Origin of the sequence: Enterococcus sulfureus ATCC 49903 (genome assembly GCF_000407605.1) — a bacterium.
In the GTDB taxonomy this organism is placed as follows: domain Bacteria; phylum Bacillota; class Bacilli; order Lactobacillales; family Enterococcaceae; genus Enterococcus_G; species Enterococcus_G sulfureus.
Map to the genome: position 1 here is coordinate 692,057 of NZ_ASWO01000001.1, position 105,742 is coordinate 797,798.

Annotated in this window: 88 protein-coding genes, 27 tRNA genes, 4 rRNA genes, 1 riboswitch and 2 other annotated features (1 of these 122 only partly in view); of the genes, 23 read left to right on the forward strand and 96 right to left on the reverse strand. The window is 39.0% G+C overall.

The window, feature by feature from the left end; all coding sequences use genetic code 11:
• The 3 genes from adhE to tgt all read right to left on the reverse strand — a co-directional run.
• Positions 1–2,202: the 5' portion of a bifunctional acetaldehyde-CoA/alcohol dehydrogenase gene (gene adhE, locus I573_RS03180; protein ID WP_016185136.1), read on the reverse strand. 387 nt of this gene lie to the left of the window's left edge; the window shows 2,202 of its 2,589 coding nt (coding positions 1–2,202); the start codon lies at positions 2,200–2,202; its stop codon lies off the left edge, out of view.
• A gap of 151 nt (positions 2,203–2,353) precedes the next feature.
• Positions 2,354–2,701 (reverse strand): preprotein translocase subunit YajC, encoded by a 348-nt coding sequence (yajC, locus tag I573_RS03185; protein ID WP_016185137.1) that lies wholly within the window; start codon positions 2,699–2,701, stop codon positions 2,354–2,356.
• A 64-nt stretch (positions 2,702–2,765) separates the two neighbouring features.
• Positions 2,766–3,911, reverse strand: a complete 1,146-nt coding sequence (tgt, locus tag I573_RS03190; RefSeq protein ID WP_016185138.1) for a tRNA guanosine(34) transglycosylase Tgt — start codon at positions 3,909–3,911, stop codon at positions 2,766–2,768.
• Between the two features lie 154 nt (positions 3,912–4,065).
• On the opposite strand from tgt, the gene I573_RS03195 reads away from it, so the two are divergent.
• On the forward strand, positions 4,066–4,758 hold the full coding sequence (locus tag I573_RS03195; RefSeq protein ID WP_016185139.1) for a DUF975 family protein: 693 nt from the start codon (positions 4,066–4,068) through the stop codon (positions 4,756–4,758).
• 38 nt (positions 4,759–4,796) lie between these two features.
• On the opposite strand, the gene I573_RS03200 is transcribed toward I573_RS03195, so the two are convergent.
• From I573_RS03200 to I573_RS03275, 16 genes are all read right to left on the reverse strand, one after another.
• Positions 4,797–7,439, reverse strand: coding sequence for a calcium-translocating P-type ATPase, PMCA-type (locus I573_RS03200; protein WP_016185140.1), 2,643 nt, complete (start codon positions 7,437–7,439; stop codon positions 4,797–4,799).
• A gap of 160 nt (positions 7,440–7,599) precedes the next feature.
• Complete coding sequence (gene queA / locus I573_RS03205; protein ID WP_016185141.1) at positions 7,600–8,631, reverse strand: tRNA preQ1(34) S-adenosylmethionine ribosyltransferase-isomerase QueA; 1,032 nt, start codon at positions 8,629–8,631, stop codon at positions 7,600–7,602.
• Between the two features lie 158 nt (positions 8,632–8,789).
• Complete coding sequence (locus I573_RS03210; RefSeq protein WP_016185142.1) at positions 8,790–11,492, reverse strand: YhgE/Pip domain-containing protein; 2,703 nt, start codon at positions 11,490–11,492, stop codon at positions 8,790–8,792.
• A 161-nt stretch (positions 11,493–11,653) separates the two neighbouring features.
• Entirely contained in the window at positions 11,654–12,448 is a 795-nt protein-coding gene (gene proC / locus I573_RS03215; RefSeq protein WP_016185143.1) for a pyrroline-5-carboxylate reductase, read from the reverse strand.
• Between the two features lie 15 nt (positions 12,449–12,463).
• A complete protein-coding gene (locus tag I573_RS03220; RefSeq protein ID WP_245555058.1) occupies positions 12,464–12,676 on the reverse strand; it encodes a hypothetical protein in 213 nt (70 codons plus the stop codon).
• 74 nt (positions 12,677–12,750) lie between these two features.
• Positions 12,751–13,125 (reverse strand): type II toxin-antitoxin system PemK/MazF family toxin, encoded by a 375-nt coding sequence (locus I573_RS03225; protein WP_016185145.1) that lies wholly within the window; start codon positions 13,123–13,125, stop codon positions 12,751–12,753.
• Positions 13,126–13,138: 13 nt separating this feature from the next.
• Positions 13,139–14,254 (reverse strand): alanine racemase, encoded by a 1,116-nt coding sequence (alr, locus tag I573_RS03230; RefSeq protein ID WP_016185146.1) that lies wholly within the window; start codon positions 14,252–14,254, stop codon positions 13,139–13,141.
• Between the two features lie 20 nt (positions 14,255–14,274).
• A complete protein-coding gene (gene acpS, locus I573_RS03235; RefSeq protein WP_016185147.1) occupies positions 14,275–14,634 on the reverse strand; it encodes a holo-ACP synthase in 360 nt (119 codons plus the stop codon).
• A gap of 125 nt (positions 14,635–14,759) precedes the next feature.
• The gene (gene cshA, locus I573_RS03240; protein WP_016185148.1) at positions 14,760–16,343 is read right to left on the reverse strand and encodes a degradosome RNA helicase CshA; all 1,584 of its coding nucleotides are present in this window, start codon (positions 16,341–16,343) and stop codon (positions 14,760–14,762) included.
• Positions 16,344–16,672: 329 nt separating this feature from the next.
• On the reverse strand, positions 16,673–17,686 hold the full coding sequence (gene add / locus I573_RS03245; protein WP_016185149.1) for an adenosine deaminase: 1,014 nt from the start codon (positions 17,684–17,686) through the stop codon (positions 16,673–16,675).
• Positions 17,687–17,790: 104 nt separating this feature from the next.
• Positions 17,791–19,134 carry a UDP-N-acetylmuramoyl-tripeptide--D-alanyl-D-alanine ligase gene (locus I573_RS03250; protein WP_016185150.1) on the reverse strand — a complete coding sequence of 448 codons (1,344 nt, stop codon included), beginning with the start codon at positions 19,132–19,134 and terminating at the stop codon, positions 17,791–17,793.
• Between the two features lie 55 nt (positions 19,135–19,189).
• Positions 19,190–20,254 (reverse strand): D-alanine--D-alanine ligase, encoded by a 1,065-nt coding sequence (locus tag I573_RS03255; protein ID WP_016185151.1) that lies wholly within the window; start codon positions 20,252–20,254, stop codon positions 19,190–19,192.
• A gap of 94 nt (positions 20,255–20,348) precedes the next feature.
• Positions 20,349–20,807, reverse strand: coding sequence for a YaiI/YqxD family protein (locus I573_RS03260; protein WP_016185152.1), 459 nt, complete (start codon positions 20,805–20,807; stop codon positions 20,349–20,351).
• Between the two features lie 251 nt (positions 20,808–21,058).
• Positions 21,059–21,691, reverse strand: coding sequence for a uridine kinase (gene udk, locus I573_RS03265; RefSeq protein ID WP_016185153.1), 633 nt, complete (start codon positions 21,689–21,691; stop codon positions 21,059–21,061).
• A 118-nt stretch (positions 21,692–21,809) separates the two neighbouring features.
• Positions 21,810–22,520, reverse strand: a complete 711-nt coding sequence (locus I573_RS03270; protein WP_016185154.1) for a YjjG family noncanonical pyrimidine nucleotidase — start codon at positions 22,518–22,520, stop codon at positions 21,810–21,812.
• A 10-nt stretch (positions 22,521–22,530) separates the two neighbouring features.
• Positions 22,531–23,244, reverse strand: coding sequence for an RNA pseudouridine synthase (locus I573_RS03275; protein WP_016185155.1), 714 nt, complete (start codon positions 23,242–23,244; stop codon positions 22,531–22,533).
• A gap of 288 nt (positions 23,245–23,532) precedes the next feature.
• Between I573_RS03275 and I573_RS03280 the strand changes: the two genes are divergently transcribed.
• The 3 genes from I573_RS03280 to I573_RS03290 all read left to right on the forward strand — a co-directional run bounded on the left by I573_RS03280 (position 23,533) and on the right by I573_RS03290 (position 26,081).
• Positions 23,533–24,147, forward strand: coding sequence for a 50S ribosomal protein L25/general stress protein Ctc (locus I573_RS03280; RefSeq protein WP_016185156.1), 615 nt, complete (start codon positions 23,533–23,535; stop codon positions 24,145–24,147).
• Positions 24,148–24,296: 149 nt separating this feature from the next.
• On the forward strand, positions 24,297–25,148 hold the full coding sequence (locus I573_RS03285) for a helix-turn-helix domain-containing protein (RefSeq protein WP_016185157.1): 852 nt from the start codon (positions 24,297–24,299) through the stop codon (positions 25,146–25,148).
• Between the two features lie 291 nt (positions 25,149–25,439).
• On the forward strand, positions 25,440–26,081 hold the full coding sequence (locus I573_RS03290; protein WP_016185158.1) for a hypothetical protein: 642 nt from the start codon (positions 25,440–25,442) through the stop codon (positions 26,079–26,081).
• 108 nt (positions 26,082–26,189) lie between these two features.
• On the opposite strand, the gene I573_RS03295 is transcribed toward I573_RS03290, so the two are convergent.
• The 14 genes from I573_RS03295 to I573_RS03360 form a co-directional block, all read right to left on the reverse strand.
• Positions 26,190–27,293, reverse strand: a complete 1,104-nt coding sequence (locus I573_RS03295; protein ID WP_016185159.1) for an NADH-dependent flavin oxidoreductase — start codon at positions 27,291–27,293, stop codon at positions 26,190–26,192.
• A gap of 100 nt (positions 27,294–27,393) precedes the next feature.
• Positions 27,394–28,197: a hypothetical protein gene (locus I573_RS03300; RefSeq protein ID WP_016185160.1), complete on the reverse strand. Its 804-nt coding sequence runs from the start codon at positions 28,195–28,197 to the stop codon at positions 27,394–27,396.
• Between the two features lie 123 nt (positions 28,198–28,320).
• Positions 28,321–29,172: a MetQ/NlpA family ABC transporter substrate-binding protein gene (locus I573_RS03305; protein ID WP_016185161.1), complete on the reverse strand. Its 852-nt coding sequence runs from the start codon at positions 29,170–29,172 to the stop codon at positions 28,321–28,323.
• A 15-nt stretch (positions 29,173–29,187) separates the two neighbouring features.
• Positions 29,188–29,874 (reverse strand): methionine ABC transporter permease, encoded by a 687-nt coding sequence (locus tag I573_RS03310; RefSeq protein WP_016185162.1) that lies wholly within the window; start codon positions 29,872–29,874, stop codon positions 29,188–29,190.
• Entirely contained in the window at positions 29,867–30,898 is a 1,032-nt protein-coding gene (locus tag I573_RS03315) for a methionine ABC transporter ATP-binding protein (protein WP_016185163.1), read from the reverse strand. The genes I573_RS03310 and I573_RS03315 overlap by 8 nt, the downstream gene beginning before the upstream one ends.
• Before the next feature lie 67 nt (positions 30,899–30,965).
• Positions 30,966–31,209: a binding site (T-box leader), on the reverse strand.
• A 57-nt stretch (positions 31,210–31,266) separates the two neighbouring features.
• On the reverse strand, positions 31,267–31,605 hold the full coding sequence (locus I573_RS03320) for a glycine cleavage system H family protein (RefSeq protein ID WP_016185164.1): 339 nt from the start codon (positions 31,603–31,605) through the stop codon (positions 31,267–31,269).
• Positions 31,587–31,961, reverse strand: coding sequence for an arsenate reductase family protein (locus I573_RS03325; protein ID WP_016185165.1), 375 nt, complete (start codon positions 31,959–31,961; stop codon positions 31,587–31,589). The genes I573_RS03320 and I573_RS03325 overlap by 19 nt, the downstream gene beginning before the upstream one ends.
• A 34-nt stretch (positions 31,962–31,995) precedes the next feature.
• Positions 31,996–33,171, reverse strand: coding sequence for an FtsW/RodA/SpoVE family cell cycle protein (locus I573_RS03330; RefSeq protein ID WP_016185166.1), 1,176 nt, complete (start codon positions 33,169–33,171; stop codon positions 31,996–31,998).
• Positions 33,172–33,279: 108 nt separating this feature from the next.
• Positions 33,280–33,639, reverse strand: coding sequence for a hypothetical protein (locus I573_RS03335; RefSeq protein WP_016185167.1), 360 nt, complete (start codon positions 33,637–33,639; stop codon positions 33,280–33,282).
• A 74-nt stretch (positions 33,640–33,713) separates the two neighbouring features.
• Positions 33,714–33,786 (reverse strand) — tRNA-Thr (locus I573_RS03340).
• Between the two features lie 110 nt (positions 33,787–33,896).
• Entirely contained in the window at positions 33,897–35,261 is a 1,365-nt protein-coding gene (locus I573_RS03345; RefSeq protein WP_016185168.1) for an APC family permease, read from the reverse strand.
• A 12-nt stretch (positions 35,262–35,273) separates the two neighbouring features.
• Entirely contained in the window at positions 35,274–36,635 is a 1,362-nt protein-coding gene (locus tag I573_RS03350) for an APC family permease (RefSeq protein ID WP_016185169.1), read from the reverse strand.
• A gap of 14 nt (positions 36,636–36,649) precedes the next feature.
• Entirely contained in the window at positions 36,650–37,405 is a 756-nt protein-coding gene (locus I573_RS03355; protein WP_016185170.1) for a gamma-glutamyl-gamma-aminobutyrate hydrolase family protein, read from the reverse strand.
• A gap of 443 nt (positions 37,406–37,848) precedes the next feature.
• Complete coding sequence (locus I573_RS03360; protein ID WP_016185171.1) at positions 37,849–39,420, reverse strand: ATP-binding cassette domain-containing protein; 1,572 nt, start codon at positions 39,418–39,420, stop codon at positions 37,849–37,851.
• 158 nt (positions 39,421–39,578) lie between these two features.
• Between I573_RS03360 and I573_RS11625 the strand changes: the two genes are divergently transcribed.
• Together I573_RS11625 and I573_RS03365 are read left to right on the forward strand one after the other, a co-directional pair.
• Positions 39,579–39,704, forward strand: coding sequence for a hypothetical protein (locus I573_RS11625; protein ID WP_016185172.1), 126 nt, complete (start codon positions 39,579–39,581; stop codon positions 39,702–39,704).
• Complete coding sequence (locus I573_RS03365) at positions 39,701–40,315, forward strand: DUF4230 domain-containing protein (protein WP_016185173.1); 615 nt, start codon at positions 39,701–39,703, stop codon at positions 40,313–40,315. The genes I573_RS11625 and I573_RS03365 overlap by 4 nt, the downstream gene beginning before the upstream one ends.
• Positions 40,316–40,333: 18 nt before the next feature.
• Here I573_RS03365 and I573_RS03370 read toward each other — a convergent pair whose 3' ends face one another.
• The 15 genes from I573_RS03370 to lepB all read right to left on the reverse strand — a co-directional run bounded on the left by I573_RS03370 (position 40,334) and on the right by lepB (position 55,717).
• Positions 40,334–42,481, reverse strand: coding sequence for a DNA topoisomerase 3 (locus tag I573_RS03370; protein ID WP_016185174.1), 2,148 nt, complete (start codon positions 42,479–42,481; stop codon positions 40,334–40,336).
• 58 nt (positions 42,482–42,539) lie between these two features.
• The gene (gene upp, locus I573_RS03375; RefSeq protein ID WP_016185175.1) at positions 42,540–43,169 is read right to left on the reverse strand and encodes a uracil phosphoribosyltransferase; all 630 of its coding nucleotides are present in this window, start codon (positions 43,167–43,169) and stop codon (positions 42,540–42,542) included.
• Between the two features lie 141 nt (positions 43,170–43,310).
• Positions 43,311–44,549: a serine hydroxymethyltransferase gene (gene glyA / locus I573_RS03380; protein ID WP_016185176.1), complete on the reverse strand. Its 1,239-nt coding sequence runs from the start codon at positions 44,547–44,549 to the stop codon at positions 43,311–43,313.
• Positions 44,550–44,639: 90 nt separating this feature from the next.
• Positions 44,640–45,671: an L-threonylcarbamoyladenylate synthase gene (locus tag I573_RS03385; protein ID WP_016185177.1), complete on the reverse strand. Its 1,032-nt coding sequence runs from the start codon at positions 45,669–45,671 to the stop codon at positions 44,640–44,642.
• A gap of 22 nt (positions 45,672–45,693) precedes the next feature.
• Positions 45,694–46,530, reverse strand: a complete 837-nt coding sequence (gene prmC, locus I573_RS03390) for a peptide chain release factor N(5)-glutamine methyltransferase (protein ID WP_016185178.1) — start codon at positions 46,528–46,530, stop codon at positions 45,694–45,696.
• Positions 46,523–47,596: a peptide chain release factor 1 gene (gene prfA, locus I573_RS03395; RefSeq protein ID WP_016185179.1), complete on the reverse strand. Its 1,074-nt coding sequence runs from the start codon at positions 47,594–47,596 to the stop codon at positions 46,523–46,525. The genes prmC and prfA overlap by 8 nt, the downstream gene beginning before the upstream one ends.
• 12 nt (positions 47,597–47,608) lie before the next feature.
• A complete protein-coding gene (locus tag I573_RS03400; protein ID WP_016185180.1) occupies positions 47,609–48,187 on the reverse strand; it encodes a thymidine kinase in 579 nt (192 codons plus the stop codon).
• 134 nt (positions 48,188–48,321) lie between these two features.
• Positions 48,322–49,131, reverse strand: a complete 810-nt coding sequence (locus I573_RS03405) for a CAP domain-containing protein (RefSeq protein WP_016185181.1) — start codon at positions 49,129–49,131, stop codon at positions 48,322–48,324.
• A gap of 156 nt (positions 49,132–49,287) precedes the next feature.
• Entirely contained in the window at positions 49,288–49,680 is a 393-nt protein-coding gene (locus I573_RS03410) for an OsmC family protein (protein WP_016185182.1), read from the reverse strand.
• The gene (locus tag I573_RS03415) at positions 49,677–50,570 is read right to left on the reverse strand and encodes an ATP-binding cassette domain-containing protein (protein ID WP_016185183.1); all 894 of its coding nucleotides are present in this window, start codon (positions 50,568–50,570) and stop codon (positions 49,677–49,679) included. The genes I573_RS03410 and I573_RS03415 overlap by 4 nt, the downstream gene beginning before the upstream one ends.
• Positions 50,563–51,435, reverse strand: a complete 873-nt coding sequence (locus I573_RS03420; RefSeq protein ID WP_016185184.1) for an ABC transporter ATP-binding protein — start codon at positions 51,433–51,435, stop codon at positions 50,563–50,565. The genes I573_RS03415 and I573_RS03420 overlap by 8 nt, the downstream gene beginning before the upstream one ends.
• A complete protein-coding gene (locus tag I573_RS03425; protein ID WP_016185185.1) occupies positions 51,436–52,269 on the reverse strand; it encodes an ABC transporter permease in 834 nt (277 codons plus the stop codon).
• On the reverse strand, positions 52,266–53,228 hold the full coding sequence (locus I573_RS03430; protein ID WP_016185186.1) for an ABC transporter permease: 963 nt from the start codon (positions 53,226–53,228) through the stop codon (positions 52,266–52,268). Before I573_RS03430 ends, I573_RS03425 begins: the two co-directional genes overlap by 4 nt.
• Positions 53,229–53,303: 75 nt before the next feature.
• Positions 53,304–54,878 carry an ABC transporter substrate-binding protein gene (locus I573_RS03435; protein WP_016185187.1) on the reverse strand — a complete coding sequence of 525 codons (1,575 nt, stop codon included), beginning with the start codon at positions 54,876–54,878 and terminating at the stop codon, positions 53,304–53,306.
• A 269-nt stretch (positions 54,879–55,147) separates the two neighbouring features.
• Positions 55,148–55,717, reverse strand: coding sequence for a signal peptidase I (lepB, locus tag I573_RS03440; protein ID WP_016185188.1), 570 nt, complete (start codon positions 55,715–55,717; stop codon positions 55,148–55,150).
• 168 nt (positions 55,718–55,885) lie between these two features.
• Here lepB and I573_RS03445 point away from each other — a divergent pair, with 168 nt between their 5' ends.
• The 7 genes from I573_RS03445 to I573_RS03475 all read left to right on the forward strand — a co-directional run bounded on the left by I573_RS03445 (position 55,886) and on the right by I573_RS03475 (position 65,875).
• The gene (locus tag I573_RS03445) at positions 55,886–57,295 is read left to right on the forward strand and encodes a TrkH family potassium uptake protein (protein WP_035020420.1); all 1,410 of its coding nucleotides are present in this window, start codon (positions 55,886–55,888) and stop codon (positions 57,293–57,295) included.
• Between the two features lie 132 nt (positions 57,296–57,427).
• Positions 57,428–58,780: a Mur ligase family protein gene (locus I573_RS03450; RefSeq protein WP_016185190.1), complete on the forward strand. Its 1,353-nt coding sequence runs from the start codon at positions 57,428–57,430 to the stop codon at positions 58,778–58,780.
• A complete protein-coding gene (locus tag I573_RS03455) occupies positions 58,773–59,465 on the forward strand; it encodes a type 1 glutamine amidotransferase (RefSeq protein WP_016185191.1) in 693 nt (230 codons plus the stop codon). The genes I573_RS03450 and I573_RS03455 overlap by 8 nt, the downstream gene beginning before the upstream one ends.
• Before the next feature lie 141 nt (positions 59,466–59,606).
• The gene (locus tag I573_RS03460; RefSeq protein WP_281168754.1) at positions 59,607–61,271 is read left to right on the forward strand and encodes an NAD-dependent malic enzyme; all 1,665 of its coding nucleotides are present in this window, start codon (positions 59,607–59,609) and stop codon (positions 61,269–61,271) included.
• Between the two features lie 85 nt (positions 61,272–61,356).
• Positions 61,357–62,316, forward strand: coding sequence for an AEC family transporter (locus I573_RS03465; protein ID WP_016185193.1), 960 nt, complete (start codon positions 61,357–61,359; stop codon positions 62,314–62,316).
• Between the two features lie 176 nt (positions 62,317–62,492).
• Positions 62,493–64,760, forward strand: coding sequence for a glycoside hydrolase family 65 protein (locus I573_RS03470; protein WP_016185194.1), 2,268 nt, complete (start codon positions 62,493–62,495; stop codon positions 64,758–64,760).
• A 101-nt stretch (positions 64,761–64,861) separates the two neighbouring features.
• A complete protein-coding gene (locus I573_RS03475; protein WP_016185195.1) occupies positions 64,862–65,875 on the forward strand; it encodes a LacI family DNA-binding transcriptional regulator in 1,014 nt (337 codons plus the stop codon).
• A gap of 33 nt (positions 65,876–65,908) precedes the next feature.
• On the opposite strand, the gene manA is transcribed toward I573_RS03475, so the two are convergent.
• The 3 genes from manA to I573_RS03490 form a co-directional block, all read right to left on the reverse strand.
• Complete coding sequence (manA, locus tag I573_RS03480; protein ID WP_016185196.1) at positions 65,909–66,856, reverse strand: mannose-6-phosphate isomerase, class I; 948 nt, start codon at positions 66,854–66,856, stop codon at positions 65,909–65,911.
• Between the two features lie 43 nt (positions 66,857–66,899).
• Positions 66,900–67,907: a serine hydrolase domain-containing protein gene (locus I573_RS03485; RefSeq protein ID WP_016185197.1), complete on the reverse strand. Its 1,008-nt coding sequence runs from the start codon at positions 67,905–67,907 to the stop codon at positions 66,900–66,902.
• Between the two features lie 66 nt (positions 67,908–67,973).
• Positions 67,974–68,783 carry a VOC family protein gene (locus I573_RS03490; protein WP_016185198.1) on the reverse strand — a complete coding sequence of 270 codons (810 nt, stop codon included), beginning with the start codon at positions 68,781–68,783 and terminating at the stop codon, positions 67,974–67,976.
• A 163-nt stretch (positions 68,784–68,946) separates the two neighbouring features.
• Here I573_RS03490 and I573_RS03495 point away from each other — a divergent pair, with 163 nt between their 5' ends.
• The 3 genes from I573_RS03495 to I573_RS03505 all read left to right on the forward strand — a co-directional run bounded on the left by I573_RS03495 (position 68,947) and on the right by I573_RS03505 (position 70,906).
• On the forward strand, positions 68,947–69,378 hold the full coding sequence (locus tag I573_RS03495; RefSeq protein ID WP_016185199.1) for an HIT family protein: 432 nt from the start codon (positions 68,947–68,949) through the stop codon (positions 69,376–69,378).
• On the forward strand, positions 69,375–69,728 hold the full coding sequence (locus tag I573_RS03500; protein ID WP_016185200.1) for a YtxH domain-containing protein: 354 nt from the start codon (positions 69,375–69,377) through the stop codon (positions 69,726–69,728). The genes I573_RS03495 and I573_RS03500 overlap by 4 nt, the downstream gene beginning before the upstream one ends.
• 146 nt (positions 69,729–69,874) lie before the next feature.
• A complete protein-coding gene (locus I573_RS03505; protein ID WP_016185201.1) occupies positions 69,875–70,906 on the forward strand; it encodes a peptidylprolyl isomerase in 1,032 nt (343 codons plus the stop codon).
• A gap of 14 nt (positions 70,907–70,920) precedes the next feature.
• Here the strand turns inward: I573_RS03505 and I573_RS03510 are convergent, their stop codons facing one another.
• The 4 genes from I573_RS03510 to I573_RS03525 form a co-directional block, all read right to left on the reverse strand.
• Positions 70,921–71,883 carry a 3'-5' exoribonuclease YhaM family protein gene (locus tag I573_RS03510; protein WP_016185202.1) on the reverse strand — a complete coding sequence of 321 codons (963 nt, stop codon included), beginning with the start codon at positions 71,881–71,883 and terminating at the stop codon, positions 70,921–70,923.
• Positions 71,884–71,907: 24 nt separating this feature from the next.
• On the reverse strand, positions 71,908–74,565 hold the full coding sequence (locus I573_RS03515; RefSeq protein ID WP_016185203.1) for an ATP-binding protein: 2,658 nt from the start codon (positions 74,563–74,565) through the stop codon (positions 71,908–71,910).
• Positions 74,553–75,758, reverse strand: coding sequence for a metallophosphoesterase family protein (locus I573_RS03520; protein ID WP_016185204.1), 1,206 nt, complete (start codon positions 75,756–75,758; stop codon positions 74,553–74,555). Before I573_RS03520 ends, I573_RS03515 begins: the two co-directional genes overlap by 13 nt.
• Before the next feature lie 124 nt (positions 75,759–75,882).
• Positions 75,883–76,227: a YlbF family regulator gene (locus I573_RS03525; RefSeq protein ID WP_016185205.1), complete on the reverse strand. Its 345-nt coding sequence runs from the start codon at positions 76,225–76,227 to the stop codon at positions 75,883–75,885.
• A gap of 138 nt (positions 76,228–76,365) precedes the next feature.
• Here I573_RS03525 and I573_RS03530 point away from each other — a divergent pair, with 138 nt between their 5' ends.
• Complete coding sequence (locus tag I573_RS03530) at positions 76,366–76,560, forward strand: hypothetical protein (RefSeq protein WP_016185206.1); 195 nt, start codon at positions 76,366–76,368, stop codon at positions 76,558–76,560.
• Positions 76,561–76,605: 45 nt separating this feature from the next.
• Here the strand turns inward: I573_RS03530 and I573_RS03535 are convergent, their stop codons facing one another.
• Together I573_RS03535 and I573_RS03540 are read right to left on the reverse strand one after the other, a co-directional pair.
• Positions 76,606–77,082: a GNAT family N-acetyltransferase gene (locus I573_RS03535; RefSeq protein ID WP_016185207.1), complete on the reverse strand. Its 477-nt coding sequence runs from the start codon at positions 77,080–77,082 to the stop codon at positions 76,606–76,608.
• 134 nt (positions 77,083–77,216) lie between these two features.
• A complete protein-coding gene (locus I573_RS03540) occupies positions 77,217–79,418 on the reverse strand; it encodes a PBP1A family penicillin-binding protein (RefSeq protein ID WP_016185208.1) in 2,202 nt (733 codons plus the stop codon).
• A 180-nt stretch (positions 79,419–79,598) separates the two neighbouring features.
• On the opposite strand from I573_RS03540, the gene I573_RS03545 reads away from it, so the two are divergent.
• On the forward strand, positions 79,599–80,453 hold the full coding sequence (locus I573_RS03545) for an RluA family pseudouridine synthase (protein WP_016185209.1): 855 nt from the start codon (positions 79,599–79,601) through the stop codon (positions 80,451–80,453).
• Positions 80,454–80,487: 34 nt separating this feature from the next.
• Here the strand turns inward: I573_RS03545 and I573_RS03550 are convergent, their stop codons facing one another.
• The 4 genes from I573_RS03550 to I573_RS03565 form a co-directional block, all read right to left on the reverse strand.
• Entirely contained in the window at positions 80,488–81,873 is a 1,386-nt protein-coding gene (locus tag I573_RS03550) for an MmgE/PrpD family protein (protein WP_016185210.1), read from the reverse strand.
• A gap of 14 nt (positions 81,874–81,887) precedes the next feature.
• Positions 81,888–82,850, reverse strand: coding sequence for an AEC family transporter (locus tag I573_RS03555; RefSeq protein ID WP_016185211.1), 963 nt, complete (start codon positions 82,848–82,850; stop codon positions 81,888–81,890).
• Positions 82,851–82,972: 122 nt separating this feature from the next.
• Complete coding sequence (locus I573_RS03560; protein WP_016185212.1) at positions 82,973–83,686, reverse strand: pseudouridine synthase; 714 nt, start codon at positions 83,684–83,686, stop codon at positions 82,973–82,975.
• A 45-nt stretch (positions 83,687–83,731) separates the two neighbouring features.
• Positions 83,732–85,378 (reverse strand): putative polysaccharide biosynthesis protein, encoded by a 1,647-nt coding sequence (locus tag I573_RS03565; RefSeq protein WP_016185213.1) that lies wholly within the window; start codon positions 85,376–85,378, stop codon positions 83,732–83,734.
• Between the two features lie 171 nt (positions 85,379–85,549).
• Between I573_RS03565 and murE the strand changes: the two genes are divergently transcribed.
• Complete coding sequence (gene murE / locus I573_RS03570; RefSeq protein WP_016185214.1) at positions 85,550–87,061, forward strand: UDP-N-acetylmuramyl-tripeptide synthetase; 1,512 nt, start codon at positions 85,550–85,552, stop codon at positions 87,059–87,061.
• An 88-nt stretch (positions 87,062–87,149) separates the two neighbouring features.
• Positions 87,150–87,575: an Ohr family peroxiredoxin gene (locus I573_RS03575; RefSeq protein ID WP_016185215.1), complete on the forward strand. Its 426-nt coding sequence runs from the start codon at positions 87,150–87,152 to the stop codon at positions 87,573–87,575.
• Positions 87,576–87,635: 60 nt separating this feature from the next.
• Here the strand turns inward: I573_RS03575 and leuS are convergent, their stop codons facing one another.
• Together leuS and I573_RS11630 are read right to left on the reverse strand one after the other, a co-directional pair.
• Complete coding sequence (gene leuS / locus I573_RS03580) at positions 87,636–90,050, reverse strand: leucine--tRNA ligase (protein WP_016185216.1); 2,415 nt, start codon at positions 90,048–90,050, stop codon at positions 87,636–87,638.
• 58 nt (positions 90,051–90,108) lie between these two features.
• Positions 90,109–90,335, reverse strand: a binding site (T-box leader).
• 49 nt (positions 90,336–90,384) lie between these two features.
• Positions 90,385–92,040, reverse strand: coding sequence for a muramidase family protein (locus I573_RS11630; protein WP_016185217.1), 1,656 nt, complete (start codon positions 92,038–92,040; stop codon positions 90,385–90,387).
• A 186-nt stretch (positions 92,041–92,226) separates the two neighbouring features.
• On the opposite strand from I573_RS11630, the gene I573_RS03590 reads away from it, so the two are divergent.
• The 3 genes from I573_RS03590 to mnmM are packed head-to-tail and all read left to right on the forward strand — an operon-like array spanning position 92,227 to position 94,363.
• Positions 92,227–92,859, forward strand: coding sequence for a phosphatase PAP2 family protein (locus I573_RS03590; protein ID WP_016185218.1), 633 nt, complete (start codon positions 92,227–92,229; stop codon positions 92,857–92,859).
• A complete protein-coding gene (gene mnmL / locus I573_RS03595) occupies positions 92,852–93,787 on the forward strand; it encodes a tRNA modification radical SAM protein MnmL/YtqA (protein WP_016185219.1) in 936 nt (311 codons plus the stop codon). Before I573_RS03590 ends, mnmL begins: the two co-directional genes overlap by 8 nt.
• 12 nt (positions 93,788–93,799) lie before the next feature.
• Positions 93,800–94,363 carry a tRNA 5-(aminomethyl)-2-thiouridylate-methyltransferase MnmM gene (gene mnmM / locus I573_RS03600; RefSeq protein ID WP_016185220.1) on the forward strand — a complete coding sequence of 188 codons (564 nt, stop codon included), beginning with the start codon at positions 93,800–93,802 and terminating at the stop codon, positions 94,361–94,363.
• Positions 94,364–94,400: 37 nt separating this feature from the next.
• Here the strand turns inward: mnmM and I573_RS03605 are convergent, their stop codons facing one another.
• The 33 genes from I573_RS03605 to rrf (I573_RS03765) form a co-directional block, all read right to left on the reverse strand.
• On the reverse strand, positions 94,401–95,177 hold the full coding sequence (locus I573_RS03605; protein WP_016185222.1) for an alpha/beta hydrolase: 777 nt from the start codon (positions 95,175–95,177) through the stop codon (positions 94,401–94,403).
• Positions 95,178–95,187: 10 nt separating this feature from the next.
• The gene (locus I573_RS03610) at positions 95,188–96,669 is read right to left on the reverse strand and encodes an MDR family MFS transporter (RefSeq protein ID WP_016185223.1); all 1,482 of its coding nucleotides are present in this window, start codon (positions 96,667–96,669) and stop codon (positions 95,188–95,190) included.
• A gap of 69 nt (positions 96,670–96,738) precedes the next feature.
• Complete coding sequence (gene metK, locus I573_RS03615; RefSeq protein ID WP_016185224.1) at positions 96,739–97,929, reverse strand: methionine adenosyltransferase; 1,191 nt, start codon at positions 97,927–97,929, stop codon at positions 96,739–96,741.
• A riboswitch (SMK box riboswitch) is annotated at positions 97,927–98,019 on the reverse strand. (Overlaps the previous gene by 3 nt.)
• Positions 98,020–98,112: 93 nt before the next feature.
• A tRNA-Glu gene (locus tag I573_RS03620) sits at positions 98,113–98,184 on the reverse strand.
• A 9-nt stretch (positions 98,185–98,193) separates the two neighbouring features.
• Positions 98,194–98,281, reverse strand: a tRNA-Ser gene (locus tag I573_RS03625).
• Positions 98,282–98,312: 31 nt separating this feature from the next.
• Positions 98,313–98,386: transfer RNA gene (locus tag I573_RS03630), tRNA-Ile, on the reverse strand.
• Between the two features lie 12 nt (positions 98,387–98,398).
• A tRNA-Gly gene (locus I573_RS03635) sits at positions 98,399–98,469 on the reverse strand.
• Positions 98,470–98,477: 8 nt separating this feature from the next.
• Positions 98,478–98,550, reverse strand: a tRNA-Phe gene (locus tag I573_RS03640).
• 8 nt (positions 98,551–98,558) lie between these two features.
• Positions 98,559–98,631 (reverse strand) — tRNA-Asp (locus tag I573_RS03645).
• Between the two features lie 14 nt (positions 98,632–98,645).
• Positions 98,646–98,719 (reverse strand) — tRNA-Met (locus I573_RS03650).
• Positions 98,720–98,729: 10 nt separating this feature from the next.
• Positions 98,730–98,819: transfer RNA gene (locus I573_RS03655), tRNA-Ser, on the reverse strand.
• A 12-nt stretch (positions 98,820–98,831) separates the two neighbouring features.
• Positions 98,832–98,903, reverse strand: a tRNA-Glu gene (locus I573_RS03660).
• 26 nt (positions 98,904–98,929) lie between these two features.
• Positions 98,930–99,003 (reverse strand) — tRNA-Ile (locus tag I573_RS03665).
• Positions 99,004–99,015: 12 nt separating this feature from the next.
• Positions 99,016–99,086: transfer RNA gene (locus I573_RS03670), tRNA-Gly, on the reverse strand.
• Between the two features lies 1 nt (position 99,087).
• Positions 99,088–99,163 (reverse strand) — tRNA-Asp (locus I573_RS03675).
• Between the two features lie 14 nt (positions 99,164–99,177).
• Positions 99,178–99,251 (reverse strand) — tRNA-Met (locus I573_RS03680).
• Positions 99,252–99,261: 10 nt separating this feature from the next.
• Positions 99,262–99,351: transfer RNA gene (locus tag I573_RS03685), tRNA-Ser, on the reverse strand.
• A 38-nt stretch (positions 99,352–99,389) separates the two neighbouring features.
• A tRNA-Ile gene (locus I573_RS03690) sits at positions 99,390–99,463 on the reverse strand.
• Positions 99,464–99,480: 17 nt separating this feature from the next.
• A tRNA-Met gene (locus I573_RS03695) sits at positions 99,481–99,554 on the reverse strand.
• A gap of 29 nt (positions 99,555–99,583) precedes the next feature.
• A tRNA-Ala gene (locus I573_RS03700) sits at positions 99,584–99,656 on the reverse strand.
• 14 nt (positions 99,657–99,670) lie between these two features.
• Positions 99,671–99,744, reverse strand: a tRNA-Pro gene (locus I573_RS03705).
• A 9-nt stretch (positions 99,745–99,753) separates the two neighbouring features.
• Positions 99,754–99,827: transfer RNA gene (locus I573_RS03710), tRNA-Arg, on the reverse strand.
• Positions 99,828–99,831: 4 nt separating this feature from the next.
• Positions 99,832–99,917: transfer RNA gene (locus I573_RS03715), tRNA-Leu, on the reverse strand.
• 13 nt (positions 99,918–99,930) lie between these two features.
• Positions 99,931–100,002 (reverse strand) — tRNA-Gly (locus tag I573_RS03720).
• A 10-nt stretch (positions 100,003–100,012) separates the two neighbouring features.
• Positions 100,013–100,085 (reverse strand) — tRNA-Thr (locus I573_RS03725).
• A 10-nt stretch (positions 100,086–100,095) separates the two neighbouring features.
• A tRNA-Leu gene (locus I573_RS03730) sits at positions 100,096–100,177 on the reverse strand.
• Positions 100,178–100,186: 9 nt separating this feature from the next.
• Positions 100,187–100,259: transfer RNA gene (locus I573_RS03735), tRNA-Lys, on the reverse strand.
• Positions 100,260–100,262: 3 nt separating this feature from the next.
• A tRNA-Val gene (locus tag I573_RS03740) sits at positions 100,263–100,335 on the reverse strand.
• An 11-nt stretch (positions 100,336–100,346) separates the two neighbouring features.
• Positions 100,347–100,462 (reverse strand): 5S ribosomal RNA (gene rrf / locus I573_RS03745).
• A 69-nt stretch (positions 100,463–100,531) separates the two neighbouring features.
• Positions 100,532–103,445 (reverse strand): 23S ribosomal RNA (locus I573_RS03750).
• Positions 103,446–103,620: 175 nt separating this feature from the next.
• A tRNA-Ala gene (locus I573_RS03755) sits at positions 103,621–103,693 on the reverse strand.
• A gap of 72 nt (positions 103,694–103,765) precedes the next feature.
• A 16S ribosomal RNA gene (locus I573_RS03760) occupies positions 103,766–105,322 on the reverse strand.
• A 236-nt stretch (positions 105,323–105,558) separates the two neighbouring features.
• Positions 105,559–105,674, reverse strand: a 5S ribosomal RNA gene (gene rrf / locus I573_RS03765).
• Together the 16S, 23S and 5S rRNA genes with 26 tRNA genes alongside form the textbook arrangement of a ribosomal RNA operon.
• Positions 105,675–105,742: the final 68 nt, after the last annotated feature.

The window sequence follows — 105,742 nt, forward strand, 5'->3', positions numbered from 1 at the left end:
ATATTCTCCACCAATTTTATGTGCTACTGAGTGACAAATACCTAGGAAGGCATTAGCAAAGGCCATACCAGCCATTGTTGAGGCATTATGCATTTTTTCACGTGCATCTGGATCTGCTGTTTTTACAGATTTTTCTAAGTTTTCAAAGACTAATTGGATCGCTTGTAAGCTTAATCCACGTGTATAATCAGAAGCCATAACAGAGACATAAGATTCGATCGCATGAGTCAATACGTCCATACCTGTATCTGCAGTTACTGAAGCTGGTACTGATAAGACAAATTGAGAATCGACGATCGCAACGTCTGGTGTCAATGCGTAATCTGCTAATGGGTATTTCACATGTGTTTCGCTATCTGTGATTACCGCAAATGGTGTTACTTCAGAACCAGTACCTGATGTAGTTGGGATACATACAAATTGTGTTTGTTCTGGTTTTTTAATTTTATACGCACGTTTGCGAATATCTAAGAATTTTTGTTTTGCGCCAAAGAATGATGTTTCTGGGTGCTCATAGAACATCCACATTCCTTTAGCCGCATCCATTGCTGATCCACCACCAAGAGCGATGACTGTATCTGGTTTAAAGTCTAACATCATTTCTGTTCCAGCATATACTGTATTTGTTGAAGGGTTTGGTTCAACATTTGAGAAGACTTCGATTTGAACATTGTTCTTACGGCGCATCAACACGTCGCGAACGGTATCGACATAACCAAATTGCACCATACCTGGATCACAAACGATCATGACACGTTCTACATTTTCCATGTTTGCTAAATACATTAATGAGTTCTTTTCAAAATAGATTTTTGAAGGTAATTTGAACCATTGCATATTATTTCTCCGTTTCGCCAAAGTTTTCACGTTGATCAAGTTTACTGCAGATACGTTACGTGATACTGAGTTACGTCCGTAAGAGCCACAACCTAATGTCAATGATGGTAACATTTCATTATAGATATCCCCAATACCACCTTCTGCTGATGGTGTGTTGACTAAGATACGGCATGCTTTCATGCGTAAAGCAAATTTGATTTGTACATCTTCATCTTCAGAATGGATAACTGCTGTATGTCCTAGACCACCTAAATTTAGCATCGCTTCACTTAATTCGATTCCGTGTTCTGTGCTATTTGATTTGATCATCGCCAAGACTGGAGATAATTTTTCACGAGATAAAGGATGCTGTGGTCCAACGCCATCGATTTCAGCAATCAACATTTTTGTTCCCGCTGGTACATCGATCCCTGCATCTTTCGCGATTGAAATGGCTGAATGACCAACGATTGCTGGATTTACTGCGTATTTGCCTTCGTTCATCACTGTGTTTTCTAATTTTTCCAATTCATCTGGTTTTACAAAGTAAACTTGATGCGCTTGGAATTCTGCTTTTACTTCATCGTAAATTTCTTTATCGACGATCACAGCTTGTTCAGATGCACAAATCATTCCGTTATCAAATGTTTTCGATACGATCAAGTCGTTGACTGCACGTTTAATTTTTGCTGTTTTTTCGATATATGATGGAACATTACCTGGTCCTACACCTAAAGCAGGTTTTCCAGTTGAATAAGCTGATTTTACCATTGCTGCACCACCAGTAGCTAAGACGATCGCAATCCCTGGATGGTTCATTAATCCTTGTGTTGCTTCGATCGATGGCTGTTCGATCCATTGAACACAGTGTTCAGGTGCTCCTGCAGCAATCGCTGCATCACGAACGATACGTGCTGCTTCAGCCGAACATTTTTGTGCACTTGGATGGAATGCGAAGACGATTGGATTACGTGTTTTTAAGGCGATCATCGCTTTAAAAATCGTAGTAGAGGTTGGGTTAGTTGTTGGGGTTACCCCACAAACGACACCGACTGGTTCTGCGATTTCGATCAAGCCTTTTTGTTTGTCTTCACTGATGATTCCTACCGTTTTATCATCTTTGATTGAATGCCAAATATATTCAGAAGCATACATATTTTTAATTGCTTTGTCTTCATAGATCCCACGACCAGTTTCTTCAACTGCCATTTTTGCTAACATCATATGATTATCTAAAGCAGCCATTGCCATCTCATGTACGATATGATCCACTTGTTCTTGAGTAAAGTCAGACATTTTACGCATCGCTTCATTTCCGCGAGCTGCTAATTCATCGATCATTGCTGAAACATCAAGTGTTTTAACTTCTTCTTTTTTTGCCATTGATAGGTTCCTCCTATTTGAGTTCAACTTGTTAACTTATTCACAAGAATACTATACCGCAGTTTTTTTTGTTTGTAAATAGTTTTTTGTGATTTTTTTCACTAAAAAATAAAAAAAAGAAAAAAGAGCTTAAAATCAGCTCTTTTTCTCTTTATTTTTCGATTTTATCTTCTTCGATTACGTCATCAACTTCAGTTTCAGCCAATGTTTCAGGTGTTTCTTCTACAATAACACTTGTAGGTGTTGTTGGTGGGGTTACTGTACGAATTGCCGTGCGATCAAATTCTAAAATAATTCCTTCGCAGTCGATCAATACGGTATTTTTTTCTTTGTTGACCTCAGAAATCACTCCATGTAAGCCACCAATCGTTACGATTGTACTTCCTGGTTGCATTGAATCCAATGTTTCCTGACGCTTTTGTTGTTGTTTCTTTTGTGAGCGTTGGAAGAACAACATCATTCCTCCAAAGAACACTAGCATAATGATTAATTGTAACATTTAAACACCTCTCCATATTCTTTTCTCTACTGTAGCATAAAACAACACAAGTTCTCTAGACCTTTTAGAAGTTTTTAGCGTTTTCTTTATTAAATCCATACTCTTCGAAGAAGGCTTGACGAAATTCAAGTAGATTATCATCCATAATAGCTTGACGAACTTGTTTCATCACATTTAACAAGAAGTGTAAGTTATGATAAGAAGTCAAACGAATCCCAAATGTTTCATCACATTTGATCAAGTGACGAATGTACGCACGGCTATAATTTTTACACGTATAGCAATCGCATTTTTCATCTAATGGTCTAAAATCACGTGCGTACTGAGCATTTTTTACAACTAAACGCCCTTGCGATGTCATACACGTTCCGTTACGCGCAATCCGTGTAGGCAGCACGCAATCGAACATATCGATTCCACGCATCACACCATCGATCAATGAATCTGGTGTGCCCACGCCCATCAAGTAACGTGGTTTATTATCTGGAATCAGTGGTGTCGTAAAGTCTAAAACGCGATTCATTTCCGATTTTGGCTCTCCAACAGATAAACCACCGATCGAATAGCCTGGAAAATCCATACTGATCAAATCTTTCGCGCTTTGACGACGAAGATCTTCAAAACCAGCTCCTTGGATAATACCAAATAATCCCTGACGATCTGGATTGGCATGCGCTTTTAAGCCCCGCTCAGCCCAACGAGAGGTACGTTCTACTGATTTTTTTACATAGTCATAGCTTTCATCAAATGGCGGACATTCATCAAAACTCATCATAATATCTGAGCCTAATTTATTTTGAATATTGATGGCCTTTTCAGGAGATAAGAATAATGGAGATCCATTTAAATGATTTTTAAAGTGAACGCCTTCTTCTTCGATATTACGCATATCGGCCAATGAGAATACTTGAAAACCACCAGAATCTGTTAAAATCGGTTGGTCCCAATTCATAAACTTATGTAAGCCACCTGCTTCTTCGACTAAATCTTCTCCTGGGCGTAACCATAAATGATATGTATTGCTCAAAATGATTCCTGCACCCATTTGCTTCAATTCTTCTGGAGCGATTGTTTTTACAGTAGCTAGTGTTCCAACTGGCATGAACATTGGGGTTGGAAACGTACCATGCGGTGTAATGATTTCACCTAAACGAGCTCCAGTATGTTTTTCTTTTTTAATTAAACGATAACGAATGGCTGGTTGCGACATTCATTTCCCTACTTTCTGATTTAAATTAAACTGCACTTTCCATCATAAGTGCAGTTTAGTTAATTTGCAAGCGTGTTTACTCTTTCTTATTTGTGATATAATGAATCATTCACAAGAGTGTATAAACTCAATTAATTTATAAGGAGGATTTATTGTGAAAAAAAATCGTGAATTAAAAACAGAAGCCAAAGCCATGCTAAAAGGCAACTGGATGGATGCCGTATTGCTAAACTTAGTACCAACTTTATTATTATTAGCAGTATTCTATCTTATTTTACTCCCTTCGTTTATGTTGATCTATCATTTTACAGGAGACGGTGCCTCAATTACTGCACAAAGCAACAGTGGGACAAGTTCAGGTGGTCAGTTTATTAGTGGATTAATCGGAACATTCTTTTCTCTTGCCGTAACGTGGACATTGCTTGACATGTTACGTCACAAACGTGAAAAAATCGTCCCATTTAAAGATGCTTTTCGCACGTTTACTTCTCCTTATGCACTGGTCATCTTCGTTGTATACTTACTACAAACGATTTTCATTGCATTATGGAGCTTATTATTGATCATTCCAGGTATCATCAAACGTTATTCTTATTACCAAGCTTACAATATTTTTTACGATACGTATGAACATACTGGTGAACGTTTAGGCTATCTTGATTGTATCACCGCTAGTCGTAAATTAATGAATGGTCATAAAGGACAACTATTTATCCTAGAAGTCAGCTTTATCGGTTGGCATATCTTAGCGATTATGACGCTAGGTATCGGATATTTATGGTTAAATCCATATATCGCCGCAACAAAAGCAGCTTTTTATGATGCTTTACCAAAAGAATTAGCCTAAAAAAAAGCCAAGTGTCGTCAGACACTTGGCTTTTTCATTTAAGCTTCTTCTGCTTCTTCCTCATCAGGTAAGCGATGGAATTTGATCAATTCGTTCACGAAAATTGGAACAAATGATAAGAAAATCGCAAGCAACCAATGATTGAAACTAATACGAACTAAACTAAACAGCGATTGTGTAAATGGAACTAACGCAATGACTGTCGTGATCACGATTGCTAAAATTGCCATTTCAAATAATGATTTATTTGAAGATAAGCGAACATTGAAAATCGAGCGTTCACTACGTACATTGAAAACATGTAAAATTGAAGAATACGCTAAAATCAAGAAGGCAACAGTTTGTCCAACTTCATGACTAGCATCGACCCAAGGACTAATAAAATCAACAAATGTCCCTAAGTAATAACCAAATAGCGTCACAACAGTAAAGATTGCGGCATTGATTCCAATTTTTTGGAGTAACCCACGCGCAAAGATACTTTCGTTTGGTGGAATTGGATCTTCATTCATGATGCCTTTTTCTGCAGGTTCTTTTCCTAGAGCAAATCCTGGTAATCCATCTGCAACTACGTTTACAAACAATAATTGAACGGCCGTAAACGGCGCGCCCCAACCAAATAACATCGCCAATAATACGATGAAAATCTCAGAGATATTACAACTTAACAAGAAATTCACGGCTTTGCGAATATTTTGATAGACTGTTCGACCTTGTGCGATTGCATCAACGATCGTAGCAAAATTATCATCTGTTAATACCATATCTGCAGCACCTTTTGCCACATCGGTACCTGTAATTCCCATCGCACAACCTACATCACTTGCTTTTAAGGCTGGAGCATCGTTGACTCCATCACCCGTCATTGCAACTGTTGCACCAGTACGTTGCCACGCTTGGACGATTCGAATCTTATCTTCCGGCGTTACACGTGCATAAACGGATAAGTTTTTTACTCGATTATCCAATTGTTGATCTGTCATTTCACGTAACTGGGCACCTGAAATCGCTTCTTGTGGTTTTGTTAAGATTCCGAGTTCCTTAGCGATCGCACTTGCGGTTACTACATGGTCCCCCGTGATCATAACGGTTTTGATTCCTGCACGTTTCGCTCTAGCAATCGCGCCTTTACTTTCTGGTCGCGGTGGATCGATCATTCCGATCAAACCTAGGAGCTGTAAATCTTTTTCTAAATAGTCAGACGTCATTTCTGTGGGTTCTTCATCGAATGTTCTAAACCCTACTGCAATAACGCGAAGTGCTTTTTTCCCGAAACGATCATTTACAACGGTTGCCTGTTCTACGTCACCATAACGAAAACGTGGCATCAAAACGTCAAAAGCTCCTTTCGTCACGGAAATATATTTTTTACCATGTTTATGAACTGTCGTCATCATCTTACGTTCAGAATCAAAAGGCAGTTCACCAATTCGGACATAAGTTTCGTCTAATTCATCTTTAGTATGGTAACTTTCTTCTAAAGAACGGACGATTGCAATCTCGGTTGGATTGCCTTTATATGTTTTTTCTTCGCCTTTTTCAATAATGACATCTGTACATAATGACGCGATTTTTAACACTTCGATCGCTTCTTCTGTCATCGCATCTTCTGCATCGACGACTTCGTCTCCGTGACGCCAGATACGACGAACGGTCATTTTATTTTGCGTTAGTGTTCCTGTTTTATCTGAACAGATGACACTTGCTGACCCTAGCGTCTCTACAGCAGGTAATCGTCTAATAATCGCATGTTTTTTAGCCATTTTTTGAACACCAAAAGCTAATGCTAACGTAACAATAACCATCAATGTTTCTGGAACAGCTGCCACAGCTAGAGAGACTGCGGTCATAAATAATTCTAAGAGTGGCTCACCTTGTAAGTACCCCACTAAGAACACGATAGCCGCTGCACCTAGTGCAATCAAGCTGATCCGTTTTCCTAATTGATTCAAACGACGTTGCAGTGGCGTAACCGTTTGACTCGTTCCATTTAGTAACGTTGCCACTTTCCCCATTTCAGACTGCATTCCAGTTGCCGTCACGATCGCGCGACCGCGACCATTCACGACTGTACAGCCTTTAAATACCATGTTCAGCTGGTCACCCAAACTTTCTTCCTCAGTTGTCTGGAAGTCAGCATCTTTCATTACGGGTTCGCTCTCCCCGGTTAACGCAGACTCTTCAACACGTAATTGGGAAGTTTGCGTTAGCCGAGCATCAGCTGCAATCATTGAACCATTTTCTAAAATTAAAATATCACCAACTACGATTTCTTCTGCGTCGATTTCTACTACTTGACCATCGCGCAAGACGGAGGTGACTTGTTTATTCATATCTTCTAAAGCAGCCAGTGCTTTTTCAGCATTTCCTTCTTGAACGATCGCCAAAACGGAGTTGATGATCACGATCGCGATAATCAATAATCCTTCAAATAAGTCACCATGTTCTGTTGAGAACGCAGTATAAAAAGATATTGCCGCTGCGACTAATAAAATAATCGTTGTAAAATCAGATAAACTATGCAAAATTTTTGAGAGCATCGTTTGTCCAGGTGGTTGTTCGAATTCGTTTCGCCCCTGTTCCTTTAACCGCTTTTGAGCCTCTGTGCTACTTAATCCTTGCGAAAGATCCACTTGGGTTTCTTTCTCGACTACATCAATTGTTTTTTTATATTCTTCCATTCCATTCCTCCTTATAGTCGTTCTATTTTTACTATAGCATGTTTCGTCAAACTGTTTCAAGAAATAGGGTAACGAAAAGTAAGGACTCTGTGTTTTTTTATACAAACTTAAAAAAATGTAAAAAAAGTACAATCTGATATCAGATTGTACTTTTTCAGGATTATTTTACGAACATTGCATCGCCGAAGCTAAAGAAACGATAACGTTCATCGATTGCATGTTGATACGCTTCTAGTGTAAATTCTCGACCAGCAAAAGCACTCACGAGCATCACTAGCGTTGATTTTGGTAAGTGGAAATTCGTTGAAAATGCATCAACCACTTTCCATTGATACCCTGGTTTAATGAAGATACTCGTCCAACCACTATCTTCTTGTAAACGACCATCAAATTTTGATCCAATCGTTTCTAGCGTACGAATCGATGTCGTCCCAACAGCCACAATTTTGCCACCATTGTCACGGACATCATTTAATTGATCTGCAGCTTCTTTCGTTAATCGATAAAATTCACTGTGCATGTCGTGTTCTTCAATATTATCGACACTAACCGGTCTAAAGGTTCCTAATCCGACGTGCAGTGTCAAATACACTAATTTCACACCTTTAGCTTGAATTTTTTCTAATAATTCTTCTGTAAAGTGAAGTCCAGCTGTGGGTGCAGCGGCGGAACCATTTTCCTTGGCATACACGGTTTGATAACGATCTGGATCTTCTAAACGCTCTTTTATATAAGGAGGCAATGGCATTTCACCTAATGATTCTAGAATCTCTAAGAAAATCCCTTCATAACTAAATCGAATGATCCGACCTCCGTGTTCTAATTCTTCTTCCACAACAGCTGTTAAACGACCATCCCCAAAGGTAATTTTCGTCCCTACTTTAGCGCGTTTAGCTGGCTTGATCAATGTCTCCCAACTATCGCCTTGTGTATTTTTCAATAATAGAATTTCTAGGTGACCGCCTGTTTCCGTCTTCTCACCGTATAAACGTGCAGGGAGAACACGGGTATTGTTCATCACCAATGCATCACCAGGATTTAATTCATCGATGATGTCATGGAAGTGTCGATCTTCCATTTCTTTGGTTTTCGTATTTAAAACCAATAAACGTGAACTCGCACGATCTTCTAATGGGGTTTGGGCAATCAATTCTTCTGGTAAATCAAAATCAAAATCTTCAGTTGTTAACATTCTACTTCACTCTCTCTACTTAGTTTGCCTATTTATTCTATCATTTTTTGAACAAACTTTACACTAGCCTGTTTAGCAAAAAAAGGATGCGACAGAAATCTGTCACATCCTTTAAAAAATGAGTAAACGGTAGTTCAAAAGTGATCAGCCTCTTGTGCTTAATGGAAAATATGGCTTTTCTTGATCATAGCACTTGTTTTCTTTTGGATATTTACCATCTTAGGTGCTGCATAAAGTCCGATAGCAAAAAATCCTAACGCGATCAATACTAATACGATGATGTCGATACGCGCATTTGGCCAGTAAACACCACCAGCTGATTCACGTAATAAATTCACCGCATACGTAAACGGTAGCAATGGATTGATCATTTGGAAGAATTTTCCAGATACTTGGATCGGATAATTCCCTCCACCACCTGAGATCGAGAGTACTAAGATAATGATCCCGATTCCTTTACCAAAATTCCCAAATAACGCAACAAGTACATAAATGATCATCATAAAGGTCAATCCGATCAATAGTGCGAAAATCACACTTAGTACTGGTGCTTTGACATCGACTCCTAATAAGAAGATATTTCCAAGTGTGACGATCAGTGTTTGGAAGATCGACATCGTTAAGAAGGTCAACATACGGGCTAAAAAGGTTTCACGTCTAGTAAAGCGTTTGTGTTCTTTTTTGCTTAAATGGAAATCTGTCGTTGCAATACTTGAAAATAATAATGCTCCTACCCATAAACATAAGGCCGTGTAAAATGGGGTACTTGCCGATCCATTATTTGCGATAGGATACATCGTTGTGGTTTTAAGATCGACTGGATTTGTAAAGAATTCACTTTCTTTTTGAACATCTTGTTTCATCAATTTGATAATTTGACCTAAATCAAGTGTCTCTTCTCCTTTGTTGATCGCATCGGCAGCTTTCGCAATCCCTTTTTTAATCGATGGCCAATCTTCCTGAATCAAGGTATTGGCTAGATTTAATGCGTTCTCAACATCCGGGAACTTCGCATTGACCGTATCTAATGTATTGGTAATATCTGTTTTTACACCAGGCCAATCATTTTGCATAAAATTACTAGCTAGTTGCAATTTATCAGCTACTACTGGCAATTCATTTTGATACAGATCCGCACCTTTGTTGATTGCAGAAATGATTTGATCCATATGACCATTTAACATTTCATTGGCATCTTTTAACTCTTGGCGAATCGCTGGAAGCTGTGCCTGATATTTTTCTAAAATCCCAATAGCTTGTGTAACGGTACCTTGTGTGGCATCAAGCAATTGTTTTAGTTGCGTATAATTGATTTCTCCCATCAAAGATTGTGCATTGTTTAATGTCGCGATCAGCTCTGTTAAAATCGTGCCAACTTTATCTCCGATGTTTAATTGTTGTACTTGAGCAATCGTTTGTTGAATCGATTGTGCTGTAGCATTTACGGTACTTAAAATCTCTTTGATCTGCGTGATCCCAGCGTCTGAAGTCACATCGATCTGGCTCAAACGTTGGGCCATACCATTCGCTAATGTTTGCGCATTGCGTAATTGTTCAATCGTTTGAGTAAATGCAGTAGTATTCGTTGTTTGTTGCAACGACTCTAAAAAGTCAGCAATCGTACCTAGTAACGTCGCTTGCGTTTCGAATCGTTTTTGCAAATCGTTCACTAAGGCTTGCAAGGCTTGTCGCTCTTCTGGAGTCAATTCATTCTTATCTAGCAGCGTTTGAATCTTGGCTGTAACTTTTTGTGTATCGCTCGCGAGTTGATTGACCGAACTTAGTGTCGTGTCGACTGAAGCTTGAATTGAAGGCAATGCGGTTTGCAATTGTTTTGCAAATGCTTCGACTGAAGTTGCCGTACCACTCGCCTGTTGACCAAGTTGTTCGATTTGAGGCCAAAGTGTTTGGACTTTTTCGATGACTTGCAATCCTTCTTTGGCTTCATTAACACCTTGTGTCATCGTTTGTTCAACAGAATCAAAATCTTTATTGATTTCTGACAATTGATTTCCCGCTGCTTGTAATTCAGGAATTTTTTGTTGCAACGTTAAAATAACTGATGCTTGTTCTTTGATACTTGGCATTTTTCCATTCAATTCGATAATTTTAGATCCCAATTCATCGACTTGTGGTAAATAGCCTTTTAGTTCATTGGCTTTATCTAATTTCGATTTTAATTCAGGTAATTTTTGATGTAAGGTGACTACTTCTGCCAAATATCCATCGATTTCACCCATATTACTATTCGTAGTTAAAATTAAATCTTTGATTTTATTGATCGATACTAAGTTTGTTTCAATATCATATCCAACATCTTTTAACGCTTTAAATAATGTAGAAGATGCTGTATTGATAAAATTACTACTGATTTCTTCTTTCAAACTTTGTGCACCTTTATCTGTGATCTTAGGTGCGATAGCATTGATTTTTTCATTAAAATAATAATTGATCGTCGGCTTTTTGATTTCGCCTTTTGTAAAGCTGATCAAATCCTCTGAAAAATTCTTTGGTAAATAGATTCCAGCATAATATTTCCCTGATTTTACGCCTTCTGTAACTTCTTCTTTTGAATCGACAAATTGCCAACCCAACTGATCATTTTTATGTAATTCTTCCAATACTTCTTTTCCGATATCAATATCCTTATCTTTGATCGTAGCTCCTTTATCATCACTGTAGATCGCAATTGGAAGTTCCCCAGTATTGCCATAAGGATCCCATAGCGCTTCAATGTTGAACCATGCATAAAGTGAGGGTAAAAACATTAACGCAACTATTAAAAATGCAGCAATCGGGATTTTAAAAACTCGCTGCCAGTCTAATCGATAAAGGTAAAATACATTTTTTATTTTTTGCACTTCATTCACCTGCTTTTTTAGTCTCGATGTTTAAATTATCATGTTTCACAATAGTTTTCCACGATTGAAAATTTGCAGAAAGTGTTTTTTAGACAAAACAACTTATTTGTCTATTTTATAAAAAAAGACGAGGCAATGAAACACTGTCTCGTCTCCTTATCCTAGCCTTCGCGATTTTTTTTCGCTGCCATACGTACGGCTTGTATCGTCGCTGCTCGAAAGCCATTTTCTTCTAGTGACTGTACCGCTGCAATCGTGGTACCTCCAGGAGAACAAACTTGATCTTTTAACACTCCAGGATGTTCGTTTGTCTCGATGACCATTTTTGCTGCGCCCAAAACGGTTTGAGCCGCAAATGCATATGCTTGTTGTCTCGTCATTCCTTCAGCGACCGCACCATCTGCTAGGGCTTCAATGAAGACATACACATAAGCAGGTGCTGAACCACTGACCCCAACTACTGCATCAATCAAACTTTCGGGTACCAATTCAGCACGACCAAAACTAGACATCACTTCTAGGACAGCCTCTTGTTCTTTAACAGAAACATTTTCTGTAACGGATACGCTGCTCATCCCTTCACCAACCATAGCTGGCGTGTTGGGCATCACACGAATGATTTTTTGATCACCTAATCCTTTTGTTAATTCTGAAATCGTCACACCTGATGCAATCGAACAAACTAACTTTGTATCCACCAATGGGTTTAGCGTAGGCAATAAGTGACGTAATATATTGGGTTTTACTGCTAAAATAACCAAATCTGCTTGCTTGATCATTTCTGCCATGTCCAAAATCGGTGTTACATGATATGTATCGACTACTTTTTCTAATGTCGGTGCGTAGCGATGATTATACACCAATATGTCTTGAGCTTGATACAATCGACTATCGATCATTCCTTTGATCATAGCTTGTGCCATATTTCCTGCTCCGATAAATCCAATTTTCAACATGTCAAAAAAACTCCTTTATTGATAAAATGAGGACACCTTTTGTTGGTTGACTACAACATATCCTCTAACCGGTGTCGATAACGTCTGCATTGAAAATGGAATTTGCCACTCCCATTCTTGTTCCCCTTGTTGAAAAATCCCTGTCGGATATTCCTGTTGTTCATCTGCTTTTTTGATTTTCACCAACAAACAATAGCCTTCAAATTCGATTTGCTGTCGACGTCTCATTTGGCGCAACTTTTTTACGATTTGATAGCCTAGTCCTAAAAGTGTCAAGATTATCAGTAGAAAAGCGATCATACTCATTTTGATAACAGACCACTTTCAGAAACTTTAAGATCAATCCCCACGCTGACCTTAATCGCTCGTTCGACTTCCATCATTTTTTCTTCATTCACTCGACAAATCCGATCTTTCAATCGTGACTTATCTAATGTCCGAATTTGTTCAGCTAAAATAACTGAATTACGCTCTAACCCCATTTTTGAAGCGGCAATTGGAATATGAGTGGGTAATTTGGGTTTTGCAATTTTTGCAGTAATCGCGACAACAATTACTGTCGGACTAAAATGATTTCCTAAATTATTTTGAACAATCAATACCGGTCGTACACCGCCTTGTTCTGAACCAACGACCGGAGATAGATCTGCAAAGTAGATATCTCCTCGCCTAATCATATACTTCCCCCTATTATTTATAAATTCTTGGTAAACGTTCTGAAAAGAGACAAGCCACTTCATAATGAATCGTTCCTATATGAGTTGCTACATCTTGTAACGTAATGGTTTTTTTATTCATTTCACCTACTAAAACAACAGGTGCATCAAGTGGGACTTCATGTGGCAGTCGCACCATAATTTGATCCATACATACTCGTCCTACAATTTCACAATACTGCCCTTCAATCAACACATGAAATCCTTGCATTTTCCGAATATATCCATCGGCATAGCCAATCGGAATCGTAGCGATCCACTCGTCTTCAAGTGCTTCGTACGTAGCTCCATACCCGATTTTACTTCCCTTAGGTACTTTCTTGACCTGAACGACTTTAGAAACTAATTCTAATGCTGGCATCAATGGATACGGTAATGCGAGTGTATTTCCAGATGGATTTAATCCATATAATGCAATGCCATAGCGAATCAAATTTCCTTCACTTTCTTGCCATAACTCGCTTGCACTATTTGCAGAGTGGATATAACGGGGACGGCTTGGTAAACTGGCGAGCACTTCTTCAAAACGTTGATTTTGCTGTTTCGTATACGTTTGATCGGCTTCGTCTGCAGTCGAAAAATGAGTAAAGATTCCCTCAATAAAAAACCCCTCACTAGCAGTTACCCTAGAAACCGTGTCACAAATCGATTCTATAGTAGTAAACCCAATTCTTCCCATTCCTGTATCGACTGCCATATGAAGTGCGATGTTATTTTCCCACGGCGTATGAGTATACCATTCGATCGCTTCTGTAAGCCATTGTGTCGTAGCAAGCGGGATCGCAAATTCATAAGTGCTAATGATAGGTAAATACTGAACATCTACGACACCCAGTATCAAGATTGGTGCAGTAATCCCCGCTTCACGCAATTCGATTGCTTCATCGATCGTAGCAACGCAACAGCCTTTGGCGCCTTCTTCTAGCGCGATTTTTGCAATAGGAACGGCACCATGACCATATCCATTAGCTTTTACGACCGCAAAAATATCTTCAGCAGCTTGACAATGGGCTTTTACCTGATGCATATTTTGGCGAATGGCATCAGAATCAATAATCAACTGGGTCGGGCGATGGTAAGATGTGACCACAGACATTCCTTCTTTCTTTTTCACCTATTTTGTTCTAATAATACTTGTGCAAAAGCTGTAGTATCTGTATGCGTAATGCTGACATGGACAGCTTCTAGTGGCCAAGGTGCTTTTGTAAAAGTTGGTGCACCTTTGTCAGTCGTTAAAATTTCTAAATCTTGAAATGTGACTTTGCCGATCCCAGTGCCAAAAGCTTTGGAGAACGCTTCTTTACATGCAAAACGCCCTCCTAAAAATTCGATTTTTCGATGCTTAGGAAGGGAGTCAAAATACGTATGTTCATGTTTAGTGAGCACTCTTTTTGCAAATGAAGGTTTTTCTTCAATAATTCGCGCAATTCGAGGAAGCTCAACTGCATCAATGCCGATTCCTTTAATCATTTATGTAAGTCCTTTTTCTAAAGTTAGTCTTATTCTACCAAAAAATCCCAAGAAAAACAGATATATTTTTTCCTTTTTTTGATAAAAAAAACAAGCAAGGCTTCATGCCTTACTTGTTTGATAAATTAATCTTGGTTTGAACGGATCACAAAGCTACGTTTGCTGTCTGAAGAACGACGGCTTCTTTTCGCGCCATCTTCACGTGGTCCACGATTGCGATCACGGTTTCCACCGCCATCACGATTACGGTCGCGGTTATCGCGGCCACCACGTTCGTCACGGCCACCGCCGCGGTTATCACGACGACGATTTCCGCCTCCGCCATTACGGTTACGGTTTCCACCGCCACCACGATTGCGATTGCCACCACCAAAGTTTTTCTTACCTTGAGGCAACGGGCGTTCTGGTGTAATTTTTACAGGTTCTTGATCAGCAGGATCTTTTGCTAATACTTTCAATAGTAAAGCAGCAATATCTTGTGCTGAATGATCTTGTAGTAATTCTTCAGCTGAAGCTAAGTAACGGTCTAAACCATTTTCTGCTAATTTTTCTTCCACTTGTTCAATTGCAGCGCCTAATTGACCTTTGAACGCTTCGATTTCACTTGGTGGACGTAGAGGAGTCATACGTTTTTTCGTTAAGTTTTCAATAACATGTAAGTAGCTCATTTCATTAGGAGTTACAAATGTTACAGACATTCCGCCTTTACCAGCACGGCCAGTACGACCAATACGGTGAACATAGCTTTCTGGGTCTTGAGGGATATCATAGTTGTATACGTGTGTTACACCTGAAATATCTAATCCACGAGCGGCAACGTCTGTCGCAACTAAGATATCAAGGTTTCCACCCTTAAAGTTACGTAATACGCTCATACGTTTTTGTTGAGAAAGATCACCATGGATTCCTTCTGCTTTGTACCCACGAGATTCTAATCCGCGTGCTAATTCATCAACACGACGTTTTGTACGACCAAATACGATTGTAAGTTCTGGTGATTGAACATCTAGTAAACGTGTCATGATATCGAATTTTTCGAAATCTTTTGAACGTACGTAGAATTGATCGATCAAATCAGCAGTCATTTCTTTGGCTTTGATTTTCACGTGATCTGGCTCATGCATAAATTTCACACCGATATTTTTGATCGCCGGTGGCATTGTTGCTGAGAATAATAATGTTTGACGTGATTCAGGGACTTTAGAGATGATTGCTTCGATGTCTTCTAAGAAGCCCATGTTTAGCATTTCATCTGCTTCATCTAATACTAATGTTTCTACAGTAGACAATTTTAATGTGTGACGGTTGATATGATCCAACATACGTCCTGGAGTACCGACTACGATGTGTGGACGGTCTTTTAATTGACGGATTTGGCGACTAATATCAGCTCCACCGTAAACGGCTTGTACACGTACTTTTTTATCTTTACCTAAGCGGTATAATTCTTCTTGCGTTTGGATCGCTAATTCACGAGTTGGTGCAATCACTAATCCTTGCAATTGTTGTTTCGTTGTATCGATTTTTTCTAACATTGGCAAACCAAAAGCAGCTGTTTTACCAGTACCTGTTTGTGCTTGTCCAATAACGTCTTTTCCAGCTAATGCTAATGGAATCGTTTCTGATTGGATTGGTGTTGCTTCTTCAAAGCCTGCACGTTCAATAGATGCTAATAGCTCTGGTGATAAATCTAATTCTTTAAATTTCAAATGAATCCTCCTATTGTACCATAATGACTTATGGCGCCCTCTTCTTAAAGGGTCTTGTCTTTTCGTTGAAGTGTTCATAGCTATATCCACCATCGTCCCTTACAATGGTAGACTCTCACCGAAAAACCACTTCTTGAAGGCATTAGAAAAGGCGAGACAATTGTGTACATTCCATTGTCTCCGCCTAGCATTGAATATCTGGCAAAATTTGCCTGTCTATTAAGATCCCTCAGCGGGAATTTAAGTTTCTAAATGATAACTTCGTCTTTCGGCACGTCACCCATTCTAACACAGGATGAAATTTACATCAAGTTTACAGTTTCAAGATTTCATATTCTTTCAAGTGAACTTTGAGCCATTTTTTCTAAAATCTCAGTCTTTATTTTTTGACTCGTAAAGGCATGTTCGATCCCTTGGCGTGCAATCAAACGTAATTGTGTTTCTGTTAGAGCATGTGCTTTAGCAATTTGATAAAACTCGTTGGTCAATGTCGTGCCGGATACGGTACGATTATCGGTATTTAAACAAAATGAAATCCCACGATCCAACCATTGACGAACTGGATAGGCTTCATAAGACGCAATGGCTTGCGTTTGAATATTACTCGTTGGACAGCCTTCAATACAAATCGTGTGGTCCAATGAATCAAGATCTTGCGCTAAACTAATTCCATGACCGATTCGTTTAGCTCCACGTGCGATCGCTTGATGGATATTTTGCGTACAACCACATTCACCGGCATGTAGGGTCAAGTGAACCTTTGTACTTTTTGCTACTAAATCTAAAGGTTCCGTAAACTCTAAAGAAAATCCATCTGCTTCTGGTCCAGCTAAATCAAAGCCGACGATCTTTGTTTCTCCACTGGCTAAAGCCTTGGTAAAGATTTCTTTTACTTGCACAGAAGAGGTGTTTCTCATGCCACAGATCAACATATTGCCAATAATCTCGTACTGGGTTTCAGCTTGGGCGATTCCTGTTGCTACAGCTTTGATGATTTGAGAGACAGTTAGACCTTTTTCCATCGATAAACTGGGTGCAAATCGAATCTCTAAATAAACCACACCGTCTTGCGCTGCTTGTTCCATTACGTCAAAAGCTGCGCGTGTTAAAGCTTCTGCTGTTTGAAGATACGGCAAGACATAATCAAAACAAACTAAATATTCTTCCAAATTCCGACACGTTTTAGAAGCACGCATCTTCGCTTCGATCTCGTGTAGATCTTCTTCGATTGACATCTGCTGCATCTTGGCAATGTCTTGTAATGTTTTTGGACGAATTGAACCGTCTAAATGACAATGTAATTCAGATTTTGGAAAAGCTTGAATTGATTCATAAGTAAACATGTAGTCACTCCTTTAGGGTATTTTTAGCATTATAGCGAGTCTTTTTCAAAATGTATATAAAAAAACAGACATTTCTTGAAAATTTCAGGAAATGTCTGTTTTTACTAATTGTTTTGTAAGAAAGTCACGATTTCAGCTAATCCCATTCCATTACTTCCTTTAAATAGAATACTATCTGTTGGAGTAATCCTTTGCTTCAACGCAGTCATCAAAGCTTCTTTTTCTGATTCTTTAAAAACATGATACGTTAACTCTGGATATGTTTCCGGAATCAACGCAGCCAGTGCTTCCATTCTTCGTCCATATAAATAAAGTTCATCATATCCTGCTAAATGAGAAGACATCGCGGCATGCATCGCCAATTCGTCTGGACCCAATTCTAGCATGTCAGCTAAAACAGCGATTTTTTTCCCAGGGACAGGTAATTTCCCAAAGCTGTCTAACACTAAACTCATCGCAGTTGGATTCGCGTTGTACACATCACTTAACAAATCCGCTCCATTGTAAGCTTTTAACCATTCCGTGCGTTGTTTGGTGAGTTCAAACGTCGCCAACCCATGTTGGATCTGCTCTGGAGCTACTCCTAGTAAACGGCCGATTTCAATCGCAATCAAGGCATTCGTCACATTATAACTCCCCAACACTGGGATTTCATAGAGTTGTTCTTCGACTAAAAAGCGCGTATAGTCCCGAGTCTCTTCTGAAATCTGCGCGGAGATCTCTCCTTCTCCAATACCAAACGTATAGACTTTTTGTGATAGTTTTTCTGTCAACGGACGAAGTAAAGGTTCGTTATAAGGGACAATCAATGCACCATCTAGGGCCAATGCAGCTGTAATCTCCATTTTTCCTGCCGCGATATTTGCTCGTGAACCTAGATTTTCAATATGTGCTTCGCCAATCATTGTGATGGCGGCAATATCTGGTTTTGCAATCGTGGACAGCAAGGTTAAATCACCCGCTTGATCCATTCCCATTTCTAAAACAATCACTTCTGTAGTCGATGGCATATGTAATAAGGTATAAGGTAAGCCAATCTCATTATTATAATTTCCTTGCGTTTTATATGTTTTAAATCGTTGAGAAAGAACAGACTCTGTCATATCTTTTGTTGTGGTTTTCCCATTACTTCCAGTAATTGCCACGACTTTTGGCGCAGTTTTTTCACGATAATACGTCGCCAAAGTTTGAAATGCTGCTAATACGTCAGTAACTTTGATACTTGTGATCGTAGAAGGTGCGGCTTCGTCTTGACTCCAAAATGTCGCGATTGCTCCATTTTCAATGGCTTGATCGATAAATTCATGCCCATCGCGCGCACCTGCTAGTGGTACAAACAAATTTCCTGGTTTGATTTTACGACTGTCAAACTCCACACCAGTAATCATTCTTGGGTCGCTATAATTCGCTGAAAATAAAGCGGCAACTTCAGTTATTGATAATTTCATTGTAAATTCTCCTTAAAAAAAGAGCCGAACGTAAATTCGACCCGACTCTTCTTGCTTAATTTGAAAGATCTGTAGCGTGATGTTGACGCTGTTGGTAGCGATTTAACCCTAATTGAATCAATTCTTCGATCAAATCACCATATTTAAGTCCTGTTTTTTCCCATAAAGAAGGATACATACTAAATTGAGTAAACCCAGGCATCGTATTTAATTCATTTAAAAATAGTTCATTTTTACTTGTCAAAAAGAAATCACAGCGACTAAGTCCACTACCACCAAGCATGATATACGCTTTTTTCGCGTACTCTTGTGCTTTTTGTTGAACCTCATCTGAAACTTGAGCTGGAATTTGCATTTCGATATTGTTGTCGATATATTTTGAATTGTAATCGTAAAAGGCCACATCTTTTACAATCTCTCCAGCAGCTGTCGTGCGCACATCTTCATTTCCTAAGACGGCCACTTCGATTTCACGCGCTTCGATCCCTTGTTCGATCACCACTCGTGAATCGTATTTATAAGCTTCAGCTAATGCTGCTTGCAACTCTAAACGATTCTCAGCTTTTGAGATCCCAACACTTGATCCCATATTTGCGGGTTTAACAAACATTGGATACAGTAATGAACCTTCACATTGTTCAAACACTTGTTTTGGATTTTCTTTCCATTGATGTTCTAGAACGGGCATATAAGGTACTTGCGGAATCCCTGCTGCTTGTAAAATGTATTTCGTCATGATCTTATCCATACCACACGCGCTTGTAACTACGCCTGCGCCGATATACGGCATATCTAATACTTCTAAAAATCCTTGAATCGTACCATCTTCTCCATTTGGACCGTGTAACAAAGGAAAGACGATCGTATCTTCTTCTTTGATATCTCCAGGTGCAATCGCTGTAGCATTCGCTGCTTCGCCTTCTACAGTCAAATGTAGTTGCTCGATCACGCTAGGTTGTTCAGTCAATAACGGCCCTTTTAGCCATTGACCTGTTTTTGAAATAAAGACAAGCTGTACTTGATAATAATCATAATAAATTGCTTGTAACACAGAAAAAGCAGACAAAATCGAGACATCATGCTCTGCACTTTTTCCCCCATATAACAATGTAATTTTCAAGAGTAGTTCCTCCTATAAGGTCTCTTATCAGAAATTTTTCTCCCCTATTTTAGCATAAAATACTTGTAAAGACACGTAATCTTTTAACGTTTTTCTATCTCTTTTCATTCAAATGTTGGGATAATTCTTTGCCTAATACACTCAAAAAATGCTTACGATCGTTTTGGGTAAACGGCTTAGGACCTTTTACTCGCTTTTTTTGTTTTCGTAATTCTGCATGTTCAAATCGCTGTAAAAGCAACAAATCGATTGTTTCTATTGTATATTCCATCCCAGATTGATGAAATACTCGTACCCCTTTTGGCAATAACAGTGAAGCGAGTCCGTAATCTTGAGTAATCACCCAATCGTCTGATTCGACTAATTTGACGATTTCATAATCAGCGCGATCGTGTCCTTTTTCCACGTAGATCAATGTCACAAATTCTGGATATTCTTTTGTCGTAAAATGAGCGATACTTGTCACGATCATAACTGGTAGATGATATTCTTTCGCAAGTTGAATCACTTCTTCTTTGACAGGTGATCCATCTCCATCAATGACTAAACGCATACTATTCTCCTTTTATGATATAGTCGAGCCTTTATTTGTAGACTTAGGATATAAAAAAAACCAACAGAAAAAATTCTGTTGGTTCACCAGTACTATTGCTAGTAGATGGGCCCATTTCCACATAGTTCCCATCCGACACCCTGCAAATCCGGCAGGTGAGTTTCCTCTTGTGCCTCTGTTGAGTAGTTGACCTAAGTCAACCGCCTCGGCTCATCGCATAACGATATAGTATCACAAAATAAGTAGAAAGCCTAGTTTTTTTCGTCTAAAATCGCACTGACCTTCGTCGTAATCAAGTCGATCGCGACATGGTTTTCGCCACCTTCTGGCACGATCACATCTGCGTAACGTTTTGTAGGTTCGATAAACTGATGATACATCGGTTTCACTACACCCAAATATTGCTCGATAACTGAATCGAGTGTACGACCACGTTCTTCGATATCACGTTTGATACGGCGGATGATCCGGGTATCATCGTCTGTATCGACATAAATTTTGATATCCATCATATCACGTAAACGTTCGTCTTCTAAAATCATGATCCCTTCTAAGATAATGACTTCTTTTGGTTCTTGAAGTACCACTTGTTCACTACGAGTATGTTGTACGTAATCATATACTGGAATTTCGATTGTTTTATATTCAACCAATTGATGCAAGTGTTCGATCAATAGATCCGTATCAAATGCAAAAGGATGGTCATAGTTAGTGGCTAAACGATCCTCAAATTTTAAATGACTTTGGTCTTTATAATAGGAATCATGTTCAAGCATCATAATGGAGTGATTTGGAAAATGATCTAAAATTGCTCGACTGACACTTGTCTTCCCACTACCGGATCCACCAGTCACTCCAATAATAATCGGCTTGTTCTTACTCATCTGTCTACCTCTTTCGTCTGCTTTTTCACACTTCTATCTATTATAGCGAATTTTGAATAAATTGCCATGCAAAACCAAGCATTTTTAAGAATTCATTGAAAAAAAGGCTTGCATTTTTCTAAATCTGTGTACTAGATGAGAGATGCTCCAATAATCCTGGCAATTCGTCTAATGTTTCGATTTGATACGTCGGTTGCGGCTGATTTTCGTCCAACTTTTCTGTAGACAACCAAATCGTATCGATCCCATTTTGTAGACCACCTGTGATATCTGAAGTGTAAGAATCCCCTACAATCACGAGTTTATCTTTTGGAATCGTGCGATTGGCATAAAAGATCGTATCAAAAAACTTTTTCGCTGGTTTTTGTGCACCGACTTCATCGGAAACAAAAATTTGATCAAAGTAGTCAAATAAACCTGCTGCTTTTAACCGTTTTCGTTGTGTTACCCCACGACTATTTGAGGCAACTTGCAAGAGATACCCTTCGTCATATAGTTGCTTTACGACAGCCAAACTATTGCCTAGTACTTGATGTTCTAAAGCTAATTGTGTACGAAAGGCCTGATTTAATGTTTTAGGATCTGCTTTGATCGCAAAATACGTCAGTGTTCGTTTAAACCGTTCCACAAGCATCTCTTCTCGGCGATCATTTTCTTTTTCGATAATCTTCCACACATCACGGTTCATCTGGTGATAGTAGTGTATCAATTCTTCTGTCACTGGAATGTCTTGCATCGTAAACGCATGGGTCAACGCTTGCGTTTCAGCGGCTTGAAAATCTAATAAGGTATCATCTACATCAAATAAAATCACTTGATACTTTCGCATAACATTCCTCCTAATGAAAATATGGTTTCAAGGCGTGTAATTCCGCCAGTGTTAATGCACGATAGGAACCAACTTCTTCTTGTTCTAAACGTAATGGTCCCATAGATACACGCTTTAATGCAATCACTTTTTTCCCTTGAGCAAGAAACATTTTTTTGACTTGATGAAATTTCCCTTCTGAAATCGTAAGCAATGCGGTACTTTTCGTTGGGGAAGTCTCCAAAATCTGTAGGTTAGCTGGCTTACATACTCTACCACCAATAAATTCAATCCCAGCTAAAAAGGCTTGTTGATCTTGGATGGTCAATGCTTCGTTTACTGTGACGTGGTAGGTTTTTTCGACATGACGATCAGGATGCAATAAAGCAAAGCCTAACGGTCCATTAGTCGTCAGAAGAAGTAATCCCGTGGTGTCTCGATCTAAACGCCCAACAGCATACAAATCAGGATGTTGATCTTTTTTATCAAGTAGCTCAAATACTGTTTCGTGTTCTTGGTCATGATTTGCAGTAACGTATCCTTGTGGCTTGTGTAGCAGCCAATAATTTTCGCTCGTTTCTAATCGTTGACCGGCGACACGAATGTCATGAATCTGACTATCGACATTGCGTTTTTCTTCATATATCTTTTCTCCATCGAGTACAACTTGTCCGGTGAGGAAAAGTCGTTTCATTTGCTTTCTGGAAGTATTTAGGTTTTTTTCGATTAATTTATCAATTCTCATCTGATTCCTCTATCTTTTTTCTTATTATACCGTACATTCAAGCGATCCAAAATCACTTTGTTTGACTTTTTAAACTATCCGTCCTATGCTTAATGAGTAAAGTAAATATGTTTCTCATACACAGCGTTACAACCTGGTGGAGAAAAGTTCAATTAAACTTTCCAGGGTAGCTTTGTATTCAAAGTTACCCTTTTGCGTGTTCTCACGTACCCACTTCATGTGAAGAGTAATAAAATTTGCTGAAAAATAAAGTGTCTTCGGACCCAACATTCTAGGAGGAATTTAATTATGTCAGTTTCACTAAAAGCAAGTAAAAGAGAAGTTCGCCCCCGTTCATTACGTAACCAATTACGTCACGAAGGTAAAGTACCTGCAATCGTAAATGGATACAAAATCGAAAGTACACCAATCGCAGTTGACGCAAGTCAATTAGAAAAAGTATTACGCGAAAATGGTGTGAATACAGTAATTACTTTAGATTTAGACGGTAAAAAAGTAAACACATTAATCCATAACTATACTTCAGATACTTTTAAAGGTAACTTAACTCACGTTGAGTTCTTATCTGTAAACATGAAAGAAGTCACTGAAGTTGAAGCCGAAGTTGTAGTTGTCGGCGAAGCAATCGGTGTCAAAGAAGGCGGAGTCTTAACACAAACATTATACAATGTAACTGTTGCTGCAACTCCAGACAACTTACCAGAACGTGTTGAAATCGACGTAACTGATCTTAAGATCGGCGATGCATACACAGTAGCTGACCTTAAAGCAGACGGCGACTACGAAATCACTTCTGATAAAGAAGAACAAGTTGTATCTGTAACTGAACCTCAACAAGAAGAAGAAACTGAAGAAGCAACAGAAGCTGCTGAACCAGAAGTAATCGGTGAAGATAAAGAATAATAGCTAGAAATAACCCCCTCACGAAATTCGTGAGGGGGTTCTCTTATTTTTCGATCTTTCAAAAATCGTATTTTTTTTGCTCTTTTTGAAAGATCAAATTAAATATATAATGTTATATTTAATAAAAAAAGAAAAGGAAGCGTTTTTTTATGATTAGACACTTATTAACACAAACCGAGAAGACTAACCTAAATCTTTGGATTAGTCAGTTATCATTTGAAGAGATTGAAGCTGAAGAAACTCTTTCTTTGTACCTCATCAAACTGCAACATATATTAAAGCCAAAAGGAATCTTTCAATTACTGAAACATCTTGCTTATCATCCCATTACTGATTTACCAACGATTTGTCAATCATTGTCTATCAGCTCTTCTACAGCAAGAAGATATCTTTATGCTTTAAATAAAATATTATCTACCTATCATATTCAATTGAGTACCAAGCATATCGTCTATCTGACTGGTGATGAATTATTGATACGCACGTTACTTCTCCCTTATTTCATCCTTGATACCATCGAAAAATCGAATACTCCTCTAGAACCTACTGTCGTATTCAATCAAATCAAACTCTTTCAATTGATTCGACTGCGTTCGAACTATTCCCTACTCGACTACAAACAACCAACAAGATCAATAGATAGTTATCTATTTGTCAGCGAGCAAGGTTTTAGTTATATGTGGGAACAACTCCTAGGTTTACGCGAAATCACTACTCTTTCTACTTCTACTCTCTCCTCTAATTTTAAAGGCAATTATGCTTTAAAAACCCAAAATAAACTTCTAGTATTTTTTCATCGATTAAAGATTTTAACAAACTGCTATTGTACACAGACTTATACACAACAATTTTATCAGTTAATGATTCAACGCTATGAATATGCTTCTTACACCTTACCCTTTCAGTTCAACCATCCGTTAAGCTTATTTGCGATTACTTGCTTTTTTGAACCTGTCTATCCTTCAATGCTTGCTATCGAACGATTTATAGAACGTATATAAAAATAATCCACAGAAAATTTTTCTGTGGATTATCTATTCTTTAGACCAACCGATCTGGCATCATCATATTTAGGAATTCCATTACACCAATTAACGGCCCACGATGATCGATTGCTTGATAAATTATTTCCAATACATTAGATAGTCATATTATGACTACTCTCAATGCTATACTATTTATTATCTTCTAAAATTATTTTGAATACTAGATCTAGATATTCACTTGATTTTTTAATTGAACTAGTATTTCGAATAAGAGCATACTAATAACTGTAAAGGATGATGAGAAAAATGAATAAGTTAAAAAAAGGGCTATTTGGGTTGGTATCCTTTATGACAATGGGAATTGTAATGATCGTTTCAACCGTCACAGCTTATGCGGATGATTGGATAAATGTAGTACGTATGTACAATCCAAATTCTGGTGAACATTTCTATACAATGGATACGAACGAACGAAATTCATTATATCTAATCGGTTGGAACTATGAAGGGATTTCATGGGCTGCACCATCATCAGGTGGAACAATTTATCGCGTATACAATCCAAACAATGGTGACCATCATTACACGATGTCATTAGGTGAAAAAGACAACTTAGTAAAAGTTGGTTGGCGTTATGAAGGTACAGCTTGGAAAAGTGCTGACGCAAACGGTATCCCAATTTATCGAGTGTACAATCCAAATGCAAAAGGCCCTGGTAGTCACTTATACACGGCTAATGCAAATGAAAAAAATGTCTTAACAAAAGCGGGCTGGAGGTATGAGGGTGTTGCCTGGTATGCTGCCGGATTACAAAGTGGGAATATCACACCGTTACCAACAAGACCAAAAGACCAATCTGCAGAAGATTTGGAAAATAAAACAGGTATAACAGCGCAAGATGCAATGGGAACAATTTTAGACGGAATCGATTGGTCAAATCCACATTAATATCTAGAGGGAGATGGTTTATGACCATCTCCCTCTACATATATATCGTAAGAAAAACCAAAGCCCAACCTGATCATTTATGATCAGGTTGGGCTTTAGTTATTTTCATTAAATCAATCGATCGGGCATCATGATATTTAGAAATTCCATTACACCATTTTGTAAGTATAGATCTTTTTGGTCATAGCTTGAGATAGTTTGTTTGATCAAATCTTCTTGGTCATTTAAGATTTTGTCTGTCCAATGTGGATCGATCAAGATCGCGCGCCCGATTGCCACTAGATCTGCCGAAGCTAAAACAGTTTCAGCATCGGCTTTGCTGTGGACTTCTCCGACACCGATCAATGGGACACGATGATCGATTGCTTGATAGACCATTTCTAACATCGTGTGTTCTTGATGATTTTCATCGATCGATTTACGTTTATAATCAGACAATGAGATATGCAAGTAATCTAATTCTTTTTGTGCTAATTGATCGACTAAAAATAGTGTATCTTCAATACTGATTCCTGGTTTTTCAAATTCTTCCGGAGAAAAACGGTAGCCAATAATAAAGTCTTTCACACCTGATTCTTCTACTACAGAAATGACTTCATCGACTAATACCTCAATAAAGTGATAACGTTTTTCAAGTGTGCCACCCCATGCGTCATTACGACGATTTGAATGTGGTGAGAAGAATTGTTGGATGATATAGGTGTTTGCTCCATGTAATTCTACACCATCAAAACCAGCTTTAATTGCACGTTTTGTAGCTGCTTTAAAGTTTTCGATCAACGCTAAAATTTCTGATTCGGTAATCTCGCATGGTGTTTCAGCATTTGGACGTTCTGCTGCCACAGCACTTGCTGAAATAGGTTGAGTACCACGTAATACGCTAGAATCGGTCATACGACCAGCATGAAACAATTGTAAAATCGCTTTCGTCCCATTTTGTTGAATTGTGTTCGCTAATTTTGTTAGACCAGGAATATGTTTGTCCTCACTTACTGCAAGTTCGCCTTCCCAACCTTTACCGTCTGCTTGGACATTCGCCGCAGCAGTGATCACTGCGCCAACTTCACCTGAACGTAACCCATAGTAATTCAGTTCATCTGTTGTTACGACTCCATCGTAGAATGACATTTTCGTTGTCATTGGTGCCATTACCACTCTATTTTTTAACGTTAACCCTCGTTTGAATGTAATCGAATCATTTAATTTTGTCATGAATAAATTCTCCTTCGTATTATTGAAGTTTATTTTACAAAAAAGAATAGTATAAAATCTAAAATTACACAACTAAAGAAACTTATTCTTTTGATTAATATCAATTCTCTAAAATATTTTCTGCAGGAATATTAAAATAATGTTCTAATGTATCTCTAGCCATTAATTTATAAGTGTAGTTATACCTACCATCTATAACTTGCAAAGAATTACCATCTTTGGCTAGTTTTAAGTGGAATATACTGCCATTACTTCTTTGAGTTGTAAAGTTTAAAATGTTATTTTCTTCAAAAACTCTGACATTCTGTAGTTTAGTTCTATATACTGCTCTAACATCGGCTTCAGAAATAATCATATGCTTATCTATTGAAAAAATCCCATCGGAATTCGGAATTCCCCATAGTCCGACAAAACCATTCACTGAATAACCCGCTTTCGTTGCATACCAACCTACACCTTCATTTTTCCAACCAGCACGGACTAAACTTGTTTGTTCTGCTTGATTGGTCGTGTAGTTATGACTTCCTGCTTTAGCATTAGGATTATACGCTCGATACAGTGGAACTGTTTTATTCGTATCTGAGTACCAACCAATCCCTTCATAGCTCCAGCCTTTAGATACCAAAAGATTTTTTTCATTCCCATTCATCGTGTAATGATGATCTCCTGAATTTTGATTGTATACACGGTATACAGGTTGTCCGCTATCTGGAGCATACCAACCTACACCTTCATACGTCCAACCTGCTTTGACTAAAACATTTTTTTCGACCATATTTTTAGTATAGAAATGTTCCCCACTGTTTGGATTGTACAAACGTTGCATTTCGGCTGCATCTGCTTTTGAACCAAATCCAAATAATAATAAACTCATCCCTAAACCTAAAACCAAACTTTTTTTCATCTTTTTCATCCCTTTCATGTTTAGCTAATTTTATTCTATCATTGTGTGTATCTATAATATTCATACTCAAAAAAACTCTCCCATCTCGTTTCCTATCCAAACGAGATGAGAGAGTGTGTTGCCTTATTTTGAGTCAGCTGGGACGATTTTGATCGAACCATTCCATTTGTCTTGAACGTATTTTTCAACGTCTTCAGAATGCAGGGCTTCAACCAATTTTTTGATTTTTTCTTCTTTTTCATCGCCTTTACGAACAGCAATGATGTTTACGTAAGGTGTGTTGTCTTTTTCTAATAGCAACGCGTCTTTAGCAGGAACTAAATCAATTCCTAACGCATAGTTTGCATTGATAGCAACTAGATCACCTTCATTGTTTTTATAGGCTGTCGCAAGTAATGCAGGATCGATATCGTGTTTAAATTCTAATTTCTTAGGATTTTCGGCAATATCATCAAATGTTGCCGTTTCTTTATCCACACCATCTTTTAATTTGATCAAATCATTGTCTTCTAAGATTGTTAAAATACGACCCCAGTCAGATTCTGAGTTTGATGTGATCACAGTTGCGCCATCTTTTAGATCTTTAATGTCTTTGATTTTTTGAGAATATAAGCCCATTGGTTCTAAATGGACCGCACCTGCATTGACTAAATCAAATCCATTGTCTTTATTGGCTTTATTTAAATATGGGATATGTTGGAAATAGTTTGCATCAAGATCACCAGAAGCTAAGGCTTTGTTCGGTAAAATATAGTCATCAAAAATCTTGATTTCTAAGTCAATGCCTTCTTTTTTCAAGATAGGTTTCACTTGTTCTAAAATTTCGGCATGTGGTGTTGCTGAAGCACCCACGACTAATGTTTTGTCGTCACTTTTACTTTTTGATGATGAATCATCTGAACTTGAATTACCACAAGCTGCTAACCCAACAACTGCTGCTGCAATTGTAATAAAACCTAATAATTTTTTCTTCATATTCGTTTCCCCCTATTATCGTTTGTCTGTGCGTTTTGTTAAATAATCTCCAATTGCTTGGATAATAAATACAATGACTAAAATCAAGACTGTTGCGACTAAAGTGATTGTATAATTACTACGTTGATAACCTTCTTGCCACGCGATTGCGCCTAATCCACCCGCACCGATCGCTCCAGCAATAGCTGTATAGCCAATCATCGTGATGGTCGTAACTGTCACCCCTGAAATTAACGAAGGCAGACTTTCTGGAATCAAAATCTTATAAATAATTTGCCCATAACTTGCGCCCATTGCTTCGGCTGCTTCTAAAACACCTGAATCGACTTCACGAAATGAAATTTCGACCAGACGTGCATAGAACGGTGTCGCAGATAATACTAAAGCTGGAATGGCAGCAGTAGCACCTAAAAAGGTTCCTACTAACAATGTCGTAAATGGAATCAATAAGACCATTAAAATCATGAATGGTGTCGAACGGAAAATGTTGCTGATAATTGATACGATCGTATACACAAAACGTGAAGAATAAGTCGTTTTACGTCCTAATGAGTACAACGCCAATCCTAATAGCAAGCCAAGGATAACGACTAACACTGTCGATACAATCGTCATAAATAATGTATTGTAGACCGAAGTCCACATCGTTGACCAATCGACTTTTTCAAAGTTGAAATATGTTTCAACAAATCCTTTATTCATGCGTGATCACCTCTGTTTCTACTTGCTTTGTCGCAAAGAAAGCTAGCGTGTCTTCAATCGCTGGTTCTGCACCCGTAATCAAAATCGTTAACGAGCCAAATGCGCCTTCTTTTGCTTGTTGAATTTTTCCAAATACCACATTGATATCTACTGGAAACTGACGAATCGCTTGTGAGATCACAGGTTCATTGGCATTGTTTTCTTTAAAGGTCAATGTGACGATACGTCCAGTTGGATTTTCAGTTAAGAAGGTTTGAAGTAATTCTTCATCTGCTTGCATCTCGATGTTTTGACGAACAAAACGCTTCGTGATCGCTTCTTTAGGACGACGGAATACTTCGACGACCGTTCCTTCTTCTACCACTTTCCCAGTTTCCATTACGGCTACTTTATTACAAATCTGACGAACAACATCCATCTCATGTGTAATCAAGACGATCGTTAAATGCAACTTCTCATTGATTTCTTGTAAAAGATCCAATACTTCTTCTGTCGTTTGAGGATCTAATGCACTTGTTGCTTCATCACAAAGTAAAATTTCTGGATCATTGGCTAATGCACGTGCAATACCGACCCGTTGTTTTTGTCCTCCTGATAATTCGGAAGGATAAGCTTTTTCACGACCTTCTAATCCAACGAGTGAAAGCAATTCTAAAGCTTTCTCTGTTCGTTTGGCTTTAGGTACACCAGCTAATTCTAAAGGCAGCTCTACGTTTTCTTGTAATGTTCGTGACCAAAGTAAATTGAAATGCTGGAAGATCATGCCGATTTTTTTTCGAAATGTACGCAATTCTTTATTTTTTAAAGCTGTAACGCTTTGTCCATTGACGATCACTTCGCCTGTACTTGGTAGTTCTAATCCATTTAATAAACGTACCAAAGTACTTTTCCCTGCTCCTGAGTATCCTACGATTCCAAAAACGTCTCCTTTATCGATGTTCAATGAGACACCATTTAAGGCATGGATCGTGTTGTCTTTACGAGGATATGCTTTTGTTACGTTCTGTAGTTCAATAAATGCCATAATGCTTTCTCCTCCACTACTATTCGTTTAAATAAAAAAACTTCCGTCCCTCGTACAACTAAATTGCACAAAGGACGAAAGTATCATTTCCGTGTTACCACCTTTATTCGCTGGAATTCCAGCCTCACAAGTACTTAGAGAAACTCTCTGCATACTGTCACGCGTTAACGGGCGTATCCCGTAGTGGCTTGTCCGAAAACTCACCAGCTCTGCTCTAAAGACCATTTTCTAAACCACTTCCAGACCCCTTTTCAGCAACCGGAGCTCTCTAAACTTTCAGTGAAATATACTTATCTTTTCATTGCTTTTTAATATTAAGCAGATTATATCAAGCTCTCATACACCTGTCAAATGTTTCTTTCATTTTTTTACAATGCTTCAAACGCGGCGTGATCGACATCTTTCAAGCTTAAGAACCAAGCATTTAGTTCATCTTTATCATTTAGTACATCGATATTGGCATCGATTTTTTCATTGATAGAAGAGACAATACCTGCTAATGGGCTAACAAATTCATTCACCGCTTTTTCAGCTTCAACTTCTAAAATCGTATCGCCTACTTCTACTGCTTTACCTACTTTTGGTAAAGTCGCAAACGTTACATCGCCTAGCTCTTCTTGCGCTTCATTTGTTAAACCAAGACAATATTCAGTTCCATTGAACAAAATCCAAACATTATCTTTTTTCTTTAAGCATTTTTTTTCCATTCTTCTACGATCCCTTCGTAAACTTCTTCTTTGAAGCCATTTAAAATAAATTGATTGTTTCGAATAATAATCGGACGTTTCAACAACATGCCATCTGAAGCTAAAATTTCACTCGCTTCATCCATAGACAACTCGTTCATTTGGTTTTTTAAACCAAGTTCACGATATCGTTTACCACTTGTGTTAAAAAAGCGGCGCATTGGCAGTTCACTTGATACCATCCAATCTTTAATTTCAGTTGCTGTAGGTGTATCTTTGACGATATCAACTAATTCTACTTGTTCTAAGCGATTGCTCAAATACACCATCGCTTTTTTACAAGTTGAACATTTTGGATAACCATATACGGTAACCATCAAATTTTATCTCCCTTTCCCCACATCTCTAATGTTATTTACTTGCTTGGAATCGCATGGATAAAATCAATCCAATTCCGATCATGTTACTAAGTAAAGCTGATCCCCCTTGACTAATAAACGGTAACGGAATCCCCGTTAGCGGTAGTAAGCCAATATTCGCCCCAATATTCTCAAACACGTGGAACAAAATCATCATAATGATCCCCGCTGAGATATAGGCATAAAATTCATTATTTGTATCGTAGCAAACACGGATCATGCGGTAGATCAATACAAAGTATAAAAAGACCACTAACGCACTTCCGATAAATCCAAAATTCTCACCGATAACAGAAAAAATCATATCTGATTCACGAACGGACACATAGATATCACTCACATTAAAGCCTTTACCTAATAGTCCACCTGAGCCAATGGCCATGATCGAAGTCGCAACTTGCCTTGAGCTACCTTGAATATCATGAAATGGATCAAGCCAAGAATCGATCCGTTTGAATTGATAGGCTTTAAAGCCGAAATTCGCTAAAAATTCTCGTCCAGTATCACTAATGACTAAGAATAAAATCAAACTGCTCAACACTAAAAACGTCGCAATCAATGGCACAACGATCTTCCATGTAATTCCTGACATCAAGAAGATACCACCAAAAATCGCTAAGAACACGAGCATCGTTCCAAAGTCTTTTTGCAACAACACTAAGAGCAATACGGGTAGTGTGATAGCAAACATTTTCCCGATCAATATTCCATCTGACGCCAAATTTCGCTGACGATATTTACTATTATGCGAGGTTACGATACGAGCCATCATCAAAATATAGGCGATTTTCATCAATTCTGCTGGCTGAAGTGTGAACGCACCCAAGTGGAACCAATTTCGTGATCCTGTTGATTCTGCTAAACCGCGATCATAAAATTCCAACAGCGCTAACATGATGACTAATCCGCCACCGTAAATGTATGGCGTGAGTTTCCAGAGCCATTTGGATTTGATTTGCATAATAATAATAACAGCAATGATTCCTAAAACATACCATAATGCTTGCTTGGCAACGCCAGCAAACAAACTGCCTTTATACAAAGGATTTTGTGCATAGGCGACATATAATGCACCTAGACCAATCAAACAAAGAAGAAAGACTGGTAAGATCACACCATAGTCGATGCGACTATCTATCCTTTTTGTCGTTCTACGATTATTTTCCATGAATTCTCTCTTTCTTTTTTTTCCAATACTCCTTTCTATTATAGACCTAGTAAATCTAGAATGAAAAGAGAAGTTTAAAAGATGAATAAAAATTTACAGTTTCTTTCCTTAAGAACGGAAATTTTTGTTCATGATTTTCTGAAAGTCCGATTTACGAGAAAAATATTTAAAGAATAAATAGATCGCTCCACCAATCAAGAGTGCAATTGCATACGCGAGACTACCATTCCAAAAACTTTCCATATTGATCAAAGCCAAAAGTGTCAATACCAACCAATAATACGCTAGGATACGACGAAAAATCCCTTTAGGACCTATTTTTTCAAAATAGGCATTCCATTTATCTAATGTCATTTTTTGTACATCTCGTTTAATACGAAAATGTAGCATCATCAAACCTACAGCTAACACACTTGCTAATTTAATACTGACCACAAACACAAGTAGTGTTCCTAAAATAAACCACATTGAGTTGTCCTCCTTTACTTGTGCACTAAACAGAAAAATGTTGATCATCGTAGCGATGATCAACATTTCTCTTATGCCAGCTGCAGGAATCGAACCTGCGACCTACGCGTTACGAGTGCGTTGCTCTACCTACTGAGCTAAGCTGGCAAACTATAGTCTAAATTATAGAAAAGTTTGCGATATTTGTAAAGACTAACTGCTTGAAAAATAGCGAAAAAAGCAGAACGATTCAAATTATTTCGTCCTGCTTTTTTTCTTTAGTTTAATGGATTTTGTTTACGAACACTTGCTGACTCTTCCTTGTCTTTGATGGTCACAAAATAGACGATCGTTCCTAAAACGAATACGACGATCATGATCAATAAGGCCATCATTTGAATATTCGTCAACAAGTATAAGGAAATGATCAATGCAATGATCGGAATCGTATACCCACCTTTTAATGAGAATCCATTGTTTGGATATTGTTTTGTATGTTTGAATTTCATCACCGCTAAAATCGACGGTACATATTGGATAAAGGATACGATAACGATACACGCTACTAAGAAAATATAACTAAATGAAGTCATTGCCATACTGATCAATGAAGATACCACTACTGCAACGATCGGTGCACCATATTTATTTGTTTTGGCTAAAGCACTTGGCAATAGATGGTGTTCATCTGCTAAAGAAGCCGCAAGTGTCGGTGTACTAAATGAAACGGCAAAGGCTACACCGAAGATCGAGACGATCATGCCCACAATAACAATCGAATATGCCCATGAACCTACTGTCGATTGCATCGCTTGAGCAATTGGCAATGTGTATTCTGTAATTTTTGGTCCCAAGATCCCAATTGCGATCGCTTGAACCAATACATAAATGATCGTGACACTAGACATCACTAAGATCAATGCTTTTGGAATATTTTTTTCTGGATTGTCCATCTGTGCCGCTGCTACTGGAATAAATGAAAATCCGGTAAACATGTAGAATACCACACTAAATCCTGCACCGAAATCTTTCATAACATCGCCCGCACTTTTGGCACTAGCTGGGATAAAAGGTGAAAAATAATGCGTGTGTACGAAAAAAACACCGATTACTAAAAAGAAAACTAATGTAATGATTTTAAATGCTGACGAGATATTATCGACCCATTTTACCATCCCAGTCCCAAAATAATTGATAATCGCCAAGAGGATAATCAAACCAATTGGAAATAAAACTTCGATCACACGATTATTCATCGCCGGTACGATTGGTTTTAAAGTACGTAATAGCGCCACGACTTCCGCCGAGAGCGTCAGACAGCCTAAAAACCAAGAAAATAGTCCAATTTGAAAGCCGGTAAATTTTCCAAACGCGTTATACGAATAAAGCCAAGCTGCTCCAGAACCTGAGAAACGACTAGATAGATCAGCGTAACAAAGGGCGACCATACTGACCGTAATTGCAGCCATCAGCAAAACAAAAATACTCATAACGCCACTATCTTTATAGATTTGTTGTGGCAGTAAAAATGCCCCAGATCCTACAATAGCGTTGATTCCTAAAAAATAAATGGAAAAGAAACTCAATTTTTTTTGTGGTTGTTTTTTCGAGACCAGTGACGTTTGAATTTCTCCTGCTGCCATGATGCATTCCTCCTATTCTTTTTTGGGACTAACTGGACTGACCGGTGTACGATCAAACTTCGCTTCAGCTAAGTAAATGATCACTCCAACAATAAAGACACTGACTGCAACTAAAATGACTTTAAAATTAAATCCAACTAATAAATACATTGACCCAATCAAAGCTAAAATTGGAATCGTGTAGCCTCCAGGTAAATGAAATCCTTGCGTTGGAAATTCTTTATTATTATGGAATTTCATTGTAGCCAAAATCGTTGGAATGTATTGAACAAAATTCGCACAGACCATACAAGTAGCTAAGAAGACATAACTACCTGTTAACAGTAACAATGAACTAATGACTACAGTTAATAAAATCGAGATATAGGGTGCATCATAACGATTGGTTTTTCCAAAGAATTTAGGCAATAAATGATGCTCATCTGAAAGAGAAGAAGCAATGATCGGCACATCAAAAGAAGATGCGAAAGCCACACCAAATGTTGAAATCGTACTTCCGGCAATGATCACATAATAGCCCCAGCTTCCTAGCATATGACGCATCGCTTCTGCTACAGGAATCGTAGTTTTCGCAAGCCCTGCACCTAGAACACCGATGGCCAATGCTTGAACGACTACATAGATCGTCATAACAGATAACATGATCGTCACCAAAGCTTTTGGCAGATTTTTTTGTGGATTATTCATTTTACGAGCTGCAATCGGTAAGAAAGAAAACCCGGTAAACATGTAAAACACCACACTATACGTACTACTTACACTTTTAAATAATCCACCAGAAGAGTGCATCGTTTCGGGAACTAATGGGGAAAAATTAGCTGCTTTTAAGAAAAATGCACCTACAATAATAAAAATAGCTACTGTCAACAACTTCAAGCCAGAGGAAAGATTACTTACAAATTTTACTGAATTGACACCAAATAAATTAATAATACCTAACAATACGATAAATCCAATTCCAAAACCTAAAGAGATCCATTGATTGGATAAGCTTGGAATCATATTTTTAAAAATTCGAATCAATGCCGCAATTTCTGCTGAAATCGACACGACTCCGGCAAACCACATGAAAAAGCCAACTTCAAAGCCAACAAATTTCCCATAAGCATGATACGAATAGAGCCACGCGCCACCTGATTCAGAAAAACGACCAGATAAATCTGCGTAACATAAAGCAATCAATAAAGTCGAGATTCCGGCTGCAATAATACAGAGTAATCCCCACATGACTCCGGCATCTTGATAGATTTGTTGCGGGAGTAAAAAAGTACCTGACCCAATAATGCCATTGATTCCTAAAAGAAAAATCGAGAAAAACGATAATTTTTTCATTGAACTTGCTGCTTGTTTTGCAGTAGAGTTTGATTGTGCCATGAGCTTCTCCTTTCTTAATGAATCCGACTAGCCACACGTTGGATAAAATCACGATAGATATCTAACATTTGAGGGTTTTCTGGCCATAGATTTTCTGGATGCCATTGGACAGCCAAGATTTGATTATCGCCTTTACTTTCAACTGCTTCTACTAAACCATCTGGACTCTTAGCAACTACGCGTAAGGATTCAGCAACTTCATGAATGGCTTGATGATGACGTGAATTTACAAATGCCTTAGTGCCGATCAACTGAGCTAAACGACTATCGGCTTCTACTTCAACATAGTGTGAAGGTTTATGTGCTGGACTTGTAGCATTATAGTTTTCATGTTTGATATAAAATTCTGGATGTTTTGTTTGGATATCTTGGTATAAACTTCCACCTAACGCTACATTGATCAATTGAAATCCACGGCAATTACCTAAAATCGCTTTGTCATTGTGGTATGCTGCACGACACAATTCGATTTCAAACCGATCTTTTTCCGTATCAAAATTGCCACAACCCCATTCTGGATCTTCTCCATAAAACTGTGGATCAATGTCAGCACCACCGACAAAATAAAATCCATCAAAGCAAGTCAGATACTCGCGTATATTTTCTTCACGTACTGCAGCATCTGGGATCGGTAAAATAGCAGGTAGGCCACCTGCTTGTGTGATTGAATCACATACCGCACTCGTTGCATAATCTGATTGGAACAAACTCAAAGCACTAGCATCTCTTAAAATGACATCTGCAATAATGGCAATTCTTGGTTTTCTCATGTTGTTCTTCCTCCTAAATTTCTCTTCATGCTTTCTACATTGTTTACTCTATCACATGGAAGTTTATCGTTAGGTAGGATTAAACAAACAGTTTTGTACGATAAACATGCAATCTTGTAAGATACAAAAAAATCGTAAACCAAATTTGGTTTACGATTTTTTTATTGGATATATTCACGACTCACTACTTTAGACTCATCGCCGTATACTTCTTCTAATTCACCTTGGCTATTAATACGATACGTATATTCTAGTGTAGCCTTTATTTTTCTGTTTTTATAAAAAGTGTAACAATTATACCTATCTATTCAAATTATATAAAATAACACAAAAAAAGTGAAACTATAGTTTCACTTTTTTGTTTATAATTACTATACAAATGATTTATTTAAATTCAATAACATTAAAAATAATTGTATCTAGTATATAAAATTGTTATTTTTTCAAATCTGATCGAGCTGGATAATTTTTGTATAGCGTTTTTTATTTGCTTCACTTGTCTTATGTGCGATTTCAATCAGTGTGAAAGATCCAGTTAGTAAAAATTCAGTAACACGTTCACTTGTCTTCGGATCTAAAGCTGAAGTGACTTCATCCGCTAAGATAACTGGTCTATCTGCTAATAACGCACGAGCAATTTCGATACGTTGCAATTGTCCGCCAGATAAATATTTTCCTTTTTCTCCAACTTGAAAGTTTAGTCCTTTTTCGGCGATAACTTCACTCAATTGACTATTTGCAATCGCTTGTTCAATTTTTTCGTTTGGATATTCGTGTCCCATCGTTAAATTAAATAAAATCGTATCATCAAAAATAAAAGGAGCTTGTTTCATCATGGCAAATTGGGAGAGTAAACTATTTTCAGGTACCATTTTTTGATTGATTTGATACGTACCCGTTGTAAATGGAATAAATCCACCAAGCGCGCGTAATAAAGTCGACTTACCATAACCAGAAGGTGCAAGAATTAGAATTTTATCTCCTTTTTTGATCGTGATATTTAGCTTTTCAAACAAGGCTCGATCATTAAAATAAATACCTGCATCTTTTAATGTCAATTCTTCAAATTCTTTTGAAACCAGTTCAACAGTTTTTTGTTTAGTGGAAGGAATCGTTGCTAATAGCGCGGATAATTTCGTTGTCGTTTTTTGCTCATTACGCGCAGTAACGATAGCAAATAAAGGATTGACTAAAGAATTGGATAACTGAACGATCGCCATAAAACCTCCAATCGTTAGCGCTCCTTGTAAGACACGAAAAATTCCAAAGCTAAAAGATACACAAAAAATCAATAGATAGGCTAAGCTGACGACAGTTTGACTACTAAAATCAGAGAGATTATTCATTTTTTTTAATGCACGTTCTACTGCAAAAATATTCGTGAACAGACTTTTTTTAGCACTTTCTTGTGCATGATAATTTAAAATCGTATCTAAGCCATTGACCGAATCCGTCAATTTCCCGACATATTCACTATTTTCATCCGACCAAATAGTTGAACTAGTTTTGATTTTAGCTGAAAAAAATTGGTTTACAAAAATGGGAACTAAAGAGGTAAAAAAGAAAAACAGCGTAGTTTCAATATTTAAAAAAAGACCGTATGATAAGGCGAAAATAAAAAGTAATCCATTTTGTAAAATCAAAAGTTCGTTTAAAATCCCTTTGATTTCTAGTTGTTTCATGTCATTGGTCATATAAGAAATCGCTTGTTTTGTCGAAAACTGATTTGGTCGTTTTAAAATATGATCAAATAATTCTTCTTTGATCTTCACGTTGCAGCTATAGACTAAACGATTTTTGATCTCAATATAGATCATTTGAAAAATATAATAGAGGATAATACCCACTGCTGAAATTACAATCATCTGAATCAATTGTGCAACTGTTCCTCCTGTAGCGATATCGATAAATCGACCTACGATGTAGGCCATAAATGCACTATTCGTACTCACGATCAAAAGCAATACAAACCCTAAATAAAATAATTTTTTATTTCCATATTGATAAATTTTCATTTTACACCCCTTTTTAAAAATATAACGTTATTTTCTAATCATTTTTTCATTTAAATCTAGTGTAAACTTTTGAGTATTTAAATACAATAGTCTTTTTCTTTACAAAAAGTATTGTCTTTTTGTAAACTATCTACAATAACTATTGAAAGGAAATTTTAATGAAAAAAATTAGTATTCTCGCTACGCTAGCAGTCGTTTTCGTCTTGTTCTTTTTAAATCCCTTCTTAGCGATTTTAATTGGTGCACTAGCAGCTTTCTTCTTTAAAAAAGGAGGGTCAACATGACGCTATTCAAAAAAATATTAGGTGTTAAACTTTATTTATGGTTCGTCTTACTCCTTGCTTTGGTCACTTTAGTTGGGTCATTCTTTTTACGCCAATCTTCTGGTACTTCAATTTCTACCTCACAATCCGTCGTAAACTATATCGAAGAAGTCAACGAACAGGTGTTTTTAAATGTTGGCATCGAACATGTCGAGACGAAGACAAACAATACTACAATTCCTTGGACAAAAATCGGTATTCCTTTTTCTGAGAAAAAAGCATTAATCATCTTGAACTATCAAGCAAAATTAGGAATCAAATCTCCAGCTAAAATCAAAGAAGTTTCTGAGCACACGTATAAAATCACTTTGCCAAAATATGAAGTCATTGGAATCGAACTAGATCCTGATAAACCTTACGAACTTTATGACTCTCAAGGTGAACTCTTGAGTTATTCCACTAAAGATATTGATACAGGTGAAATCGTAGCAAAGACACTCTCAAATAGTGTTCAAGAAAAATATCTTGCACAATATACCAAACAACTCAATGAATCTGCTAAAAATTATTACCAAACGCTTTTGACTCCTCTTAATCCAGATATAAACCTTGAATTTGAATTTACAGAATAAAAAAAGCAACCCAGATATCTAGGTTGCTTCGGCTTGACTAACTGGATTTAGATAACCTTTCTCATTACAACGTATCTTGATTTGATACGTTGTTTTTTCTTCTGTTTTGATTCCTGTGACAAGTGTTTCATTTCCAGCCAATAATTCTTCGATATTTTTTTTGGTCAATTTCTTTTGTCGAAAATGTGTCGATAGCGTAAAACGACAATTTGGATACGCGATACACCCATAAAAGCCTTTTTTTTCAACCAATTCATGTTGACAACGCGGACACTTCCCGATAACCTTACCAGTTGGTTTTGGGATAAAATCATCTGTATTGACCTGAAGTTGCGCAATTTCATTGGGAACAGTCTGCAATAGATGCAAAATAAACTTTTGGATATTCGCTAAAAAATTTTCTTGTGTTCCTGTTTGTTGACCGATTTTCTTTAAGTAACGCTCCCACTTTGCTGTCATTTCTGCACTTGCCAGTAACGAGTGATTTCCTAGAGCTTCACTTAAAAGCGCACCTTTTTTCGTTACGATCAATTGATTTTTTTCTAAACGAATGTATTCTTTATGCTTCAATGTTTCAATAATGCTTGCTCTGGTCGCTTCAGTCCCAATTCCTTCGATCTCTTTTAAAATCTGGCTAGCTTCTTCATCTTCGACTTGTTTATTTGCGGTCTTCATCGCGGTCAGTAACGTACCTTCTGTGAAGGGTTTAGGCGCTTGTGTTTTCTTTTCAACCACTAACATCTCACCCGAGACTGCTTCATCGACCACGACTTTAGGCAATAAATCATCTTCTTTAGCATTTTGTTTCTTACTTTTAGGAAATAATCCTTTCCATCCTTCAAGCAATGGAACTTTTCCGATTGCTTTAAATGTGGCTTGTTCAAACGTGGTATGAATCACAGTTTCTTCGTAAGTATAATCTGGAGCAAACATCGCGATCGTTGTTTGCATGACTAACTGATAGATTTGTTGTTGCAACTGAGGTAGACGTGCAAAACGTTCTGCCGTTGGGACTTGTTTTGTCGGAATGATCGCGTGATGCTCTTGAACTTTTTTATCATCGACATATCGTTTACGTGCTTTTTGCTGTGGCAATTCCCCTTGATACCCCAAAAAATGCGTATACTTTTGAAGCTGTGTGACTAAATAAGTAAACTCATTTGTCGTAATAAACGGTGTATCTGTTCTTGGATACGTTAATAGTTTAGCTTCATATAATTTTTGAACAGCTTCTAGCGTCTGACTTGCACTTGCTTTATAGATTTGATTGATTTTGGACTGTAGACTACTTAATGAAAAAAGCAGTGGACTTGGTGTCTTTTTCTTCTTTTTTTCTACTTGCGTAATTTGTCCCATTACGTGTTCTTGATCGATCTTACATTTTTCTAAATAGGTGGTGACTTCTTCTTTGGTTTTAAATCGTTGATGCGGATCTAAGTGGGCGATAAATTCACCATTTTCAGCTTGGATCTTGGCATCTAGCTCAAAAAAAGGTTCTGGCTTAAATTGTTCAATTTCTTTTTGGCGTTTATGCACGATTGCCAGTGTCGGTGTTTGGACTCGACCAATCGAAAACACACCGGAAATCCCTCGTTTTTGTAACGATAACGTATACAACTGACTGCCATTCATTCCAATCAGCCAGTCGGCAATCTGCCGAGTTTGAGCTTCTTTATAAAACGGATAATAATCCATTCCCGGTCGTAATTCTTGAAAACCTTTATAAATGACATCTTTTTCCATCGAATTGATCCACAAGCGTTGATACGTTTTTTCATCTGAAAAAGCTTGAGCTTGATGAATGATCGACCACGCGATATTTTCACCTTCGCGATCACTATCGGTTGCCACAATAATCACATCGGCGCGTTGCAATAAACGTTCAACGATATGAAATTGTTTTTTCTTTGAATCCGCAACTTGAAAACGATAATTTTGTGGAAAAATGGGCAAGGTCTGTAACGACCACTTTTGCCATTTTTCAGCATACTCGCCTGGTTGAGCTAATTCGACCAAATGACCAAAGCCAAATGTAATGACGGTAGGCCCTGAAAAGAGTGGATCTTTGATTTCAAAATAGCCATCTTTTTTACTAGACTGTTTGAAGGCTTGTGCATAAGCTTGAGCCTGACTAGGTTTTTCCGCCAAAATTACTGTTTTGACCATCTGTAACGCTTCCCTTCAAAAAAAGAAACTACCGCAAGTGTGCGATAGTTCACTGTTATTATTTTGTTCCAAATAAACGGTCACCAGCGTCACCTAAACCAGGAACGATATAACCATCTTCATTTAATTTTTCATCTAGTGCAGCGACATAAATATCAACATCTGGATGCGCATCTTGTAATGCTTTAACTCCTTCAGGTGCTGCTACAAGACAAACAAATTTAATATTTGATGCACCGCGTTTTTTCAATGAATCAATGGCCATGATCGCAGAACCACCAGTAGCTAACATTGGGTCTACTACAAGCAATTGACGGCTATCGATGTCATCCGGTAATTTTACGAAATACTCATGTGGGATCAATGTTTCTTCGTCACGGTACATTCCGATATGACCGACTTTAGCAGCAGGAATCAATTGTAAGATCCCGTCTACCATTCCGATACCTGCACGCAAGATTGGAATGATCGCTACTTTTTTACCCGACAATGTCTTTTGTGTTGAACGGACGATCGGTGTATCGATCTCGATATCTTCAACTGGCATATCACGAGAAATCTCGTATGCCATTAACATCGCGATTTCGTCTACGACCTCACGAAACACTTTTGTTCCACAGTCTTTATCACGAATAATTGTTAACTTATGTTGGATCAACGGATGATCGATTACTTGAAATTTACCCATATGAATTCTCCTTTGGTTTTCTTTTATTGTAAAACATCTCTTGTCATCACGCAAAGAATTTTACCGTTTTCTACTATACCACAAAAATAAAAAAAGAGCGGTAGAATCCGAAAATTCTTGGCTCTTTTTTTACTATTTTGTCTAGTTGTATAATGGATAGCGATCTGTTAGCGTACGAACTTCCTGTTTTACAGCTTGTAAAACATCTGCATCGTCTTTATTTTCTAAGACTTTAACGATCAATTCCGCGACTTTTGTGGCATCTTCTTCTTTAAATCCACGACTTGTGATAGCTGGCGTTCCGATACGGATTCCACTTGTCTTGAATGGGCTCAATGTTTCAAAAGGAATCGAATTTTTATTCACAGTAATGTTCACTGTATCTAATAATTGTTCTGCTTCTTTTCCATTTAAATCAAACCCACGCACATCGATCAAGAGCAAATGGTTATCAGTAGCGCCAGAAACTAAGCGTGCTTTCGGTGCTTGATTAAAGACTTTAGCCATTGCTTGTGCATTGTCGATCACTTGTTGTGCATATTCTTTGAAGGAATCGTCTAACGCTTCTTTGAAGGCTACTGCTTTTCCTGCGATCACATGTTCTAACGGACCACCTTGGATTCCTGGGAAGACATTGCTATTGATTTTTTTGGCTAATGCTTCATCATTTGTTAAAATCATTCCACCACGCGGACCACGTAATGTTTTGTGTGTCGTTGTTGTGGTAATGTCGGCATAAGGAACTGGATTTGGATGTAATCCTGCAGCAACCAGACCTGCGATATGTGCCATATCGACCATTAATTTTGCACCGACTTCATCGGCGATTTCACGAAAACGTGCAAAATCGATTGTACGTGAATAGGCACTAGCGCCCGCTACAATCAATTTCGGTTGATGTTTACGTGCCAAGATACGAATCACTTCATAATCAAGGTCTTCAGTTGATGGATCTACACCATAGCTGATGAAATGGTACGTTTTTCCACTGAAATTCACAGGTGAACCGTGTGTTAGGTGACCACCTGCGGCAAGATCCATACCTAAAACTGTATCGCCTTCTTCAATCAAAGAAAGATAGGCTGCGGCATTTGCTTGTGAGCCAGAATGCGGTTGAACATTGGCAAATTCAGCGCCAAACAAAGCTTTCGCACGATCGATGGCTAAGTTTTCAATCACATCAACAAATTCACAACCACCGTAGTAACGACGTCCTGGGTACCCTTCAGCATATTTATTCGTCAAAATGCTTCCTTGAGCTGCAAGAACACCTTCAGAGACGATGTTTTCTGAAGCGATTAGTTCTAAATTGTGTTGTTGGCGGATCCCTTCTTGTTCGATCGCTTGAAATAATTCTGGGTCAAATGCTTGATAATCCATGATATGGCACACTCCTTTTTCATAGTACGTGAATTGTAACATAGCTTATTTTTATGAAGCTACTTTTCTTTTCAAATTTATGCGGTTTATTTAGTCATTGTTCGTAAATTTCTGTTGATTGGCAGCTTTCTTCAAACGATTCATATACGCGTATCCCAAACCATGCTCTTCTTTTGTTTCGACAAAAATGACGTCTAAATCTGCTTGGCATTCATCTAGAGCGCGTAAACCAGAAAATAGTCCTTTGGCGGCTGCTTCTACTGTATCGTTTTGATACATAAAGATAGCACCCGCTTCCGCTCGAACTATCGCGGCTGCTGTAGGACCAGCTAAAATTCCCGCACGAAGCGCTTTTTCATTCAAATAGCGACGAACTTGTTCAAAATCATTCGAATCGACCATGATCACGTTGGTCTTTGGTGAATAATGCTTATACTTCATACCCGGAGCTTTTGGCGCTTCTGTTCCTTTTAGCACAACGGGTTCATTCGTAATCATCAGCTGTGTCGTCTCACTTAACATCTCACCTGTAATCGCTCCTGGTCTTAAAATAACTGGGACACCCGTTGGATCACTTAAATCGATTACAGTAGATTCTACTCCGATTTTGGTTGCTCCACCGTCTAATACACCAGCGATTTTCCCAGTAAAATCATGCAATACATGATCTGCAGTCGTAGGACTTGGTGTTCCAGAAAGATTAGCACTTGGCCCAACGATTGGAACACCGGCTGTTTCGATCAAATCTAATGTTAACGCATGATCAGGCATTCGAAAAGCAACTGTGGATAAGCCACCAGTTACGACGCTTGGAAAAGCGTCTTCTTTGATTGGCAAAATAATCGTCAATGGACCAGGCCAGTACGCCTCGACTAAAGTTTTCGTTAATGGGTGGATTTCGTCAACATACATCATGACTTGCTCTAGACCTGTAACGTGGACGATCAAAGGATTATCACTTGGTCTCCCTTTCACGTGAAATACTTGCTTGACTGCTTCTTGATCTAAGGCATTGGCGCCTAAGCCATATACCGTTTCAGTGGGAAACGCCACAAGTTGACCAGTTTTCAATTGTGCTGCAGCTTGCGATAGCGTGTCGCGTGTAAATCGTGTAGTTTCCACTGCTTAAACACTTCCTTCTTTTTTAATAAACAACGATCATCCGATCATTGCCAAATAAATCTTTTTTTGCTTCTACTTTCTTCATAGGAAAGGCTTGTTGAAATAAGGCGATGACTGCGTCTTTTTGTAAATAACCAATTTCTAAAAAAATCTGCCCTTCTGGTTTTAAACAAAGTGGTGCTTGTTTGGCTATTTTTTCATAAATCGCTAATCCCTCATGTTCAGCAAATAATGCCATTTTGGGTTCAAATAAACGAACACTGGCATCCATTACTTCCCATTCATTTTGTGCAATATAAGGTGGATTGGAAATAATAATGTCAAATTGGTGCGCAAGTACAGGAGTTAACGTATCCCCAGTGTGAAAACAAAGTTCTTGTTCTAATCGTTGTGCATTTTGTTGTGCTACTTGTAACGCTTTTGGTGATAAATCACTTGCATGCACATTCCAATTTGGTGCTTCTGCTTTTAAACTGATGGCGATCGCACCAGTTCCAGTACCAATATCCATCACATGTAAAGGTTTAGTTTGATCATTCATACTTAAACACAATTGGACCAATTCTTCTGTTTCAGGTCTAGGAATCAGCGTGTCTTCCGTCACCTGAAACAAGCGGCCATAAAATTCTTCGACACCCGTCAAATATTGCGGAGGATAATCTGCCAGTAATCGCTCAATATCTTGAGCTACTTGCAGCTGATCTTCACGTGTAGCCAGTTGATCTAAATTCAGCAAAAAGTGCATTTTGTCCCAATTTTTTCGCCTTAAGAAAACAGCTTGAATCGCATGACCTTCTTTGCCATGCGTTTCAAGCGTGTGTGTTGCTTCTTGTATCAGTTGTCGATACGTCTTATCCATTTTGCAACTCTTCTAATTTCGATGTTTGATCATAGACGATCAAGGCATCGACGATTTCATCTAATTTACCCGCTAAAATCTGATCTAATTTTTGAATCGTTAATCCGATACGATGATCCGTCACACGGTTTTGAGGGAAATTGTATGTTCGGATACGTTCAGAACGATCTCCAGTTCCGACTGCAGATTTACGATTCGCATCATATTCACTTTGTGCTTCTTGTTGTAACTTGTCGTAAACACGCGCACGTAAAACTTTCATCGCTTTCTCACGGTTTTTCAACTGTGAACGTTCATCTTGCATCGCCACCACGACACCTGTTGGTAAATGGGTCAAACGAACCGCAGAAGCCGTTTTATTGACGTGCTGTCCACCCGCTCCAGAAGCATGGTAAATATCCGTACGAATATCTTTATCCTCGATATCTAATTCGACTTCAGGAGCTTCCGGCATGATCACAACTGTCGCCGTAGACGTATGGATACGTCCTTGTGATTCTGTTGAAGGGACACGTTGAACACGGTGTGCACCACTTTCATATTTTAATTTCGAGAATACATTTTCTCCAGAGATCATCATAATGACTTCTTTGTAGCCACCGATACCTGTTACATTGGCTTCCATCACTTCTGTTTTCCAACCTTGAGCTTCAGCGTAACGTTGATACATCGTAAATAGATCACCGGCAAATAGTGCTGCTTCGTCTCCACCAGCTGCACCGCGAATCTCCATAATGATATTTTTATCATCATTTGGATCCTTTGGTAATAATAAGATCTTAATTTGTTCTTCTAGTGCTTCTTTTTCTTTTTTCAAATCAGATAATTCTTCTTTAGCCAGTTCGGCCATCTCAGCATCTAAATTTTCACCAAGCATTTCTTCTGCGTCTGCAATTCCTGTCACGACTTCTTTATAGCGGCGATAGGTTGCGACCGTTTCACGGGTATTGGCTTCTTCTTTTGATAATTCCATAAAACGTTTTGTATCTGAAACTACCTCAGGATCACTTAGTAGTTCTCCCAACTCTTCATAACGGTCTTCAATTGATTGTAACTGATCGTACATGTGGATTCTCCTTTAATTTGTTTTCATTTTTGGATGGAAATAATGATGACGACAAACTGGAAAATATGCCTCATTACCTCCAATTTGAACTTGGTCCCCTTCATAAACAGGTTGTCCATCGATATAGTGTAAATTCATGATCGCTTTTTTATGACAAAACCAGCAAATGGTTTTCATTTCTTCGATTTTATCCGCATAAAGCAGTAAATATTTTGATCCTTCAAATAATTCATTACGAAAATCATTTTTCAATCCAAAGGCCATCACTGGAATATTTAGTTGATCAACAACTTTCGTTAAGGCCAATACATGATGTTTTTGTAAAAATTGTGCCTCATCGATCAAAATACAATACGGTTCAAATGCTAGATCTTGAATCGTACTTAAAATATCTGTCTCTTCAAAAATCGGGATTGCTTTTTGTTCTAACCCAATTCGACTGGACACATTGCCCACTCCCGAACGCGTATCCAATCCGCTTGTCATCAATACGACAGGTTTATCTTGTTCTTCATAATTATGTGCTACTTTTAAAATCTCAATCGATTTCCCACTGTTCATTGCGCCATATTTAAAAAATAATTGTGCCATCGTTGTCCCGATCCCTTCATTGACTTCTTTGGTATTATACTTGAAATTCATGATTTTTTACAGTCATCTGAAAGGTTCTTCAGAATTTTTATCGTTCACATCAAAAAAGCCAATCCTTTTTGATTGGCTCAAGCTTATTTTTTATATTCATTTTTTTGTAATCCCCCAAGATAACTAAAGGTCATATCGTATCGGTCAGGGCCGACTTGTTTAAAAGAAATTCCGACTGCGCCTTCGGTTGGTTGACGATTTAGTAGATTTTTATTATGCCCTGGTGAATTTTTCCACCCTTGCATAATTTTTTGTGCGCCGTTGACTCGATACCATTCTAACGATTGTCCATAATAAGTATAGCCTAGATTTTCGACAAAAGTGATGCCTTTATATCCATAATCAGTAGGCGCAGAAAGTCCACTACGGCCGTTTGGTCTGGTATGCGAAAATTTAGTAAAGAGCTCATTGGCTCGTTGCGTGGCTGCTCGTTGCAAAGCTGGCTGTGTGCGTAACGTATTCAGCCCTCTACTTTTTCGATATTGGCTAATCTGTGTCAATACTTGAGTAGCGAGTTCATTTTGAACTTGAACGGGTGTTTTTTTCTGTACAACTGGACTCGCCTTTTTTTGATAGACAAAGATCATTGTCTGATTTTGTGACATCATGATCGATTGCGTATTTGGTGACTTTAGCGTGTAATTTGCAAATGCTTTTGCACTTCGCGTAATCTTTTGATTAGCTGCCAGCGTTTCAGTTCGCTTTTCCAAGACTTGTCCTGTGGTCGTTTTCGATAAAATAACTAGTTGATACGTTTTTGGCTTTGTGACTTGACTCGTTGATTGTACCGCTCGATTTTGATTGCGATTTTTTGATAGATCCTCTGCATCGACTACTGCTCCACCTAAACACAAAAATCCCATTCCAACCAATAATGAAACCATTTTTTTCATCTCGATCGCCTCACTTTTACCTATCCAGTTTTCGTTATCTCTTCACTTCTAGTATACCATAATCTGATGTATCCGAGCGGTTTGAAACAGCTAAAAACCACCGGATAAAAAAGGTTTTTGAATTCCTTTTTTTCCAGTGGTTATACTTGTATAGATTTAACTAAATTCGACTGTTTCGACTACTTGAATAGTAGGATCTAGCGATTGAATGACGGGACAATTTGAATTGACTAAACGTAGGCATTTTGTTGCTCGTTCTTGATATTCTAAAGCCACAACGACATGAAAAACCATCGTGATCTCAGATAGCGGTTCGGCTTTTTTTGTTTCGTCACGAACATACGATACCTCGATTTTTTTGAATTCAAATGGAATTTTTGAATTTTCTAAAATACTAGAATAGACATAACCGCCGCAAGCTCCCGCCGCACTGGCTAACATTTGAACTGGTGAATATCCTTCTTCATATGCTAAGACCCAGTTTTTATCCGGCGCTGCCAACTCAAATTTTTCTGATCCTTTAACGATCGTTAACTCATGTTTACTCATTTTTCATCTCTCCTTACGAAATGTCCGGGACGTACTTCCACAAGTGAAGCATTCGGCTCCAATTGGATCACTTCATCTTGTTTGATGTGACTTAGTTGTTCACGTGCAATTTTGGGATCGGCAATCGGTGCTGCTTGTAATAATTTTTTTGTATAGGCATGCTGCGGATGCATAAACAATTCTTCTGTTGGCGCTAATTCAACTAGTTTTCCTTGATACATCACCGCGATTCGGTCCGAAATATGACGAATCACCGATAGATCGTGTGAAATAAATAAATAAGACAAACCAAATTCTTGTTGCAATTGAACCAGTAATTCCATAATTTGAGCTTGAATCGAAACATCCAAGGCCGAAGTCGGTTCATCACATAAAATAAACTTAGGTTGGCTCACGACAGCCCGTGCGATGCCAATTCGTTGACGTTGGCCACCACTAAACGCGCGTGGTAATTTTTGTTGGGCTTCTCCCTGAATTCCGACCATGTCTAAAATTCGAACTGCTTTTTGTTTCGCTGTAGCTTTATCTTCTCGAAACAAAGGTTCCATTACGAGTTCTAAAGCCGTTAATTTAGGGTTTAATGCCGAATAAGGATCTTGAAAAATAATCTGCATCTCTTGTGCTAGTGTAGCTCTTTCTTCTTTTGTGGTATGTGCCAAATCGATCCCTTCAAATACGACCGAACCGCTAGTAAATGGCTCCAACTGCAACACGCCACGGCCAAATGTCGTTTTTCCACTTCCTGATTCACCCACTAATCCTAAAGTTTCTCCTTTATAGATCGTCAGGCTAATATCATCTACCGCTTGGACTTGCGTGACTTGCCCACGCCAGTTTTTTGTTTTAAATACCTTATTTGCTTCTTTGACTTCGATTAATGTCTCACGCATCAAGATTTCCTCCTAACCATACACGATGTGTTGGGGAAACTTGTTGATAAGTCTCTGAAATAGCAAACGTTTCTACCTCAACTGTCGTCGTTTCATGTTTATCGCCTAGATGTGCAGCAGCTAATAATTGTTTTGTATACGGATGTTTAGCGTCGTAAAAAATATCTTCTGCGCTACCTTCTTCTACGATATGTCCACGATACATCACTTTGATAAAATCACACATTCCTGCCACAACACCAAAATCGTGGGTAACTAGTAGCACCGCTAAGCCTTCTTCTTGTTGTAATTTTTTGATCAGCGCTAAAATCTGTGCTTGAATCGTTACGTCTAATGCCGTTGTGGGTTCGTCGGCAATCAATAACTTGGGTTTGACTAAAAGTGCCATCGCGATCATAACCCGTTGACGCATCCCACCAGATAGTTCATGAGGATATTGTTTCATTCGTTTTTCTGCCATTGGAATCCCCACTTTTTCCAATTCCGCAATCGCTAATTGTTTCGCTTCTTTTTTTGAACATTTTTGCGCTCGTCGTACGACCTCGATCAAGTGATAGCCAATCGTACGCAGTGGATTAAGCGACGTCATCGGATCTTGGAAAATCATAGAGATCGGTAAAATTTCATTTGATTGAACGGCTTTTCCATCAAATGAGAACGTCTCAATCGTTGAAGTCACACCATCTGGCAATAGATCAAGTAAACTTTTCATAGTCATACTCTTTCCGCTACCTGACTCTCCTACGACACCAATAACTTTTCCAGCCGGAACGGACAAAGACAAAGGATAGACGATCGGCTGTGCCTCACCTTTTTTCGGCTGATACGTCACACTCAAGCCTGTCACATTTAATAAATCCGTCATCTATTCCACCTCTCCTTGCAAAATATTTTTAACTAAATCTCCTAGATTGTTAAATGAATAAATCGTAAATACAATAAATAATCCTGGTAAAATCGCCATATATGGCGTGCGTTGCAAACTACTTTGCGCATTTTGTAATAGACTTCCCCACGAAGACATCGGTTGTTGAATCCCAAGTCCTAAGAAACTCAACGCGGATTCTGTCATAATTGCTCCTGAAATACTCGTCGTAGCGGCAATGATCAACGTAGGTAAAACGGATGGTAATACATGTCGAAACATGATGCGTAATGGTTTTTGACCGATAAACTGTCCATACGAAACATACTCACGCTCTTTCGCTGACATCGTCTCCGCCCGAATCAAGCGCGCGATACTCATCCAAGAAAAACCACCGATAACGATAATAATCGTTGAAAGACCTGGTTTTAAAAAGACACTCAACACAATAACTAATACTAACCAAGGGATCGCAGATAATACATCCACGATACGCATTAAAATACTATCTACAATACCGCCGAAGTACCCTGTAACTAAACCAACAACGGTTCCGATAAAGGTAGCGGCTAACATTGCAGATACACCCACTAATAAGGAGACACGGCCACCGTATAACACACGGATAAAGTAGTCCCGTCCCACTTCATCCGTTCCAAACAAATGCTTTAGACTTGGTCCTTGCGACATTTGAGTGACGTCTGTTAACGTAGGATCGATTGGGAGAAGTGGCGCAATCAACGACAAGATAATCAATACGACTAAAAAGATAAACGAAAATGCATATAATGGTTGTTGAAAAATCTGTTTCATAATTAATTTGATCGTCTTCATTTCGCTTGTCCTCCTTTACGAATTCGAGGATCCACAAGAGAATACAATACATCAGCTAATAGATTTCCGACAATGACTAACGTTGCAGAAAAGAGCATCACGGCCATAATGACTGGATAATCTAAACTTTTGGTTGCGCTCATCAAATACGGTCCGACACCCGGCCATCCAAAAATCGTTTCAGTAATGATCGCGCCTGTCACTAACATTGGCAAAGCCATCCCGATTTGAGTCACAACTGGAATCATGACATTGCGGCTGATATGACGACGGAAAATCTCTCCTTTAGTAGCGTGGAACGCTTTTTGAACCATCACATAATCTTCTGAAACTTGTTCAACGGCTGAAGAGCGGATATACCGCAATAACTCTGGTAAAAAGACGACCGTTAATGTCGTATAAGGTAAAATAAAATGAGAGATGTAGTTCGAGAAGTTTCCTTCTTGACCAACAGTGTACATCCCAATAATTGGAAACCAATTTAATTTATAGCCAAAGAAATAAATCAAAATCATAGCAAAGAAGAAAGCAGGAACAGCTAATCCTAAAGAAGCTAGACCATCGATGATACGATCGATCCATTTGCCTTTATTTGCTGCTGCAACTAGACCAAAAATAATTGCTAAAATCAATGCGGTCACATAAGCTGGCAATACTAGGCGCATCGTATTGGGAATACGCGTCGCCAGATCTTGTGCAATACTGTGTCGAGAAGCTAGAGAATAGCCAAAATCTCCATGGAAAATTTGTTTTAACCAAGAGAAATATTGCACCAAAAATGGATCGTTCAATCCATATTTTTCTCTTAATACATCAATTTGTGCTTGTGACATATTTGGGGTAGTGATCGAATCGATTACATCATATGGAGCTAAATGAATCAATGAGAATACAATAAATGAAATCACAAATAATAGTGGAATCGCTTGTAAAAGCCTTTTCCCGATAAATCGTAACATAACGCTCACGTTCCTTTCTGTTTTTCAAATCAAAAAAAAGCTGTGTAAAGGAGTCTTCACACAGCCCAGCTTTCATTATTTTAGCGTTAATTTACCCATGTCTTCGAATGTATAGATCGGCACTAATTTCGCTTCTTCTATACCTCCTAGACGGTTTGTTGCTGCTAAAATCTTTTTATTATCCACGATTGGATAAATAACCGCTTGGTCGGCAATCTCTGCTTGTAGTTTATCATAGATCGCGTCACGTTTTGTTTGATCAAGCTCAACCGCACCTTGATTAAATAATGTATCTACGGCTTCACTATTTAGTTTAAAGTAATTTGAGGCACCGCCTGTTTTAAATAATCGTGCATATTGATCTGGATCATTTCCCATGATGTAACCACCTAGGAATAAATTGTATTTTGTTGAATCTGGTTTTTTCAATTCTGTAAATAGCGCTGTGCTATCGCCACCTTGTAATTCAACGCTAATGCCAACTTTTTGTAATTGTTGTTGAATCAATGTTGCTTGTAAAGTTTGAGCAGGATCTGAAGAATCAAAGCCTAGATTTAATTTCAAATCAGATACGCCAGCTTCTTTTAATAAGTCTTTTGCTTTTTCATCGTTTGTTTTGTATTTTTCAACATCTTCTGTTGCATATTTATTGTTTGGTGGTAAGAAAGAATATGGTGTTTCGTAATATTTTTCTTCCAAGTATGCTGCTTTGTTCATTTCATCTTTATTCAATGCATAAAGAACTGCTTGACGTACTTTCACATCTTGTAAGGCTTCAGATTTTGAATTTAATCCCATATACCCAATACGGTTTTCACTGTATGGGTATACTTTGATTTGTTTTGTATCTAAATCTTGGATGTCTGCTGGTAATACAACAGTTGCATCGACTTCACCTTTTTGTAACGCAACTTTTGCCGTTTCCGTACTTTGCGTGATACGCAATGTTACATTTTCAATAGAAGGTTTGCCATCAAAGTAATTGTCGTTGGCTTTAAATTGCAAGTATTCACCACGTTTGTAGTCTACTAGTTGGTAAGGTCCTGTTCCAACTGGTTTTTCTGGTAATTCACTTACCGAGAAGTCTGTTACATCTTTATACACGTGTTGTGGAATGATAAAGGTTTCCGTAATGATATTGTTTACTGCTGCTGCACTGACAACAGGAAAATCGAAACGTACTGTCAAATCATCCACTTTATTTGCTGTGATCGGTTTGTCATCGATCCATAAACTATCTGAATTCCCATTTTCTTTTTTCGCTTTTTCTGTGTATGTAAATACGACATCATCAGCTGTTAATGGTTGACCATCAGACCATTTGATTCCTGATTTCAATTTTACAGTAACTGATTTCCCATCAGCTGCTGGTTCAACGGATTCTGCTAATACATTATCCATTTTTCCATCACCATCGATAGCAACTAATGGTGAAAAAATCATATTGCTAACCGTTAATCCCCAACGATCACTTGTGTTGATTGGATTGATCGAACTAGGATCTCCACCAATTGCATACGTAAATGTATCGGAAGATTTAGCAGCTGTATTGCTGTCTGAAGTGGATGCATTGTCTCCATTTCCGCAAGCGGCTAATACCAAACCTAATGTCACTAAACCTAAACTAAGCCATTTCTTTTTCGAGCGCATATTCTTTCCCCCTTGGGTTCCTTATGTAGATCTTCAAACGTATTTAAAGATATCAATACACGTACTTTAGTTTAGTTGTTTACAAGTGTCAATAAAGTCGCACACCACTTTTTTTGCTTCTTTTTATCCATAGATTTTTTCTATCGCTTAAAGGCTATATAAACAGTTTTTTCTATGTATAATCCTTGATTTTTGTCTAGATAGATAGATTTTTTCTATCACAAAAAAACTAGCTTAAGAGCGCATCCTAAGCTAGCGTTTTAAAGTAATTAAAAAATATGGAATTCTTTTAATGGCCAGTATCGCATCACAACTTCACCTTGGATGAGTTCTTTATTGACCATACCAAAAATGCGACTATCTTTTGAAACGATACGATCATCGCCTAAAACAAAATAACTGTTTTCTGGAACTGTTACATCAAAATCAGAAGTAAAATATTCTGAAGCTGCTGCGCGTTGTTGGAATAATTCATTATAGGAATATTCGCTTTGCAGCTTGTCTTCACTAAATTTTTGTTTGAAGGCATCTAAATACGCTTCATCATATTTTTTATCGTTGATCGTCAATTGATCATTTTTCATCACCACATGGTCACCAGGTAACCCGATCACCCGTTTGACGGCTACAGTACTTTCATCATCTGGTTCCTTCGTTGTGACGATATCAAAACGTTCTACTTTTGCTAATTTGTATACGATCAATTTTTGCCCATCTGCTAGCGTTGGATCCATTGAATGTCCTTTGACCGAAACAGGTGTGAATACAAAGATTCGTAAGCACAGAAAAACTAGGATGATGACAATCATGATCCCCCACTCTTGTAGGAATTTTTTCATTATTTTGCCTCCATGACTTCTATTCTTTTTCTAAAGTATAGCATAGCCCTGTAAAACTCGAAACTCTAAGCCGACTTTAACTCTAGTCGTCTGACGGTTATTTGGTATAATGAAACAAACCCATTTAGTAGAAAGGAAGTGACATGGTGGGTCTTTAGACACCTTATTATGAATATTTCACGTTTATCTCAACTTACATTACGAAAAAGTCAAAATTTCTTTGCCAAGAATATTTCATCTATTCAGTTGATTGTCTTTTATTATCTTGTGATGACAGCGATTGCGTTGATTTTGTTTTATTTGCCCTTTTTTCGTATTCCAGATCAACATATTCGCTTTATCGATCTTTTTTTTCTAGCGATCAGTACAGTCAGTGTAACGGGACTAACCACGATCCCTTTGACAGAAGTGTTTAACCACAACGGAGTGGTTCTACTAGAAATCTTTTTTCAAGTCGGTGGGTTAGGGATTATGATGATTACAACGTTTTTTGCGATTATTTCAAAGCGGAAAATCAGTTTAAAACAGCGTCAGTTGATCATGACCGATATGAACCAACCAAAACTTAGCGGTATCGTCCGCATGATTCGGATCACCTTTACAATGATTTTAATCATTCAATTGATTGCTGGGACTAGTTTTGCGCTTTATTTTAAATTTGCACATTACTATGATGATTGGTATCATTCGATTTTTTATGGATTCTATCAGGCGATCTCAGCAGTTACCAACTCAGGATTTGATATCACCGGCAATTCGATTCTGCCTTTTGCAAACGATCCTATCTTTTTGTTGAGCATCATGTTTTTAATTTTTGTTGGCGGGATCGGATTTCCAGTTTTAATGGATATTCGAGAGTTTACGACGTATCGTTTTTCAAAGAAAACGTCACACACGTTACCTTATCGCTTCTCTTTATTTACAAAGATCGCCCTGTTGGCTTTTGTAGTCTTGTTTGTTGGTGGAACACTGATCATTTATTTTCTAGAAAAAGATCATTTATTTTTAAATATGAATATGGGGAACCAGTGGCTAAATAGTGCCTTTTATTCGATGACAACACGGAATGCAGGATTACAGATCCACGATTTGAATCAATTCCAAATTACGACGCTGATCGTATTTTCATTTTTGATGTTTATCGGATGTAGCCCTAGTTCAGTTGGTGGTGGGATTCGTACAACGACAATCGCGATCATTGCTTTATATTTATTTTCTTTTTTAAAAGGAGAAAGCAATGTCAATGTCTTTGGTCGTAGAATCGATAACGATGACGTTCAAAAATCGATCACTGTCTTTATGCTATCGATGATGATGTGTTTCTTTTGTGTATTATTTTTAAGTGCGACAGAAGATCTACCTCTGATTGCCATTATCGTTGAGGTCTCCTCGGCTTTTGGAACGACTGGATTGTCACTTGGAATCACACCTGATTTAACCGATGTTGGAAAACTGATCATCGCCCTTTTGATGTTTATCGGTCGTATCGGAATGCTTTACACATTATTATTATTTGTACCAAAAGAAACACGCGATTTAAATTATAAATATCCTACTGAAAAAATTATTATTGGCTAATAAATAAACATAATTAATAAAGTCATTAGCGAAACGTTAAGAAATCTAAATCCTATTCCGCTTTAAATTCAGAGTGTGTTATGATTAGATTCGTAAAAAAATGAGTAGATATATTATGTGTTGGAGGAGTATATGGGAATTAAAAGTATGGTAGCTACCCTAGTGGGACGCACATCACAGTGGGGTTTAAAAACCTTTTTCAAGGGCGGTTCTAGTTTACCTGGAAAATTAGCTCTTTCAATTGATCCAAATGTGTTATCACATTTAGCAAAAGATTATCAGATCGTCGTCATTACTGGAACAAACGGAAAAACATTGACGACGGCACTTACAGTCAATATTTTAAAACAAGAATTTGACAATGTTTTAACGAACCCAACAGGTGCCAATATGGTCCAAGGGATTGTCTCGACATTTTTATCCGCTAAACCGAAAAAAGGACAAAAAAAATTCGCTGTTTTAGAAATCGACGAAGCGAGTTTACGTGAAGTCACGAAATATTTAACACCGGAATTATTTGTCTTTACAAATATTTTCCGCGATCAAATGGATCGTTACGGTGAGATCTATACGACTTACCAAATGATTGTAGATGGTGCGGCAAATGCTCCTGAAGCATTGATCTTAGCCAATGGTGATGCCCCGATCTTCAATTCAATCGAAACGGTAAATAAACAAATTTATTATGGATTTGATCATTTACCTGATCAAGAACAAATGGCACATTACAATACAGATAATGTTTTATGTCCACATTGTGAACATATTTTACATTATAAAATGATCACCTATGCGAACTTAGGCAAATACTACTGTCCAAATTGTGACTACAAACGACCTGAATTGACTTATCGTCTAACAGACTTAACTGCTATGACCAATACGAGTGCGAATTTTATTATCGACGAAGAGGCTTACCAGTTAGAAGTCGGTGGTCTTTACAATGTCTACAATGCACTTGCTGCGACAGCTGTAGCTTCACATTACCACGTGGCACCAGAGAAAATTAGAGCTGGTCTTGCGTATGACGAAAAAGTCTTTGGACGTCAAGAAGTGATCCATGTTGACGGTAAAGAATGCACTTTAGTCTTGGTTAAAAATCCTGTCGGTCTCAATCAAGTCATCGATATGATTGGATTAACACCTGAACCCTTCTCATTGATTTGCTTGTTGAATGCAAATTATGCAGACGGTATTGATGTCAGTTGGATCTGGGATGGCAATCATGAAGCATTTGCGACTATGCAGATTCCTGCTGTTATTGCAGGTGGCGATCGTCATGAAGATATGGCGCTACGATTAAAGGTAGCCGGTATCGAAGAAGAACGCTTGACTGAAGTTCCTGAGATCGATCGGATTGTTGAAGAAATCCATTCTTTACCAACGAATAAAGTATATATTTTGGCGACGTATACTGCTGTGTTGCAATTGCGTAAAAAATTCGCGGAAAAAGGCTATATCAAAGGAGGGATGTCTGGTGAATAACTATACGTTGAACCTCGCACATCTGTATGGTAATTTGTTGAACACTTATGGTGACAACGGCAATATTTTAATGTTGCAATACGTAGGAAGACAACTAGGCATCACAGTGGAAACTACCGTCGTGAGTATCCACGAGCCCTTTGATGATCAAGCATTTGATTTAATCTTTTTTGGCGGCGGACAAGATTACGAGCAAGTGATCGTAGCCAAAGATCTGCCGAGTAAAAAAGAAGCTCTTACCCGTTTTATCGAAGAAGAAAAGGTTGTGTTAGCCATCTGTGGTGGCTATCAAATGCTTGGCCACTATTATATCGGTGCCAAAGGTGAAAAAATCAACGGCATTAGTGCACTAGATCATTACACGATTAGTCAAGAAAACAATCGGTTTATCGGTGACGTCAAAATTTATAACGAGACCTTTGATGAAACTTATTATGGATTTGAAAATCATAATGGACGAACATTCTTAGGTGAAGGTGAGCAAGCTTTAGGAAAAGTTTTAGAAGGAAAAGGCAACAATGGTGAAGACCAAACAGAAGGCGTCATCTATAAAAACGTCTTTGGTTCTTACTTCCATGGCCCACTACTTGCACGTAATCCACAACTAGCGGAGCGTTTGATCAAAACGGCTTTCATTAAAAAATATGGTGAAACAGCCTTTGATACCCTCACAAAAACGAAATAATTCTCATATTTTCATAAAAAAAGAAACCAATTTTCAAGTTTTCGCAAATTTGTGAAACAGATTGGTTTCTTTTTTTTGTTTTAAGGTATATAGTACTATTTGTTCGAAAGGCGATGTTATTCTATTTAGCTCTTGTTTTGACTGAGAAGAAAAACAGAGAGGAAGAATTTCATGGCAAATCAAAAAGGAAAAGCAATCTTAAATAATCCCTTCTTAAATAAAGGTACAGCATTCAGCTTGGCAGAGCGAACTGCACTAGAAATCGAAGGACTATTACCAAGTGCCGTACAGACACTTGAACAACAAATCGAGGTAACGTATGCGCAACTAAGCCAATTAGATGGCCGTTACGCGAAAAACAAATTCTTGATGAATCTGTACAACACAAATCGCATTTTATACTATGCAGTAGTTGGTGAACACGTAAAAGAATTATTACCTGTTATCTACACGCCAACGATTGCCGATAGTGTTCGTGAATTTTCAACAGATTTCGTTCGTCCAAATGATGCAGTCTATCTTGATGTCAATCATCCAGAAAGTATCGAAGCAGTCTTAAAAAATGCAAGTCAAGAGTTAGAGCAAGTCGACTTATTAGTCATTACTGATGGCGAAGGCGTTTTAGGTATCGGTGACTGGGGTGTTCAAGGTGTGATGATCTCAGTTGGGAAATTAGCGGTTTATACTGTGGCAGCAGGCATGGACCCAAGACGTGTTTTACCGATCGTGATCGATAACGGCACAAATCGTCAAGAATTACTTGAAGATCCAAACTATTTAGGTAACCGTCAAGAACGTAAAACAGGTCAAGAATACTGGGATTACATCGATCAATTCGTAAATGTTGCTAAAACCTTGTTCCCTAAAGTATTGTTCCATTGGGAAGATTTCGGTCGTGGCAACGCCAGTGTCATTTTAGAAAAATACCGTAATGAAGTAACCACTTTTAATGACGATATCCAAGGTACTGGTGTGATGATGTCAGCAGCGTTAAATTCTGTTGCCGAAGTGACACAAAAACCGGTTCAAGAACATACTTTTGTGATCTTTGGTGCAGGAACAGCTGGTATCGGTGTGACCGAGCAAATCAAACTTGAAATGACATTAAATGGCTTGAGTGAAGAAGAAGCCAATAAACGTTTCTTCTTAGTGGATCGTTTTGGTCTAGTGACAAACGATCAAGAAAATTTAACAGAAGGACAAAAACGTTTTGCTCGTGATAAAGCGGAATTTGATGGTTCAGTCGAAACATTAGCCGAAGTGATCAAAGCCGTAAAACCATCTGTTTTGATTGGTACAAGTGGACAAGCTGGTTCATTTACTAAAGAGATCATTGAAGATATGGCGTCATTTAATGAACGTCCTGCGATCTTACCGATCTCTAATCCAACAGATTTACAAGAAGCAACAGCGGAAGATATCTTGACCTTCACTGAAGGTCGCGGACTTGTCGTAACGGGTAGCCCTTCTGAACCGGTAACGATCGGTGATGTAACGTATCATATCGGTCAAGCCAATAATGCATTATTATACCCAGGACTTGGTCTAGGGATCGTGATCAGCAAGGCTTCTACCGTAACCGATAGCATGCTTTCAGCTGCAGCACATGGCATTGCCAACTTCCAAGATCTATCTAAACCAGGTATGGCGTTACTTCCACCACTTGATGCTGTAAGACCAGCTTCAAAAGCTGTGGCAATGGCTGTCGTAGTAGCGGCGATCAAAGATGGTGTCGCTACAGAAGAAATCAAAGATGTGGAACAAGCAGTCGATAACGCTGTCTGGAAAGCAACTTACCAAAACTAAATGAACCAATCCAACCTCAAAAGAAGGTACTGATTGGTTCCTTCTTTTCTGAGGTCTAAGTTTAAATCAGAAAGAGATGAAAAAAATGTTGTTTTACAATTCCGTATCAAGTGTATTTTCAATTATTTTATTAATGGCGTTAGGGTATTATTTGAAAGCAAAAAAAGCAGTCGATCCTTCGTTTAGTAAAAATATTTCAGGGTTGATCACCAAGATCGCCTTACCTGCTTCAATTTTCGTATCAGTATTAAAATATTTAACGCGTGATACCTTGATCAGTTTATCTGGTAATCTATTGTTCCCAGTATTAGCCGCTGTAATCGGTTATGCGATCGCCTATATTTTAGTCAATGCCCTACACATCCGTCCAGGACGTCGTGGTACCTTTATCAATGCGATCGTCAATGCCAATACTGTATTTATCGGTCTACCGTTAAATATCGCGTTATTCGGTGAAAAAAGTTTACCTTATTTCCTAGTGTATTATATCGTGAATACTGTATCGACTTGGGCGATCGGTGTCTTCATTTGGGCCAATGATGACCCAACTAAAGTCAAAGGTGAAAAAGGAAATAGTACGTTTAGATGGCAAAAACTATTGCCACCTCCACTTGTAGGATTTATTATTGCCCTGGTATTCTTAGTGTTAAATATTCCTGTTCCAACATTTATTAACTCTACTTTATCTTATGTTGGTGGATTAGTAACTCCACTTTCATTAATTTATATTGGGATCGTATTGTATGATGCAGGTCTAAAAAATATGAAATTCGATCGCGATACAATCGTAGCACTATTTGGTCGTTTCATTATCTACCCTGCGATCATGATCATCTTGATTTCTCTAGGTAGCAGTTTCTTACACAATACAATGGAACCTGTATTACGTAAAACCTTGATCGTCCAATCTGCAACACCAATGCTTGCGGTATCTCCAATTTTAGCCGCTGAATCAAATGGTGATGTGGAATACGCAACAAACCTTGTAGTCACAAGTACTGTCTTATTTATCGTTGTTGTGCCGATTCTAATGGCCTTCATTTAAAACTGTGTGGTAGCTTAGGCTGCCACGCTTTTTTTGCATAAAAATATGCAACCGATTTTATTACAAACTCTTTATATCGACTTTAAATAATATCAACTCTTTAAAATAAAAACATTTGACTTACGCAACCGATTGCTTATAATGGATGTAGAAAGAGAAAAACTGGAGGGAACTTTATGAACCAAATCAAACGATTATTTGACATTGATCCTTGGAAATTACATACATCTACATTAGCAATCGACGACCGTCGTTTACAAGAATCACTTACAAGTACTGGAAATGGCTATATGGGTATGCGCGGAAACTTTGAAGAGCAATATTCTGGCGACCATCATCTTGGAACTTATCTTGCTGGTGTTTGGTATCCAGATAAAACACGAGTTGGCTGGTGGAAAAATGGTTATCCAGAATATTTTGGTAAAGTCATCAACGCAGTAAACTTTTTAGCGATGGACATTTCAATCAATGGTCAACTATTAGATTTGGCTACGATTCCTCCAGAAGATTTTTATTTAGAGCTTGATATGCAAACAGGTATTTTACGTCGAAGTTTCACCGTAACGATCGATGATGCGACTGTTGCTTTTGAATTTGAACGTTTTTTAAGTATCGTACACCAACAATTAGCGGCGATTCGTGTTAATGCTACTGTCATATCTGGTGAAGCACAACTCGTGATCACCTCTAAATTGGATAACCTTGTACAAAATGAAGATAGTAATTATGATGAACGCTTTTGGCAAGAAGTCGCACATGAAGTCTCTCCTACGATTTCTACGCTGACTGCACGAACTGTGGAAAATCCTTTTGGAGTAGAACAATTTGTGGTGACTTCTGGTATGAACCATTCGCAAGAGAGCGATCAGTTGGCAGAACATGAATTAATGGTCGAACAAACCTTTAGTCAACATTTAAACGAATCTGAATCTTGGACATTAGATAAATTTGTTGTAATCGTGACAAGTCGTGATATCCCAGAAGAACAACAAGAAAAAGCAGTTCATGATTTGTTTGCAGAATTTGGTTGTGATTTTGAAGCCCATAAACAAGCACAAATCAAAGCTTGGGCGAAACGATGGGAATTAGCAGATGTTGTAATTGAAGGCGATGACGAAGCACAGCAAGGAATCCGTTTTAACTTATTCCAACTTTTCTCTACTTATTATGGCGAAGATGAACGATTGAATATCGGACCTAAAGGTTTCACTGGTGAAAAATATGGCGGAGCAACCTATTGGGATACTGAAGCCTATGCTGTTCCGTTGTATTTAGCTTTAGCGGATCCATCTGTGACTGAAAATCTCTTGAAATACCGTTACAATCAATTGCCACAAGCATTCTTTAACGCAAGTCAACAAGGTCTCAAAGGTGCTCTTTATCCAATGGTGACCTTCACTGGTGTAGAATGTCATAACGAGTGGGAAATCACGTTTGAAGAAATCCACCGTAACGGTGCGATTGCTTATGCGATTTACAACTATACAAATTACACTGGTGATGAACAGTATCTAAAAGAAAAAGGTTTGGAAGTCTTGGTTGCGATTGCGCGTTTCTGGGCAGATCGTGTCCACTATTCAAAACGCAATCAATGTTACATGATCCACGGTGTCACTGGGCCTAATGAATATGAAAACAATATCAACAATAACTGGTATACGAATACACTCGCTAAATGGGTTCTGACTTATGCTTTAGAAAATTATCTTAAATTTGAAGAAGAGGTCGATTTCACGATCTCACAAGAAGAACAAGAAAAATGGCTAGACATTATTGAGCACATGTACTTGCCACAAGATGAAGAATTGGGAATCTTTGTTCAACACGATACCTTTTTAGACAAAGATTTGATGCCAGTTGCAGAGCTTGATAGCAGCCAACTTCCATTAAATCAAAACTGGTCTTGGGATCACATTTTACGCTCTTGTTTTATTAAACAAGCCGATGTGTTACAAGGAATTTACTTCTTTGGTGACCATTATTCCTTAGAAGAAAAACAACGTAACTTTGATTTCTATGAACCGATGACTGTACATGAATCTTCACTTTCACCAAGTATCCATGCGATTTTAGCTGCAGAACTTGGGATGGAAGAAAAAGCGATCGAGATGTATGAACGTACAGCTCGTCTCGATTTAGACAATTACAATAACGATACAGAAGATGGCTTACACATCACTTCTATGACAGGAAGTTGGTTAGCAATCGTTCAAGGGTTTGCTCAAATGAAAACCGATAATGGTCAGCTAAGCTTCGCACCATTTTTACCTACAAAATGGACGTCTTATGCATTTCATATCAACTATCGTGGACGTTTGATCGCCATCAACGTAACCAGCGATCAGGTAACGTTTGAAAAATTATCAGGAGAACCATTAGACTTTACTGTCTATGGTCAATCATATCTGTTAGAGGATACATTAAACGTTCCCTTAACAAAATGACGACTAAAGAGCGGTGAAGTTGCTTCACCGTTCTTTTGTTTCTAGCGACTTTGACCTCACTATGTTAAGATAGATAAAGCTTTTAAAGGGGGAGTTTTTCCATGAGTATTACAGTCAAAGATGTAGCTAAAAAAGCAGGTGTTGCTACATCCACTGTCTCTCGTGTAATCAACGATCATTCTAGTATTTCTGAAGAAACCAAACGCAAAGTTCGTAAAGTCATGGATGAGCTCGGTTACGTACCTAACGTTGCCGCGCGCAACCTAGGTAAACAAGTATCGAGTACTATCGGCATTATCTTACCCCCACTAGACTCACGCGAACGTTTAGGCAATCCGTTTTATCTTGAAACCATCGAAACGATCAATGAAGAAGCACGAAATTATCAAATGTCAGTCGCAGTCGCTTCTGCTCGCGACTTTGAGACACTTTTAGCCAATGTCGAGCGCATGCATCGTCAAAAGCATGTTGATGGCTTTATTCTGACTTATTCAGATGACAAAGACCCAATCATTACATATTTAGTTGATCATGAAGTTCCTTTTGTGTTGATTGGACAACCTTACGTCCATGAAAATGAAATCAGTTATGTCGACAATGACAATCAACTATTAGGCAAGCAAGCAACAGAATATTTAATCGAAAAGCAGCATAAAAAAATCTTTTTTGCGACCAATACGACACACGAGAATCTATATTTTGAACGCTTTTTTGGTTATCAAAAAGCAATGATGATGGCCGGGTTACCGACATATCAAGCTGTGACCTTCGAAGAACCTAAAGATTTTGTTGATTTTGAAGCGATTTTATCTGAGCAACATCCGACAGCTTTTGTCGTAATCGATGACTTATTTGCGATTCGTTTGATGCAACTGTTGACGATGTATGGATATCGCGTGCCAGAAGATATTTCTGTGATCAGTTTCAACAATTCGATTTTTGCTACGTTGACACACCCGTATCTCACTAGTATCGATATCGATGTGGCCACGTTAGGAAAAATCGCCACACAACAATTGATGCAGCATTTAGCTCAAAAAGAAGCTGCAGGTATCCGTATGGTCGTTCCACACAAACTGATCCAACGTGAAACTGTTATCGCACCACAAAAATAAACCGATAGTCGAAACTATCGGTTTTTTTGTGGATTATTTTCCTGGCTCTGAAGCAATGATTTTTACTTCCCCTTGAATCGTCCAAGTATTGATTTGTGCCGGTAATAGACAACTACTACCTGGTTTCAATTCGTAACTTTGTCCTTCTACAACTAACTCTCCTGCTCCTTCGATTACGGTCATCAGCGTATACGGAGCTTGCTTTGTTAGTTCTAAGATCCCTTTTACATCCCATTCATAGACATTGAAGAATGGCGTCTGTACATAAGTTGTGATTGAAGAGGTATTTTTGCGTGTTTCTTTGATTTCAGGTGTTGGATACGTCGCAGGAATCGTCGACACATCGATCGATTGTTGGATATGCAATTCTCTTGTATTTCCTTGATCGTCTGTACGATCGTAATCATATACACGATAAGTCGTATCTGAACTTTGCTGTGTTTCTAAGATTAAAATCCCTGCTCCAATGGCATGGATCGTTCCACTAGGTACAAAGAAAAAATCACCTTTTTTCACTGGGACACGGCGAAATAGCTCATCCCATTTTTGCTCTTCGATCATTTGAGCAAATTCTTCTTTGGTTTTTGCGTGATGTCCATAGATGATTTCCGCTCCAGGAGCAGCATCGATAATATACCAACACTCTGTTTTGCCTAACTCTCCTTCATGCTTTAGTCCATAAGCATCATCTGGATGAACTTGAACAGATAGATCATCTTCTGCATCTAAAATTTTTACAAGTAAGGGAAATTCTTTTTCAGTTGGAAAATCAAATAAAGCTTTCTCCTCTGACCATAACTGAGCTAAGTTCTTGCCTTTATAAGGACCATTTTCTACTAAACTTACTCCGTGTTTATGCGCACTAATTGCCCAATCTTCACCAATTTTTTCACTAGGTAAAGTAAAGCCAAACACTTCTGCTAAACGATTGCCTCCCCAAATTTTCTCTTGAAAAACGGGTTTAAAAAATAACGGTTCCATTAAATCGCTCCTTTATTTGCATTCTGTTCCGATTATAACACGCTTACATTTGCTTTTGATCTTCTTTTTCAGATTCTTCTAAATAAAGCTGAATTAATCGATCACGTTTTGCGATATACGCTTCACGGTGATCGTCTGGATGTACGCGATTGGATAAAAAAATCCAACCTCTTTGCTTTACTCGGTCTATCAAGATAAAGGTTCCCGTATATCCTGTATGAAATAATACAGAACGTGTTCCTATCGTTTTTAACTCCCATCCTAAACTTCGGTTGAGTTGATGAGCGGTATGATCTTGTGCTAAAGCATCTAGTGTTCGTGCTTGATACACTGTCGGGACTGGTGCTAAGTATTCTCGCACGAATTTGATCAACGCCGCATTAGTGGCAAATAGTCCAGCATGTCCGGCTTGGCCTAAAATACGCGCTTTAGGATCATGAATCTCTCCTTTTAATACGGTAGTTCCGATTTTTTCGGTCGCGACTGCCTGTGGCTGAGAAATCGGTCCATATCGTATTTCATTTATTTTCAAAGGGGCAAATAGTTCTTGTTGAAACACCTTGTCTAAGGGTAACTCAAAATAGCGTTCTAATGCCATTCCCAATAAAATAAATCCTGTATCCGTATATTTCATCTCTTTTGATTGCATTTTACCAGATTTTTGGACAAGATAAGCTTCACGCAGGGCTTCAGGCGATAATTGATCTCGATTTTCGATCCATGTGTTTATTCCAGAAGTATGGGTCAGCAACTGTCTGATCGTCACCGTTTTATCTTGATATTCTGGTAAGTACTCAGCCAATTTTTGATCTAACTGAATTCGTTTTTGTTCGAGTAGGCGTAAGTAGACACTGACCGTTCCGATCACCTTAGTCAACGAAGCCAAATCAAAATAGTGGTCTTTTGTTAGTTTTTCATGCTCAGGATAAATGGCTGCCTCCCCTTGCACTATAGACTCAAGTTGCTCATGATCGATAAATGTGGTGATATAACCTTTATATATTCCTTCATGATAAAAACGTTCAATTTCTTTTTTTGTCCGTTCAAACATTGATTTCTCCTAAAAAAAAAGCGATCATTCTTTTTTTGAATGATCGCTTCATGTTATATTTTGTTCTTATTTTTGACGCTCAAACCACCATTCGACACCTAATGCATCATAAATCGTTAAGATCGATTTTTTTTGATCGATATAAAACTCCACGTCTTGTTCTACAAAATGAGCTTCTAATAACAGCAAGTCTTCTTGGGTCAAGATAAAGCGAATAAATTCCAATCCAATGATTTCATGTGCTTCATATTGGCTAGGATCATCTGTTACAGGTGTTAAGGTCACCATTGTTTCTAACGTATCATTTTGAAAAATCATATTATCTTCTGAAGGAACGAAGCCTAATTGTGATTGTAAGAAATCTTGTTCTTTCGCAATTTCAAAAGCATTTAAATTAAATGGACCAAAGAAAACAGTAGAACTCAAACGTGGTGTTTCATCAATGGTCAAGGTATGAATTTGTTCTAAAGAATAAATTGGATCTAACGCATCGTCACGGTAAATAAATTGAATCCCATTGTCCTCAGGATCTTTACATGCAATCGTCAATGGCTCAACCGCCACTTCGACTAATTCTGTACCAAAATTCTTCAAACGTTGGATCGTTGCTAAAAATTCAGCTCTTGTTGGGATCACTAATGAAAAATGAGCCATTTTTTTGATTTTTCCAATCCCTTGATCTGCGCGTGGACTTTCCTCTAATAACAGGTATTCAGCTTTTTCATCACTGATTCCCATGATCGCTAACGCATTTTCTTCACCTTTTAACGCAAAACCAACAACATCGCGATAAAAATGGATCATCTTATCACGGTCTTTTACACGAATTGCCATTGAAGCAAGTGTTGCACTTGCGCCCAATTGAAATTTTACCATTTCGTTAAGGTCCCCTCTCAAAGTTTCTTGCTTTATTTTACTGATAAAGACCTAAACTAGCAAGTAAAAGGCTAAAACCCGTTCAAAATCACCTTCTATCTATTCTTTTCTAGATGTTCTGTGCTAAAATTAAAGGAAATAAAGACCAGAGGAGGCTATTTTTATGGAAGATTGTATTTTTTGCAAAATTATTGCTGGAGATATCCCAAGCTATAAGGTTTATGAAGATGAAGAAGTGTATGCTTTTTTAGATATCACTCAGGTGACAAAAGGACATACACTGATTATTCCTAAAAAGCACGTTACAGACATTTTCGACTACGAAGATACATTAGCTGCAGCGGTCTTTGCTCGTGTACCTAAAATTGCTAAAGCACTTGAAAAAGCATTTCCTGAAATGGAAGGATTAAATTTAGTAAACAATAATAAAGAAATCGCATATCAATCTGTCTTTCACTCTCACATCCATTTGATTCCACGTTATGGAAAAGACGATGATTTTTCGATGCACTTTGGTAGTCATATGGATGAGTATACAGAAAAAGACTTGGCGACTCTAGCGGAGACCATCAAAGCGCAGGTGAGTCAAGGATGAGAGATTTCGTAAAAGGCTTATTTTTTGGTGCGGGTATCGGTGGCGTCACAGGATTATTATTTGCTCCTAAAAAAGGAACCGTTTTGCAAAAAGAATTACGTGAATATGTAGTCTACTCAAAAGATCACTTTGAAGAAACCAAAGCCGATTTAGATCAAGTGAAACAACAAGTCGAGCGTACAAAACACGCGATCGATCATTTAGTACCTCAAACTACGAAAGCCTTCCAGAAAGATTTAGATGCCTTCGAATTTCAACTCACCCCTCGTATTGAGCGCGTGAATGAACAAGTCAGCACGCTACAGCAACATTTAGCCGAGGCGAAAGCAAAATTTGAGCAATTGAACTAGTTTTTCTAAAGAAAACTTGATGAATTTATGAATTTTATCCGAAACCTTTTACATATTCTTTTTTTCAAAAAAATATATGGTATAGTAATATTTGTGAGAAATTGAATCGATTTACTATTATGATGACAAGGAGCGTTTTAAACCACATGAAGAAAAAATTATTATTAACTGCCACAACAGCACTAAGCCTGTTGATTCTAGGTGCTTGTTCAAATACTGGCGATCAAGATATCGCAACAATGAAAGGCAACAAAATTACAGTAGAACAATTTTACAATGAAGCAAAAAACACTTCTGCTAACCAACAATTAGCACGCAACATGATCATCTATCAAGCATTTGAAGATAAATATGGCGATAAAGTGACTCAAAAAGAAATTGATGCCAAATACGATGAGCAAGCAAAACAATATGGAGATACATTTGATTCTCAATTAAAAGCTGCTGGTTATACAAAAGAAAGCTACAAAAAAACAATCAAACAACAATTAGCCATGGAAGCTGGTTTGAAAGCTCACATTAAATTAACAGATGCTGATTTGAAAACAGCTTGGGAATCATTCCATCCAGAAGTAGAAGCACAAATTATCGCGGTTTCTTCTGAAGATGATGCAAAAGCTGTCAAAGAAGAAGTAAGTAAAGATGGTGCTGATTTTGCGAAAATCGCTAAAGAAAAATCAGTCGATACAACAACTAAAGATGACGGCGGAACAGTGAAATTTGATTCTACCTCTACAACGATTCCTGCAGAAGTTCAAGAAGCTGCTTGGAAACTTAAAGATGGTGAAATCTCTGATCCAATCGCGGTAACGAATACTTCAACTTATACACAAACATTCTATATCGTAAAAATGGTGAAAACTTCATCTAAAGGAAACGATATGGATAAATACAAAGATAAATTAAAAGAAATCGCTGAAGAAACGAAATTGAATGATTCTGACTTTACAACAAAAGTAATCGGTGAAGTGCTAAAAGATCAAAATGTAAAAATCAAAGATTCTGCATTCAGTTCTGTTTTAGAAACATTCACACAAGCTGTCGATACAAAAACTTCTGATTCTAAAGCAACAACTAGCTCAGATAAAGAAACAACTAGTTCTGAAAAAGCGACTGATTCATCTGAAGCAACTTCTTCAAGTGCAACTGAAGAATCAACAACTTCTTCAAGTAAATAAAAAAAACAAGGAACTCACTCGAGTTCCTTGTTTTTTTGTGTAGCTGGAATATAAAAGCGACGTTTATCTAACCCAAAAATACTCGACGTATAGCTTCCAGGATCGGTTTGTCCTTTAGCCGTTAACAGCATCTGCATCGTAGCGTCCAAATTGTCGATTTGATGCAAAACTTCTGCTTCGATTAATTTTGGTCTTACTGGTGAACCATATTCTAATAATCCATGATGAGATAAGACCATATGACGTAGTAGTAAAACATCTTCACTAGCCGGATCGATCGAAAGTGCAAGACACGCTTTTGTGATTTCTTCATCCACTAAGACTAAATGACCAATCAAATTTCCTGCAAGTGTATACTCGGTAGCGATCGCACCACTTAGTTCAATCACTTTTCCTAAATCATGTAGCAATACGCCAGCATAGAGTAAAGATTCGTCTAAATCAGGATATTCTTTAACGATCGATTTCGCCAAACGCAACATCGTCATCGTATGATAGGCTAGACCGCCATTAAAGGCATGATGATTGACTTTAGCTGCAGGATACGTAAAAAATTCCTGATGATACTGTGTAAATAAATAGCGTACGATTCGATTCCAAGCCGGTGTAGTGATCTCAAAGAAAGTCTGACTGATATAATTTTCCATATCTTCTTTCGTTACCGGTGGTCGATCCATAAATAGACTTGGATCGTTCGGTTCACCCTCTTTACTCAAGCGCAGATGAATGATTTTTACTTGTGGATTTCCTTGGTACACTTCACGTTTTCCATCAAGGCACACGACTTTTCCCGCTTCAAATTTTGTAATCTCCTCTTCTGAAGCATCCCAAAATTTTCCATCGATCGCACCACTTTCATCTTGAAAGGTGAAAGCAATAAATTTTTTACCATTTTTTGCGGTACGAACATCGGCTTGTTTGATCAATACGAATAATTGAAACGTTTCATCAACAACTAATTCTCTTAATTTTTTCATTGATCGGCTTCACTTAGAAGCTCGTCACATCCCTTCTTTGAACATCTTGACTTCTTGTTGTAACTCTTGATAATAGCTTACCATTTCTCGGTCAGAAGACAAACAAATGACTTGTCTGTCTTGACCAAAATTAGCAAAAAGTTTAGCTAAATGGTACTTGCGTTTATGATCGTAATGCAACCAGCCATCATCGATGATCACAGGCCCATAATTTTGTTGTAACGCTAAATAAGCAAAGCGAAAGGCCATAATCAACTGATCCTTTGTTCCTGTCGACAATTGATAGATGTCAGATTGTCCTTGTTGGGTGACGATACGCAATTCTTTATTGTAAAATAAGACTTCTTGGTAACGTTGATCTGTTAATAGGCTGAAATATTCACTAACTCTTGCCATCAATTGTGGAAATTGGTCTTCAGAACGAGTTGTGGCCAGTTGTGTCAACAATGCTGCATGTACTTTTTGACTCGCCCATGTCACGCTCATTTGACGGACTTCATCTTCTAATTGTGCCCGTCTTTGGTACCATTCATCCAAAGTTCCATCTTCTTGAAGTTGCTCTAATTCTAACTCTAAACGTTGGATTTTTAACGTCTGCTCTTTATAAGACAGTAAATAATCGGCTAACATCTTTTCATTTTCAGCAATGTTTTGTTCCCATCTTGCTTTTTTGATTGGCTTTGGAAACAATTGTCCTAACATCTGTTCTAATTCTACTTGTCGCTTCACATTCTCACGTCTAGTTGTCCACTGCTTCAATAACAAGGGAACTTCATCGATTTGTGTGATGTCCCCTTTATCAAACAGCTCTTTAGCATCCTCTAAAAGTGTTTTTTCTTGTTGCCGCAACGCTTGGATCTCTCGAGCCAATTGCATACTTGGATTTTGACTACGTTCTAGTTTGATCTGTTGCATCTCTTCATCAAAGGAAAAAATCATTTGGATTTGCTGATCCAAAGGCAATGTAGCGATTGAAAACCACGCATAAAATGGCTTTAGCAAAGAAAGAGTTTGCGTTAATATCGGTTCGATCGTCGCAAGCTTTGCTTGAATTTCTTTTTCTTGTTCGATGCATTCGTAAAATCGGGTAGATTCTTGTTGATACGTCTGTAAAATCTCGTACCATTGCTCTTGTGGCGCATTGCCAAAAAAAGGCTGCAAGCGTTGAATCCTCTCATTTTCTTGTTTGTTTAACACTTCATATTCTTGTCGCAACGATGCTAGTTCTTTTTGTCCCTGAGCACTTTTAGCCAATTGTGCTTGCCATTGCTCTTTTAATAGGTCAATAGCTGTATGATCTGGTTTATGCCGTAATCGCATCGTGGCATATCCGATAGATACTACGATGAGCCCAAGACCTAACCAGATATTAAAAAAGAATAAGCCTACACCAATCGCTCCACCTAAACTTGCCACAACAAGTGGAGATTTTATCGTAGTCGTTTCTGGTTCTAAATTGAGCAAACGTTCTTCTAATTGTGTGACATCTACTTCTAATTGCTGTTGCTGTTCTTGGTACCACTTGATTTTTTCTGATAATTGCTGATGATTCATCTGATTTTGTTCTAAGTACGTTAATTCTTCATAAAGCTGTTCATCGATACTCTGTGGAGGTGCTTCTTTCGTAAAACGCCAATGTTGCGCGTAATAGTCTAAGTGGCTTTTGATTTCTTGTTGTGCACGCAAGAGTTGTTTTTCTTCTTCAAATGCATTCATGATCGCTAAGTAATGCGTTTTTAATTGCTTGATCTCCGTTTCATGATCTAAATAAAAGAAATAACGCTCAGAAGTTTGGTCTTGCTCGATTTGTGCGATTTGATCAGTTTTTACTTGAATCGTCTGACGAATCGTTTGGTACTGTTGATAAATTTGTTCGACTTCTTGCTGTGTTTCAAGCGATAATGGAGTTGTTGGTTGGCTTTGTTTCAGTTCTTGCCATTCTTCATATAACGGCCAGTTTAAGCGTTGCTGTTCAAACTGTTGCTGTTTCAAACGTGCTTTTTGAACCTGTTGATCCAACTGCTGACTTTCTTGTTTCATTTCACTTAACTGCTGATACAAGTGTTGAACAGTTGCCTCTTGCTGTTCTTTTTCTAAAATTTTTTCTTGTAAGTGCTCTAGCGCTACGATTTTTTGATTCAATGGTAAATTACGTCCACGCGGTCGAAATAGCAGTTGACTTGTGCGTTCTTCTTGCTTCACCATTTCAATCAATTGTTGGCTACCACTGATTCCTAAAGAAAGTAACGCTTCATGAAAATCACGATCTTGTAAGTGATCGATTTGCGACAATTGTTCTTGTTGAAAGGTATAAATATCTTGAAACATCTGTGAAGTTAACGGCGCGATCAGTTCGTCTAGCGATGTATCGACTTCTTGATCCTCAACCCAAATTTTAGGCTTCCCGCGATCGACTTGACGAAATCGTTCTATTTTTATGACGTGCTGTGTTGTAGTTTCGATCCATAATCTTCCACCAAAAGCAGAACCATCTTGTGGTGTATAGTCGCGTTTTTTAGCAGATTTTTTCGTAAATCCAAATAACATCGCATATATAAATTGATAAAGAGTGGATTTACCTGCTTCATTTTCACCATAAAATAATTGATTATGTGCATCAAAATCAAAGACTTGCTGGCGATAATGACCAAATCCGGTAATTTCCGCTTTTAAGATTCGCATGAAGACTCACCTTCTTTCAGTGAAAATTCTGCCTTTACTTTTGTATAAACGGTTTCAAGAACTTCCATTCGAAAACTATCTGATGAGACCAACCGACTCGTTTGTGTTTGTTTGCGTAAATCTTCAATCAGTTGTTCAAAAACTTCTGGATCAGAAACAGCTTCAATCGCAGCTTGGATCTGTTTCGCATCAACTGAAAAGGTAAATCGAATAGCGTCACTTTCACCTTTATCTATGATGGCATAGATCCATTGTTGCGTCGTTTTCGCATAACGGTTGATATATGCAATAACTTCTTTTTTTTCTTGATCCTCTAACCAGTTTTGCGGCAGTTGCTCTGTATCTGTTAATTGAATTTGATAGAAGCTTGGTGTTTGTTCAGTTAAAGGTTGCTGTAGTCGTGCTAAAGCTAACTTTTTATCCTGGATATCTGAGAACGAGTACGTGATTTTTTGCCATTTGGCTGCAGCGACATCGCAAAAATGATAAACAGCTGTTTGCCCCTTTTGTAACGTAACCAACACGACCCCTTTGACTTGATCTTCTTTTTTTGAATGGCCCATCGGTGTTCCGGCATAAATAATGGGTGGTGCTTCTTGTAAGACCATCGGAACGTGTATATGTCCTAATGCCCAATAATCATAGCCTTTTTTTTGCATCTCACTTAACTGGAATGGCGCATAACGGGTACTTCCCATTTCCCCATGATACATCGCAATATGAAAATCAGTCGTGCTTCTTACTGGATAATCATTTACTTTTTTGGTCTCGATCCATTGGTTCGTGTAACTAAAGGCACTAATTGCACAGCGCTCATTTTCCTTACTAAATACGACCGTTTCTACATCTTCTGTCGTAAATAAATGAACATTTTTGGGAAAATCAAACCAATACCGTGTCGCATCATAAAAATCATGATTTCCAAACGAAAGATAGCATTGGATTCCCGCTTGCTCTAATCGTTTCATTTGCTCAAAAAATAGACGTTGCGTTTTAAGCGTTGGTCGATTTTGATGAAATGTGTCCCCTGCAAATAGTACAAAATCAACTGTTTCTGTGATCGCGACGTCCACAATATTGATCAAGGTTTGCTTATTGTATTGATAAAATTGTCCTTGCTCTTCATCGATCGCAGAGATTCCTTCAAATGGACGATCAAAATGAAGATCGGCACAATGAATAAATCGAATCATGCGCTTCACTCCTACTTTCCTAGTCGTTTTATTTTATCATAGGGACCTTTAAAAGTCAGTTACTAGGCGAAAGTTTGTTCGCTAAAAAAACACGATTCCAAAATTGGAATCGTGTTTTGAATGGTTAGGCTTCTTCGTATAATTCACGTACTGGCGTCATTACGATATTGTTCATATCGTTGATCAATACACTAAATGCTTGCTCTGCTTCCATAAGGTCAGCAATTGCATTTTGTGTTTGGATCGCTTGCGATAATTCTTGTGCTCTTGTTGCATCTTCTTCAGCCATTTCTTCGCCAGCCATCATTTTTTGTTGTAACGTTTGTTGGAATAATTGGAATTCCTTAAATAATGCATAGGCTTCTTCTTCTGCTTTTAATTTTGCAAAAGCTTCTTGTAATGCTTGGTATTGTTCCGTTGCACGGATCTCACGTTCTAATTCGTTTGCGATATCATAAATGTTTGCCATGATCTTCCTCCAATAAATTTACTGATATTATTGTAACATTTATTTAGGATCCTGACAAAATAAGTCCTAGCTACTTCTTAAGACTGACAACTGGTTCTTAAGAATTTGCTATACTAAAAAGAAAAGGGGTTTTTTGGTATGGGAGAAGAAGAACGAATTGCACAATTGGAACAAGAAAATGCTTATTTGCGGTTGGAAAATGAAAATCTGCAGCTAAAATTGGAACAAAAAAGTAATTACCACGGTTGGATCTGGGCCTTGATTCCCATCACAGCCATTATCGTCGGCGGTTTTTCGGAGATCTGGGGAAAAATCATCGATATTTTCTTTTAAATATAAAACGTTCAGTTTGCTCATCACAAACTGAACGTTTTTATTTTATCCTTTAGCCACAAGCGCTAACTTATCTTCTGTCACACGAAACGTCGTCCATTCATCCATAGGAATCGCGCCTAATTGTTTATAAAATGCAATTGATGGCTCATTCCAGTCCAATACCCACCACTCTAAACGGCCATATCCTCGTTCTAGTGCCAAATTAGCTAGAAATGCTAGCATCTGTTTACCTAGTCCGTAACCCCGATACTCTTGTTTTACATATAGATCTTCTAAATAAAGTCCTGGTTTTCCTAAAAAAGTCGAAAAATTAGTAAAAAATAAAGCAAACGTAACCGGTCTTCCTGCAACGTCACCTAAAATCACTTCTGCCTTTTGTTCTTCAAATAAATATTTTTCTAATAACGCTTCCGTAGCCACCACTTCATCTAGTAATTTTTCATATACCGCAAGCTCTTTGATAAAAGCTAAAATGGTCGGCACATCTTCTTTTGTCGCAAAACGAATCGTAACAGTCATCTTATCCACTCCTTTAGCTAGTAGTATAACAAAAAAACTCACTAGCGGGGACTAGTGAGTTAGGGAGAAAGAAATGAAAAAAATTGGTTTGTTTGGGTATGTTTAGATACTACCACTGCTACCTTAAGCTAAACTTAACGCCATAATTTATCTAAAACACCATTCCAAACTTTCTCAGTAGTGTCTTTGATTGCTTCACCGGCCGTTTGTAAGCCTTCTTTAGTTTTTTCGGTGATCTCATCGACCCCTTTTTGCCAAGAGCTTTTCGCATCTTCTTTTGCTTTGGCCTCAGCTTCATTGATCGACATGACAACACCATCTGTTTGATATGCATCGGCTACATCAAAGGTCGACCCACTTGTATAAGGCAAAATATTTTCCGCTACCTTTTGGAAAATCAAACCAGCTACGGTTTCACTCGTTCCTTGTAGATAATGTGATTCACTTGAACGTTCAAATCCTAGCCACGTTGCGATCACTAAATCTGGCGTATAGCCGATAACCCATTGGTCATTTACTTTAGACGCGTCAAAGTTCGTTTCAGTCGTTCCGGTTTTTCCAGCTACCGTATATCCTGCTGGATCAGCTAAAACTCCAGTTCCATTTGAGAATGTTCCCAGTAAAATACTCGTCATCGCTGTAGCCACTTTTTCAGAAATAATCCGTTTTCCTTTAACAGAACTATTGTCCACGATCACAGCTCCAGTCGAATCGACGATCTTCGTGATCAAATGAGGTTTGTAATACGTTCCACCATTGGCAAAGACGCTATAAGCAGCGGCCATTGTTAATGGAGATTCTCCATACTTTAGACCACCTAAAGCCAATCCCCAATATTTATCTTCATCAGATAAAGACAATCCAAATTCTTTGGCTTTATCAAAGCCTTTATCTAATCCAATCTCATGCAATAGCCAAACAGCCGGTAAGTTCAAACTTTGTGCTACAGCTTGGTACATTGGGACTTCACCAGAATAGGTTTGACTATAGTTGCTTGCTTTATAATAACTCAGTGGCTCATCTTTTAATGTGCTTGCCGGTGTGTAACCTGCCTCTAATGCCGGTGTATAAACTGCTAGTGGCTTAATCGTTGATCCAGGTGAGCGTCTCATTTGAGTAGCAAAATTATAGCCTCGAAAAACAGATTCCCCACGGCGTCCAACTAAAGCGGTCACACCGCCATCTTTTGGAGAAACTGCAACGCTTGCTGATTGTACCATCTCGCCATCTTCAGCATTATCAGGGAAATAGCCATCAACAGTATACGTATCTTGCATCGCTTGCTGTTGATTTTGATCTAATGTTGTATAAATTTTGTATCCACGATTTAAAATATCATCTGCATCTAATCCGTATTGATCTACTGCTTCATCGATGACAGCATCAAAATACGACGGGTAACGATAACTGTCGTTACTTGCTTGATACGTATCAGAAAGCAAAGAGTCTAAAGGAATAGCCGCTTGTTCTTTGGCTACTTCAGGAGAAATCTTTTGATTTTCTGCCATCAGTTGCAATACGGTATCTCGACGATTCGTTGCATTTTCTAGATTGTCGATTGGATTGTATAAAGAAGGTCCTTTCAACATACCGATCAGCGTGGCCGCTTCTCCTGGTGACAATTCACTTGCATTCACACCAAAATATTTTTCAGAAGCATCTTGTACGCCCCACACACCATTTCCAAAATAGGATGTATTTAAATACATCGTTAAAATTTCGTCTTTACTGTAATGTTTTTCAATTTCGATCGCTAAGAAAATTTCTTTAGCTTTTCGAGTAAAGGTTTGATCTAGCGTCAGATACGCATTTTTTGCTAATTGTTGTGTGATCGTACTTCCTCCACCACCTGAGGCCCCACGATTGATAACAAATCGCATCGCAGCTCGTCCGATCCCTTTAATGTCAAATCCATGGTGTGTATAAAAATTGCGATCTTCCGTTGAGATCACGCCATCGACCAGATAAGGAGACATTTCAGTTAACTGGATATACGCGCCCTTTTGCTCGTATAATTTCCCAGCACTTTCTCCTTTATTGTCATAAATCATCGTTGACTCTTTTAGTCCCGATTCTAATTCCGAAACATTCGTCGTTTTTGCGACATAAAATAAATAGACACTCGTACAAAGAATCGCAATCATTCCCAGTAGGATCAATACTTTATTAATATGATATTTTTTCCAGATTCGCTTACGAAAATGGTGAAAACGAATCAAATAAGGTTTGCTAAATTTCCAACTTTTACTGCTCGCTTTTTTGATCCACTGGTAACTGATAATTGCGGCTTCTTTCAGCCAGCGCCATAATTTGATCATCCATTCTTTAAATTCCATAATCTCCTCCATTATGTTTACTATACATGACGTTTATTCAATTGTTATCCATCTAGAGTCGGAATTTCTTCAAATCACATCCTAGATAGTGTATCATGAGTTTGCTATGGAAAAATTGTTTTTTTGTTAAAAAATACTTAAAGTCCAGACTTCAAATCGGTATCTATGAAAGGATCGTTTATGAAATATCAGATTACACTACCTGCAAATCAACCTATTATGACTGTTCGCGACCTACTTGAACAAGAATGGCTTGTCCCTCGTAAAGTACGCCACTTTTTACGCGTTAGAAAACATGTTGAGCGAAACGGAGAACCAGTAAAATTTCATGAAGAAGTTCATCCTCATGATCAAATCAGCTTAACTTTAGAAGAAAGTGATTATTCATTTCAAGAAATTCCACTTGGAGATCCTGACATCGACGTTTTATTTGAAGATGAACATTTACTGATCGCAAATAAACCTTTTGGAATCAAGACACATCCAAACCAACCTGGTGAGACTGGGACGTTTTTTAATCATGTTCAAGCTTACTTAGCTCAAAAACAAGAACGAGGATATATCGTACATCGACTAGATAAAGAAACGAGTGGCGTCGTATTATTTGCAAAAAATCCACTCGTTTTGCCGATACTTGGTCGTTTATTGGAACAAAAAGAAATCCACCGTACGTATCAAGCAATCGTGAAAGGAAAGCTGACACACGACCAAACAATTCGCTTAGCAATTGGTCGTGATCGTCATGATCGTAGAAAACGTGTCGTTGATCCTCGTAATGGTCAACAGGCTGTGACCCATTTTCATGTTGTGGCAGCCACTGCACAACAATCGATGATTACTTGTATCCTAGAAACAGGACGTACCCATCAAATTCGTGTGCATCTACATGCAATCGGTCATCCCATCATCGGTGATCCCCTTTACGGAAAAGCCAGTGATCGTTTGTATCTTCATGCTAAACAGATTGAATTGATCCACCCGTTTACAAAACAACATTTAAACATCGAAACAAAGAATAGTTTGTTTCATGAATAAAAAAAACGCCTGAACAATGAGTTCAGGCGTTTTTTTATTTTGCTTTTTGATACGGTAAGGCGTTTAATACATCCATTAATTCACGAACTTGACGAGTTTCTAACGTTCGCACAATATCTTTAATTTGTGTTTGTTGGGCTGAAGTAATATATCCAGTTGTCATTCGATCAAATTTATCTACTGCATCTTCCCAAGTAAATGGACGACATGGCATTCCAGGATAATCTTTTACTTCGTGTGTTACTGAAGTTCCATCTTCTAATGTAAGTGTCATTTTTGCACAGAATTCAGTTGGATAGCGTTTTGTAAACTCTTCATTAGCTTCGACTGTTACTTTTTGCATTAAGGTTTGAACATCTTGGCGATTAATACGTTCAGGAGTAAATTGGGCTTGCATTACTTGTTTATCTAAAATCGCTACTGCTAATAGATAGGGTAATGAGTGATCGGCTTGTTCTTTAGTCGTGATCGCTAAATCCGCATTCCCATAAAGACCACCGCCAGCAAAGTCATACGTGATTTGTGGTACTTCAGCATCGATACGCGTAATGTGTTGCGGATCAATAGTTTCTTTTGCTAACAATTCTAAAATACATTCGATTGCCGATTGCGTATGGATCATCGCAACAAATTTTTTGATTGTAGATTCCGTCACACCTTCATACTTTTCATGTTCCCAATCGATAGCTAAAGGCTCGCCTAATAGATTTTCCACTCCTTGTGGTCCTTCTACAATAGCCAGTGGCCCTTCGATTCCACGTTTAGCTAAATATAACGCATTAAACGCACCAAGAGCGGACTGTGCTGAAGCGAGTCCTTTCCATTCTGATAATGGTTTTGAACGAATTCCTGCAAAAGATGCATCACTTGAAATCGCAATTGCTAAAGCATTAGCAATTGTTTTTTCATCCATACCAAGTAGACGTCCTGCAGCTGCTGGAATTGAAAAAGCTAATTGCGCCGTATGATCGAATCCTTTAGTCATAAAATTACCCTTTTGTACTAAAAGAGTTTGGATCGTCCAACCGAGAGCTACGCCTACCATCAATTCTTTTCCACTTGCATCGGCTAAATCTGCAGCTGTTAAAATCCCACCAAAGTTATCCGCTGTATGTGCAGTTTCTGTCGGTGCTAAAATATTATCCATTGCATCGACATAGCGAACTAGCGCTGTATGCCAAAAAGCAGCATAAACAGGACTAGAAGTGCCCCCTGCAATGAGATTTGCTTGTCCGCTTGGAGAAAATTCTTGCACTTGTTCACGACAAGCATTCACTGGGATCGCACCCATAGCTGCAATTTGACAGCCAAGTGAATCTAAAATATGAACAGGGATTTGTTTTTTTGATTCTGCTGATAGCTCTTCATATTGTGCACGTAATGCATATGCTGCAAGTTGTTCTACTTTTGTTTTTGTCATGTTTGTTCTCTCCTTTATACGCCTAAAAGACTAATTACAATTGTGATAGTGATGATCATTCCAACCGTAGATAAAGCTAAGATTGATGATGCTTCTTGTTGGTATTGTTTATATTTCGTTGATAATAAAACAATCATCGGTCCAGAAGGTAATGCTGCTAATAATAACCCTTCATTAAAAGTGACACTTCCAGATTTGAGATGGGTTAAAACTGCAATTGCGACAAAGATCAATGGTAAGCCAATATTTTTTAAAATCGTAATACATAGAACTTCTTTTGTTAATTTAAAATGATGAGCAGCAATCGTCATCCCTGCTACGAAGATCGCAACGCCAGCCGTTGCCTCACCAATTAACGTCAATGAACTTGTGACAACTTTTGGAAAATCAATTCCAATAAATACACAGATAAATCCAATCAGTGGAGCCCATACAAATGGTGTTTTAATAATTGCTTGATACAACGATTGTCCAATCATTTTTCCAACAGAATCATGTTCTTTTCCTGTAGTATTTAATTTGATCACGATTGTAGCTAACGGTACGATACAAACATTCAATAGAAGTGAAATGATACTAACCGCTACGTCACTTTTCGTCCCATAAATACTTCCTAATAATGCTGGACCGTAAAAAGGGCCCGCTGAAAAAGCAACTGCTAATCCTGCAATCGATGCTTCTACCATATTTCGTTTAAAACAGTACTTCGCGACAACCAATCCTAAAAAATAAGCTAAAAGTAAACTAATCAGTAATCCAGTAAATAAATCCATTTCTCCAGCTAATTGCACACGAGTGACACTGATTGTTCCAACAAATAACGATGCTGGTAAAGCAAAGGTTAATACGAGCTCATTGATTACTGGGATAGCTTGATCGCTTTTTCCAAATGCTTGTTTTTTTCCAGCTAAAAATCCAAGCACTAAAACAAATAAAATAGGGAGAACAATCGTTAGCGATTGTACGATATGATTCATTTCATCACAGCTCCTTTATGTAATTTTCAATTTAATTTACCATAAAGTCTCCAACATTTTTCATTGATTAATCAAACAAAATTGTTAGAAAAAAAAGAAAGCTGCGAGTCGCAGCCTTCTTTTTAAGATAATAGTTCCAATTCTTCTGTCGTTAATTCACGATATTCACCTAAAGCTAAATCACTTGGTAATACTAGTTTTCCCATACGAATCCGTTTCAAATACGTGACTTCTTTTCCCACAGCCTGTACCATACGTTTGACTTGATGAAATTTTCCTTCGTGTAAAATCAATTCGATTTCACTTTCATCAAGGATCGGATCATAGGATAAAATCGTGAGTTCAGCCGGCAAACACAACTCGTTTTGATCAATCATTAGCCCTGTCTTAAAGGCTTCTATATCTTTTGGTACCATTTGTCCAGCAACTTTCGCATAGTATGCTTTTTCAACATGCTTTTTAGGTGACAATAGGCGATGTGCTAGAGCGCCATCGTTGGTTAGAATCAATAGCCCTTCTGTATCTTTATCTAAACGTCCTACTGGAAATAGATCCTCACGAAAAACCTCATCATCCAATAGATCCACCACTGTTTCGTCAAAATTATCAACAGTTGCAGAAATCACACCTTGTGGCTTATGCAATATATAATAAAATTGGCTTTGATAGATTACCGCTTCATCATCCACTGAAATTTGATCTAGATGTTCGTTGACTTGTGTTTTATCTGATTTACACACGACTCCATTGACTTTCACTCGTCCTTTTTTTATCACTTGTTTGACTTCTTTTCGACTGCCAAACTCCATATCAGCTAAAAATTTATCTAATCGCATATGTTCTCCTTTAGTAGAAAAAGCAGACAAATAATTGTCTGCTTTTTATTTAATGTGTAACCGTGCTCGCATACGTTCCATACCTGGCCCTAATAGGCGATCGGCGATTCTAATTTTAAGTGCTAAATAAATATACGTTATTGCACCGATTCCAGCAACCAATAATACTAAGATAAACGCTGGTAATTTACGGTCGATTGCTAAAAATTGCCCCAGAATCAATCGTGCGATACCGGCAACGACGACTAAGGCTACAGTCATAACCAAAAACAAGCCAATTCGACGCATTGTCATCCCGAGATTAAATCCAGTTAAGTCGTATAACTTACGAATGTTTAGGAAACACGTTACCGCTAAGGCTATCGTTGTTGAAAGCAGTGGTCCATACGATTCAAACCAATAGATAAATGGAATTTGAATCACTAACTTGATGATGAATCCAACAACCAGATAAATCACCGCTGCACGATTTTGATACATTCCTTGAAGCATACTCGCACTAAGCATAAATAATCCAAGAACTAAACCTGATAATGTCGCTTCGATCAATAAGTTGGTTCCAAACGCGTCTGGCCCATAAAAAATCGTATTTAGCGGAAACGCCAATAGCATCATCCCAAATGTAGCTGGTAACATAACAAAAAAATAAAGCTGTAAGTTATTGCTGATCAACTTAGCTAATCCGACTTTATTGTTACTTGCATGATGTTCTGCAATCAAAGGCAACCCCACAGAAGCTAACGCAATGGCTAGACCGATCACAACCATTGTTAATTTATCCGGATTGGCACTAAATAACGCAAATAATCCAATTGCTTGGGCATGCGTATAATTTGTAAAGCTCTCGATCGTTTTAATAAAGGTATACTGATCCACCAATTTAAATAATGTAATTCCTGAACCAACAATAATAAACGGAATCGATTCATGAATCGTCGTCAAAAGAAGTGATTTTGTATCTAATACGATATCTTCTTCACTCACTTCTGCACGTACATCCATCCGCAATTTCTCGGAACGGAAATAAAACAATAACACAGCAAAACTTGCGATTGCACCAATGAAAGCTGCAAAAGTAGATTGTGTAACCGCATCGATATAATTACCGCTACCTAAACGCATGATAATAAACGTAGCAAGAAGCATATAAAAGACTCGTGCCACTTGTTCAACTAACTGTGAGATCGCATAAGGGGCTAGATTGTGCATCGCTTGAAAATAACCACGCATCACACTCATCATCGGAATGATCAACAATGCCAGACTTAAAGAGCGCATGGTTGGAATCAATTCATCTCCACCACCTGCAGCATGTGCTAAAAATGGTGAAAACAGATACATCACCAGTGCGCCTATACCACCAAAGATGGCCATCAGTTGCAACGCTCGAATGAATAATTTTTTACTTGTTTTATACTCATGACGTGAATTATGGTACGCAATTTGCTTGGCAATTGCAGCTGGAATCCCCGCAGTCGAAATCATGATAAACAACGCATAGACATTATATCCCATACCAAATAAGGCATTTGCTTCTTTGCCATACGAGCCCATCCAAAAATACCACGGTAAAATATACAATGCACCTAACAAGCGTGATCCAATATTACCAAATGTCATCCAGGCAGAACCACGTGCCATTTGCTCCTCGTTACTCAATGGAACATCTTGGATTTTTCCTTGTTTTTCCATTCTCACTTCTCCAATTTCTTTTTTACATTACTTTCTATTTTAATGCGAAAGTCAAAAAGCCGCAATCAATTTTTCTAAAGGTTAATTGCTCTTAAGAAATCTTCTCTTTTTCTCTCTTGCTATTCGGTGTATGATAAACTAAATAGATCCTACATAAAGGAGTGCAAACGGATGTACCAACTGAATTTACACAAGGTCCAAACGATTTTACAACAAGCAGATTTATTAAAAGAAATCATTGTCGATCATACATGGTATTTTTCATTACCACTTGATTATAAAGAACAACAATTTACAACACTATCTTATGACTCGCGAACAGTTGATTCAGAAACGTTATTTTTTTGTAAAGGAGCTGGTTTTAAAGAAAGCTTCCTAACACAAGCCATTGAACAAGGATTGACGACTTATATTGCGCAAAGTCCTTTTGATGTAGACGCAATTGGTTTTATCGTGACCGATATTCGTAAAGCCATGGCTCTATTGGCACAAGAATTTTATCAACATCCTCAAAAAAAATTGATCAAAATCGGGATTACAGGAACCAAAGGTAAAACAACAGCGGCCTATTTCTTAAAAGATGCTTTAGCAAAAGCAACCCATCATAAAGTCGCCTTATTTTCTTCTGAAGAAACTTGTTTAGACGGTACGACTTACACGCGCTCACATTTGACCACACCTGAAGCGCTTGAACTTTACGCTCAAATGGCCATAGCAGTCGAGCATAAAGTGACTCATTTGGTAATGGAAGTGTCTTCACAAGCGTATAAAACAAAACGCGTGTATGGATTAAATTTCGAAGTGGGGATCTTTTTAAATATCGGAACAGATCATATTAGTCCTATCGAGCACCCAACTTTTGATGACTACTTATATTGTAAACGTCAGTTGATCCAAAATAGCCAGCAAATGATTTTAAACCAAGATATGGACTATTTTGATTTACTTGCCGATACAGCCACATTGCATCACGTTCCTTACGTGACATTCGGTCGAACAAATGAAGCGATGATTCAGATTCAAGATCACAAAGATACGCGAAACTTTGATCTTCAAGCAAATGAACTAGATATGGCGAGATTGGAAGATGAGTATCAGTTAGGCATTTTAGGTACATTCAATCACGATAACGCCGTTGCAGCACTACTAGCCATGCAGCTACTCGGTTTTCATCCTGAAATTGCACACCAGACATTAAAAGAGACCGTGATTCCTGGGCGGATGCATGTCATCGAACAACACGATCAGCCACTTGTCTTAGTCGACTTTGCGCATAATTATTTAAGTATAAAAGCAATCGGCGAGCTTGCACATCAACTACGCCCAGATGGACGCGTTTTGATCTTAACTGGAAGTACTGGTGGCAAAGCACTTGGAAGACGTGAAGATATCGCCAAAGCGTTATCTGAAGTCGCAGATGAAGCGATCTTAACTAGTGATGATCCTGATTTTGAAGATCCATTTGTGATCGCAACCGAGATCAAAGAACAAGTGACCAGTGACATTCCGATCACGATCGAAGTCGATCGAGAAAAAGCGATCACGATGATCCTAGAACACGCAACGAAAGCAGACGTTGTTGCGATCTGTGGAAAAGGTACTGAACAATCGATGAAGATCAACGGACGTGGTGAACCTTATGAAGGAGATATCGTGCTTGCATCACGTTGGTTTAACGATTAAGTCGGTTTTCTCACAAGCACTTCTTTTTCCTTATTTTCGTGAATCGATTATAGTTAAAGAGTACTTAAATTAAAGGAGTGTTGGATATATGAGTAAAAAAATGGGCGTATCAACTGTAATCAACGAAGGCGGACGTGAAGGCGTTAGTAAATCATTAAATGGTGATTTTGAAGTAAAAACTACCGGTACCAATAAAGCAGGCTATACAAATCCTGAAGAATTATTTGCAGCAGGGATTGCCGCTTGTTTCAACGGCGCTATGGTCTTTCCTTTAGAACGCGATGGTTTAGGCGATCGTAACCGCAGCGTACGTGCTGAAGTGACATTATTAGGTGATCTACCTGACTTCACAACTTTACATTTAGCAGTTAAATTGATCGGTAAAATCGATGGTCTTTCAAAAGAAGATACTGAAAAATACATGAAAGAAACAGATAGCATCTGTCCTTATTCTAAAGCAATCAGCGGCAACGTTGAGGTAACTTACGAAGCTGAAGATGGAACAGAAGCTTAAGCATAAGATGAAAAAAAGCGCACCAGAGAGGAAGTCTTTCCTTTCCGGTGCGCTTTTTATTTAATTGGCTACGATATTGACCAATTTATTTGGTACGACGATTACTTTACGAATCGTTTTTCCTTCTAGTTGGTCTGTGATCGCTTCATGCGTTTTTGCAAGTTCTTCTAGCGTTTCTTTTGTTTCATTTAACGCTACATTGACTTTCGCGCGAACTTTACCGTTGACTTGTAGCACGATTTCTACTTCATCTTCAACTAATTCTTTTTCATCATAAGTTGGCCATTGAACGTAAGAGATCCCTTCTTTGTTGCCTAGGATTTCCCATAACTCTTCTGCCATATGTGGTGCGATCGGTGCTAATAATTGAACAAACCCTTCAATATATTCATAGCACAATGCATCTGTTTTATAGGCTTCATTGATGAAGACCATCAATTGTGAGATCGCCGTATTAAAGCGCAAATGCTCATAATCTTCCGTTACTTTTTTCACGGTTTGATGATACACTTTGGTTAATTTTCCATCGTTGAACGTCGTGATACGATCACGTAATTTTCCATCTTCATCCACGATCAAACGCCATACGCGATCTAAGAATTTACGACTTCCTTCTAATCCATTTTCGCTCCATGCGATCGATGCATCCAAAGGTCCCATAAACATTTCATACATGCGCAGTGTATCCGCACCATAACGTTTGACAACGTCATCTGGATTGACTACATTTCCGCGTGATTTCGACATTTTCTCATTGTTTTCGCCTAAGATCATTCCTTGGTTATATAATTTTTGGAATGGTTCTTTTGTTGGTACAGCACCGATATCGTATAAGAATTTATGCCAGAAACGAGCATACAGTAAATGAAGTACCGCATGTTCTGCCCCACCGATATAAATATCGACTGGTAACCAACGCTCTAATTTAGCATAGTCGGCTAAAGCTGTTTTGTTATGTGGATCGATATAACGCAAGAAATACCAAGAGCTTCCAGCCCACTGTGGCATCGTATTGGTTTCACGACGACCTTTTTTACCGGTTTCTGGATCGACGACATTGACCCATTCCGTAATATTGGCTAATGGTGATTCCCCAGTTCCACTTGGGCGGATATCTTTTGTTACAGGTAAACGTAAAGGTAACTCTTCTTCAGGTAACGTCGTTGTCGTCCCATCTTCCCAATGGATCACAGGAATCGGTTCGCCCCAATAACGTTGACGAGAAAACAACCAGTCACGCAAACGATAACTTGTTTCTTTTTTTCCAATACCTTTTTCTTCTAACCATGCGATGATTTCAGCAATGGCCTCTTCTTTATTTTTACCATCTAAAAATTCTGAATTGATGTGCACACCATCTTCAGTAAAAGCTTCTTTGGTAACATCGCCACCTTCTAAAACAGGAATGATTTCTAGATCAAACGTTTTAGCAAATTCATAGTCACGTTCATCATGCGCTGGAACGGCCATGATCGCACCAGTTCCATAGCTTGCTAATACATAATCTGCGATCCAAATCGGAATGCGTTTTTGGTTTACTGGATTGATGGCATAAGCCCCAGTAAAGACACCCGTTTTTTCTTTAGCAAGATCGGTACGATTTAAATCTGATTTTTTAGACGCTTCTTCGATATAAGCTTCTACAGCTTCACGTTGTTCAGGCGTCGTAATTTCTTTGACTAGATCTAGTTCAGGAGCAAGTACCGCATACGTCGCTCCAAATAAGGTATCCGGACGTGTCGTAAAGACGGTAAACGCTTTATCTGTTTGATCTACAGCAAACGTGACATTCGCCCCGATCGAACGACCGATCCAGTTACGTTGCATCTCTTTGATGCTCTCTGGCCAATCTACATCTTCTAAATCATCTAATAAACGATCGGCATACGCTGTGATTTTCAACATCCATTGACGCATTGGTTTACGGACAACATCGTAACCCCCACGCTCACTTTTGCCATCGATCACTTCTTCATTGGCAATGACCGTACCCAGTTCAGGTACCCAGTTAACGGCAACTTCTGCTTCATAAGCTAAGCCTTTTTCATATAATTTGGTAAAGATCCATTGTGTCCATTTATAGTACTCAGGATCGGTTGTATTGATTTCACGATTCCAATCATAACTAAATCCTAAAGAATTGATTTGGCGACGGAATGTTTCAATATTTTTTTTCGTAAATTCAGCAGGATCATTCCCTGTATCTAAAGCATATTGTTCTGCTGGTAATCCAAAGGCATCCCACCCCATTGGATGTAGTACATTATAGCCTTGGCTACGTTTGAAACGTGCCAAAATATCTGTTGCCGTATACCCTTCTGGATGTCCTACATGCAATCCTTGACCAGATGGGTAAGGAAACATATCTAACGCGTAGAATTTAGGTTTTTCTGGATTATCTTGGGTATTAAACGTATGATTTTTTGCCCAATATTTTTGCCATTTTTTTTCGATTTGCTCGTGATTAAAACTCACAATGGTTCACTCCTTCAAATTTTTTCATAAAAAAAGCCCTATAAAAAGCCTAAACTTTTTATAGGGCGTCTCTTTTTTCTTTACGCGGTACCACCTATCTTCTTTTTTACAGTCACTCGTCCTGTAAAAAACTCAAAGTGATAACGGAAACTACCGGAATTTCTTACTGATGTTCAGAAATCACACACTCCTAGGCGAGTTCAAATCTTGCTGTACACATTTTCACCAACCATGTGCTCTCTACTAACAGTCATTGATTTTACTATTCCCAATCTTCGTGTTGTATTCAATTATGCCTTCAGTCTATCAAATGTTGTCTGAAAATTCAACGGTTTTACTTGAGTTTCAGGATTTGTCCAATAAAAATCGTATCTGAGGTTAACTGATTCAATTGTTTTAATGCTTGGACAGATGTTTGGTTACGACTTGCAATCGTCCATAGATTATCTCCGCTGACGACTTTGTACGTTTTAGTTGATACTGGAGTACTTGGTGCCGGTGAAGCCGTTTGATTTTGTACTGGCGTTGAGGGTGATGAAGTACTCGGTGCTTTAACGGTTAATTTTTGCCCCACCAAAATCAGATCCGTATTTAGATTATTCCAACTTTTCAACTGCGCCACACTGATTCCAAACCGAGCTGCGATTTTTCCTAAATAATCGCCACTTACTACGGTATACGTACTAGTATTTTCTGATGTCGGAGGCGTGGATGGTGTCGGCGTAGTTGGTGTCGATGATGTACTCGGCGCCTTAACGGTTAATTTTTGCCCCACCAAAATCAGATCTGAACTCAATTTATTCCATGCTTTGATTTGTGTAACACTTACACCAAACTGATTTGCGATTTTGCTTAAATAATCACCACTTATTACGGTATACGTACTAGTATTTTCTGATGTTGAGGGTGTTAATGGTGTCGGCGTAACTGGTGCTGGCGTACTTGGCGCTTTAACGATTAAGTTCTGCCCTACTAAAATCAAATCCGTATTTAGATTGTTCCAACTTTTCAACTGTGCCACACTGATTCCAAACCGAGCTGCGATTTTTCCTAAATAATCGCCACTTACTACGGTATACGTACTAGTATTTTCTGATGTCGGAGGCGTGGATGGTGTCGGCGTAACTGGTGCTGGCGTACTTGGCGCTTTAACGGTTAATTTTTGCCCTACCAAAATCAGATCTGAACTCAAATTATTCCATGCTTTGATCTGTGTGACACTTACACCAAACTGATTTGCGATTTTGCTTAAATAATCGCCACTTACTACGGTATAGATATTTGAACTAGTCGAAGATTCTGGTATCGGTTTGTTCGGCTGGTAATCGACTGGTTTCGTTGGTCCACCACTATCGTATTGCGTCAGCTGATAGGTCTCGATGATTTGATTCAGTGCTTGTGCGTAATGTGGTGCCGTTGCATATCGTCCCGTTAACCAAGCAGTTGCGTCGCGATAAGACGTTGTATTACTTTTAAAAGCTCCCGCATAATAATAGACACCAGGACTAAACGAGACGCCCCTTAGCGTTGCCGCATTGTCTAAAAATGACTCACGATAGGATGGATAACGTTTAAACGGTTCTTTTTTTGTTACCCATTGATTGTTTAGATATTCTTGCGTATTCATAGATACCGTTTGGCCATTATAACTTCCTTTGATTCCAAATAAATTATAATTCGGTGCTTGTGACAACGCACTATTCCCCCAGTTACTCTCAATAATCGCTTGAGCCATCATGACTGAAGTATATAAATCATTGGATTCTGCAATCGGCTTAGCATATTGTGCGATTTGTGCGATAAATTGTGCTTGTGATAAGCCTGCCGTACCAATACTTGTTGCATGAACAGTATGTTTTTGCGTCAGTTGGATCGCTGCTGCAGATGCCGTAACAAATGTGCTAGCAAAAATCAATTGTTTGCGTAATCGTCTGAGCGTTAATTGACGTTTTTTCGTTACTTTTACTGTTCGCCGTGTGATCTCTTTCATCTCTTAGCCCCCTTCTTACGCTCAGTATAACGACAATTCTATACAAAATCATGTCCCTTCGTCATTTGTCATCTAGTTGTTATATGATTGGAACTTTATGTTTTGTTTAACTCGTTTCGCTCAAAGAGAACAAAAAAATATCCTATGCTATAATTTAGCAGAACATATAGTTTGAAAGGAGTTTTTATGAAAATCAAATCATTAACAAATATGCAATGGATCGGCTGTATTACATTGGTCTTATTTTTAGGCCTCGCAAGTATTGTGAAATTTCAACTGGGTTTGCTACATCCCTTTGATCAAACGATCACTGATTTTGTTCGCAGTGATTATCCAAATTGGAATACTTTCTTTGTAACGATTACAAAATTTGGTGATCCGATTTCAATTGGATTGATTTCTATTATCGTCTTTAGCTTTTTATACCTCAAAAAATTCAAGCGAGCAGCAATTTGGTTTGCTAGTGGTGTAATCGGGATTTCAACAATTGGAAATTCTGTTTTGAAATTGATCTTTATGCGTGAACGACCTACCTTAGAACATTTAGTGACCGAACATACTTATAGTTTTCCTAGTGGACACTCTACTGGAAGCATGGTTGTTTATGGCATGATTTTATTGTTGCTTCCGCTTGTGGTCAAACAAAAATCATTACGTTTTATTTTACAATTCGCTCTCGCACTCCTTATTTTAGGTATCGGGACCAGTCGGATTTACTCCGGTGTTCACTATCCTAGTGATGTACTGGGTGGATATCTATTTGGTCTAAGTTGGTTACTTCTTTCATACCCAATCTACAAAGGAGTTCATCATGAATAAAACTGAAATGAAACGTTACTATACTTGGAATCAAGCATTACGTGAAGAATTTGGTGAAAAAATTTTTAAAGTCCCCATTGATGGTGGCTTTGATTGCCCTAATCGAGATGGGACGGTGGCACACGGGGGATGTACATTTTGTAGCGTTTCCGGTTCTGGTGATATGATCGTGGCTCCAACCGATCCTTTGCCACTTCAATTTCAAAAAGAAATCGATCAAATGCACCAAAAATGGCCTGATGTGACCAAATATATTGTGTACTTTCAAAATTTTACGAATACACATGCTCCACTCGAAGTAATCAAAGAACGTTTTGAGCAAGTGATTCATTTACCAGGCGTCGTAGGCTTATCGATTGGAACTCGACCAGATTGTTTACCAGATGATGTAGTCGACTATTTAGCACAAATCAATCAAGACTTGTATCTTTGGGTCGAACTTGGCTTGCAAACGACTTTTGAAACTACAAGTAACCAAATCAACCGGGCACATAATTATGAAACCTATCTAGAAGGAGTGGCTAAACTACGTCGTCACAATATCAATGTGTGTACACATTTGATCAACGGACTTCCTGGCGAAACCGATGAGATGATGTTAGAAAACGTCCGTCGCACAATTTTAGATTCGGACATCCAAGGAATAAAATTACATCTACTTCACTTGATGCGCAATACTCGTATGTTGCGCGATTATCATGAAGGACGTTTGCAACTTTTATCAAAAGAACGCTACATTCACTTGATTTGTGATCAATTAGAAATGATCCCTAAAGAAATCATTATTCATCGTTTGACTGGAGATGCACCTTGGGACACTTTAGTTGGTCCAATGTGGAGTCGACAAAAATGGGAAGTATTAAATGCAATCGACGATGAGTTGAAACGCCGTGATAGTTATCAAGGAAAATTTGCAGTTCGCGCTTAAGGAGGATAAATTATGTTAGCTAGCGCACTTCGATATAGTCATCAGTTAATAGCTGAAGTCGTGGATGAACACGATACAGTAGTAGATGCTACAATGGGAAATGGCCATGATACTTTGTTTTTAGCGCAGCATGTACCAAATGGTGTTGTCCATAGTTTTGATATTCAAGAACAAGCCTTAGAACAAACAGCAGTACTTTTGAGCAAATATTCATTGACCGCAGAAGTTGCATTGCATCATGATGGTCATGAGAACATAAACACGTATATTCCACATGATACTTCAGTCAAAGCTGCGCTATTTAATTTAGGTTATTTGCCTAAAAGTGATAAACAAATTATTACGAAAGCCCAGACGACTCTTACTGCATTAAACGAATTAGTCTCTCGTTTAGCACTTGGGGGGCGAATCGTGATTGTTGCTTATTATGGACATCAAGATGGTAAAGAAGAACTACAAGCGGTCACAGACTTCTGCCAAAGATTAGACCAACATCAGTATCAAGTCTTACACTATCAATTTATCAATCAACTCAATCATCCCCCAATCTTATTTTGTATTGAACGCCGTAACTAAAAAAAGTACGATCCGCAATCGGATCGTACTTTTTAATTTATAGCGGTAACCACTGAAGGACACGTTGAATCCATTGATCCCAAAATGCCCAATCATGTTCACCAGGACCTTCTTCATATACGACATTTAGTCCTTTTTCATTCATGACACTCACTGCGTATTGATTGGCTACATATAACGGATCTTCTGTACCCACACAAACAAAAAAGTCTGGTGCCTGTTTCGCATCCACTTCTTTAATCAAATGAATCGGATCATTTTGTGATCCTCTTACTTCAGAAAGAGGACCAAAAATCCCTTCCCAATAAGCGCGTTTTGGAATCTCTTCAAATTGTTCCATCATTTCAACCAGTGCAATGGCACCTGATAAAGAAGCGATTGCTTGGAAACGTTCTGGATAACAAAGCCCTAATTTTAAAGCGCCATATCCGCCCATCGAAAGTCCTGCAGCAAATGTTTTTTCGCGTTTTGTTGTCAGTTGTGGAAATAATTCATGACAAATCTCAGGAAGCTCCTGTGCAATAAACGTCCAATACTCCATACCATATGTCGTATTGGTATACCAAGCTAAATCTGTAGAAGGCATAATCACTGCGATCCCTAAATCATTGACATAACGCTCGATTGATGTTCGGCGTTGCCAGACACTATGATTGCCATGCATACCATGAAGTAAGTACAATACAGGAACATCAGTTGTTTGACCGACAGTGTCTGTACCAAACGTTTTTTTCGTTTGTTGCGGTAAGATGATATCGACCATCACTTCGATTTCTAATACATTTGAATAAATATTGGCTTGTAATAAGGCCATGAATTGCCACCTACTTTTCTGTTTTTATACGTTGAGTATACGCCTTTTTTTGGCGTAATGTCAGTACAAAAATACCCGCAATCAGAATTAATCCTAATGAAACACCATAAACGATATGCAAGCCATTATATAATACGCCTCTCAATTGTTCTCTAAGCGCATCAGGCAATAGTTTTGCAGTTGCAGGATCAACTAACTGATTCATGGCATCTTTTGGTACAGAGTGATCTAATGCAAGCTCACGATTGGTCGTGTAGTTAAATAAAATCCCTAATAAGGCAATCATGATGGTTTGTCCTAGTGTTCGCACTAATGTATTAAAAGAAGTGGCCACACCCATTTGATTTTTTCCAACACTATTTTGTGCACTAACTGTTGTCAGGACAATTGTCGCACCCATTCCAGCGCCAATGATTCCCAAATAGACGAAGAAAAAGAAGAATGGGGTATTTTGAGGAGTGAAGAATAAACATAAGCCTCCCAAAAGTGTAATCGTTAAGCTCATTAGTAAATTACGTTTTAATGAATATTTTCCCATCCACAAGCTCGCTCGTGAAGAACCAATGATCCATAAAATCGATTGTGGTGCTAATACTAATCCACCGATTGCCGCACTCATACCTAAAACACCTTGCATCCACATTGGAATGTACACTTCTACTGCCATTAAAAATCCACTCACAAAAGCCGCTACAATATTTACAATCACAAAGGCTTGATTTTTAAATAGATCTAGTGAAATCACTGGATCTTCTGCTCGTTTTTCTACCTGAATGAAGAATACTAAACAAGCGATACTAATCAACCATAACAGTAAAACTCTCAGTGAGAATCCTTCATCACCTAGATACTGAACACCGATTAAAAAGGCAAACAACGTACCCATTAACAATAAACTACCCCAAACATCCATTTTTGAGGCTTTACGATCATATTTTTCTTCATGAAAAAAGAATAGAATCATCCATAATAGTAAAAATCCGATAGGTACATTGATAAAAAAGATCCAATGCCAACTCAAAATATCTACAATAAATCCGCCTGCTAAAGGTCCAACAACACTTGCAACTCCCCAAGCAGTACTCGTAAATCCCATAATTTTTGCACGCTTTTCAGCAGAATAAAGATCTGCAATAATCGTAAACGCCACAGGCATCATCGCTCCTGCTCCAATTCCTTGCACAGCACGAGAAATGATCAAACTCAGCATTGAAAAAGAAAAGCCACACATAGCCGATCCTAGAATAAAAATAGCAGTTCCTAAAATAAAAATCGGTTTTCTTCCAATTTTGTCAGCTAACTTCCCATAGATCGGCGTGAACATTGCATTCGTCAGTAAATATATTGAGAATACCCAGTTCATAATACTGATCCCTTTTAAAGATCCCACAATTGTAGGCATTGCCGTTGTCACGATGGTCCCTTCAATTGCCGTCATGAATGTTGCGATAAATACAGCGGCCGTTACCGCTTTAACATTAGTTTTTTTCATATTCGCCTCCTAAATTTTTGCATACAAAAAGACTTCGGATGATGAAATTCATCATCCGAAGTCGCCTCTTTACTCCTTCACACTTGCCAATAAAGCGTCTACTTTATCTGTTTGTTCCCATGGCAAGTCGATATCTGTACGACCAAAATGTCCATACGCCGCTGTTTGTTTATAAATTGGACGACGTAAATCGAGCATTTCAATAATTCCAGCAGGTCGTAAATCGAAAACTTTGCGCACAGCTTCAATTAATTTTTCATTTGAAACTGTACCCGTGCCAAATGTATTAATTGAAATCGATACTGGTTGAGCCACACCAATTGCATAAGCTAATTGCACTTCTGCTTTAGTTGCAAGTTTCGCTGCTACAATATTTTTGGCAATATAACGAGCTGCGTAACTAGCAGAACGGTCAACTTTTGTTGCGTCTTTTCCAGAAAATGCTCCACCACCATGGCGCGCATATCCACCGTACGTATCTACAATAATTTTACGGCCTGTTAATCCGGCATCTCCCTGAGGACCACCAACAACAAAACGGCCTGTTGGATTAATAAAATATTTTGTTTCTTCATCAAGTAATTCAGCAGGTACAACCTCTTTAATGACTTTTTCGATCATATCTTGACGAATCGTATCATTGGATACCTCTTCATCATGTTGTGTACTGATTACGATCGTGTCTACACGTAAAGGTTTATCTTCTTCATCGTATTCCACCGTTACTTGTGATTTTGCATCTGGGCGTAAATAGTCGATTTCACCAGATTTACGTAATTCAGCTAAACGTCTCACTAAACGATGACTTAATGAAATCGGTAATGGCATTAATTCCGGAGTTTCATCAATCGCAAAACCAAACATTAGCCCTTGATCTCCTGCACCGATTTCTTCTACTTCTTTTTTCTCATCTGAACGAATCTCTAAAGCTTCGTCCACACCTTGTGCGATATCAGCAGATTGTTCATCTAATGCAACTAAAACGGCAGCAGTATCGCCATCAAAGCCATATTTAGCACGTGTATAGCCAATTTCTTTGACAGTTTCACGCACTACTTTTTGAATATCCACATATGCTTTAGTTGAAATTTCACCAAAAACTAGTACTAAACCAGTTGTTACTGAAGTTTCGCAAGCAACACGTGCCTCAGGATCTTTCTCTAAAATCGCGTCCAAAATCGCATCACTGATTTGATCGGCAATTTTATCCGGATGTCCTTCTGATACAGATTCTGATGTAAATAAATGTCTTTCTTTCAAAATAATTCCCCCTAGTTTAAGTATCGGTTACAAGGCATCTTCGCTTTTCATAAGTTTATATGCGAATCCTTTCGGGAACTTGCAACGTTTTGATTATATCACTTTTTCAAGAAAATTACTTAAATTATTTTTTATTTATAACTACAAAAAAAGACATTCAATCATTATGATTGAATGTCTCGATGATCCGTACGGGAATCGAACCCGTGTTACCGCCGTGAAAGGGCGGTGTCTTAACCGCTTGACCAACGGACCATATTATAACGGAGAAGGAGGGATTTGAACCCTCGCGCCAGTTTCCCGACCTATACCCTTAGCAGGGGCACCTCTTCAGCCACTTGAGTACTTCCCCAAAACCAAAATGGTTTTTATGATGAAACTAATGGGCCTAAATGGACTCGAACCATCGACCTCACGCTTATCAGGCGTGCGCTCTAACCAGCTGAGCTATAGGCCCATAAAAACTAAAAGCGGGTGACGAGAATCGAACTCGCGATAACAGCTTGGAAGGCTGTAGTTTTACCACTAAACTACACCCGCAAATCAAGTGGCGCGGGACAGAATCGAACTGCCGACACATGGAGCTTCAATCCATTGCTCTACCAACTGAGCTACCGAGCCAAGATAAGCGGTCCCGACGGGATTTGAACCCGCGATCTCCTGCGTGACAGGCAGGCATGTTAACCCCTACACCACGGAACCGTATTAGTTTTTAATTGCGGGAGCAGGATTTGAACCTACGACCTTCGGGTTATGAGCCCGACGAGCTACCAGACTGCTCCATCCCGCGATAATATAAAAGGAGGATAAGGGATTCGAACCCTTGCACGGTTTTACCCGCCTGACGGTTTTCAAGACCGTTCCCTTCAGCCGGACTTGGGTAATCCTCCATAAAAAGCTGATGATCCGTACGGGAATCGAACCCGTGTTACCGCCGTGAAAGGGCGGTGTCTTAACCGCTTGACCAACGGACCATATTATATATAATTTTTGAAACTAATGGGCCTAAATGGACTCGAACCATCGACCTCACGCTTATCAGGCGTGCGCTCTAACCAGCTGAGCTATAGGCCCATAAAAACTAAAAGCGGGTGACGAGAATCGAACTCGCGATAACAGCTTGGAAGGCTGTAGTTTTACCACTAAACTACACCCGCGTGGCGGTCCCGACGGGATTTGAACCCGCGATCTCCTGCGTGACAGGCAGGCATGTTAACCCCTACACCACGGAACCATATTAGTTTTTAATTGCGGGAGCAGGATTTGAACCTACGACCTTCGGGTTATGAGCCCGACGAGCTACCAGACTGCTCCATCCCGCGATAATATAAAAGGAGGATAAGGGATTCGAACCCTTGCACGGTTTTACCCGCCTGACGGTTTTCAAGACCGTTCCCTTCAGCCGGACTTGGGTAATCCTCCGTAAAAATATGATATAAAAAGCTCTTACAATGTCGCAATGGACCTTGTAGGACTCGAACCTACGACCGGACGGTTATGAGCCGTCTGCTCTAACCAACTGAGCTAAAGGTCCAGGCTCTTAAAAAAGTATCGCGGCGAAGGGGATCGAACCCCCGACCTCCCGGGTATGAACCGGACGCTCTAGCCAGCTGAGCTACACCGCGAAAATCATATTAAAATATTAAAATGATAATGGAGCCTAGCGGGATCGAACCGCTGACCTCCTGCGTGCAAAGCAGGCGCTCTCCCAGCTGAGCTAAGGCCCCTTTAAAACTTTAGATCGGGAAGACAGGATTCGAACCTGCGACCCCTTGGTCCCAAACCAAGTGCTCTACCAAGCTGAGCTACTTCCCGAATATTTAACGCGCCCAAGAGGAGTCGAACCCCTAACCTTTTGATCCGTAGTCAAACACTCTATCCAATTGAGCTATGGGCGCATAATGCCGAGGACCGGAATCGAACCGGTACGGTGATCACTCACCGCAGGATTTTAAGTCCTGTGCGTCTGCCAGTTCCGCCACCCCGGCGTGAAATTGGCTAAGCGGAAAACGGGGTTCGAACCCGCGACCCCCACCTTGGCAAGGTGGTGCTCTACCACTGAGCTATTTCCGCGTTTATCTGATGCCGGCTAAAGGATTTGAACCCTCGACCCTCTGATTACAAATCAGATGCTCTACCAACTGAGCTAAGCCGGCCTAACTAATATGCGGGTGAAGGGACTTGAACCCCCACGCCCGAAGGCGCTAGATCCTAAATCTAGTGCGTCTGCCAATTCCGCCACACCCGCATGTGAAAATGAGTCGTACAGGGCTCGAACCTGTGACCCTCTGATTAAAAGTCAGATGCTCTACCAACTGAGCTAACGACTCATATGGAGGTTAACGGGATCGAACCGCTGACCCTCTGCTTGTAAGGCAGATGCTCTCCCAGCTGAGCTAAACCTCCAATATGATAAAGCATGGCGACGTCCTACTCTCACAAAGGGAAACCCTTCACTACAATCGGCGCTAAGAAGCTTAACTTCTGTGTTCGGCATGGGAACAGGTGTGTCCTTCTCGCTATCGCCACCACACTATGGTGAGTTATTCACTCAAAACTGGATTGAAGTACTTCATCAAAACTCGTCGAGTTTTTCATTCTATTGGTTAAGTCCTCGATCGATTAGTATCAGTCCGCTCCGTACATCACTGCACTTCCACTTCTGACCTATCTACCTGATCATCTCTCAGGGATCTTACTTTCTTAAAGAAATGGGAAATCTCATCTTGAGGTGGGCTTCACACTTAGATGCTTTCAGCGTTTATCCCTTCCCTACATAGCTACCCAGCGATGCCTCTGGCGAGACAACTGGTACACCAGCGGTAAGTCCATCCCGGTCCTCTCGTACTAAGGACAGCTCCTCTCAAATTTCCAACGCCCGCGACGGATAGGGACCGAACTGTCTCACGACGTTCTGAACCCAGCTCGCGTGCCGCTTTAATGGGCGAACAGCCCAACCCTTGGGACCGACTACAGCCCCAGGATGCGACGAGCCGACATCGAGGTGCCAAACCTCCCCGTCGATGTGGACTCTTGGGGGAGATAAGCCTGTTATCCCCAGGGTAGCTTTTATCCGTTGAGCGATGGCCCTTCCATGCGGAACCACCGGATCACTAAGCCCGACTTTCGTCCCTGCTCGAGTTGTAGCTCTCGCAGTCAAGCTCCCTTTTGCCTTTACACTCTACGAATGATTTCCAACCATTCTGAGGGAACCTTTGGGCGCCTCCGTTACCTTTTAGGAGGCGACCGCCCCAGTCAAACTGCCCATCTGACACTGTCTCCCACCACGATTAGTGGTGCGGGTTAGAGTGGCCATAACGCAAGGGTAGTATCCCACCATTGCCTCCATCGAAACTGGCGTTCCGATCTCTACGGCTCCTACCTATCCTGTACATGCGGTACAGACACTCAATATCAAACTACAGTAAAGCTCCATGGGGTCTTTCCGTCCTGTCGCGGGTAACCTGCATCTTCACAGGTACTAAAATTTCACCGAGTCTCTCGTTGAGACAGTGCCCAAATCGTTACGCCTTTCGTGCGGGTCGGAACTTACCCGACAAGGAATTTCGCTACCTTAGGACCGTTATAGTTACGGCCGCCGTTTACTGGGGCTTCAATTCGTACCTTCGCATACGCTAAGCACTCCTCTTAACCTTCCAGCACCGGGCAGGCGTCAGCCCCTATACTTCATCTTACGATTTTGCAGAGACCTGTGTTTTTGATAAACAGTCGCTTGGGCCTATTCACTGCGGCTGCTCGTTAGAGCAGCACCCCTTCTCCCGAAGTTACGGGGTCATTTTGCCGAGTTCCTTAACGAGAGTTCTCTCGCACACCTTAGGATTCTCTCCTCGACTACCTGTGTCGGTTTGCGGTACGGGTCGTTGTTTTCTTACTAGAAGCTTTTCTTGGCAGTGTGACATCAGGAACTTCGGTACTATTATTTCCCTCCCCATCACAACTTGTCCTTGAAAGTGAAAGCATTTGACTCTCACTAAGACTTGTTGCTTGGACAGACATTTCCGATCGTCTGCATTCCTTAGCCTCCTGCGTCCCTCCATTGCTCAAACAAAAACAACGAGTACAGGAATATCAACCTGTTGTCCATCGCCTACGCCTGTCGGCCTCGGCTTAGGTCCCGACTAACCCTGGGCGGACGAGCCTTCCCCAGGAAACCTTAGTCATTCGGTGGACAGGATTCTCACCTGTCTTTCGCTACTCATACCGGCATTCTCACTTCTAAGCGCTCCAGCAGTCCTCACGGTCTACCTTCAACGCCCTTAGAACGCTCTCCTACCAGTGTACCAAAGGTACACTCCACAGCTTCGGTAATATGTTTAGCCCCGGTACATTTTCGGCGCAGGGTCACTCGACTAGTGAGCTATTACGCACTCTTTAAATGGTGGCTGCTTCTGAGCCAACATCCTAGTTGTCTGTGCAACCCCACATCCTTTTCCACTTAACATATATTTTGGGACCTTAGCTGGTGGTCTGGGCTGTTTCCCTTTCGACTATGGATCTTATCACTCACAGTCTGACTCCCGGATATAAATGAATGGCATTCGGAGTTTATCTGAATTCGGTAACCCGAGATGGGCCCCTAGTCCAAACAGTGCTCTACCTCCATCATTCTTAAATCCGAGGCTAGCCCTAAAGCTATTTCGGAGAGAACCAGCTATCTCCAAGTTCGATTGGAATTTCTCCGCTACCCACACCTCATCCCCGCACTTTTCAACGTACGTGGGTTCGGTCCTCCAGTGCGTTTTACCGCACCTTCAACCTGGACATGGGTAGATCACATGGTTTCGGGTCTACGACTACATACTAAAACGCCCTATTCAGACTCGCTTTCGCTACGGCTCCGCCTCTTCAGCTTAACCTCGCATGCAATCGTAACTCGCCGGTTCATTCTACAAAAGGCACGCCATCACCCATTAACGGGCTTTGACTTGTTGTAGGCACACGGTTTCAGGATCTATTTCACTCCCCTTCCGGGGTGCTTTTCACCTTTCCCTCACGGTACTGGTTCACTATCGGTCACTAGGGAGTATTTAGCCTTGGGAGATGGTCCTCCCGGATTCCGACGGAATTTCTCGTGTTCCGCCGTACTCAGGATCCTCCTAGGTGCATACCAAATTTCGTCTACGGGGTTTTTACCCTCTTTGACTGACTTTTCCAAGTCATTCGACTATCTGATCGTACTACCATATTGGAGTCCTACAACCCCAAGATGCAAGCATCTTGGTTTGGGCTTTTCCCGTTTCGCTCGCCGCTACTCAGGGAATCGAATTTTCTTTCTCTTCCTGCAGGTACTTAGATGTTTCAGTTCTCTGCGTCTACCTCTAATCAGCTATGTATTCACTGAAAAGTAACATCCTATAAAAGATGCTGGGTTCCCCCATTCGGAAATCTCTGGATCATAGCTTACTTACAGCTCCCCAAAGCATATCGGTGTTAGTCCCGTCCTTCATCGGCTCCTAGTGCCAAGGCATCCACCGTGCGCCCTTATTCACTTAACCTTATCAACCTTACGGTTGGGTTTTAATCATTGTCTTCTAGCGATAGAAGATGATTAAGAAAAATAAGCAATTGAACGTATTAAAAAACTCATTCAACGCGGTGTTCTCGGTTTGTTTTGATTTCTTTACTTCAATATCCAGTTTTCAATGAACAACTTAACGACTAAAGTCGTTATGGAGCCTAGCGGGATCGAACCGCTGACCTCCTGCGTGCAAAGCAGGCGCTCTCCCAGCTGAGCTAAGGCCCCGAGTATTAAGAGTAGACCTCTCAAAACTGAACAAAGTGGAAACGAACGTGTGTATTCCGTAATATTCCTTAGAAAGGAGGTGATCCAGCCGCACCTTCCGATACGGCTACCTTGTTACGACTTCACCCCAATCATCTATCCCACCTTAGGCGGCTGGCTCCAAAAGGTTACCTCACCGACTTCGGGTGTTACAAACTCTCGTGGTGTGACGGGCGGTGTGTACAAGGCCCGGGAACGTATTCACCGCGGCGTGCTGATCCGCGATTACTAGCGATTCCGGCTTCATGTAGGCGAGTTGCAGCCTACAATCCGAACTGAGAGAAACTTTAAGAGATTAGCTTAGCCTCGCGACTTCGCAACTCGTTGTATTTCCCATTGTAGCACGTGTGTAGCCCAGGTCATAAGGGGCATGATGATTTGACGTCATCCCCACCTTCCTCCGGTTTGTCACCGGCAGTCTCGCTAGAGTGCCCAACTAAATGATGGCAACTAACAATAAGGGTTGCGCTCGTTGCGGGACTTAACCCAACATCTCACGACACGAGCTGACGACAACCATGCACCACCTGTCACTTTGTCCCCGAAGGGAAAGCTCTATCTCTAGAGTGGTCAAAGGATGTCAAGACCTGGTAAGGTTCTTCGCGTTGCTTCGAATTAAACCACATGCTCCACCGCTTGTGCGGGCCCCCGTCAATTCCTTTGAGTTTCAACCTTGCGGTCGTACTCCCCAGGCGGAGTGCTTAATGCGTTAGCTGCAGCACTGAAGGGCGGAAACCCTCCAACACTTAGCACTCATCGTTTACGGCGTGGACTACCAGGGTATCTAATCCTGTTTGCTCCCCACGCTTTCGAGCCTCAGCGTCAGTTACAGACCAGAGAGTCGCCTTCGCCACTGGTGTTCCTCCATATATCTACGCATTTCACCGCTACACATGGAATTCCACTCTCCTCTTCTGCACTCAAGTTCTCCAGTTTCCAATGACCCTCCCCGGTTGAGCCGGGGGCTTTCACATCAGACTTAAAGAACCGCCTGCGCTCGCTTTACGCCCAATAAATCCGGACAACGCTTGCCACCTACGTATTACCGCGGCTGCTGGCACGTAGTTAGCCGTGGCTTTCTGGTTAGATACCGTCAAGGGATGAACATTTTACTCTCATCCTTGTTCTTCTCTAACAACAGAGTTTTACGATCCGAAAACCTTCTTCACTCACGCGGCGTTGCTCGGTCAGACTTTCGTCCATTGCCGAAGATTCCCTACTGCTGCCTCCCGTAGGAGTCTGGGCCGTGTCTCAGTCCCAGTGTGGCCGATCACCCTCTCAGGTCGGCTATGCATCGTTGCCTTGGTAGGCCATTACCCTACCAACTAGCTAATGCACCGCGGGTCCATCCATCAGTGACGCAAAAGCGCCTTTCATCACTCTACCATGCGGTAAACTGAATTATGCGGTATTAGCACCTGTTTCCAAGTGTTATCCCCCTCTGATGGGCAGGTTACCCACGTGTTACTCACCCGTTCGCCACTCCTCTTACTTGGTGAACCGAAGTTCGATAAGTAAGAAGCGTTCGACTTGCATGTATTAGGCACGCCGCCAGCGTTCGTCCTGAGCCAGGATCAAACTCTCATAAAAAAATTTGAAACGATCTACGATCGTTAAGCTCTAAATTGACTTTGCTAGCAATAATTGCTTGCTGTTTTTTTGCTTCTATTAAATAGAAACACCTTACACTATTGGTTCGTTTGCTTGCTTTGTTCAGTTTTCAAAGGTCTACATTATTGCATCAGCAACTTTTATATCATATCAGTTTTTACACATCAAGTCAATAAGAAATTACTGTTGTTTTGATTATAAACTTATAATCAAACGCATGGCGACGTCCTACTCTCACAAAGGGAAACCCTTCACTACAATCGGCGCTAAGAAGCTTAACTTCTGTGTTCGGCATGGGAACAGGTGTGTCCTTCTCGCTATCGCCACCACACTATGGTGAGTTATTCACTCAAAACTGGATTGAAGTACTTCATCAAAACTCGTCGAGTTTTTTCATTT

Bases quoted from the DNA above. Each gene is read 5' to 3' on its own strand.
- yajC (WP_016185137.1), bottom strand. From the start codon at position 2,701: ATGTTACAATTAATCATTATGCTAGTGTTCTTTGGAGGAATGATGTTG.
- tgt (WP_016185138.1), bottom strand. From the start codon at position 3,911: ATGTCGCAACCAGCCATTCGTTATCGTTTAATTAAAAAAGAAAAACAT.
- I573_RS03200 (WP_016185140.1), bottom strand. From the start codon at position 7,439: ATGGAAGAATATAAAAAAACAATTGATGTAGTCGAGAAAGAAACCCAA.
- queA (WP_016185141.1), bottom strand. From the start codon at position 8,631: ATGTTAACAACTGAAGATTTTGATTTTGATTTACCAGAAGAATTGATT.
- proC (WP_016185143.1), bottom strand. From the start codon at position 12,448: ATGTTGAAAATTGGATTTATCGGAGCAGGAAATATGGCACAAGCTATG.
- I573_RS03220 (WP_245555058.1), bottom strand. From the start codon at position 12,676: ATGAGACGTCGACAGCAAATCGAATTTGAAGGCTATTGTTTGTTGGTG.
- I573_RS03225 (WP_016185145.1), bottom strand. From the start codon at position 13,125: ATGATTAGGCGAGGAGATATCTACTTTGCAGATCTATCTCCGGTCGTT.
- acpS (WP_016185147.1), bottom strand. From the start codon at position 14,634: ATGATTAAAGGAATCGGCATTGATGCAGTTGAGCTTCCTCGAATTGCG.
- add (WP_016185149.1), bottom strand. From the start codon at position 17,686: ATGTTTACTTATGAATCAATTCAAGCTTTTCCAAAATCTGAATTACAT.
- I573_RS03250 (WP_016185150.1), bottom strand. From the start codon at position 19,134: ATGAAATTATCAATAACTGAAGTTGCCGCTTTATTTTCAGCGAATTAT.
- I573_RS03260 (WP_016185152.1), bottom strand. From the start codon at position 20,807: ATGCGTTTAGTCATTGATGGAGATGGATCACCTGTCAAAGAAGAAGTG.
- udk (WP_016185153.1), bottom strand. From the start codon at position 21,691: ATGAGTAAGAACAAGCCGATTATTATTGGAGTGACTGGTGGATCCGGT.
- I573_RS03270 (WP_016185154.1), bottom strand. From the start codon at position 22,520: ATGCGAAAGTATCAAGTGATTTTATTTGATGTAGATGATACCTTATTA.
- I573_RS03275 (WP_016185155.1), bottom strand. From the start codon at position 23,244: ATGAGAATTGATAAATTAATCGAAAAAAACCTAAATACTTCCAGAAAG.
- I573_RS03280 (WP_016185156.1), top strand. From the start codon at position 23,533: ATGTCAGTTTCACTAAAAGCAAGTAAAAGAGAAGTTCGCCCCCGTTCA.
- I573_RS03285 (WP_016185157.1), top strand. From the start codon at position 24,297: ATGATTAGACACTTATTAACACAAACCGAGAAGACTAACCTAAATCTT.
- I573_RS03290 (WP_016185158.1), top strand. From the start codon at position 25,440: ATGAATAAGTTAAAAAAAGGGCTATTTGGGTTGGTATCCTTTATGACA.
- I573_RS03295 (WP_016185159.1), bottom strand. From the start codon at position 27,293: ATGACAAAATTAAATGATTCGATTACATTCAAACGAGGGTTAACGTTA.
- I573_RS03300 (WP_016185160.1), bottom strand. From the start codon at position 28,197: ATGAAAAAAAGTTTGGTTTTAGGTTTAGGGATGAGTTTATTATTATTT.
- I573_RS03305 (WP_016185161.1), bottom strand. From the start codon at position 29,172: ATGAAGAAAAAATTATTAGGTTTTATTACAATTGCAGCAGCAGTTGTT.
- I573_RS03310 (WP_016185162.1), bottom strand. From the start codon at position 29,874: ATGAATAAAGGATTTGTTGAAACATATTTCAACTTTGAAAAAGTCGAT.
- I573_RS03315 (WP_016185163.1), bottom strand. From the start codon at position 30,898: ATGGCATTTATTGAACTACAGAACGTAACAAAAGCATATCCTCGTAAA.
- I573_RS03320 (WP_016185164.1), bottom strand. From the start codon at position 31,605: ATGGAAAAAAAATGCTTAAAGAAAAAAGATAATGTTTGGATTTTGTTC.
- I573_RS03325 (WP_016185165.1), bottom strand. From the start codon at position 31,961: ATGGTTACCGTATATGGTTATCCAAAATGTTCAACTTGTAAAAAAGCG.
- I573_RS03330 (WP_016185166.1), bottom strand. From the start codon at position 33,171: ATGGAAAATAATCGTAGAACGACAAAAAGGATAGATAGTCGCATCGAC.
- I573_RS03335 (WP_016185167.1), bottom strand. From the start codon at position 33,639: ATGTGGTTTATTTTAGGAACACTACTTGTGTTTGTGGTCAGTATTAAA.
- I573_RS03345 (WP_016185168.1), bottom strand. From the start codon at position 35,261: ATGGCAGCAGGAGAAATTCAAACGTCACTGGTCTCGAAAAAACAACCA.
- I573_RS03350 (WP_016185169.1), bottom strand. From the start codon at position 36,635: ATGGCACAATCAAACTCTACTGCAAAACAAGCAGCAAGTTCAATGAAA.
- I573_RS03355 (WP_016185170.1), bottom strand. From the start codon at position 37,405: ATGAGAAAACCAAGAATTGCCATTATTGCAGATGTCATTTTAAGAGAT.
- I573_RS03360 (WP_016185171.1), bottom strand. From the start codon at position 39,420: ATGAAAATTTATCAATATGGAAATAAAAAATTATTTTATTTAGGGTTT.
- I573_RS11625 (WP_016185172.1), top strand. From the start codon at position 39,579: ATGAAAAAAATTAGTATTCTCGCTACGCTAGCAGTCGTTTTCGTCTTG.
- I573_RS03365 (WP_016185173.1), top strand. From the start codon at position 39,701: ATGACGCTATTCAAAAAAATATTAGGTGTTAAACTTTATTTATGGTTC.
- I573_RS03370 (WP_016185174.1), bottom strand. From the start codon at position 42,481: ATGGTCAAAACAGTAATTTTGGCGGAAAAACCTAGTCAGGCTCAAGCT.
- upp (WP_016185175.1), bottom strand. From the start codon at position 43,169: ATGGGTAAATTTCAAGTAATCGATCATCCGTTGATCCAACATAAGTTA.
- glyA (WP_016185176.1), bottom strand. From the start codon at position 44,549: ATGGATTATCAAGCATTTGACCCAGAATTATTTCAAGCGATCGAACAA.
- prmC (WP_016185178.1), bottom strand. From the start codon at position 46,530: ATGGATAAGACGTATCGACAACTGATACAAGAAGCAACACACACGCTT.
- prfA (WP_016185179.1), bottom strand. From the start codon at position 47,596: ATGTACGATCAGTTACAATCAATTGAAGACCGTTATGAAGAGTTGGGA.
- I573_RS03400 (WP_016185180.1), bottom strand. From the start codon at position 48,187: ATGGCACAATTATTTTTTAAATATGGCGCAATGAACAGTGGGAAATCG.
- I573_RS03405 (WP_016185181.1), bottom strand. From the start codon at position 49,131: ATGAAAAAAATGGTTTCATTATTGGTTGGAATGGGATTTTTGTGTTTA.
- I573_RS03410 (WP_016185182.1), bottom strand. From the start codon at position 49,680: ATGAGTAAACATGAGTTAACGATCGTTAAAGGATCAGAAAAATTTGAG.
- I573_RS03415 (WP_016185183.1), bottom strand. From the start codon at position 50,570: ATGCGTGAGACATTAATCGAAGTCAAAGAAGCAAATAAGGTATTTAAA.
- I573_RS03420 (WP_016185184.1), bottom strand. From the start codon at position 51,435: ATGACGGATTTATTAAATGTGACAGGCTTGAGTGTGACGTATCAGCCG.
- I573_RS03425 (WP_016185185.1), bottom strand. From the start codon at position 52,269: ATGAAGACGATCAAATTAATTATGAAACAGATTTTTCAACAACCATTA.
- I573_RS03430 (WP_016185186.1), bottom strand. From the start codon at position 53,228: ATGTTACGATTTATCGGGAAAAGGCTTTTACAAGCGATTCCACTATTA.
- I573_RS03435 (WP_016185187.1), bottom strand. From the start codon at position 54,878: ATGCGCTCGAAAAAGAAATGGCTTAGTTTAGGTTTAGTGACATTAGGT.
- lepB (WP_016185188.1), bottom strand. From the start codon at position 55,717: ATGAAAAAATTCCTACAAGAGTGGGGGATCATGATTGTCATCATCCTA.
- I573_RS03445 (WP_035020420.1), top strand. From the start codon at position 55,886: ATGAATATTTCACGTTTATCTCAACTTACATTACGAAAAAGTCAAAAT.
- I573_RS03450 (WP_016185190.1), top strand. From the start codon at position 57,428: ATGGGAATTAAAAGTATGGTAGCTACCCTAGTGGGACGCACATCACAG.
- I573_RS03465 (WP_016185193.1), top strand. From the start codon at position 61,357: ATGTTGTTTTACAATTCCGTATCAAGTGTATTTTCAATTATTTTATTA.
- I573_RS03470 (WP_016185194.1), top strand. From the start codon at position 62,493: ATGAACCAAATCAAACGATTATTTGACATTGATCCTTGGAAATTACAT.
- I573_RS03475 (WP_016185195.1), top strand. From the start codon at position 64,862: ATGAGTATTACAGTCAAAGATGTAGCTAAAAAAGCAGGTGTTGCTACA.
- manA (WP_016185196.1), bottom strand. From the start codon at position 66,856: ATGGAACCGTTATTTTTTAAACCCGTTTTTCAAGAGAAAATTTGGGGA.
- I573_RS03485 (WP_016185197.1), bottom strand. From the start codon at position 67,907: ATGTTTGAACGGACAAAAAAAGAAATTGAACGTTTTTATCATGAAGGA.
- I573_RS03490 (WP_016185198.1), bottom strand. From the start codon at position 68,783: ATGGTAAAATTTCAATTGGGCGCAAGTGCAACACTTGCTTCAATGGCA.
- I573_RS03495 (WP_016185199.1), top strand. From the start codon at position 68,947: ATGGAAGATTGTATTTTTTGCAAAATTATTGCTGGAGATATCCCAAGC.
- I573_RS03500 (WP_016185200.1), top strand. From the start codon at position 69,375: ATGAGAGATTTCGTAAAAGGCTTATTTTTTGGTGCGGGTATCGGTGGC.
- I573_RS03505 (WP_016185201.1), top strand. From the start codon at position 69,875: ATGAAGAAAAAATTATTATTAACTGCCACAACAGCACTAAGCCTGTTG.
- I573_RS03510 (WP_016185202.1), bottom strand. From the start codon at position 71,883: ATGAAAAAATTAAGAGAATTAGTTGTTGATGAAACGTTTCAATTATTC.
- I573_RS03515 (WP_016185203.1), bottom strand. From the start codon at position 74,565: ATGCGAATCTTAAAAGCGGAAATTACCGGATTTGGTCATTATCGCCAG.
- I573_RS03520 (WP_016185204.1), bottom strand. From the start codon at position 75,758: ATGATTCGATTTATTCATTGTGCCGATCTTCATTTTGATCGTCCATTT.
- I573_RS03525 (WP_016185205.1), bottom strand. From the start codon at position 76,227: ATGGCAAACATTTATGATATCGCAAACGAATTAGAACGTGAGATCCGT.
- I573_RS03530 (WP_016185206.1), top strand. From the start codon at position 76,366: ATGGGAGAAGAAGAACGAATTGCACAATTGGAACAAGAAAATGCTTAT.
- I573_RS03535 (WP_016185207.1), bottom strand. From the start codon at position 77,082: ATGACTGTTACGATTCGTTTTGCGACAAAAGAAGATGTGCCGACCATT.
- I573_RS03540 (WP_016185208.1), bottom strand. From the start codon at position 79,418: ATGGAATTTAAAGAATGGATGATCAAATTATGGCGCTGGCTGAAAGAA.
- I573_RS03545 (WP_016185209.1), top strand. From the start codon at position 79,599: ATGAAATATCAGATTACACTACCTGCAAATCAACCTATTATGACTGTT.
- I573_RS03550 (WP_016185210.1), bottom strand. From the start codon at position 81,873: ATGACAAAAACAAAAGTAGAACAACTTGCAGCATATGCATTACGTGCA.
- I573_RS03555 (WP_016185211.1), bottom strand. From the start codon at position 82,850: ATGAATCATATCGTACAATCGCTAACGATTGTTCTCCCTATTTTATTT.
- I573_RS03560 (WP_016185212.1), bottom strand. From the start codon at position 83,686: ATGCGATTAGATAAATTTTTAGCTGATATGGAGTTTGGCAGTCGAAAA.
- I573_RS03565 (WP_016185213.1), bottom strand. From the start codon at position 85,378: ATGGAAAAACAAGGAAAAATCCAAGATGTTCCATTGAGTAACGAGGAG.
- murE (WP_016185214.1), top strand. From the start codon at position 85,550: ATGTACCAACTGAATTTACACAAGGTCCAAACGATTTTACAACAAGCA.
- I573_RS03575 (WP_016185215.1), top strand. From the start codon at position 87,150: ATGAGTAAAAAAATGGGCGTATCAACTGTAATCAACGAAGGCGGACGT.
- I573_RS11630 (WP_016185217.1), bottom strand. From the start codon at position 92,040: ATGAAAGAGATCACACGGCGAACAGTAAAAGTAACGAAAAAACGTCAA.
- I573_RS03590 (WP_016185218.1), top strand. From the start codon at position 92,227: ATGAAAATCAAATCATTAACAAATATGCAATGGATCGGCTGTATTACA.
- mnmL (WP_016185219.1), top strand. From the start codon at position 92,852: ATGAATAAAACTGAAATGAAACGTTACTATACTTGGAATCAAGCATTA.
- mnmM (WP_016185220.1), top strand. From the start codon at position 93,800: ATGTTAGCTAGCGCACTTCGATATAGTCATCAGTTAATAGCTGAAGTC.
- I573_RS03605 (WP_016185222.1), bottom strand. From the start codon at position 95,177: ATGGCCTTATTACAAGCCAATATTTATTCAAATGTATTAGAAATCGAA.
- I573_RS03610 (WP_016185223.1), bottom strand. From the start codon at position 96,669: ATGAAAAAAACTAATGTTAAAGCGGTAACGGCCGCTGTATTTATCGCA.